Below are 115343 nucleotides of genomic sequence, written 5' to 3'. Positions count from 1 at the left end.
TGGAATCCAGCCTGGAGCTACGCTTGTTTGATCGGGGCGCCCGGGGCATCAAACTGACCGACAAAGGCCAGGAGCTGTTATCGCACGCACAGCGCATGCTGGATTTACGCACCGAGATGCTGCGCGCAGCCAAAGAACAAAATGCCATTCGCGGCCTGCTGCGCCTGGGAGTGGCTGAAACCATTGTCCAGACCTGGCTGCATGAGCTGATCGACAAACTGCATCAGGAGTACCCTTCCCTGGTCATTGAAATCCACGTCGACACCACTAGCGTGCTGCGCCAGCAACTGGCCAGTTTCCAGATTGATATGGCGATGATCGTAGGCGTGGGCCAGGACCCAAAAGAGCAGTGCATTCGACTTTGTGCTTATCACTTAGGCTGGGTCGCCAGCCCCGAATTGAAACTGCATGGCCGAAAAGTCAGTGTTTCAGAGCTAGGGGTTTACCCTGTAATCACCTATCCTTCTGGTAGTGTTCCCTACCTGGCCACACGTGAAGCGCTGCTGCGTGCCGGCGTCAAATCTCCCCGTATTTTTGGCAGCGCATCCCTGAGCACTATCGTGCAAATGACACGCCACGCCATGGGTCCAAGCGTACTTGCCCCCGACGTCATAAAAGACGAGCTTGCCGAGGGAAAACTGCGTCTTTTGAAGGTTGATCAGCCACTGCCAGCGATCGAATTCTTTGCCTGTTGGATGGACTCGCCAGACAGCCATATTGCCCGCGTCGTCGCTGACCATGCACAAGCAATCGCCCAACAATACGTGCAGTCCGATAAGTAATCTTTATAGCCTTGGATTCAAACATACGATTGGACACACATTATCCGATCGGTTGCAATCCGATGCTGTGATCAACCCCCTTTTGTGCGAGTGGTCATTCATGAACCTGCAAACCCTGCCTGTGTTGGCGCCCGAGGCCCAAAAATGCCGCGAGCTGATCCGTCGAGAAACCCATACTGGTCCCACTGCGGGACTGGCGGCAGGCTATGTGCAGGCCAACCTGATGATCCTGCCCAAAGACTGGGCCGATGAGTTCTTGCTGTTTTGTCAGCGCAACCCCAAACCCTGCCCTTTATTGGCCGTGACCGAACCCGGCCAGTTTCAGGTGCCGACCCTGGGTGGCTCGATTGATCTGCGCACGGATTTCCCTCGTTACCGTGTCTGGCACAACGGCGAGCTCAGTGCCGAGCCGCTGAACATCGAAGCAGTCTGGCGCGATGATCTGGTGTCCTTTCTGATTGGCTGCTCCTTCTCGTTTGAAGAAGCGCTGCTGGCAGATGGAATTGATGTACGCCATATCAGCACGGGGGTAAATGTGCCCATGTATCGCAGTTCGATTCAGACTCAGGGCACGCAGCGCCTGTCGGGCCCCTTGGTGGTTTCGATGCGCCCCATGCGTGCTGACGATGCCATCCGCGCTATTCAGATCACCTCGCGCTTTCCGTCCGTGCACGGTGCTCCGGTTCATATCGGCGACCCGTCCCTGATTGGAATCAGCGACCTGCAACACCCCGACTATGGCGATGCCGTGCCAGTCGGTGCCGACGAATTACCCGTTTTCTGGGCTTGCGGCGTCACCCCTCAAGCCGTTGCTGCCCAGGCCAAGCCGCAGTTTTGTATCACACATGCCCCTGGCCATATGTTGATTACCGATCTGCCCAACACACGGCTGGCCGCGCTTTAAGCAAGATTAGACCGGTGCCCCCGGTCGCCCCTTTGGTTTCAATATGCAGCCCCTGCAAACAGGGAGCGCACTCTATCAACCATACAGCTGGACCGCTATTAGGAGCACCTTATGAAAAAAATCGTACTGACCTCCCTGGCTTTAGGCTCACTGGCCCTGGGCTCTGCTGCCCTGGCCCAGGATCTGCCCAAGACTTCCTTGAAAGTTGTCGGTGGCTTGAGCAACCTGACCGCCTACCAGAACACCGAGCAGCCCTTCTGGACCAAGAAAGTGCCTGAGCTGTCCGGTGGTCAGATCACCGCTGATATCAAGGGCTTTAACGATATGGGCCTGAAAGGTCCTGAAATCATGCGCTTGATCGGTCAAGGCGTGATTCCTTTTGGTACGGCTACTCTGGCCTACTTCGCCAGTGACAACTCCATCAACGAAGCCATCGACCTGGCTGGCCTGGCTCCCGATATCAACGTAGCCAAGAAGCTGACCGACGCGTTCACTCCTGCTTACGAGCAGTTCTACGCCAAGAACAACGTCAAGGTACTGGGTTTCTCCACCTACCCTGCTCAAGTTCTGTTTTGCAACGGCAACTTCAATGGCCTGAGCGATCTGAAAGGCAAGAAAGTGCGCACCAGCAGCCGTACACAGGCTGAATTCGTTCAGGCTCTGGGCGGCAACAGCGTCACCATTCCATTTGGTGAAGTGGTTCCAGCTCTGCAAAACGGTGTGGTCGATTGCGCCATCACCGGCTCCATGTCCGGCTACTCGGCCAAGTGGTACGAAGTCAGCTCCAAGCTGTACGAAATGCCCATCAACTGGAACCAGCAGATCCACGCTGCCAACCTGGGCTCCTGGAACAAGCTGGATCCTAAAGTTCAAGAATTCCTGGCCAGCAACATCAAGGCCATGACCGAAGAGATCTGGGTTGCCGCTGCCAAGGAAACGCAGGAAGGTTATGACTGCAACACCGGCGCCGATGCTTGCACACAGCCGGTAAAAGGCAAGATGACCCTGGTCAAGCCAACAGACGCTGACCGAGAGCTGCTGAAAAAAGTCATGAGCGAAACCGTGGTGCCCAAGTGGGCCGAGCGCAGCTCCGCTGACACCGTGGCCGCTTTTAACACCAGCCTGAGCCCGATCCTGGGCTTTGAAGCCAAGAAGTAATCTGACTTGATGTCACTGCCAAGCGGCGCTCCTTCTCGCACCGCTTGGCGGCCCAGCACCTGGGCCCCCCCTGTCTTCAGGGCCTATCATCCATTCATATGCTCCCTGAACCCTCTACGGGTTAGACGCCATGGAAAATACCGAAAAATTCGCCATGCTCAACCGCTTGCTGGCTGGTGCTACCAATCTGTCGCGCTACGCCATCTGGTTTGCTGGCAGCCTGACCCTGATCAGTGCTCTCTACATCACGGCCGATGTCCTGCTGCGCAAATTCACCGGACGCTCGCTTGGCGGCTCCGATGAACTCTCTGGCTATGCCTTTGCCATCAGCATCTCCTGGGCCTTGTCCTTTGCTACCTTGCAACGCGCCAATATCCGTATCGACGCCATCTACCAGCATCTGCCCGTGCGCTTGGCCGCACTGTTGGACTGGATTGCCCTGGTCGCACTTTCGGTCTTTATTGTGTATCTGACCCTGTATGCCACCAGCGTGGCCGACGTGTCCTGGACCAATCAGTCCACCGCCAACACGGCAATGGGTACTCCCTTGTGGATTCCCCAGTTTCTGTGGGTTGCAGGCCTGCTCTGGCTGTGCGTGGTCCTGGCACTGATGCTGTTGCGCTCCAGCCTGGCATTGATTACGGGCGATCTGAAATCCATCCAGAGCCTGTGCGGTATTCGCAGTACCCAGCAAGAAGCCCTTGAAGAAGCCGAGGCCGGCCAACGCATGGTCCACGGAGACACCAAATGATTAGTACCGCACTGACTCTCCTGCTCGTTCTGATCGGGCTAAGCATCCCTGTAGGCGCAGCCCTGGGGGTTCTGGGCCTGATTCTGGACCCGCTGTATTCCATGCTGCCACTGACCGGCGCACTCGGTGAAATTTCCTGGGGCACCAGCAACGAATTCCTGCTGGTTGCCATCCCCTTATTCATCATGCTGGGCGAAATTCTGCTGCGCTCGGGCATGGCCGAGCGCATGTATAACGCCATGAGCCTATGGCTGTCCTGGCTGCCCGGCGGCCTGATGCATGCCAATATCGGGGCCAGCGCCCTGTTTGCCGCCACATCTGGCTCCAGTGTGGCGACCGCCGCCACCGTCGGTACCGTGGCCTTGCCGCAGATCAAAAAGCAAGGCTACAACGAGCCGCTGTTTCTGGGCAGTCTGGCTGCGGGTGGCACCTTGGGCATTCTGATTCCGCCTTCGATCAATCTGGTGATCTACGGCGTGCTGACCAACACCTCCGTACCCAAGCTGTATCTGGCCGGCATCATCCCTGGTCTGGCCATGGCCTTGCTGTTCATGCTGGCTATTGCTGGCGCCTGCATGGTCAAACCTCAATGGGGCGGTAGCAAAGTCAAAGCCTCCTGGGGCCAGCGTTTTGCCAGCCTGGTGCATCTGGTTCCACCACTGGGTATCTTCTTGCTGGTGGTCGGTTCGATTTACGCCGGTATCGCCACCCCGACCGAGGCCGCCGCCTTGGGTGTGGTCGGTGCGCTGCTGCTGGCCACTTTCTCGGGCCGCATGAGCTGGAAAATGATCAAGGAAGTGCTGGAAGGCACCATGAAATCCACCGCCATGATCATGCTGATCGTGATCGGTTCAGCCTTCCTGAACTTTGTCATGTCCGCTACCGGTCTGACCACAGCGCTGACTGATGCCATTACCGGCCTGGGCGTCTCGCCCATCACCATGCTGCTGATTATCGTGGTGTTCTACCTGGTACTGGGCTGCTTCATGGAAACCCTGTCCATGATGATCACCACCATCCCGATCGTGGCTCCGATCATGATTGCCCTGGGCTTTGACCCGATATGGGTGGGGATTGCCATCATTATTCTGGTGGAAGTGGCGCTGATCACTCCGCCTGTTGGTCTGAACCTGTTTGTGGTCCAGAGCTTGCGCAAGAGCGGCAGCATGAACGACGTCATGCTGGGCAGTCTGCCTTTTGTGATCATGCTGCTGTCCATGGTGGGTCTATTGGCCATCTTCCCGGATCTGGCTCTGTGGTTGCCACGCCTGTTCGGTTAATCCAATCTGTTTTTGAGTAAACGAGTACTGCTATGCGTTTGACGTTTGAACTGGCCCAGGCCACCCACACTGAAATCATCGAAGCTGACCTGCAGCACTGCATCGTGGCCGGTTGGGCTGGCCGCGATCTGGCGGCCATCGAGCACCACATTGAAGAGCTGGCCGAACTGGGTGTGCCCCGACCAAGCGCCGTACCTTTGTACTACCGCATCGCTGCCAATCAGATGATCCAGGATACCGACATCCAGGTCGTTGGTACCGGTTCGTCCGGCGAGACCGAAGTATTTGTGTTTAATCACCAAGGCCGCCTGCTGGTGAGCCTGGCCTCGGACCACACTGACCGTGTTCTGGAAGCCCACAGCGTGGCCCTGTCCAAACAAATCTGCGCCAAGCCCGTTGCCCGTGATGCTTGGTTGTTCAGCGATGTGGCCGAGTACTGGGACGAGCTGATTATCCGCGCCTACATTCAGGAAGACGGCAAGGAAGTCCTGTACCAGGATGGTCCTTTGTCCACCCTGAAAAACCCGCTGGAACTGATCGAAGGCTACTTTCAGTCCACCACCATGCCCGAAGGTTTTGGCATGACCTGCGGCACGGTCGGCGCCATCGGTGGTATCCGCCCCGCAACCCAGTTCACCATGGAGCTGTATGACCCCCGCCGCGAACGCAGCATCCGTCATACCTACGTGACTGAAACTCTGCCTGAAGTAGCCTAAACTGGCCCAGCCCGCCCCACCCATTTATTTTGCGAGTGATCCATGCTAGCGACTATTACCGAACTGCAACGTGCTCTTGATCGTGGCGAAACGACCTCGGTCGAGCTGACCCAGCAAGCCCTGGACCGTATCCAGGACGAAAGCCGTGACGGCGCTGCCGCGTTCATCGAAGTGTTTGCTGAACAGGCTCTGGCCGCCGCCAAAGCCTCTGACATTTTGCGCGCTGCCGGTTTGAGCCGCTCGCTGGTTGAAGGCCTGCCCATGTCGGTCAAGAACCTGCATGACATCGCTGGCTATGTGACCCTGGGTGGGTCGGCTGTACTGAAAGATGCGGAGCCGGCTGAACGGCACGCCACCATTGTGGAGCGCTTGCTACGCGCCGGCGCCATTCTGATTGGCTCCACCAATATGACCGAGTTTGCCTTCTCCGGTCTGGGCATCAACCCTCACTACGGCACGCCGCGCTCGGTCTGGGACCGCGACAATGCCCGCATCCCCGGCGGTTCGTCCTCCGGTGCCGGGGTCGCCGTTGCCCAGGGCATGTCGGTGTTCTCCATTGGTACTGATACGGGTGGCTCCATCCGTATCCCTTCGGCCTTTAACGGCCTGACCGGCTTCAAACCCACCGCCGAGCGTGTTCCTAGCGAAGGCACCATGCCTTTGTCGCGCAGCCTGGACTCTAATGGCCCTCTGGCCGCCTCGGTAGAATGCTGCGCCATTGTGGACTCCATTCTGACCGACCAGCCGTACGTGCCCGTGGCCACCCCCGCCCTGGACACCTTGCGCCTGGCCGTGCCCAAGACCTTTGTGTTTGACGGCATCGATGAGACCGTGCGCGCCGCCTTTGACCGTGCCATCACCCTGCTGCGCGAGCAAGGCGCTGTGGTTGAAGAGATCAATCTGCCCGAATTTGACCAATTGCCACAGATCAACCGCAAAGGCGGTTTCGTCTGCGCCGAAGCCTGGTCTGTGCACCGCGACACCCTGCAAAGCAAGGGCGAGCAATACGACCCCCGGGTGGCCTCCCGCATTTTGCGCGGCAAGGACATCGACTGCGCTGATTACATCGAGCTTCAAGACACACGCCAGGCCTGGATCAGCGCCGTGGAAAGCCGTCTGGAACGCTACGATGCCGTTCTGATGCCTACCGTGCCTGTGGTCGCTCCTCGCATTGCCGATCTGCAAGCCTCGGACGAGGTCTACTTCGCCACCAACGGTCTGGTCCTGCGCAACCCCACCCTGATCAACTTCCTGGACGGTTGCGCTCTGTCGCTGCCTTGCCACGCGGCTGATGAAGCCCCGGTAGGCCTGATGGTAGCCGCCCCCGCCTACCACGACGAGCACCTGTTGGCGGTAGGTGCAGCAATCGAACGGGTATTGCCCCTGCACAAACACTAATCCGGTAAGATTTACGTTCGTTCCAGGACGGCCACCCGGCCGTCCTTGTGCTTTTCGTCAGGAGCCTGTCATGAGCACACCCCAATCCTCCTCCCTGCCCCAGATCATGACACCCACGGTCTTTCCCTTGGCGGGGGTGCTCATTCTGATTCTGTCGTCCTGGGCCCTGTCGGGTCTGGATGCCAGTGGCAAATGGATCATGGGCTTTGGTGTGCCCCTGCTGGTGATGTGCTGGTTTCGCTACGTCGTCCATCTGGTGCTGGTGCTGGCGCTGGTCTTGCCAGTCAAAGGCCGCAAAATCCTGCGCAGCTCCCGCCCCAAAGCACAAATTCTGCGTGGCACAGTGATGATGCTGTCCACCTTCTCGTTTTTCAGTGCCTTGAGCTATCTGCCTCAGGCCGAAGCCACCTCCATCAACTTTCTAGCTCCCCTGCTGGTGTTGTCTGTTGCTCCCTGGATTCTGAAAGAGCCGCCACGCATCAGTCGCTGGGTGGCGGCCGGGGTCGGCTTTCTGGGCGTGCTGATCATCATCCGGCCCACGGCTGGTCTGCACCCATTGGGCGTAATGTTCGGTTTGATGACCGCCTGTATGTTTGCTACGCAATTTATCGCCACACGCCGCGTGGCCGTTGACAACTCGCTGACCACCTTGATCTGGAGTGGCGCCGTAGGCAGCATCTGTTTGACCATTGCCTTGCCCTTTCTGCTGCCCGCCGCCCTGCCTGCCCTGAAGGAGCTGACATTTTTTCAATGGCTGATTCTGATTTCGACGGGCTTGTGGGGCTGTCTGGGACATTTGCTGCAAATCCAGGCCTATCAACGGGCCTCGGCCTCTTTGCTGGCACCCTTTGTGTATCTACAGATCGTGGCAGCCGCCGCGCTGGGATGGCTGATCTGGGGACAGTTCCCCGATATGTTTACCTGGATCGGCATTGCCGTGGTGTGTTCCAGTGGCATTGTGATCGGAACCCTGGAATGGCGGCGCCAGAGCAAGGCTGGCGCCTGAGCCCTGCACGACTTAGCGAGACTGCCAGCCCTGCACAAAGACGGCAACGGGCTGGCGCTTGGAACCCGCTTTTTGCAGTTCCAGCAAACGCAACACCCCTTCTCCACACGCCACATCAATACCTTGGGCGCTGACGCCCAAAATCTGACCGGGTTCTGCGCCATGCGTTTGCTCTATCACCTGAGCGCGCCAAACCTTCACAGGCTGCTCCAAACCGGGTAAGGACAGGGTGGAACCTGGCACCGGGTCAAATGCGCGAATACGGCGCTCCAGCTCTTTGGCTGGCTGGCTTAAATCCAGCGCCGATTCCGCCTTGGACAGTTTCTCGGCGTAGGTCACGCCTTCTTCTGGCTGAGGAACCGCCTGCAAGGTGCCATCACGCACGTGCTGCAAGGCTTGCAGCAAGGCCTGTGCCCCCAGTTGCGCCAAATCGTCATGCAAGGTTGCAGCACTGTGATCGTCACGAATTGCCAGCTCGCTGCGCACCAGCATATCGCCGGTATCCAGGCCTTCATCCATCTGCATGATGGTGATACCCGTGGCCGCATCGCCTGCCTGAATCGCACGCTGAATCGGTGCCGCACCGCGCCAGCGGGGCAAGAGACTGGCGTGAATATTGAAGCAGCCATAACGAGGCAGCTCCAAGGTCCATTTGGGCAGAATCAGGCCGTAGGCCGCCACCACCATCAGATCCGGTTGCAAATCCAGCAAGGTCTGACGGGCCTGGGCGGCCTCTTCGGGATACTTGCCATCCAGACGCAAGCTATGCGGCTGCAGAACCGGAATATGGGCGTTCACAGCGGCTTGCTTGACCGGGCTGGGGCTAAGCTTCATGCCACGGCCAGCCGGACGGTCTGGCTGCGTCATGACCAAAGGAACGTCAAAGCCCTGCGCTAACAGGGCTTCCAGGGCGATACGGGCAAAATCCGGGGTGCCGGCAAAAACAATACGCATGGCGACTATTGCCCTGCCTTCAGGGCTTCACGCTGCTGCTTGCGCAGACGGCTACGAATACGCTCACGCTTGAGTACCGACAGATACTCCACAAACACCTTGCCATCCAGATGATCCAGCTCGTGCTGAACACATACGGCCAGCAGGCCGTCGGCCTCTTGCTCGTACCACTCGCCTTTTTCATTTTGAGCCTTGAAACGGATGCTGGCAGCGCGCTCGACCTTGTCATAGGTATCGGGCACGGACAGGCAACCTTCTTCGTAGACCTTCAGCTCTTCGCTTTTCCAGGTGATTTCCGGGTTAATCAGCACCAGCAATTCATTGCCGCTTTCCGACACGTCGATAACCACCACACGCTCGTGCACATCAACCTGAGTGGCGGCCAAACCTACACCGGGCGCGTCATACATGGTCTCGGCCATATCCTTGACCAGTTTGCGAATACGGTCGTCGACCTCCTGCACGGGTTTGGCAACCGTGTGCAGACGTGGGTCAGGAAATTTCAGGATAGGAAGCAAAGCCATTGTCATGTCCGAAGAAAAAGCGATAAGTCGATATAATAAAACAAGTTTCAGGGCGGCACCTGGCACCACACCAAGCCCTAACAGCAAAGCGGCCATCGCCCTGGATAAAAACGTCCGGGACACCCAGCCTCAAAAACGGTTTCGTGCCACACTACCTTATGCCTCATTATTTTAGCTCGGGGGAAACCTCGGATGAAATCTCGGAAGAATTGCGTGCCTGGTTGCGTCTGTCACTGGAGCCAGAGCTTACGCCCGCCCAGGCCCGGCAACTGCTGGCCGCCTGTGGACTGCCACCGCAAATCTATCAAAGCTCGGTTCAAACCCTGTCACGCCATATTCCTGGCGAACTGGCCGTCCAACTAAGCCAGGAACCACTGACCGAGCTACAAGCGCACATTGACCAGGCCGTGGAATGGCTCAAGCAAGCGGGTCATCACATTGTGACGCTGGCAGACCCGGCTTACCCTGCCGCCTTGCTGGATCTACATGACGCACCGCTCTTGCTGTACGCCAATGGCAATCTGGATGTGTTGGCGCACCCCGGGCTGGCGATTGTTGGTGCTCGCAATGCCACCCAGTCTGGCCAGGAAACGGCGACCGACTTCGCTGCCACGCTGGCCTCCAAAGGCTGGTGCATCATCAGTGGGCTGGCCAGCGGCATTGATCAGGCAGCGCACAAAGGCGCGCTCAAAGCAGGCCCGCAATCGGCCGGCACCATTGCTGTCATGGGAACGGGACTGGATCTGGTCTACCCGGCAGCGCACCGCGATCTGGCACACCAGATCAGTGATCACGGTCTGCTGCTCAGCGAGTTCCCCTTAGGCACCCGCGCCATGCCGCACCATTTCCCCCGCCGTAACCGCATTGTGGCCGCTTTGGCCAAAGGCGTGCTGGTGGTAGAAGCGGCAAAGCAAAGTGGCTCCCTGATCACAGCCCGTCTGGCCGGAGAACTGGGGCGCGAGGTTTTTGCTATTCCGGGCTCAATCCATTCGCCTTTGGCACGTGGTTGCCATGCCTTGATACGCCAAGGCGCCAAGCTGGTAGAGAGCGCCCAGGACATTCTGGATGAGCTGGGCAATGTGCAGCACACGTTCAAACTTGAACCCGGCAACCCGTCCAATGCCAGGCCTGTTCAGCACGATAACCTACCGGAAGAACTGCGCCCCATCCTGGAGCGCATCGATTTCGCCCCCTTGACGCCCGAGCAACTGATGCGCCGTACCGGTCTTCTGGCAACTCAACTGCCGGCGGTTCTGGCCGAGCTGGAGCTGGCTGGCTGCATAGAGCCTCTGGCAGACGGGCGATTCCAACGTATCAAGCCATAAAACCCGACAGGGCCCCACTGCATCATGGCCTGCTCCTTTGCATCGAAACCCCGGCCACGTCGCCTGCTTATAGGGCTGTTCCTAGGGGGCCAGCCCTGGCCTTCAAGAGGTATCATGACGAATACGTAAAGGCCTCCAGGCCCAGCCCCTTACCTTCAGGAAACTTCATGTCATACCCCTCGCGCGTCAAGATTGTGGAGGTCGGCCCTCGGGACGGCCTGCAGAACGAAAAAGAATTCATCCCTACCGACATCAAGGTCGAGCTGGTCAACCGCTTGTCCCACGCCGGTTTTGTGAACGTGGAAGCCGCCTCCTTTGTCTCGCCCAAATGGGTGCCACAAATGGCAGACGGCGCGGAAGTGATGGCTACGATTGACCGTCGCCCCGGCACGATCTATTCAGTTCTGACACCCAATATGCGTGGCTTTGAAGGCGCCCTGGCTGCCAAGGCCGACGAAGTGGTGATCTTCGCCGCTGCCAGCGAAGCATTTTCGCAGCGTAATATCAATTGCAGCATTGAAGAATCGCTGGAGCGCTTTGCCCCCGTCGCCCAGGCCGCCAAAGAAGCTGGCATGCGCCTGCGCGGCTCCATCAGTTGTTCGTTCGGTTGTCCCTACGAAGGTGCTGTGGCGCCGGCCAATGTGTTGAAAGTCGGCCAACGTTTGATCGAACTAGGCTGCGATGAAATCGACGTAGCCGACACCATCGGTGTCGGCACGGCCCGTCAGGTCTACGAGGTGATGCGCATGGTGACCGAGCACATTGACCCCGTTCATGTGTCCGGCCACTTCCACGACACCTATGGCCAGGCCATCGCCAATATTGTGGCCGCCATGCAGGCCGGCATTCATATTTTCCACAGTTCTGTAGCCGGGCTGGGTGGCTGTCCCTACGCCAAAGGCGCAACCGGCAACGTCGCCACCGAGGACGTGCTGTTCCTGATGCAAGGCCTGGATATTGAAACCGGCATTGATCTGAACGCCGTGGTGGACACGGGGCAATGGATTTCGGCTCATTTGAAGCGCAAATCGGCCAGCAATGCCGGTAACGCCCTGGCAGCCCGCAAACAAGGGGTCGCCGCGTGCTGATGAGCCAAGCCCCCTCGAAAGAGGAAATTGACGCCCTGTTAAAGGATCTGGGTTCACTGCCTATTCAAGGCCGCTCCTGGCCTAAATGGGTCGCGGCTGGTGCCTGGATAGTGCTAGCCCTGATTGGTGTGCGTTTTGCGCTGGTAGCCAGCTCCCCACAAGGTGCGGCTATCAGCCCTGTACTGGCGGGCTCTCTGGTTCTGCTGTTTACTGGCCTGATCTTGATTGCCTGGCACATGTGGCATGGCATCACCACGATTGACCAGAACGGCATCCGCCAGAGCTGGATCATGAAGCGGGAAGTGCAATGGCAAGACATCCACTTTGCCAAGTTCGTGCCGCTGTTCAACTCCAAACGCCTGATCTGCTTTACCCGGCGTGGTCGGCCCGTGATTTTCCAAGGTGCCACACAGGATCTGCAAGTGGCTTTTGCCAAAATTTCGCTGGTATTACGGCGCAAAAATTAAGTCTTCAGGTTTGCCCCGTACGGCTTGGCATATTGGGGCAAACAATCCCGAACGTCTCGCATCCGAAAACCGTGCGCAGCAGTTAGGCAGACTATGTATCACCGCGTGATACATACACCAGCGCCCTTGGTCAACGCACATCGCCAGGGCACAAAGAGCAACAACACATCAACGTCATCGCCCCCAGATCGATCAGTCAATAAAAAAGCAGCTCCCACAGAGAGCTGCTTTTTGCATATCGCGAACCCCGAATGGATTAACGAATAGGCAGACCGTAGATCAAGCCACCGTCGATCCACAAAGCATTCAGGCCGCGTTCGATTTGTAGCGGGCTACCTTTACCCACGTTGCGCTCGAAGGATTCGCCGTAGTTACCGACTTGCTTGATGATGTTGTAAGCCCATTTTTCGTCCAGGCCCAGGTTTTTACCGGCACCGGGAGTCACGCCCAGCAGACGCTGGATGTTGGGGTTGTTGCTCTTGAGCTTCTCGTCCACATTGGCCGCTGTCACATCCAGTTCTTCAGCATTGAAGCTGGCTTGGATGGACCATTTCACAATGTTCAGCCAGGCATCATCGCCCTGACGGACGAAGGGGCCCAATGGCTCTTTGGAAATGATTTCAGGCAGCACCAGGTAGTCGTCCGGATTCTCCATTTTGGAGATACGAATCGAAGCCAGGCCGGACGCATCGGTAGAGAACACGTCACAGCGGCCAGCCACAAAAGCGTTGACTACTTCGTTGAACTGTTCGATCACCACAGGCTTGTACTCAACCTTGTTGGCGCGGGCCCAGTCAGCCATGGTGTTTTCGTTGGACGTTCCCGTCTGCATACAAACCGTGGCGCCGTTCAATTCCTTGGCGCTGGAAACACCCAGCTTCTTGGACACCAGAAAACCCTGGCCGTCGTAGAAGTTGATGCCGGCGTGGATAGCACCCACGGCCGTATCGCGCTGCTGAGTCACGGTCGTGTTACGGGCCAGCAGATCAATTTCACCTGACTGCAACGCCGTAAAACGTTGCTGCGAGTTCAAAGGCACGGCCTTGAATTTGCTGGCGTCGCCCAGGGTGGCGGCAGCGACCGAGCGACACACATCAATATCCAGCCCTGTCCAATTGCCCTTGTCATCAGGGGCAGAAAAACCGGCAAAACCGGTGGTCACGCCACACAGCACGTGACCGCGCTGTTTGACATTGTCCAGGGTGGCGGCCTGGGCAGCAGGCATGCTGGCCATCAAGGCCAGGACTACAGCAGAAACGGGCACAAAGCGCATCGGGCTCTCCTCAAAGATATAGGTATTGACTATTTTCCAGCATAGTACCGCAGCCCGACTGCTACTTGTGTGCATATCTACATGGCTAATTAATCGTAGCTGCGTTGGTCCTCGATGACTTTACCATCCCGAGGCAAGGCGCCTGGCTCCACAAACTCCACCTGTGCGCGCAGTTTGGTGATTTCGCGAATAGAGTCGGCCAACGCGTTTTCCAGTCCCTCAGGCTTGGAGGTGACCTCCACCTGAAACACCATCTGGTCCTGACCACTGGCACCCCGCACCACCAAGCGAGCCTGGCCCAGTTCCTTGTGACGCAAGCGAATTTGTTCCACCTGTCCCGGATGCACAAACATGCCGCGCACCTTGGTCGTCTGGTCAGCACGCCCCATCCAGCCGCGTATACGCTGATTAGTCCGACCACAAGGAGACTGGCCGGGCATGACGGCGGACAAGTCCCCCGTACCGAACCGCACCAACGGGTAGTCTGGGTTAAAAGACGTCACCACCACTTCGCCCACTTCACCAGGCTCTACGGGCTGGCCTGTGCCCGGACGCACAATTTCCAGAATCAGGTTTTCGTTAAGCACCAAGCCTTCACGGGCCTGAGTTTCGTAGGCAATCATGCCCAGATCGGCACTGCCGTAAGCTTGATAGCCTGCCACGCCATGCTCGCTGAACCATTTTTGTAAAGAGGGCGGGTAGGCTTCACCCGAGAACAAGGCCTTGGTCAATCCCGGCAACGCAATCTGCATGGACTGGGCTTTTTCCATGATGATTTTCAGAAAGCTGGGGGTACCGGTGTACCCATGCGGGCGCAAGTCGGCCATGGCCTGCACTTGCTGTTCGGTTTGCCCCACCCCCCCCGGAAACACGGTGCAATCCAAAGCATGAGCAGCGGTTTCCATCATCGAACCGGCCGGCGTGAAGTGATAGGAGAAGCAGTTGAAAATCAGTTCTTCACGGCGAAAACCCGCTGCATACAAGGCCCGCGCAAAGCCCCAATAGTCCGGGCGACGGCTTTCGGGCTCATACATGGGGCCAGGCGAAGCAAACACTTTGCGAACTGCCCCCCAGGAAATGGAGGAAAAACCGCCGAAAACGGACTGCGCATACTCAGCCGACGGCGCGCCAGAGCGGGCCCGCTCACGAGCTTCCAACTGGGCTTTGAGCAGCTCGCTTTTACGAAACACCGGAATAGCCAGCAGGTCCTCACGGCAGCGCACAGCGGCCAGATCCACCGAATCCAGTTGTCTGGCAATGGCAGGGGCTCCTTTTGCAGCCGCTTGCAAAACCTGCGGCAAACGGGACAGTAAATCAGCCTCACGCTCGTCCGGTTCCTGGGTTTCGCGCTCGTCGTAAAATTCGCTCATCTCTCCTCCACTGGGATGAATTGGCATTCAAACACTCCCGCGCCCAGCCGACTTCCTGCTCATAGACTGACGCGTGTCGATACCAAGCTCTGCGACTACACCCCGTGTAGCCAGGAGCTGCCCAAAACTAAAAATGTCAAAAGGGGTCAGGGCGGCACCTTGTGTGCATCCCGATCGATGGCCTGTTCCTGTACTGATCCTGCCGCTTTCAATACAGGCCAGGCCCTGCTGATACTGTGAAAATCCTTGAGGGTTAGGCCAACCAGCGCTTGCGTCGTCGATAGAATTTATTGTCACGAAAGCTCTTGCGCTCGCCCCCGGACACACCCAGATAGAACTCCTTGACGTCTTCGTTCTCGGCCAAGGCCTGGGAGGGTCCATCCATCATGACGCGACCGTTTTCCAGGATGTAGCCATAGTCGGCATACTTCAGGGCCACGTTGGTGTTTTGCTCGGCCAGCAAGAAACTGACACGCTCGCGCTGATTCAGGTCACGGACAATCTCGAAAATTTCTTCCACCACCTGCGGTGCCAACCCCATGGAAGGCTCATCCAGCAAGATCATGCTGGGGTCGGCCATCAAGGCGCGTCCAATGGCACACATTTGCTGTTCACCGCCCGAGGTATAACCGGCCTGACTGGTACGGCGCTGCTTTAGGCGCGGAAAATACTGGTACACCTTGTCCAGCTCGGCGCTTACATCACCACGTGACAAGGAACGGGTATAGGCCCCGGTCAGCAAATTTTCTTCAATGCTCAAGTGCGCAAAACAGTGGCGCCCTTCCATCACCTGCACTACGCCGCGCTTGACCAGATCAGCCGGAGTCAGTTGATCAATACGCTCGCCACGCAGATGGATCTGGCCTTTGGTCACATCGCCGCGCTCAGCGCGCAGCAAGTTCGATACGGCCCGCAAGGTCGTGGTTTTACCGGCACCGTTGGCGCCCAGCAAGGCAACAATCCGCCCTTCCGGTACACGCAAGGACACGCCCTTGAGCACCAGAATGACGTGGTTGTAAATCACTTCGATGCCATTGACGTCCAACAAGATGGGCGCCTCATCCACTTGGCCTACGGTCTCACTCATAATCTTCCCCACGCAATGCAGTGCCCAGGGCGAACCCTGGGCGCCTGGGTTTAGCCTTCGCAGGTGCGAGGCGTAATTTTCTTCTCAGCGGCGTACTTGGCCGACATTTCCTTGACTAAAGGATCGACATACTTCTTGTCGGACTCATACCAGTCGGAGACAACTTCAAACTTGTTGCCGTCCCACTGCACGATACGAGCCCAGTCATCACCCATATGGTTGCTGCACGAGGTTTTAACGGGACGCATGATGCCTTCAAAGCCCAGCTCTTTCAGACGAGCTTCGTCCAGGTTCAGGTTCTCGAAACCCCAGCGCACTTGTTCGGGCGTCATATGCTGCCCTTTACCGAACTTCTCTTGGGCAGTACGAATGGCTTCTACCTGCATCATGGAAATCATCATGCCGCGCGTGTGTGCCAGCGTGCCGACATACTTGTCCCCGTTTTCAGCTCCTTTGCCTTTGGCGTGCATCTCGCGCACGGCATCATGCACCGGGCCGTCCTCGGCACTGTTGTGAATGGTGATGCCCTTGTAGCCCTTGGCGGTCTGGCCCAGATCGACCACATCGCTCTCGGAAGCGGCCCACCAGATGCCATAGATTTTGTCGCGTGGGTATCCCACTGCCTGCGCCTCACGAATAGCGGTAGGCGTCATGATCCCGGCGCTCCAGAGCAACACGAAGTCAGGACGGTTTTTACGCACTTGTAGCCAGGTGGATTTCTGCTCCACGCCAGGAGCGGTCACCGGATACAGATCCAGCTTGAAGCCTTGTTCCTTGGCACGGGCCTGTAACAGGGCGATAGGCTCTTTACCGTAAGGCGAGTCATGGTAGATCAGGGCAATACGCTGATCTTTCAGCTTGTCCTCACCCACTTGCTTGGTGATGTCCTGGATCATGACATCGGCTGCGGTCCAGTACGTGCCCAGCAGCGGGAAGTTCCACTCGAACACCGCACCGTTAGCCGAATGCGATAGACCGTAGCCCATGGTTTCAATGGCGACCCCATCCACAATAGCCTTGTCGGTCAGGGCAAAAGTAATGCCTGTGGACTGGGTATCAAACCCCGAAGCACCACCATTTTTGCCTTTCATGCGCTCGTAGCACTCTACGCCACGGTCGGTGGCATACGCCGTTTCACACTCCTCGTATGCCAGCTTGACGCCATTGACACCGCCGTCACGTTCGTTGACCAAAGCCAGATAGTCCAGCTTGCCATCGGCCCATGGGATCCCCAGTGGGGCAAAGGAGCCGGTGCGGTAGGTCAGCAGTGGAATGTACTGTTCCTCAGCTGCCAAAGCGGCTGTACTCATGGTCAACATTGCAGCGCAAGCACTCAAACCGAGCACAGCGCGTTTCAGTCGTGTTGTCATCTCCTGGTCCTCCGATAAGTACCATTTGTCTAAGTACCCCGTCCCGATTGGCGGGGCTGTTGTTGTAATAAACTGCCTACCTGCTAATGGGGGAAGGGCCACAAACGCAGCTTTTCCTTACCAATACTCCAGAGTCGAGCCAAACCATGCGGCTCCACAATCAAGAAAAATACGATCAGGGCACCGAACACCATGTGTTCAATGTGCGAGGCGGTGTCCACGCCGATGGACATACCAAACCAGTGCGGCACGTTGGTCAGAAGCACGGGCAGCAAGACCATGAAAGCGGCACCAAAGAAGCTGCCCACAATCGAGCCCAGACCACCGATGATGACAATGAACAACAGCTGCAAAGAGCGAGTCAGGTCAAAGGCCAGTGGCTCCCAGGAACCCAGATGAACAAAGGCCCACAAGGCACCGGCCACACCGATGATGAATGAGCTGACAGCAAAGGCCGTGAGCTTGGCGTAGACCGGACGGATACCAATCACTTCAGCGGCCACGTCCATGTCACGAATCGCCATCCATTGACGACCAATCGCGCCACGCACCAGGTTCTTAGCCAGCAAGGCAAACACCACCACAAAGATCAGTACAAACAAGTACTTTTGCATGGGGGTTTGAACCGGCAAACCAAATGCACTCAAGGCGGGCACCGACACGTTGCCCGAGGGCGAGTAGTTCGTGAAAAAGGCAATACGCAGGAACGCCCAATCCACAAAGAACTGCGCAGCCAGGGTTGTGACCGCCAGGTACAAGCCACGGATACGCAAGCTGGGAATACCGAAGGCGACCCCCACCAGAGTGGCAAACACGCCGCCCAGCAAGATCTGCAACACCAACGGCAACTCAGGAATACGGACACCAAAGTTCCAGGCGGCGTAGGCGCCCACAGCCATAAAGGCGCCTGAACCAATGGAAATCTGTCCGCAATAGCCCACCAGAATATTCAGGCCGATCGCTGCCAAGGACAGAATCAAAAAGGGAATCAGAATAGCTTGCAGGAAGTAGTTGGATGCCATGGCTGGCACCAACAGAAATGCCACCAGCAACAGGCCCAACACCACATAGCGATCCTGGCGGATGGGAAAAATCTGCTGGTCAGCCCGATAGCTGCTTTTGAACTGACCATTTTCGCGGTAAATCATATCGGCTCCACCTCAGACGCGATCAATAATCTTCTCGCCGAACAGACCTTGTGGTCGGAACAGCAGGAACACCAGGGCCAGCACATAAGCAAACCAGATCTCGATGCCGCCACCTACATAAGGGCCCAGATAAACCTCGGACACCTTCTCACCCACACCGATAATCAGGCCACCCACAATGGCACCGGGCACCGAGGTCAGACCACCCAGAATCACCACAGGTAAGGCGCGCAACGCAGCGGTCGACAAGGTGAACTGCACCCCGTATTTGGAACCCCAGATAATGCCGGCGACCAATGCCACCAAACCGGCCACCGTCCAGACCACGACCCAGATACGGTTCAAGGGAATACCAATGGACTGTGCCGCCTGGTGATCGTCTGCCACCGCACGCAGGGCACGGCCCACACTGGTGTACTGAAAGAAGATGGCCAGGGCCGCAACCAGCAAGGCCGCAACCACGGCTGAACTCAAGTCCTCCAGACTGACCAGCACACCGCCTTCAAACACGGACTCCAGGATGAAAGCCGGGTCTTTGGGCATGCCCACGTCAATGGAGTACACCGAACTGCCAAACACGATCTGACCCAAACCATCGAGCAGATAGCTGATACCGATGGTGGCCATCAGCAAGGTCGTGCCTTCCTGGTTCACCAGATAACGCAGCACCCAGCGCTCAATGACCACGGCCAGCACAAACATCAATATGGCCGAGACAATGAAAGCCAGCACATTGCCCAGAATGCCGGGCTCCATGCCCAGCAACTGCGGAATCCACTGGGAGAGACGAGCCATGGCCAGTGCGGCCACCAGCACCATTGCGCCCTGTGCGAAGTTAAAAACACCCGATGCTTTGAAAATCAGAACAAAGCCCAGCGCGACCAGGGCGTACAACATCCCGCTCATCAGCCCGCCCAGCAAGGTTTCAAGAAAAAATGCCATGTCCGTTCCCCTCAATGGCCAGCGCCAAGATAGGCGCGGATGACGTCCGGGTTTTGTCGTACTTCGTCCGGTACTCCGTCACCAATTTTCTTGCCATAGTCCAGAACCACCACGCGGTCCGAAATATCCATGACTACGCCCATATCGTGTTCAATCAAAACAATCGTGGTGCCGTACTCTTCATTCACATCCAGAATAAAACGGCACATATCCTGCTTTTCTTCGATGTTCATGCCTGCCATAGGCTCATCAAGCAGCAAAATGCTCGGCTGCATTGCCAGCGCCCGCCCCAGGTCAACCCGTTTTTGCAGACCGTAAGGCAAACGCCCTACCGGCGTTTTTCGGTAGGCCTGGATCTCCAGAAAATCGATGATGCCTTCCACGTACTCACGGTTGCGAATCTCTTCGCGCTCGGCACCACCCAGTCGGAAAGCCTGGGCAAACACCCCGCTTTTCATGTGCAGATTACGGCCGGTCATGATGTTGTCCAGCACACTCATGCCCTTGAACAGAGCCAGGTTCTGAAAGGTACGGGCAATGCCCTGCTCGGCGGTGTGACGTGAGTTCATGCGGGCATAACTCTGGTCACGTAAGACAATCTCGCCTTGTTGTGGTGCATATACGCCGTTGATGACGTTCAACATGGAGCTTTTGCCTGCTCCGTTCGGACCGATGATGGAGCGGATCTCGTGTTCACGAATATTGAACGAGATATCGGTCAAGGCTTTCACCCCCCCGAAGGACAGCGAAATATTCTTTAAATCCAGTACCACTGGGCCAATCCGACGGCCCGGCATTTGCGCCTCACTCATCATGCGCTCCTTGCTGCGTCTGTCATGCGCTCAATGTGCAGGTCTGCCGAAATGCGACCGCTGCGCCCATCTTCAAACTTCACTTCTGTCTCCACAAACTGCCTGTCCAAACCGTTGAACAGGGCGTCGACCAGAACCTTGTACTTTTGCGCGATAAAACCGCGACGTACTTTGCGGGTGCGGGTCAGTTCATCGTCATCCGGGTCCAGCTCTTTGTGCAGAATCAAAAAGGCACTGATGCGCGAGCCGGCCAGTTTGGGGTCGTTGGCCAGATCATCATTGACCTGCGCCACGCAATCCCGAATCAAAGCATAGACCTCGGGCTTGCCGGCCAGATCGGTGTAACCGGCATAAGGCAGGTTGCGACGCTCGGCCCAGTTGCCCACTGCTTCCAGATCAATATTGATAAAGGCGCACACTTCCTTTTGGCCATCACCAAAAGCCACGGCTTCTTTGACGAAGGGGAAGAACTTGAGCTTGTTCTCGATGTACTTGGGTGCAAACAAAGAGCCGTCGGCCAATTTGCCCACATCCTTGGCACGGTCGATGATCTTTAACTGACCATCGGTGTCCAGATAACCGGCATCGCCAGTGTGATACCAGCCGTCTTCGGTAAAAGACTCGGCGGTGGACTCGGGGTTGCGGTAGTACTCCTTGAACAAGCCAGGGCTGCGCACCTGAATCTCACCGTTATCGGCCACACGGATTTCCACTCCTTTGACGGGTGGGCCTACCGTATCGGCACGCACATGGCCATCTTCCTGCACGCAGACAAACACCGAGGTTTCCGTCGCGCCGTACAGTTGCTTGAGGTTGATGCCAATAGAACGGTAAAAATCGAACAGATCGGGGCCAATGGCTTCACCGGCGGTATAAGCCACACGCACGCGGCTCATGCCCAGGGCATTACGCAAGGGGCCGTAGATCAGGATATTGCCCAGGCCATAGCACAGGCGATCCCACATCCCCACGCCAGGGCGCTTGTCCAGAATCTGCACACCCACGCGGTGCGCCAAAGTCATGAAACGCTTGTACAGGGCGCGCTTTAAGGCACCGGCATCCTCCATGCGAATGGTCACTTGCGTGAGCAAGCCTTCCAACACGCGGGGAGGCGCAAAGTAATAGGTGGGACCAATGTCGTGCAGGTCGATGGACACGGTCTCGGGCGATTCAGGGTGATTCACCGTAAAACCCGTGACCAGAAACTGCGTGTAGGAAAACATGTTCTGCCCAATCCAGGCGGGAGGCAGATAAGCCAGCACTTCCTCGGCATCGGTCAGCGATTCCAGCTCCTGAATGGCCAGACCGCGATCGACCAGGGCGCCATGGGTCAACACCACACCCTTGGGCTTGCCGGTCGTACCGGAGGTATAGAACATGGCAGCAGCATGGTCAGGCGTAATGGCCTTCCAGATACGACGCACACAGTCCGGATCACGCGCCAATTGCTCGCGCCCCTGCTCCATGACTTGTTCAATGTATTGCAGTTGTTCTTGCTGATAGTTGCGCAAACCACGTGGATCGTCATAGATCAGTGCATCCAGATCGGGGCACTGGTCCCAGACTTCCAGCAGCTTGTCGACCTGCTCCTGGTCCTCGACCACGGCCACACGAATGCTGGCATCCAGCAACACGTGCAACATTTCTTGGGCCACCGCGTCCTGATACAAGGGCACGGGCACAGCGCCCAGCATTTGCGCTGCCATCATGGCCAGGTACAGACGCGGGCGGTTTTCACCGATCACCGCAACGTGCTGACCGTCTTTGACTCCCAGCCCGGCCAGGCCCGCAGCCAGTTGCTCGGCCTGTTCGGCCAGCTCCCGCCACGTCCAGGTCTGCCAGATTCCCAGGTCTTTTTCGCGCATGGCAACTTTGTTGCCGCGCACCTGGGCATGGTGTTCTATCCAGGCTGGGAAGGTGCCGGGTAACCCCGCTACCTGCTCTTTATCCATCCGCACAACCATGTCTCCTCCGAATTTTCCCGGCTTGTTATGGTCCAGGAGGCTGCTTATGATTGCGGCAGAAGGCTGAAGTGATGCCTTCAAGCTATTTGCAGCCTGTTAATAATCAAGTTATCGGCTGCACGTCCCGAAGATTGTCACGGACATGACATTCGACCTTTATCGAGGGTTAATCCTCATGCATGTTGTAGATGCTTTATCGGAGCGAGCCGCCTGGTTTCGCTTGTTGACACCCGAGCTGCAAGAGCGTGTCCGCCGCGACACGCTGATCACCGCATACGAGGCCGGAGCCATCGTCGAACGCAAGGGGGAACGCGCCACGGCCTGGATCGGCGTGCTCTCGGGTTTGCTCAAAGTATCGGTGGGCAACTCCGACGGCAAAATTGCCTCCATGACAGGGGTGCCTGCCGGTGGCTGGATAGGCGAAGGCTCTTTGCTGAAAAACGAAGAGCGCAAATACGATGTGGTGGCCTTGCGCGACAGCCAGGTGGCCCGCTTGCCCGCCCACAGTTTTAACGATTTGCTGGACCAGAGTATTGCTTTCAACCGCTACCTCCTGCATCAGCTCAATGAGCGTGTGGCGCAATTTATCGGCAAGGCCGAGTACAACAGCCTGTCTACCCCCGATGCCCGCGTGGCGCGCTGTCTGGCAGAGCTGTTCAACCCGCTGCTCTACCCCGGAAAAGGTCTGCGCCTGGACATTACCCAGGAAGAGATCGGCTACCTGGCGCGGGTATCGCGCCAACGTGCCAACCAAGCCCTGCGTCAACTGGAAAACGAAGGGCTGTTGTTGATCAAATATGGTGGCGTCCAGGTACTGGACCTGGACGGCCTGAAACGTTACGGCGATGAATATGCCGCCTGATTATGCGGCCACTGTTGGCCGCATGACCGTCAATCCATACGAATACCGGCACGCTCGATAACCGTGGCCCATTCCGCGCGTTCACGCTGAGCGTAGGCCTGGAATTCATCGGGCGTCATGGGCATGGGCTCTACACCCATCGCGCGGATACGCTGGTCCAGCTCGGGCGTTTTCAGAGCCTGCATCAAGTCCTGGCTCAAGCGTTGACGGGCACCTTCGTCCATCTTGGGTGGGCCCACCAACCCTTGCCAGGCATAGGCGTAGAAGTCGGCAATACCGGCTTCGGCCATGGTTGGCACATCAGGCAACAGGCTGCTGCGCTCGGGCGTGGCCACGGCCAGAACCCGCAATTTGCCAGCCTTGATGTTGGACAATGCCGCTGCAGAATCGACAAAAGACATATCCACCTGACCGCCCAGCAAATCCTGAATGGCGGGTGCGGCTCCCTTGTAAGGCACATGCACGATCTGGGTGTCGGTGCGCTGCTTGAACATTTCCAACGCCAGATGGTGAGGTGAACCACTGCCAGCGGACGAGGAGGTCAGTTTTTCAGGCTGCTTACGAGCCGCTTCAAGCAAATCGGCCACCGTCTTGTACGGGGATTCTTGCGGTACCGCCAGCATCAAGGGAAAACGGGCCAGTCCACCCACATACGTGAAGGCCGCCGGATCGTACTGCAGCTTGTTGTACAAGGAGGAATTGAATGCCAGCGTGCCTGAGTCAGCGGTACCCACGGTATAGCCGTCCGGTTTGGCGTTGCTCACATAGGTCGCGCCGATGATGGTCGCCGCCCCCGGCTTGTTTTCCACAATCAGCGTCTGACCCAGGCTGCTTTCCAACTGCTTGGCCACCAGCCGAGCAATCACATCTGAACCACCGCCTGCGGGATAAGGCACTACCCACGTTACCGCCGACTGGGGCCAGTCCGCTGCCAGGGCCGTTCCTGTCAGGCTGGCGCCCAGCAACACACCGGCTCCCAATTTTTTCCAATCCATGATGTCTCCTTCGTACATACAAACAGCGCTTAGGGCACTGTTTTTTTAAATGTTAAGCATCCCGTTCGGGATGCGCAGAGACATTATGCGCGGACAGCCCTACGCAGGGCATTAGTAACGATGCGGATATCGATCAGCGGTAATTGCGTGCGCCAAACAGGGCCGAGCCAACCCGAACCTCGGTCGAGCCTTCCTGAATCGCCAGCTCGAAATCCCCACTCATGCCCATGGACAGGCCTTGCACCTGTTCATGGCCCAACTCCACCAGACGATCACGCCACTGGCGCAACGTAGCAAAACAGGCGCGCACCGCCTGAGGGTCCTCGCTATTGACGGCCATGGTCATCAAACCCCGGACGTTCAGGGTATCAAGCGAGCGCAAGGACTGCATGAAAGCAGGCAATTGCTCCGGGTCCAAGCCAAACTTGCTGGGTTCGGGCGAGGTCTTGACCTGAACAAGCACATCCAGGCTACGCTGCTCGGTTTGCAGGTGCCGATCCAGGGCCTGGGCCAGCGACAAACGGTCCAAAGACTGGACTTCGCTGGCCAGGCGTGCAATATCTTTAGCCTTATTACTCTGCAGATGGCCTATCATCACCCACTGCACCGCGCGATCGGCCAGCTCGGCCTGCTTGTCCCGAATCTCCTGAACCTTGTTCTCGCCCATTCGCAACAAGCCCAGGTCCAGAGCTTGCGCCAGCACGGGCACAGGAAAGGTTTTGCTGACCGGTAAAAGCGCCACCGCACCGGCAGGGCGGCCGGCCTGCAAGCAAGCCTGTTCGATACGTTGGCGCAATTGCGCCAAGCGACCAGAAAGGGAAGAGTCAGAAGAATCCATCAATGCACCAGCACCCAGATAAAACCATCGCAAACGCTGCAAACACAACAGCGGCCATTTCCGATAGCATAACTGCTGCACACGGCCATCGCTAAGCCAATCCACAGCGTCTTTGCCGTGTTCTGCATCTAGGCGTAATTTGCATCTTCACTGTGTACTCGTATCCCGTTTCCCCAACTTTATCGAGGAGCTCATGACAGATCGTCCCACCCATGCTTTGCCGTCATACCTGAATGCCGACGACGTCGGCCCATGGGGTATTTATCTCGAACAAGTGGAGCGAGTCACTCCGTATCTGGGCAAATTGTCCCGATGGGTTGAAACACTCAAGCGCCCCAAGCGCACACTGATTGTCGACGTCCCCATCGAACTGGATAACGGCACCGTGGCCCACTTTGAGGGCTACCGCGTTCAACACAATACGTCCCGTGGCCCAGGCAAGGGCGGCGTGCGCTACCACCAGGATGTCACCTTGTCCGAGGTAATGGCGCTGGCTGCCTGGATGTCGATCAAGTCAGCGGCCGTGAACCTGCCCTTTGGCGGTGCCAAGGGCGGTATTCGTATTGACCCACGCCACTACTCCCAGGCCGAACTGGAACGTATCACCCGCCGCTACACCAGCGAGATTGGCGTGATCATTGGCCCCAACAAGGACATTCCCGCACCGGATGTGAACACCAATGCCCAGACCATGGCCTGGATGATGGACACCTATTCCATGAACGTGGGCGGCACCAGCACCGGTGTGGTCACCGGCAAACCCGTGTCCCTGGGCGGTAGTCTTGGCCGGGTAGAAGCCACTGGCCGTGGCGTGTTTACCGTGGGTTGTGAAGCAGCTCGCGACGCCGGTATCAACCTCAATGGCGCCCGCGTCATTGTGCAAGGTTTCGGGAACGTGGGTGGCACGGCCGCCCGCCTGTTCCAGGAAGCGGGTGCCAAAGTGCTGGCCGTACAGGACCACACGGGCACGGTGTACAACCCCAACGGTCTGGACGTGCTGGCCTTGCTGGACCACATGGAACAACACAAAGGTCTGGCCGGAGCACCCAACGCCGAAGCCATTTCCAATGACGATTTCTGGCACATCGAAACCGATCTGCTGATCCCGGCCGCGCTGGAAGGCCAGATCAACAAGAACAATGCCGACCGCATCCGCGCTCGCGTTGTGATCGAAGGTGCCAATGGCCCCACCACCCCCGAAGCCGATGACATCCTCAACGACAAGGGCGTGACCATTGTCCCGGACGTGGTGGCCAACGCCGGCGGTGTGACTGTGTCCTACTTCGAGTGGGTTCAGGACTTCTCCAGCTTTTTCTGGACCGAGGACGAGATCAACAATCGGCTGGAAATGATGATGCGCGCGGCCTACACCACGGTAGCGGCCGTTGCCAAAGAGCACAACGTCACCCTGCGTACCGCTGCCTTTATTGTGGGTTGCGCCCGCATTCTGGAATCTCGTCAGGTACGCGGCCTGTATCCCTAAGCTCATAAGGCGGCATACTCGGTTTATGCCGCTTTTTATGCGCAAAATACAGCGCTTGTGCAAAAAAATCAGGGGGAAAGCGGTAGAATCGGGGCATCCAGGATATGACACCCGTATGAAACCCTTACCCCCTTTCTCTTTGACCGCAAGGACGTTGCTGTGAATAACAATGACCTGAACGCGGCGGTCCAGGTACGCGACATCCACAAACGCTTTGGCACCAACGAGGTGCTCAAGGGCATTTCCCTGCAGGCCCACAAGGGCGATGTACTCTCCATTATCGGCGCCTCGGGCTCGGGTAAAAGTACCCTGCTGCGCTGCATTAACCACCTGGTCGTCCCCGATCAGGGCGAAGTCCAGATCGGCAATGACATTTTGCGCAGCCATCGCAACCGCAAGGGCATTTGCCAGACAGACAATCCGCGTCTGTTGGAACAAGTCCGCGCCCGCTTGGGGATGGTGTTTCAGAACTTCAATCTATGGTCGCACCGCACGGTGCTGCAAAACGTCACCGAAGGCCCCATTCACGTCAAGGGCCGCCCGGCCCGTGAAGCGGCTGAATACGCCCGCGAACTGCTGGGCAAGGTCGGCCTGAGCAACAAGTGCGATGCCTACCCGGCCGAACTGTCCGGCGGCCAGCAGCAACGCGTGGCCATTGCCCGTGCGCTGGCCATGGACCCGGATGTCTTGCTGTTTGACGAACCGACCTCCGCGCTGGATCCGGAAATGGTGGGCGAGGTACTGCGTGTCATTCGCCAACTGGCCCAGGAAGGTCGCACCATGATCCTGGTCACCCACGAAATGAATTTTGCGCGTGACGTGTCCTCCGAGACCATTTTCATGCACAACGGCCTGATTGAAGAACGTGGCCACCCCAAAGAGCTGTTCGATAGGCCACAATCCGAGCGTCTACAGCAGTTTCTACAACCAATGCAGTAAGATCATCGCTTCGTGAATACGACACAGGCTGGAAAACCAGCAGGGCCAAGACGGCCCTGACCAGCCTATCCACAAAGGAGAGCCAGACCATGAGTTTCCTCAGCAAGACCCTGATCTGTGCCAGCCTGGCCCTGTTGGGCTCCCAGGCTGCAATGGCAGACACCCTGAAAATCGGCACGGAAGGCGGTTACCCACCATGGAGCATGGTGGATGCAGCCGGCAAGGTTACCGGCTTTGACGCCGACGTGGGCGCGGCTCTGTGCAAAGAGCTCAACAGCGACTGCAAGTTCATCGTACAAGCCTTTGACAGCCTGATTCCTTCGCTCGATGCCAAACGATTTGACCTGATCATCTCGGGCATGTCCTACACCCCCGAGCGTGCCAAGCGCGTGAACTTCAGTATTCCTTACGCCGTTGAAGACGCCATTTTCGTTCTGCCCAAGAACAGTGAACTGGTCGGCGCCGACAACGAACAAACCATTTTTGATGGTCTGGCCGGTAAAACCATTGGCGTTCAAGGCGGCACCACCCACGGCGCTTTCCTGACCAAAAAAGCCCCCAAGACGACCATCAAGAACTACGAGACCCTGGACCAGATGCAAATCGATCTGGACGCCGGTCGTTTGAACGGCACCTTTGCCGACCTGACCTCGCAATCGAAGTTCCTGCATAAAGTCGGTGAAGACAACTTTGCCCTGTCCAAGCTGGTCATCAAAGGCTCTTCCGACCCCGAGACCCTGGGTTATGGCATTGCCGTCGGTATTCACAAAGACAATGCAGAGCTGAAAGCCAAGGTTGACGCTGCCCTGTGCAAGCTGATCGATGATGGCACCGTCAAGACCGCCAGCGAAAAGTGGTTTGACATCGACATCGCCAACTACGAGATCTGCAAGAAATAAGTCGAGAAGTACCACTTGATGCTAGAGACTATTTTTAATGTGCTGCGCGAAGGCTGGGGCTGGATGTTCCTTCGCGGAGCAGCAATGACCTTGCTGATCTCCGTTTTGGGCATGGCCCTTGGCGTAGTCATTGGGATTACAGGAGCCAGCATCAAGACCAACGGGCCGCGCTGGCTGCGTGGCCCCGTCAGCCTGTACACCACGGTTGTTCGCAGTATCCCCGAGCTGCTCATCATCTACCTGCTGTTTTTCGGCTCGGTGCAGTTTGTCTCCGATCTGGCCGACTTCATGCGCATGGAAGATGTGGTGACGCGCTGGTTCCCTGCGCTGGTCGGTATTTTGGCCATTGGCCTGATTGCAGGCTCGTACAGCGTGGAAGTGTTTCGCGGCGCCTTGCAAGCCATTCCCGAAGGCCAGATCGAGGCGGCCAAAGCCATTGGCATGTCCCCCTGGCAGCGTCTGCGCCGCATTATTTTGCCGCAGATGTTCTGGTACGCCCTGCCCGGCGCCAATAACGTCTGGCAAACCGCACTGAAAGACACGGCCCTGATCTCCCTGGTAGGCCTGGTCGAGATCATGCGTGCCGCTACCCTGGGTGCCGCCAATACGCGCGAGCCCATGGCTATGTACCTGATTGCAGGTGTACTTTATTTTCTGATTGGTGCCTGTAGTCAGGCCCTGTTTTTGCTGGCCGAACGTTACACCGGCAAAGGCATGAGAGCCCAGGCATGATTGATCTGGAATTATTCAATACCACCGTCGAAACCCTGTTCAAGGGCTTTGGCATGAGCGTGTATATCGGCTTGTGGGGCATTGTGCTGTCACTGTTCATCGGCCTGTCGCTGGCCCTGATGCGTCAGTCCCATAGCCGTATTTTGCGCAGCTTCGCCTTTAGCTACAGTACCGTGTTCCGTGGCACGCCCTTGCTGGTGCAATTATTCCTGCTGTACTACGGCGTGGGCACCCTGAGTTTTGTAAAGGAGTCACCCACTCTGTGGTGGCTGTTCAGCGATGGCATGCGCTGCGCGATTCTGGCCATTGGTCTGAATAGTGGGGCGTATGTCAGCGAAGTTTTCCGTGGCGGCTTTCAGGCCGTGCCGGTTGGCCAGATCGAAGCGGCCAAATCCATCGGCATGTCCGCCTGGATGCGATTTCGTCGCGTGGTTTTTCCCTTGGCGATTCGCCAGGCACTGCCCGCGTACAGCAATGAAATCGTGCTGGCCATCAAAGGCACCAGTCTGGCCTCGACCATTGCCGTCATGGACCTGACCGGCCACGCCAAACGCTTGATGAACCAGAACTACGCCATCATCGAGACCTTTGTGGTTGCGGGCCTGTTGTACTTGCTGATTAACTTCACCCTGCTGTCGGTGGTCCACCTGATCGAGCGTTGGTTGAAAGTTCGCCGTTAAACCGGCATTATCTCAAGCTCTGCGCCCCCTCTAGCGCAACAACTGGATGCGGAGCACGACCTCAATGCCAATACGCCCCAAACTGGTCCTGGTGGGCACGGGTGGCACCATTGCTGCCACAACCCAATCCAATACCGGCCTGACCGATTACGACATCACCCAAGGCGTGCACACGCTGCTGCAGGCCGTACCCGGCATCAACGAGCTGGCCGACCTGGAATGCCATCAGCTTTTCAACGTGGACAGCCGGGCCATGGGTTCGCTGATGTTGCTGGAGCTGTCCCACAAGCTCAATGAACTGCTGGCTCGACCGGACATCAATGGAGCGGTGATTACCCACGGCACCGATACGCTGGAAGAAAGCGCCTTTTTCCTGCACCTGACCCTGAAAACCGACAAACCTGTAGTCATGGTGGCCGCCATGCGCCCCGCCTCGGCCTTGAGTGCAGATGGGCCGCTGAACCTGTATCAAGCCGTGCAGGTAGCCTGCTCTTCGCTGGCACAAGACCAAGGTGTGCTGGTATTGCTGAACGACCAGATCCACAGCGCCCGCTTCCTGAGCAAGCAACACACCACTCAGACCAGCGCCTTCGGCTCACCCGATGCGGGCCCCTTGGGGCTGGTCGCCGGTGGTCAGCCACGTTTCATGATGCGCACCCTGCTGCCGCACACGCACAGCAGCCTGTTCGATGTGCGCTCCCAACACAACCTGCCTAAAGTTCAGGTCTTTTACGATCACCCCGATACCCTGGCGGAACTGTATCGCCATGCAGCACAAAGCGGTGTGCAAGGCATTGTAGTGGCGGCAACCGGCAACGGTAGCCTGACCCCCGGCGCACTGGAAGGCGTCAGCCGGGCGCACAGACTAGGCGTGGTTTGTGTGCGAGCCTCGCGCATCCACGCAGGGCCGGTGACCGACAGCGCCTACGATGAGGACCATCACACGATCGCGGCGCACTATCTGCCCGCACAAAAAGCCCGGATTTTGTTGATGCTCTGTCTGGCTGCTCAGTTGGAGCACGATGAGATAGCGGCGGCTTTCCGCGACTATTAAGGCTCGGGCTTCAGTCATCGTTCCTTAGACGCGCCGACCAGGCGACGACCCGAGACGGCACGCTGGCTGTGGCTGCCAAAGACGAATGGCCGATACCCGTCCAGTAACTATGCAAGGGCTGTTCGGCAACCGCTTCCTCAAGCGCAATACCAGTGGGTTCAACCCAGTTCCAACTGCCGCTGGCTGCTAAAGCATCTTGGTTCACCCGTTAAAGGGTCTACAAAGGCAATATGCCGCGCCAGTAACTGCAAGGGCTGGCTGAAATCGTCTGCATCGCGCTCCGTCAGCAGCACGGGATAAAACACATCGTTAATGATGGGCGCACCCAGACTGCTCAGGTGTACCCGCAACTGATGTTTACGGCCACTATGGGGCCGCAAGCGGTACAGCGCCAAATGCAGCCCCTGCTCGGTATGCCAATGACGCTCGCACAGGATCTCGGTGCTACTGTTCGGCTCTCCGGCAACCTCTTCCATCACAAAGCGGCCAGGCACCTCTTTCATACGGCTGCGATACACCAGTCCATCGGCCAGTTTTTCCTGAAACGGCGCGACCGCTTCGTATTCCTTCTCAATACCGCCTTGCTGAAACAAGGACTGATAGGCTCCACGAACGGCAGGGTCACGGCAAAACAACAAGATACCCGCCGTCTCCCTGTCCAGCCTATGGATGGGGCTGATGTCATCCTCGCCAAAGTCTCGCCGCAGACGAGTCAGCGCCGTTTCGTATAAGTAGCGTCCACCCGGCGTTGTCGCCAGGAAATGTGGCTTGTCCACCGCAATCAGATGCTCGTCCGCATACAACACGGGCATCTCGAACGGCACGGTCGCTTCGTTTTCCACCATGCGGAAGTACCACAGCCAGCGATCAGGCTGATAGCTGGAGCCCGGCTGCTGCGGCACACCGTTTTGATCCAGGATATCGCCCCGCGCCAGGCGCTCTCGCAATACCTCCGGGTCCATATGCGGAAAACGCTCCAGGAGAAAAGCGTCCAGCATTATCCAGGGGCCACGCGGGCACCACACTTTGCTGGGGCTGACCCCATTGCGCGACGGTACAGGTGAAGAGCAACTGATCGGTGACATTACAAAAGCCAAACAGAAAACAGCCCGCTAAAAGCGGGCCTGAAATCCAGGGCCATCAGTGTACTACCAGCCACCACAAGGGCGGCTGGTAGAGACGGTGCCCAGACTTAAACCGCCGGGTTCGCAGGCAAAGCACGCCGCATTCGCACACCTTGCCGGATCCATACCCAGAACAAGATCAGCAAGGCAGGCAAAAATACCCAAAACTCAGAGGGACGATCGGGATGCGGCACCTTCACTTGCTCAATATCCCAGCCCTGCTCCCAGCCTGCTCGGCGCGCTGAACTGCCAAAGGCAACCGATGCCACTTGAGCCGTGTCTCCAAAGGCCATGACCGTCAGGCCAGCCAAAGACAGACGTTTGCTGGCTGCGGCCAGACCTGTCGCCTGATCCCCTTCTGGCAGGGCAGGCAAGGACACGGCAACCGTTTTCTGCAGATCCTTGCCTTCCAGGTTCATCCCGGCCAGTTGCACCACCAGATTGCCCCCGTCCGGGGTGTTCTGCACCACCTGCATCAACTCGGATGCAGGACGGCTTTGGTACTTCTCGCTGACATGATCCATGAACCAGTCCGGACGAAACAGCATGAACGTAGCCAGCAAGAGCAAAACGGTCTCCAGCCAACTGGTTTTAATACGCAACCACCCGATTGTCGCCGCCGCAAAAGCCAGCGACGCCACCGTTGAGCCCACCACCACCAGAACCAGCTCCCAGGCACTGTGTATGCCGATCAACAACAGCATGGGATTGAAGATGAACATGAAAGGCAGCACCGCCGTACGCATGGCATAGGTCACGCCCTTCACGCCGGTCTTGATCGGATCCTCCCCTGAAATGGCCGCTGCCGCAAAAGTGGCTAAGCCCACAGGCGGCGTAATATCGGCCATGATCCCGTAATAGAACACGAACATATGGACGGCAATCAGCGGAATCACCATACCGCTTTGCGCTCCCAGCTCCACCACAACGGGCGCCATCAGCGTGGCCATCAGAATGTAGTTGGCGGTCGTGGGCATGCCCAAACCCAACACCAGACACACAGCGGCCGTAAAGAACAGCATGACCAGCACATTGCCCATGGAGACCAGCTCCACAAAAGCCGTCATACGCAGGCCCAGACCAGTCAGAGTAATCGCTCCCACAATCAAGCCGGCTGTCCCGCAGGCAATCCCGATACCCACCATATTGCGGGCGCCTTCCTGCAGTCCTGTCCACACCTCGCTGACACCTTGGCGCAGCGGTTGCGCCGTTGCCTGTTTACGGAACCAGGCAATGATGGGGCGCTGTGTGGCCATCTGAAACAACATGGCCACAACGGCCCAGAAAGCCGACAAGCCGGCAGACATCACCTCTACCGTCAGGCACCACACCAAAATGCCGATCGGGATCAGGAAATACAAGCCAGCACGTACGGTGGGCCAAGGCTCGGGACGCACGGGCGTGTTCACATTAATATCGGTAGGCAGGTCTTCGTGATCCGCTGCAATTTTCAGTAAGTACACATACAGCACCAGCAACAAAAGCAACAAAATCCAGATAGCCGCATCACCGGCGATTGCCTGAACCCCAACACCTATCCAATAGACCAGCCCCATCACACTCAGGGTGCCGGCCGTACCCATGCCCCAACCCGCTAATTTCTGGATGAAGGTCTTGGGCTTGCCCGAGGCCATCATGGGTTGAATACCCAGCTTCAGCGCTTCCAGGTGCACGATATAAAACAGCGCAATATATGAAATAACCGCAGGCAGCAAAGCATGACGAATGATATCGGTGTAAGGAATGCCGACATACTCGATCATCAAAAAGGCAGCCGCCCCCATGACCGGCGGCATGATCTGGCCATTGACGGACGAGGCCGTTTCAATCGCCCCGGCCCGAATGCCGCCATAGCCCGCTTTTTTCATCAAGGGAATGGTAAAAATACCGCCTGTCACCACGTTGGCGACCGAAGAAGCCGACACAAGACCATTCACGGCCGAGGAGACCACAGCCACTTTGGCTGGCCCGCCCCGCAAATGCCCCAGCAAGGCAAACGAGACCTGCATCATGTAATTACCCGCCCCGCAGCGATCCAGCAAAGAGCCCAGCAATACAAAAATAAAGATATACGAGACAGAAACGCCCAGGGCAACTCCGTACACACCCTCCGTGGTCAGCCACATATGCGAAACCAGGCGCTGCAAGGAGGCGCCCCGGTGAGACAAGGCATCCGGCAGCCAGGGGCCCAGAAAAATATAGGCAATAAAGACTATCGCCAGCACCGCCATGGGCGCGCCCAACGAGCGCCGCGTCGCCTCCAGCAGCAACACCAGACCCATACTGGCCACCACCACATCCATCGTGGTGGGGATACCGGGGCGCGAGGCCAATTCCTTATAGAAAAAGAATAAATACGAGCCGCAAAAGGCCGCAATCAGGGCCAATAGCCAGTCATGAATCGGAATTCGGTCGCGCGCGGATTGTTTGCTTGCAGGAAACGCCAGATAGGCCAAAAACATGGCGATGCCCAAATGCAGGGCTCGCGCTTCTGTGTCATTGAAAATGCCCAGATTCAGGGCAAATGGCAGCGGAGAGGCGTACCAAAGCTGAAACAAGGACCAGCCTATTCCAACCAAAAACAAAACCATGCCTGCAACGCCAGCCACAGAGCGTCCACCACGGTCTACATCGGCAACCAGTTTCTCCAGCTCTGCCGTTTCATCCTGTGTCAGGGCCAAGTCTGGCCCCATTTTTTTATGTTCTTGTTGTGTCATTTACTGTATCTCCAGGAAAACCCGGCGTGGAGCCCGAGTACCACCAGCCAGGCACCCGATCCACCTGGACTGCGCAGCCCAGGAACCCCAGACCAGAGGCAAGGCCACAGCTAGGGCCATGGCACTTGCGGCCAGGCTGGCACAGCCAGCCTGGTGTCAATCAGACTGTCTTACAGCAGCCCTTTTTCCTTGAAGTACTTTTCAGCGCCTTTGTGCAATGGAGCAGACAAGCCGTTCTTGACCATGTCTTCTTTCTTCAGATTCGCCAACGCAGGGTGCAAGCGCTTGAAATCATCAAAGTTGTCGAACACCGCTTTGACGACGTTGTAGACCGACTCTTCCGGTACGTCCTCGGACGTCACAAAGGTTGCCAGAACGCCATAGGTTTGGACATCGTCAGGATTGTTGGGGTACAAGCCACCAGGAATCGCGACCTTGGCGTAGTAGGGATAGGTCTCGACCAGCTTGTCCACCGCAGGACCGGTCAGAGGCACCAGCTTGGCGCCGCAAGAGGTGGTGGGATCCTGGATATTGGCCGAAGGATGGCCTACGCCATAGATAAAGCCGTCAATCTTGCCATCACACAATGCCGGGCCGTGCTCATCGGGACGCAGCTCCGAGGCCAGTGAGAAAAAGCTGTTATCCAGCCCCATGGCCTGCAACAACTGATCCATCGAGGCGCGTGTGCCCGAACCCGGATTGCCTACGTTAAAACGCTTGCCCTTGAAGTCGTCGAACTTGCTGACATTGGCCTCTTTGCGAGACAGCACGGTAAAGGGCTCCGGGTGAATGGAGAATACCGAACGCAGCTTCTTGTACGCCCCACCGTCCTTGAACTGGCCTTCTCCGTTGTACGCGTTATAGCCCACATCAGACTGCACCACACCCAGGTCCAGCTCACCCGCTTTGATGGTGTTGACGTTAAAGACCGAACCGCCCGTGGATTCCACCGAGCAACGTACGCCATCCGTACCACGATCCTTATTGACCAAGCGGCAAATAGCGCCACCGGCCGCGTAATACACCCCGGTCACACCCCCTGTCCCGATACTGACAAACTTCTGCTGGGCGCTGGCAGGCAAGGGGCTGAGCAACATGGCGCACATCGCTGCCGTTGTGCTAAGTGCCCACACTGCTTTCTTACCTGTTTTCTTACTAATGTGTTCCATCTTTGTGTCTCCCATGGGGGTATCCCCGGTTTGTGTGACCGGTACGACCGGTTTGTTTACATAGACGAAGCGGGGTCAACCGCTTGGTCCTGTTGCCAATAAACTCCCTGACTTCGAAATGAAGACTCCAGCTGCGCGAGACGCTGCACCACTGTCTTACCGCCCAAGGTGGCGATCCGTGCCAACAAATGTTCTGCAACGGTGACCGTGCCCACTAGAGAATGAAAAAAACTGGCCGCTGGCTGCTCGCTGGCCTGTGCATCAAACAACAAGACATGTTTGGCCCCCTGGGCCACCGGGGACAGCACACTGTCAGTTACCGCGACCACCGTGATGCCCTGCTGCACCGCCTGATGCACACTATTGACCACTGTTTTGACATATGGCGCCTGGCTGATCACAACCAGCACACCCCCGCTGTCCAAACCGGCGTCCAGCTCCAGGAACAAGTCTACGGCCCGGTTCAGCAAGACACCATTACCACGTATCAATTGATAGGCATAATGCATCTGGAACGCGCAGGCAAAACTGACCCCCAGACCGATAAACCCCACTTTGGAGGCGCCCAGAAGCGCCTGGGCACAAGCATCCAGAGCGCTGGCTGAATTCAGTCTCAAGACCGACTCCAGGGCCTGCTCTTGTTGCTCCCCCAGGTCCCGTATTTGTTGTTCTGAGGCCCGGTTACCTTGCAAATTTTGCGCTCGCGCCGCCATCGTGCCGCCATTGCGGTGCAGGGCCTGCTGAAACGGCTCACGAAAACCGTCGTAGCTTTCATAACCCGCCGCTTTAGCCAGACGAAGCATGGTTGCCGGTGCAACCGACAACTCCTGGGCCTGTTTGCGCATGGACCACAGGCTGACTTCAACCGGATGGCGCTCCACCCATTGCGCAGCGCGACGCAGCTCGGGCGTCAGGCCAGGCAAGATACGCTGCAAACGCAACAAGGGCTCCATTTGTCGTCCTACTCACATATCAGTGCAATAAAACGCATGTTAATCTGGAGAACACTAAAAAAAACAAATGTTTTCCTAGGGTTTGCCCGCAAATACCTATAATTATTTCTTTTTTGCGTGGGCAAACTCAACGCTGGCGTCAGCTCTTGCTAGCGAATCTCAAAAAAATCATATCGTTTGTCAGTATAAGAGCGCTGTATATCCACCTGCTCGACCACGGCATGCTCGGGCCCTATATACAACCAGCTGACCATACTGTCGATGACATCAGCACTGCCCTGCAGCAGCAGTTCTACGGAACCATCCCCAGCATTGCTGACCCAGCCCTTGACGCCATACAAATGAGCATGACGCAAGGCGCTGGCTCGAAACCCGACCCCTTGCACACGCCCCTTAACACGCACCTCTACCGTTTCACAATCCGCCATTCGCCTGCTCCTGCTATTTATCGCCGAAATACGGCACGCATCCGCCCCACATCTCGATATTCAGTTAAATTAGTCACATCATTGTTGCATGATCGCCCCCGTCCCCGATTATCTGCTTTGTGCAGCCATTACCTTATGAATTTGCCCCGCCTTTTTACTTTATCGATGTGCAGGGCAATGTACATGCTAGGCATGCTGGCTGCACTAGGATTTGTGTCACCACCGACCCAGGCAGCCCCCCACTCCCAGCAACATATCGTACGTATAGGCGTTTACGAAAACCCACCTAAACTCCTGCTCGACAGTCAGGCCCGTCCCGGCGGCATCATGGGCGAACTGCTGCTGGAAATTGCCAAGCGTGAAGGCTGGACACTGGAAGCCGTGCAATGCGACTGGCAACAATGCCTGAACGCCCTGCAAAATGACCTGATCGATATCGTGCCGGGCCTGGCCTACTCCCCCGAACGCGCTACCCTGTACAGCTATCACAGCCGAGCCGTACTGGAGGACTGGTCACAGATATTCACGGGAAAAGGCACGCATATTAGTGCGCTGAACGACTTGAATGGCAAACGCATTGCCGTCATGAGCGGAACCCTGCAGCTAACCCAGCTCTACAATATTTTGCAGAAACTGGAGCTTGGCTCCAAGCTGGTCATTACCGACTCCCAATACAACGCGCTCAAACTGGTCCAGACCAAACAGGCCGACGCCGCCGTCGTCGGCCATTTATTTGGCGTACGTCATGCAGGCGAACATGGCCTGAAAACCGCGCCTATCCGGCTAGAGCCCACCAGCACTTACTTTGTGACCGCCAAGGACCGCCGCCTGGACCTGCTGGCCGCTATTGATACTCATATCAAGCAGTGGCAAGACAATAACGATCCGTTCTACACAGAGACACTGAACCAGTGGGGCCTGCGCCTGATTGAAAAACCAACCAAGCCCTGGATCATCCCCGCCTTGCTCACACTGGGTATCTTGCTGACCCTTGCCCTGCTCACCGTGAGCCTAATGCGCATTGGCCTGCGTCGTCAGCGCAAAAAACTGGTCCGCACCGAGCATCATCTGCATACCGTGCTCGATGCCATTGACGCCTACGTCTACATCAAGGATGACCAGTTTCGTTATCAATACGCCAACCGCAAACTATGCGAAGACCTGAACTACACCACGGTCAGTATTGTGGGTAAAACCGACCAGGACTTGTACGCCAACAAGCAAACCATTAACGAATTCCGTCATAACGACGAGCAGGTGCTGTACAGCGGTGAACGCCTGGCTGTAGAAGAAGTGGTACGGGACCGGAAAGGCGATGTACGCGCCACCTTTTTCTCCATCAAAATGCCGGTCCAAGACCCCGAGACTCAACAAACCAGCCTGTACTGTATTTCCACCAATATCTCGGCGCTCAAAGCCACGCAGTCAGAGAACTACCGGCTGGCTTTCTACGACCCGCTCACCGAACTTCCCAACCGCCGCCTGCTGATGCAACGCCTGGAACGCCACCTGCAAACCATAGAGCCTTACAAACGACCTGGTGCGCTGTATTTCCTGGATCTGGACCGATTCAAGCACATTAACGATGCGCGGGGACACGCCATTGGCGATGCGCTGCTGCGCAAAGTGGCGCGCCGCCTATCCTTGATGATTGACCCCCAAGACATCGTGGCCCGCTTGGGTGGGGACGAATTTGTCATCCTGAAGATACTGCAACTCGGTACGGTACGAGACTGCCACAAAGAAGCCCTGGAGTTTGCCGAACAGGTACGCACCCGTCTGGAAGAGCCCTACAGCATTGAAGGCCACTCTTACTTGAGCAGCAGCAGTATTGGTCTGGCCTTGATTACCGACAGCACCCTGACTGCAGAGGACCTGATGCGACAAGCTGACACAGCCATGTATCGGTCCAAGGAAAATGGTCGCAACCAGATCACCTTGTACGAACCTGGTATGCAAGAGGCCCTGGAAGAGCATCTGAGTCTGCAGCACGATCTGCGTTTTGCGATTGGCTCGGATCAGTTGCGCCTGTTTGTCCAGTCCCAGTACGACAAGCAAAACCACATCTGCGGGGCCGAGGTGCTGCTGCGCTGGTTACACCCAACACGCGGTATGCTGACCCCCAATCTGTTCATTCCCCTGGCGGAAAGCACCGACTTGATCACGCCCCTGGGCGACTGGATCATGGCATCAGTCTGTGATTTGCTGCTACAGACCCAGGAGTGCAGCTTTCCCATTTCCATTAATGTCAGCCCGATTCAATTCCGCCGCCCTGACTTTGCTCGCCGCACACGCCAGATCCTGGAGACCAGCGGCGCCCCCGCCCATCGTCTGATCTTTGAAATTACCGAAGGCGTACTGATGGAAGACTTCTCCTCGGCCAACAGCATGATGCGCGAGCTCAAAGACCTGGGGATCCGCTTTTCCATGGACGACTTTGGCACAGGCTATTCCAACCTGGCCGCCATCCGCCGCCTGCCACTATACGAGCTGAAAATGGACCGCAGCCTGATCCTGGGAGTACCCATGGAGCAGGAAGCCAACGCCATTGTGCGTACGGTACTGGCCATGGCACGGCAACTAGGGCTGCACGTAGTCGTTGAAGGTGTGGAAAATGAGCAGCAAAAGGAGTTTCTGCTGCGCCGCGGCTGCCATGCCCTGCAAGGCTATCTATTCAGCGCGCCGCAGTTGGTAGAGCACTGGCTGGAGGCAATTGAGCAGGAAGATGGCGCTCAACCGTAAACGCCATGGGCCGCCCTCAGCCAGCCTATACAAAATCACGACACCATATCGGTTAGCGGGAGCAGGCATCTGACCCTTTAACAAGAAAGTAATCGATGTGGACCCTATGGCATCCCTGCACGCCATAGGCTGTTTCAGCCTGCTGGCCGACCGATATCCTCAAGCCTGTTCACATTAGGCATTCGGCTCGTTGCCCTGCACCGGCTCGGTATCCTCGGGCAAGACCCAATCCAGGCGCTCGTGTTCTATATCCGTATGCAAGGGTTCGATCCCCGGCTGGGTACGCTTGGCCCGGGCCGATAGCTCGGCAAAGCGGCTGACTTTCCCATACAAGCCCTGCTGACCTGCCAATGCTGTCACCGTACTGTTGTAGTGCTTGCCCGCCTGCCCCAAGGTTTCGCCCAGCTTTTTCAGGCGCTCAGCCAAGATAGATACCTGGTTATAAATATCGCCCGCACGTTGGCTTAGTTCGTGAGCCTGCTCGTTGCTGCGCACCATCATCCAGATATTGGCTACGGTACGCAAAATAGGCAGCAAGGTGGTATGCGAGACCATCAGGACATTTTTGCCCAGGCCGTAGTCGAACAAGCCATGCTGTTGCTGCAAAGCCTGCATATATGCCGCCTCGATAGGCACGTACATAAACACGAAACCGGGGCTATTCAGGCCAGACAAGGCGCTGTAATCCTTGGAGGCCAGATCATCAATATGCTTGCGTAGCGCCTGCACATGGGCTTGCAGACTTTGTTGGCGTTCCTCGTCAGTCTGAGCGCGGATGGCGCGATCATAGTCCACCAAGGACACTTTGCAATCGAGCACCAGATGCTTGTCCTGCGGTAGATGCACCACGAAGTCAGGGTATCGCAGGCGACCTTGCTCGTCGCGAGCTTGCCATTGTGTATCAAAGTGGACACCGCGCACCAAACCAGCCACTTCCAGCGTTTTTTCCAACTGGGTTTCACCCCAATTACCAGTGGTCTTTTTATCGCCTTTCAAGGCCACAGCCAAGGAATGTGCTTCAGCACTCATGCGCAGACCCATTTCCTGCATGCGTTGCAGCTCCAGACTCAAGGCGGTCTGGCCTTTGACGGATTCATCATGCACTTGATTCACGCGCAGTTGAAAACCTGCCAATTGTTCCCGAAAGGGTCGCAACATTTCATCCATGGTGCGTTGACTATCCTGACGCAGCGTCTGCCCTTTGGACTCCAGAATCTGCTGGGCCAGGGACTCAAACTGCAAGCGCATCTGCTCGCGGCTATGCTCCAAGTCCTCTTGGATGGCCTGATTGCGCATCTGCTGAGCCTGCAACTGGGCATCGCGGCGTATCAGTTCCTTATCCAGCTCCGCCGCCCTGTCCTGCGTCAGGGCCAGATCTTGTTCCAGACGTGCACAGCGATCCTCCAGAACTTGCTCAACAGGCGCTCTCATGCGCGCTCGCAGCCACAACCCGATCAGCAAGCCCAGCGCCAAAGCGACCAGGGCAATCAGCACATCCAACCCGCTAAAATCCAGCTCCATTCACCCTACTCCTGAGCAGCACTGCCAGTTCAGGAGTGCCCTGACTGGTCTGTCTGGCTAAGCCTGCTATTTAACCGTATAACGCTGGTAATTTATACACCCTTTTTCAGTCGTTCCCGAAAGGCGATAGGATGAATCCATCCTGCCCGCATCAGTAGCCAACATTCCCTTGCACCGTCACATCCAGACAAAACTGGACGCTAAATCCCGTATTTGGGGGACATATCAGAAACGTCTGCTCGTTACGATAGTTAGGTCTCTGATTTTGATGTCCTGTCATGAACTGGATCAGCAATGCACGGATCGTGGCGATTTTCTCTGTCGTTTGCCTGCATATCGCCGCCTACGCCGTCCTGAATGCCGAGTTGGGCACAGCCAACTGGTGGAGTGGCAATCTCTACGATGCCGCCACCCGCTGGTGTGTACCGGTGTTTATCATGGTCAGCGGTGCGCTCTTGCTGGAACCCCGTCCCCAGGAGGGCATGAAACACTTCTACCGCAAGCGGGCGTCGCGAGTCTTGCTGCCACTGCTGTTCTGGACAGCGTTTTATCTAGGCTGGACGGCCTTCAAGCAGCATTGGTGGACGCCAGACGCTGACCCTTATCCCTATCTGGAGCGGCTGCTGCAGGGTCGGCCTTATTTCCACCTCTGGTTTCTGTACATGATTGTGTTCCTGTACCTGTTCACGCCCTTTTTGCGTCGTATGGTTCAGAACACCAACTTGAAGCAACTGGCCGCGCTGACCGGGGCGGCCTTCGTGCTATCTGCCCTTAGCACGCTCAGTAAGCCAGAGCTAAACACCCACTCTGCCCCCTTCTTCACCTGGTTCCTGTCCTATCTGCCCTATTTTCTGCTGGGCTATCTGCTACGCAAAGTGCCGGTGCGTGTGCCCCGCTGGCTGACTATGACGGTGCTGCTCAGTAGTATCGCGGCCACAGCCTGGGGCTTTTATGCGCTGGCCATCACCCACGACCGGCAAACCGCTGCGTACTTTTATGACTACCTGAGTATTACCGTCATCCCCATGTCCATCGCGCTGATTCTATTGCTGCGTGACTGGAACCAGCCTTTGATCAACTCGCGGATCAGTGCCCATCTGGCGGAGCTGACCTTGGGGGTGTATTTGATCCACCCCTGGTTGATCGACCTGATGTACCGCTATCTGTTCACGGCACTGGATTTCAATGCACTGTGGTCGATTCCGGTGCTGGCGGCCGCCATCTATGGTCTATCCCTGTTGCTGACGGCGGGTTTAAAAGCCATGCCGGTGTTGCGGGCGACGGTCTAGGATTAAGGACGAAACGGCGCATCATCAATAGGTGAAGCCTCTCCGGTCAGGTGCGCGGCCAGAATCGCTGCACTGCCACACGCCAAGGTAAAGCCCAATGCGCCGTGGCCTGCGTTCACCCACAAACGACCGGCCAGCGTGCTGGCCCCTACAATAGGCTTGCCCGAAGGTGTTGCAGGGCGCAAGCCTGCCCAAGTCTGTGCCTGCTCCAACGGCAAAGCAGGGAACAGATCCTTCACCTGCTGCTTCAAGGTCGCCATACGATCGGCCGGAATATCCAACCCATCAAAGCCGATATCCACCATGGCAGCCATACGCAGCACCTCGCCCAAGCGGGCATACACGATGCGCTGTTCGTAATCCGTCACGCTGATGGCGGGCACGGCTTGATTCAAGCCTTCCAACGGCAGGCTCAAGCTATAGCCCTTTAGCGGGTAGATCAGAGGGCGGCCACCCAATTGGCGCAACAAAGGCACCGTGCCCATACCGCTGGCAACAACAAACTGATCGGCCTGGATCTCACCTTCTGCGGTTTGCACAGCGCGGATATCGCGCCCTTCCCTCACAAAGCGCTGCACCGGCGTATTGAGTTTGAGCTGGTAATCGCGGTCATTTTGCATGCGCTCATGCAAGGCCACAGAGAACAGATAAGCATCCCCTGCCTCTTCGCTAGGGGTGTAAATCGCACCCTGCAAGCGCGAGCCCAACGTCTGCAAAGAAGGCTCCAGCTCCAACACTTGAGCCGCTTCCAGCACTTGCTGCGAGGAGCCCATATCCGCCTGCAATTGCGCCTGCTCACGGGCATGCTGAAACGGGCCGGGGCTGCGAAACACAATCAACTTGCCATTGTTTTGATGGGCAAATTCCAGATTGAAGCGCTCTTGCCAGTCGTGCAAAATGTCGCGGCTCAGGTAGGACAAGGTCAGCATCTGCGCGGTGGTACGGCGCACCACATCACCCCGGCAGGCTTTCAGAAAATGCAGCAGCCAGCGCCATTGTTGCGGACTCAGCGCAGGCTTAAAACGCAACGGCGAGTCGTTCTTCAATAACCAGCGAGGCAAATCCTTGAATACGCCAGGATCAGCCAGGGGGGCCACGTAGCTGTAGCTCAGTTGTCCACCATTGGCAAAGCTGGTCTGTCCGGCCACTTGCGTACCCGCCTCCAGTACCGTGACCTTCACCCCTTTCTGGCGCAACATGAACGCGGTACTCATCCCAATGACACCGGCGCCGATAATACATACATGCATGAACATACCCCCAATAACTGGCCTCTATTGTCTTGGGGGGTGCTACAGAGCGCCAATGAATAGTTGGCGCTCTCCATAACCCAGGGTTATGGAGTCAAGATTCTGCTCAGTCCGGGAAACGACATTCCAGCAGGGCCTGACGGATGTGATCCAGCACCCGCTCACGCGAGCCAGAACCCGCATCATCATGGGCCGTCAAAATACTGACTGGGATAGGCAACGGCTCGGGCAAGCGGTGTATGGCCAAGCCCCGACCTTGCATGGCGCGGGCAGTGACCAGGTCCACCAGGGCCTCACCCACCTGCTGCACAACCAGGTTGCACGCCACGTAATGGGTCTGTACACGCATAAAAGGGGCCACATCGGGAGCATAGCGTTGCAGCAGGTCCTCAACCATCGCACCCACAGGATCATTAGCGTCTAAAGCGATAAAAGCGCGCTCGGCCATCTCCTCCCAATGACGCAAAGGAGCAACACCCGGCAAGGTCACGTGCACCAGTTCGGTATCGGCCAGAACCTGTTGTTGCACGCCCGAGGACTCGCCCTGATCAAAACTGATCACCATATCCAGGTCGCGCGTTTCCAGGGCTTGTAATAACTCCCCACTGTGATGGGTACGCAACTCGAAACTCATGGCCGGGTGAGACTGGCGACAACGGCTCAAGGCCACCGGCAATAGCTCCAATCCGAAAGCCGGGCTGCTGCCGATACGCCACAGGCCTTCATGATGAGAGCGCAGATTGCGCGCCAGTCGGCTGACGTCATCCAGATTCTGATGTAGACGCGCAACGTAGGGTGCCAGAATGCTGGCCTCACGCGTGGGGATCAGGCGGCCACGTACGCGATCGAACAACTTAAAACCCAGCTGCATTTCTGCCGTCGCCAACATTTTGCTGGCCGCAGGCTGAGAGATATGCAGCAACTGTGCGGCCTGCGTCAAAGAGCCACCGCGGCAGATCGCATCAAAAATTTCTACATGCCGCCACCGCATCAATTGCCCCCTCTGGTGCGTGCTGAGTTGAAAAACACCTATTATGCGGCAAGTCAGCCTGTGAAGCGGTTTGCCCAGAGTCTTGCCCATACAGGAGACATCACACGACGGCCACGCCGCCAGAACAATCCTTTTCAGCCACTCAGGCCAGACGGTTTCAACCCATCCCATCCTGGTACAAAACGCCTCAGCCCTTCATGCTTACTTGGTATCCTATACCCCTTTCAGAGTTTTGCCGTGCGCCAGACGCCGGACGAGTTTATGGCTGCTACCCCCTACAAAAAACGCGAACCCAATATCCGTGAACAAGTCTATGGCATGCTTCGCCAGGACATTGCACTGGGCAAGATCAGCTTTGAGGTCAGGTTGGTTGATAATGAAATTGCAGCCAGCCTGAACGTGTCGCGCATGCCCGTGCGCGAAGCCCTGTTGCAGCTTAAAAACGAGGGCGTGCTCGAGAGCACCTCGCGCGGCTTTGTCCTGAAGATCTACACCCCACAAGATATTGAAGACATCTTCTCGGTACGTTTGCTATTGGAGCCTTCCGCCGCACACCTTGCCTGTCAGCATCAAAGTGCAGTGGGCTTGCGTGCCATGGGGCAGGCGGTGGCGCGCATTGAAGCCACGCATCAGCAAGGGGATCCTCTGGACAACATTCAGGCCAACTGGTCGTTTCGTAGTGCCTGGATCAATATGGTGCCCAACAAGCAGCTCATCGATACCATGGAGCGTTTGCATGACCGGGCCGATCAAGCCCGTATCGCCTGCCTGCAAGACCCGCTTTTCCGTCGAGAAACCTTGCAACGCGCTCAAGGCATCTACCAGGCCTTTGAGCAGGGCCAGCCTGAACAGGCCGCGCAAAAAATTCATGAAAATCTGGTAATCTGCAGCTCCGCCTATTGCATCAAACAAGCCGAACTGCTGTCCCACTAGCGCATGGCCAGCCCCTGGCCCGGCCTCCTGAAGTAACAAGCCATTACAGAACCCGCTTTCAAAAATAACTATTATTCATAACGGTTAGTTTAAATCTGCTTTTGGAGTATTAAATGAAGTTTATTTCCGCTGCCCTGCTTACCCTGAGCCTTGCCGCCCCCGTCTACGCCGCCAACGCCGATCTGTATGAACAGATCTGGGCTGGCCAAGCCGAGCAAGTCATTACGGCGATGCAACAAGACAAAGCCCTGGTCAATGCCAAGCTGGACGGCTATACCCCATTGCATCTGGTCAGCATGAACGGCAACAAAGAAATCGCCCGCTTCCTCCTGGACAATGGTGCCGATGTTAACGCCCGCGATTTTGAAGGCTATTCGCCACTGGTGCGTGCCAATGCAAATGGCAACAAGGAAATCTCGGCCATGTTGATCGAACGCGGCGCCAAAGAGTTGCGTCCCTGATTCTGGGGCCGGGCATCAATGAAACAAGCCGGCATGGCCGGCTTGTCTGCAACACCTCTGACGGCAGGCCCGTCACCTAAAACAAAATTAATCCAACGTAATCTGCAAAGACTGGATCATCGGGCCCATCGCCGTCGCATCGCTCTCGATCAACTCAGCAAACGCTTGTGGTGTCGAGGGCTGAATCTCAATACCAAAGTCCACAAACTTCTGCACGACTTCCGGCGCATTGAGCACAGCCGTCAACTGCTCGGTTAAGCGTGTCACCTCATCGGCAGGGGTGCCTGCCTTGGCCGAGATACCCCACCAGATCGTAAAAGCCACATTGGGAATACCGCTTTCAGCAAGGGTGGGCGTATCAGGACGCAACGGGCTACGTTCTGTCGTGGCAGCGGCAATCGCGCGCAAACGACCATCCTCCAAAAAGCCACGGCTACCGGTCAATACATCAAAAATAAAGTCGATCTGGCCACTGACCGCATCGATCAAGGCCGGACCTGCGCCCTTGTAAGGCACGTGCACCAGACGGGCGCCAGTTTCTTTGCGCAGCATCTCGCCCAACAGGTGAGTGCCGGTACCCATACCGGGCGAGCCGTATGTCAGCTCTTGCTTCTGGCCGGCGGCAACCAGATCCTGAACGGTCTTGAAAGGGCTGTCTTTGTTGACCAGCAGGAACACAGGAGCCTTGGCGGCCAGCGTCATGGGAATCAGGTCCGTGGCGACATCGTAGTTCAGGCGCTGATACATATGGCGGTTAAGCGAATAGGCACCGCTATCGGCCAGAAACAGCACCGTTCCCAAGGCATTGGGGTTGGCATTTTTCACCACATTCATGGCGACCTGCGCACCGGCACCCGGACGGTTCTCCACAATCACTTTCTGATCGAAGCGTGTTCCCATTTCCTGAGAGATCACACGCGCCAACTGATCAGCCGCACCACCAGGCGGATAAGGAATAACCAGCGTGACATTCTTATTCTGAGCATGAGCCTGTGCACCCAACATGAGCGCGCAACACGTTGCCAACTTAAGCCATACCTTCATTGTTCTATCCCCGTTGCCCCTGTGGGCTTATTCAAAGTCATTGTGAAGCACATCCGCCCAAACACATGGGCCTGACCTGCTTTTTGCTGATCGACTGTCGTTCTGAAACCTGATCAACCGCCTTGCCTGCCGTACTGCCCTGGCCTACAAAACGCCCCCTTTTCTGTCCTTGTCCAGCCCTTGGTTTATGCGAAACACCACGACTTGGCGGCCTCATCGACTTCGGGTTTTTCCGGTGAAGGACAGGAATTTCAAAATAATATATTGCAGTATACTGTTTGCCGGATATTAGTAATTTCACCCATGCATATCGGCTTGCCGCCTTGATCGCGCGTTGGCCGGGAGACAGATTGATCATGCACGCCCATTCCATTCCTGCTTCTGAATTGCCACTGTTTTCAATACCTGCCACGCAGCGCACGGTGCCCGCCTTGTTGCGCCTGCGCGCAGAGCGCATGGGTGATACGCCGCTGTTCTCAGACCGACACATCCACTACACCGGCCAGCAAACCTTGCAGGCGGCCGCCGCCAGTGCAAGCCGCCTGAGCCGTGCCGGTATCAAGCGTGGCGACCGTGTTGCCCTGCTGTGCACCAACCGTCACGAGTTCCTGGACATGGTGCTGGGTTGCGGCTGGCTGGGCGCGATTGTGGTGCCTATCAATACCGCCTCGCGCGGCGCGCAGTTGCAGCACATCCTGTGCAATAGCCAGGCCAGCTTGCTGGTGGTGGAAACCGATCTGACACCACTGCTGGCCGATGTGGACCTTGCCGCCACCGCCGTCCAGCAAGCCTGGCTGATTCAAGGCCAGGAAGTGGCACAAACCCTGGCTGTACCCACCTGCGATCTACCTGCTTTGGGCGATTACTGCGAGCCTGCCGATATAGGCCCTGGCGATACGCTGGCCATTCTGTATACCTCCGGAACTTCAGGCCCTTCCAAAGGCGTTCAGTGCCCGCACGCCCAGTTCTACTGGTGGGGTATTTACACCGCCAGCAAGTTGGGCATGAAGCCCGATGATGTGCTGTACACCTGCCTGCCCATGTTCCACACCAATGCCCTGAACACCTTTTTCCAGGCCCTGGTCAGCGACGCCTGCATGGTGGTGGATAAACGTTTCTCCGCCAGCCGTTTCTTCGACAATCTGTGCGAAACCGGCGCGACGATTACCTATCTGCTGGGCGCCATGGTGCCTATCTTGCTGTCCAAACCAGCAACAGCGGCAGAAAAGCGGCACAAGACACGCATTGCCCTGGGCCCAGGCGTTCCCGAACAATTTCATAGCCAGTTTCTGGAGCGCTGCCACATGCATCTACTGGATGGTTTTGGCTCTACCGAAACCAACTATGTGATGGGCCGTGGCATTCAGGAACAGCGTAATGGCTATATGGGCCGAGTGTCTGAGGGCTTTGAAGCCCTGGTGGTGGACGAGAACGACAACCCACTGCCAGATGGTGAGGTGGGCGAGCTGTTGTTGCGCGCCGATGAGCCTTACGCTTTTGCCTTGGGTTACTACGGTCAACCCGACAAGACCGTGGAGACCTGGAAAAATCTGTGGTTCCACACGGGCGACCGCGTGGTACGCGATGCCGATGGCTACTACCGCTTTGTAGACCGTCTGAAAGACATGATTCGCCGCCGTGGGGAAAACATTTCCTCCTACGAAGTCGAGCAGGCTTTGGCCAGCCATCCTGCCGTTCACACGGTCGCGGTCTATGCCGCCAAGTCCGAGTTGGCCGAGGACGAGGTCATGGCCATGATTGTGCTGCGCCCGGATTGCACGGTCAGTTGCGAGGAGCTGCTACAACATTGCGAGCGCCGTCTGCCGTACTTTGCCGTGCCGCGCTTTATTGAGTTTGCCCAAGTCTTGCCCATCACGGAAAATGGCAAGATTCAAAAGTTTGCCCTGCGTGATCGAGGCATTGGCCCCGACACCTGGGATAGAGAAAAAGCGGGCTATCAGGTTCGCCGCTGATCGCTGCCACTGGACTTCGATATGACGCCTAGTTTTAATCTGGAGACGGTGCGCCTGCTGGGCGCGACCGAGGTCACCTATACCCGGCGTGGTCAGCTTGGCACCTCCGAGCTGCTGGCCCAGGCTTTCAAGCAGTCTCTTGCCACCGCAGGTTTGAAGGCCAGCGATATTGATGGTCTGGGAGTAGCCTCATTCACCCACGCCCCGGATCGGGCTATTGATCTGGCCTGGAAGCTGGGTTTGACGGTGGGCTGGATAATGGATGACAGCAATGGCGGGGCCAGCGGGCTGAATATTTTGCAGCACGCGATTCGCGCGGTTCAGGCAGGGGATGCCCGCTGTATTGCGATTGTGGCCGGCGATCATTTTCAGGCCAAGGACTTCCAGCAACTGGTCGAGAACTATAACCAGACAACTTACGATCATTTACGGCCGTTGGGCGCAGGCAGTCCGAATCATCGCTTTGCCATGCTAACCGCCAATCAAATGCGCAAGCTGGGTTTGGAACGGGCGGATTATGCCGCCTTGGTGATGCGCCAGCGCTTGTGGGCCAGCATGAATCCTGCCGCGGTGTATCGCAGCCCCATGAGGCTGGATGAATACTTGAATGCGCCTCAAGTGGCCGATCCTTTGACGCGGCTCGATTGTGTGCCGGTGGTAGATGGGGCCAATGCCTTGATTGTGATGCGCGCGGATCATCCGGCGGCGCACAATCAGCCAGCAATTACGGTGAAAGCGTTACGCAGTGCTCACAATATTGATGATCAGCAGGGCGATGGTTTGAGCACGGGTTTGGCGACTTTGGCTCCGGCTTTATGGGCGGAATCGGGATTGAGTCCGGCGCAGATGGATATCGTCAGTATTTATGACGATTACCCGGTCATGGTCCTGGCGCAGTTGCAGGATTTGGGGTTTTTTCAAGCGGATGACGCAAAGCAGTTTATTCACGAGTCGATTGCAACGGGGCGTCTGCCTTTGAATACGTCTGGCGGGCAGTTGTCGGCCGGGCAGGCCGGGGCGGCATGCAGCTTGCATGGTTTGGTGGAGGTAATGCGTCAGTTAAGCGCTCAGGCTGGGGAGCGTCAGGTGGCGCAGGCCCGTTATGGTTTGGTCACGGGCTACGGCATGGTGGAGTATCGCTATGGCATGTGTTCGACAGCTCTTGTTTTGGAGGCCTTGTGATGGGTCCTTCTGTGTTTCGTTGTGTGCAGTGTGATCATCGGGTATTCCCAGAGCGGTTCTTGTGTCCGACGTGTCATGGGGATGAGTTTGAGGCTGAGGAGTGCTCGTCTGGGATGGTGACGGAACTGACGCGTAGTGCCTCCTCTGGTGAAGGGGCTGAGAGGTATATGCTGGCAACGGTTGCCAGCGATGCGGGGCCGATGTTGATTGCTCGTGTGCTGGATGAAACCATGCAGCGGGGAGATAAGGTCGCTTTGGTTTTGCGGGATGGCGGGATTTATGCTGAGCCTGGGCGCAAATAAAAGTCTTTTTTCTTGCGAGTTTGGTTTTTAATGTTTGGCTAGCTGGGAATTAGGCTCTTGCACTCTGCTTTTGCGCACAAAAATGATGGCTCAGAACTCAGGGTCAACAACTGACCGGCAATCATAGGCCCGAACACAAAATTTCCGACACTCTCGTCCAAAGGTCAGGATCATCAACTGCCCGGTGATAAAGAGGGTGACTATAAAACGCTGATCGAGGGGCGGTGCCGGTGTCGGGGCTGGCAACTTGCCGGCGCTGCGCGCCGATGCCCTGGTCAGATAATCGCTACGGGCGCACCTTGAACTCGTCCGGTGATTGGTCCGCCGGACCAATCACAAGCGCCGGACTCGAACAGCAAGGTGCTTGCATCCCTACGCAATGATCTGCCTGCGGCAAGTCACCTGATCCGCCCCCACACCGGCACCGCCCCTCGATCAGCTCACAGCATCTTTTATCGGGCGATTGCTAATTGGGTTTTCCAGGGTCAGAGTTTGCGTCTCGAACGAGATATTTGCTATCCAGCACTGGCGGTCTAACTGACTTTTTTGAAAAATCAGGATGACAACTCTCGGCGATCTTATGCGTCTGCCTTGTCCAACTGGGTCGTACGACAAGCGGGTTCAAAACGGGCGCACGGCTTGCCTTGGCTCTCAACACTATCTTGGTTTAGCACGGCCCAAACCCATGAAGCCAGCCCACGCCCCCCCCAAAAAGTCTGCAAGAAGCTGAAAGGCGGCTTGGCAATGAAATCCGGCTCCCACATCAGTCGCTTTTAAGCAGGCAGAGATACGGCCAGAACTGATCTATGCTATCGCGCACAAAAAAACCCACGCTGCGCCTTTGGCTTGCTGCCCCCCAAGGGGGTGCTTTTTGTCTTGGGGCGGCCCGGCGACAAAACAAGCCCCCTCGCCGCGCCTTTGGCTTGCTGCCCCTCGAGGGGGGTGCCTTTTGTCTTGGGGCGGCCCGGCGACAAAAAAACCTGAGTTTGGCAAACGCCGAACTCAGGTTTTTCGTTTTTTCCCGGAAAGCCTGTTCGAGACTCCGGCTTTCTGTGTGGGACAACATCGCTGTTGCCCCTCTTTTCAGCGGACTGTTCGGTCTTAGCCGATCAGGCCTGGCAGACCCACGGCAATCCAGGGAACAAACAGGACTAGGGCCAGGATGCCGATTTCTATGACCAGGAAGGGCACGGCGGCACTGTAGATCTGAGGCAAACGGATGGATGGAGGGGCCACGCTTTGCATCACTATCAGCAACAGGCCAAAGGGTGGCGTCAGCAAGCCGATTTCCAGTGCGATCAAAATCATCACGCCCAGCCAGACGGTATCCACGCCAGCAGCCAGAGCCAGAGGCATGAAAAACGGCAAGGCAATCATCATCATGGAGATTTGATCCAACACCATGCCCATGACTATCAGCACCAGCAACATGCACACCACCAGCACGAAGGGCGACAGGTTGTAGTCTTTGATCATGCCCAAAAAGCCTGCGCTGGCTCCAGAGAAGCTGAGCAATTGAGCAAACGTGGTTGATGCAGCCAGAATGAACAGAATCACAACCGAGACTTTGGCGGTTTCGATCAGGCTTTTCCACAGGGCTTTCAGGGTCAGAGCGCGGTAGGCAATGGTTGCCAGCACCGAGGCCACGACGCCAATCGCAGCCGACTCGGTGGGCGATGCCCAACCGACCAGCATCGAGCCGACGACCGCAACAAAAATACCCAACAATGGCAAGACGTTAAACACAAAGGGCTTCCACAAGACCCAACCTTTCAGGCGAATGGCCGGATCTTCGTCGCTCATGGGGGCATCCTGTGGGCGCAGGCGGCTACGTACCACGACGTAGGCCAGGAAGCCGGCTGCCATCAAGATGCCCGGCAAGATACCGCCGATCAACAGTCGTTCGATGGAGATACCAGCCAGACTCCCCAGCATGACAGCCAGAGCCGAAGGAGGGATCAGCATGGCAATACCGCCTACCGCCATGATGGGGCCCATGGCCATGGTGGGGTGATAACCGCGACGCAGCATTTCTGGCAGCATCACGCCGCCCATCATGGCCGTGTTGGCAATGGACGAGCCCGACAACGTCGCAAAGGTTGTCCCCCCCAGGATACTGACGATAGACAGTTTGCCCGGCACGCGCGAGATCATGCGCTCGATGGAGTCAATGGCCTTGAAGGCCAGCCCGGTGTGAAACAACACCTCGCCCATCAAGACGAATAAAGGAATGGGGGTTAAGGAAAAGCTGCCAATGGAGGCGGTGGTGTTGCGCGCCCATTGTGCCAAACCTGCCGCTTCACCCAGAAACAGCCAAGCCCCCAACAGGTTGACGGACAGAAAGGCAAAAACGACGGGTGTGCCGATCGCCATCAAGACAAAGAGCGATCCTAGCAACAGGATCAATGCCATGTGCCATTCCATGTTCAGGCTCCTTGCTCAACGGGACGGGAAATCAGGCGGCGCAGAAACTCCAGCGCCAACATGGATGCACCAAACAACAAAGGCAGATTCAGCCACCATTCTGGAAAGACCAGGGCTTTAAAGACCAGGGCCCCTTGCTCGTACGAGTCCAGGGCAACGACCGCGCATTGCCAGGCCAAAATGCCACAGACGGTCAGCCCCAACAGGTTAGAGAGCAGGTCCAGGCCACGCTGCATGGGCAGGGGCAAGTTGTTAAACAGCACATCGATACGAATATGGCCGCCCAGATACAGCACCCACGGTGCTGCCACGAAGGTGGCAATGATCAACATGTATTCGGTTATTTCCACGCTGGTGGACAGCGCGTCGTAGCCCAGGTTGCGCAGCACCACATCCGCGCACACCAGCAGGCTCATCAGCCCAAAGGTCAGGGCCGCGACGGCGCCACAAGTATTCATTAACAGGGCGTACGGACGCCCCCAGGTCGGGTTGGAAGGCAAGCCTTCCGAGGCAGTGGCAGCAGACATCGCGTCTTCTCCGCAGATCAAGGTCACTGAAAGGGCGGACATCTAGCCACCCATATGGCACCATCAAAAAGTGGACACTGTCCCCAAGGGCACAATGTCCACTCTCAAACTAAATCATCAATAAACTGGCTTAAGGCTGATAGCCACCAAACAATTCACGCAATTGCGCCGCATATTTGGGACTGGATTTGTCGATACCGGCCCAGCCTGCTTCGTAGGCTTTGGTGCGCAAGGCACGAGCGGCCTCAGGTTCCAGTACCAGCGCTTGCACACCGGCTTGTTCGGTCGCCGCTTTTTCTTCGATTGCCATCTGGTGTTCAGTCACGTTCTGCGACTCCATCCACTCGATCTGCTTGCGCATGAAGGCTTTCTGGTCTTCGTCCAGTTTTTCCCAGCTCTTTTGGTTCATGAAAAAACCCACTTCCACGTTGTAGAAGCCTGGCTCTACACGGTATTTGGTCTTTTCATGCCAGCCCATTTCCATCACGCCCACAGAAGGCCAGCCATAGCCGTCCACGACACCACGCTCCAGCGCGGTGTAGACCTCGCCCGGTGGAATCTGCAGCGGGGTTGCGCCAATTTCGCGAAAGAAGGACAGGTACACCGGCACACCGCGCAGCTTGAAGCCCGACAGGTCAGCCGAGGTCACGGGCTTGTTGGTGTAGATGTGGTATTGCAAACCGTCCGTCGTACGAGCCAGCCAAGTAATGTTGGCTTTCTCGCGGTGAATCTTGTCCATCAGCTCGTAGCCGCCGTTCTGGCGCAGCTCGCTCATGGGTTTTTCTGTCAGCGTCAAGGCCAGTGCCTCTGGCACCAGATTGGCATGAAAGACGGCGGTGGTATTGGCGAAATCAATCACGCCAGAACGCAGCGCATTGCCGACCTCGAAAGGCGGAATGGCCTCTGGGCCGCCAATGACATTGATCTGCACCAACCCCTTGCCTTCTGCGTTGACCTTGTCAACGAACTGCTTGAAGCGCTTGGTAAAGAAGGTGTCCATCGTAAAGACAGATACCGCTTTCAGCGTAACTTCCGCTGCCTGAGCGCCAGCCATTCCCAATGCCAGCAAGGCTGCTGCCACTACTCGAGTTGTTTTATGCACCATGACGGAAGTTCCGCAGAAATGTGTGTAATGAAATTTTAGTTTAGATATAAATATATCAATAATCAATTATTTATGAGTCGGGGTTTTCACTAAGCCCCCTAAGGGCTTCATAGGGTGCGCCCCCTCATTGCACCTCAATCCTGTGGGTGGGCAGCCTGCGGTATCATCACAAACTTGACGTTTTATTGCTGAATAGGGATGACTCATGACATTTTCCGCTGTGCTGTTTGATTGTGACGGTGTGCTGGTGGACAGCGAACCCATCACGGTTCGCGTGCTGCGGGACATGCTGCAAGAAGAAGGCTGGGTCATGACCTACGAGCAATGCTATGACTGGTTCATTGGCAAAGCGCTGCCCGACGAACTACCCACCGTGCGCAAGATGACCGGTAAAGATCTGGATATGGAATGGGTAATGGCCTTTCGCATGCGCCGCAACCATGCACTGAGCAATGAAGTCATGGCCATTCCCGGTATTCAGGACACGCTGGACGCGATCTTGCGCGACAAGCCCGGCATGATTGCCTGTGCGTCCGGCGCCGACCGCGGCAAGCTGGCACTGCAACTGGGCCAGACTGGCCTGCTGGATTACTTTGGCACCCATATCTATAGCGGTGCAGAGACGCCCCGCAACAAACCCTACCCGGATGTCTATCTGGCCGCCGCGCATGGCTTGGGTGTCGACCCCAAGGAATGTCTGGTTGTGGAAGACAGCGTCACGGGCGCAACGGCTGGCTTGGCTGCCGGGGCCACCGTCTTGGGCTATTGCCCGGTCCCCGACAAGCAAGAGGACTTGCGCCGTCTTGGTGTGCGTGACACCTTCCGCCGCATGGATGAATTACCCACGTTGATCGCCAAGCTGGAGCAGGAACGCGTACAAGGCTGATTCATAGCCAGACAATAGAAAAGGCGCTGTGTTTTGAGCAGTTTCTTCAAAAGAGGGAGATCCAACCTTTTGGAACTACTTAAAACACAGCGCCTTATTTGCCGCCAGACCGCCTTAAGACTCGGTGCTGCCAATAAAAACCCCCCTCGGACGGCAGCAAACCACAAGGCGTAGTATGGGGCCTTTTTTCTGTTGCTTAGTCTTCCAGATGGAAGGTGTGCAAAATTCGATGCAGCACCGGCGCAATAATCAGCCCGAACGCTGCGGCCAACACCAGGCTGACATACGCCCCATAAATGGCAAAAAACACTTTGCCAGCCCATGTTTCAGGCAAGGCCATCGGCCCCAACCCACCGACCATCATGGCCGCATTCAAGGCCGCATCGTGCCAATGTACGTTCTCTTCAAACCACATATGGCCCAATGCCCCCAGCATCAGGGAAAAGACCACAAACACGATGCCGATCGAGGCATGCGCCAACAGGCGCTTGGCAAACTGCCAACGCGAAATCAAGGGCTGATCACGTGACTCGTACATGTCATTAAAGCGTATTGGCCTGAACAGTTAAAGAAGCTAACCATTGGCTAACTTGCAAGGACAAGGCATCGGTAGCCTGCCCAAATGCTTCAACCACCTGTGGCACGGCCGTGCCGTCAACTTCTTGTTGAGCGACAAAGCGGCGGGTCTGAATCAACTGGCCCGAGCGCTGATCACGCACTAAAGCATCAAACTGAATCCGTACCCGTGGAACGCCCTGGATATACTCCACCTGAAAGGCGCCCAGCGTCCCGCCAAGCTCCACATCAGCAATGACGGACTCGCTATCCAGCACCACCGCCCGGAATTGAGCCGCATCACGTAAACCATCGGCCAGACGGTTACGCAACAGGGCGGGTGCATCGTCACCCCAACGTACGCCTTTATACGCGCTGAGCTCATTACCTTGAGGCAGCACCGTGATGCGCGAACTGGCCAGCAGGCGCTCGGCGTGAGGCCGGTTCACCTGAATGATTAAACTTCTATGCGAAGCAGGTGCGGACTGCGCCTTCAAGGCCGTTGCCGGAAGCTGATAATACGTCAGGGACTCCGCCTGAGGCAGAACAGAACAAGCGGCAGACAGGGCAGCCAGACCCACTAGCGACACCTGTAAAAAACGACGCACAACAGTGGGCATCATGGTGTGAACTCCTGTAATTTGTCGCGACCCAAAAGATAGCCGGCCGGATTATCTTCCAGACGGGAGGTGACGGCGCGGAAACCGGCCAGCACCTGACGCAATTCTCGCAATGCCGGTTCGATCTCGGTCAAACCCTGAGCGCCCCGGCCAATAGCTGCCGAATTCTGCTGCAGCAGCGTGTTCAAGCTTTGCGTGGCACGGCTGAAATCTTCCATGGATTTCTGGATGGCATTCATGGCCTGCGTACCCTGACGGTCTACCAGACCTTGTGTAGAAGACAGCAAGGTGGTGGCTTGCTGGCTGGCCTGGGACAGCTCCTTCACCAAGGCTGGCACGCCTTCGCTGGCGGTCGAGAGCTGGCCCATCAAGACTTCCAGTTTTTGCAGACTGGCCGACAGGGATTGGGAGTTCTCGGACGACAGGAACGTATTGGCGTTATCGAGCAACTTGGAAATTTGCGTCATCAGCTCCTCACCACCTGCCATCAATTGGGCCAGCGGAGACGGCGAGGCCACAATCATGGGCAGGCCATCGTCGGGCGCTTCCAGCAAGGGGCTGTTCGGTGTGCCGCCGCTAAGCTCGATCACGGACTGGCCGGTGATACCAGCCAGTGCCAGGCGAGCTTGCGTGTCTTCATGAATCGGGATGGAAGCCTGAATCGCCACTTGCGCTCGCACACGCTGCAAGTCATTCGGGTCCAGGCGCAGCAAGCGCACTTCACCGACACGCAAGCCGTTGTATTGCACGGCGCTGCCACGAGACAGACCACGCACACCTTCCAGAAAGACAATATCGTAATCGCGGGTCTCGGCATCTTGCCCCGACTTGGCCAGCCAAAGCGAGAACAGGACAGCGGCCGCCGCCACTACCAAGGTAAAGACCCCGATCAATACATGATGGGCACGCGGTTCCATTAATTATGCTCCTGACGACGGTTTTGGGCCTGTTGGGCGGCCCGTCCCCGTGGACCGTGGAAGTACTCCCGGATCCAGTCGTTATCAACTTGCTCTACGCGGGCCAGTGTGTCGTTGACCAGCACGCGCTTTTGCGCCAGCACGGCCACCCGATCACAAATGGTGTAGAGCGTATCCAGATCGTGTGTCACCAAAAACACGGTCAATCCCAGCGCATCGCGCAAGGTCAAAATAAGCTGGTCAAAATCCCCCGCACCCACCGGGTCCAGCCCGGCAGTGGGTTCATCCAGAAACAGGATTTCCGGATCCAGCGCCAGCGCACGTGCCAGGGCAGCACGCTTGATCATGCCACCGGACAATTCTGCTGGGTATTTGGTAGCCGCATTGGCCGGTAAACCTGCCAAGGCCATTTTCATGGCGGCAATATGTTCAGCGGCAGCGCGAGACAGGCCAATATGCTCGATCAGAGGCATGGCAATGTTCTCCACCACCGTCAGCGAGGAGAACAACGCGCCTTGCTGGAACAGCACGCCCAAACGGCGCTCCAGCCGCGAACGATCCTCGGGCGACAGGGTGCCGATTTCCTGATCAAAAATGCGTACCGTGCCGCCGGTGGGTGGGCGCAGTCCCAGAATGGAGCGCAGCAGCACGGACTTGCCTGTGCCGGAACCACCCACCACGCCCACAATCTCGCCGGGATACACATCCATATCCAGATGCTCATGCACGACATGATCGCCAAAGCGATTGTCCAGATCACGTACTTGAATAATGGGACGAGCGGCTGCCTCTACCATCCCATCTCCATGAAGAACAGCGCGGCCAGCGCATCAATCAAGATCACGATGAAGATGGACTGCACCACGGCTGAAGTCGTGTGCTCCCCCACGGACTGGGCGCTGCCGGTCACTTTAAAGCCTTCCTGGCAACCGATCACAGCAATCAAAAAGGCAAAAATCGGAGCCTTGGCCATGCCCAGCACAAAGTGCCGCAAATCAATATCCTGATTGAAGATATTGATGAACATGGTGGGCGAGATATCCAGAATCAGGGCGCAGACCAAGCCGCCGCCGAAGATCCCGGCCACCATGCCCACAAAGGTCAAGATAGGCATAGCCAATAGCATGGCCAATACGCGCGGAATGACCAGAATCAGCATGGGATTCAAGCCCTGAGCGCGTAAAGCATCAATTTCTTCGTTCGCTTTCATGGAGCCGATCTGCGCGGTAAAGGCACTGGCGGTGCGGCCTGCCATCAAGATGGCCGTCAACAGCACCGCAAACTCACGCAAAAAGGAAAAACCAACCAGATTTACGGTGTAAATGGTGGCGCCAAAATCCGCCAGCACCGTCGCTCCCAGAAATGCGATCACCGCCCCCACCAGGAACGTCAGCAAGGCCACAATAGGTACGGCGTTAAAGGCGGTCTCTTCCAACTGCGCCACAATCGAGGTGACGCGCCACTGGCTGGGCCGCAGCATATTCAGGATGAGCGTTTCCAGCGTCAGGCCAATAAAACCCAAAAGCTCACGCATATTGCGCGTGATGTGGATCATGGACAGGCCCACGCGCTCGAGCAGATCCGTCATCCCCCAACGCGCCGCAACCACGTGCTCCTCATCCATGCGGCTCATTGCCTTGGCAACGGTTTGCAATAATTGATGGCGCTCTTTGGACAAGCCTTGAGCACTGTCCAAGGCCGTTTGCACACGCTCGGCACCCAGCCATTCGCACAGGACTTGAGCACCTGTTGTGTCCAGGGACTTCAATTGGCTGAAATCCAAAGACCAACGGCCCTGCTTGTCACTTATCGAGCGCAAACTACTTTGCAGCGCTTCATAGTGACGCAAGGACCAATCGCCTAGCAATTGCAGCTGACCAGGGGAATCTGTACGAACATACAGAGGCACGGACGTATTCATGCGCATAGTCTAATGGATTTGCTCTGACAGCTTCCATAGCGCCGACTACTTTTTCATGCTTTGTGGACAATTAAGCGGGCTGTAAGCAAGTCAAACAATCCGGCAACATTTCCGCTATATAAATACGCCCGTCCAAGCCGACGGACAGCCCGTGTCCGTAGACACCTTGCACCCGGCAACGTCCTACTAATGTGCCCGAATCCGGGTCGAACAAAGACAAGCTGGCCGTTTGATCGCTAACCAACACCGAACCGTCAGTTTGCACAGCCACCGCCATGGGTTTGTGCAGGGGGCGCAATTCACCCAGATAACGGCCTTGGACATCCAGATGCTGGACACGGTTGTTTTCGCGGTCGGCTACCCAGATCGAACCATCAGCAGCACACGCGAGCATATGAGGCGTGCTGAACTGCAAAGGGCCTGGGCCAGGCGCCCCCAACGCAGCCAGCCATTGGCGCTGCGGATCAAAGCGATGCACCACGGTATTGCCGTAGCCATCACTTACCCACAAGCCGCCATCACCACATTCAACGGCGTGCGTGGGATGGTTGAACGGCTCTTGCCAACAGGGCTGTCCAGGCGTGCCCAAACGCCATTGCTCATGGCCTTGGGGGCCCAAAGCCAGGACCTGATGTCCATCCAGATCCGTCACCAGCACCCCGCCTTGCGGACGGGCACTGATATGGTGCGGGCACAGCATGTCATCCAAAGACCAGCGCGCTGACACCTGACCATCCGGTGCCAGTACCAAGACACAGGCCGGACGACGCAGCAAGGCAGCGATACGCCCGTCTGTCAGCACCGCCACACTGGTGATGCCGCTGATATCAGCCTGAGTCCAGGCGCGCTCTACTTTGTAGCGTTGCGAACCCAAGATCACATAAGCAAGTGCCATCTTCCGCCTCCCTTACATGGCGTTAGGCAAGACCAGGACAATTTGCGGGAATATCGTCACTAGGACGGTCGCCAGAACCAGCAGCAGAAAAAACGGGAGCGCCATGCGTACCAGCTCGAACAGATTGCGCCCGGTAATGCTCTGGATCACAAACAAGTTAAAACCAATAGGCGGGGTAATCTGGGCCATTTCCACGGTCAGGATCAGATAAACACCAAACCAGATGGGATCAATACCGGCGGCAATCACCGCAGGCAGCAAGACCGAAGTGGTCAGCACCACAATGGAAATACCATCCAGAAAGGCGCCCAAAATCACAAAGAACACCGTCAATACAGCAATCAGAGCGTATTGGTTCAGGCCCAAAGAGCCAATCCAGGCCGCCAGATTTGCAGGCAGGCCAGTAAAGCTCATGGCACTGGTCAAATAAGCGGCGCCGATCAGAATGAAGGAAATCATGCACGAGGTGCGCGCCGCACCCAGCAAACTGGCGGTAAAGGTTTTCCAGCTCAGGGAACGACCAAAAGCGGCGATCACCAAAGAACCAATGACACCCAGCACAGCCGCTTCAGTCGCCGTGGCAATGCCCCCGTAAATCGACCCGATCACCGCAATGATCAGCAAGACGACCGGCAACAGCAAGCGCAAGCGTCGTACCTTCTCGCTCAGGCTTAGTTGCTCGGTTGCCGAGGGCACACGATCCGGATGGCGGATAGACCAAAAAGCGATGTAGGCCGAAAACAGACACATCAGCAAAAGGCCTGGCAGCACACCCGCCACAAACAGTCGAATGATGGAAACTTGTGCGGCCACCGCATACACAATCATCACAATGGAAGGCGGAATCAGCAGGCCCAAGGTCCCGGCACCGGCCAGCGAACCGATACTGATCCTGTCGTCGTAGCCACGCGCCTTCAGTTCAGGCAAGGAAATACGGCCTATCGTGGCCGCCGTAGCCGCCGACGAACCGCTGACCGCCGCAAAAATACCGCAACCCAAGGTGTTGACGTGTAACAGACGGCCCGGCAAACGCTGTACCCACGGCCCCAGGCCACTGAACATGTCTTCGGCCAGGCGGGTGCGATACAGAATCTCCCCCATCCAGATAAACAGGGGCAAGGCCGTCAAGGCCCAACTGGCCGAGGAGTCCCACGCCTTGGTCGCGAAAATAATGCCTGCAGGCGCATCGGCATACAGAAAAATAGACAAAATACCGCAAGCGATCAGAACCAGTGCCACCCACACGCCACTGGCCAGCAAGGCAAGCAGAACAACAAACAGCACAATTGCCTGAGATAAATCAGCCATGCTCAGTCGCCTCCAATTCTTGACCTTGAACCACGCGCAGCAAGCGCCGCAACAACATCAAGGTCAGCAAGCCCAGACCAATGGGCATCCCCAATTGGGGAATCCACAGCGGCACTGCCACCATGCCTTGCGCCACTTCCTTGTAGATAAAGGACTCATAGACAAAGTGGGCCGTCTCCCAGGTACACCAGGCAGCCAGCACAAGCCCGATCAGCGTTGCCACTAGTTCATAAGGGCGTCGCAAACGCTCCGGGATCACCTGCAGCAACAAGGACACCCGGATATGGTCGCCATGCAACATGGCGTAGGGCAGCGCCAGAAAAATCGACGCTGCCATAAACCAGCCAGCAAAATCATCCGACGCGGGGATTTGCGTAGAGAACAGGCGCGCCACGATCTGCGCCGTCACCACCACCCCGATCAAACATAGAAAGAGTGCGGCCAGTGCGCCGCATACTCTGGCCATACGCTCGAGCACAATCATGGACGCACTCCTTGTTTAGGGCTGACGGTAGGTATCAAGCAGCTTCTGACCGTCGGCACCGGCTTTCTTCAACCACTCTTCGGTCATGGTCTGGCCGATCGCCCGCATCTCGCCGGCCAGCTTTTCGCTTAACTGGCCTACCACCATGCCCTTATCGGCCATGGTCTGGGTCAGTTTGGACGTTTGCTCGCGCGACATGGCCCAACCGCGTTGTTCGGCGCGTTCACCCGCTTCCAGAACCGCTTTCTGAACATTCTCGGGCAGACGCTGAAAGGCACGCTTGTTAATGATCACAAAGCTTTGTGGAATAAACACCTGGGCATCGTAGTAGTACTTCACATAGTCCCAGGCCTGCGAGTCCACACCCGTGGCGGGCGAGGTCAGCATGGCATCGATAATGCCGGTGGAAAAAGCCTGAGGGACTTCGGGCGTTTGCACAGTGGTCGGCACGGCCCCCATCAAGGAGACCAAACGGCTGGTTGCCGGGCTATAAGCACGGAAACGCACGCCTTCCAGGTCAGACAGTTGTTCCACGGGGTTTTTGGTGTAAATCCCCTGCGGAGGCCAAGGCGAGCCATACACCAGAATGATGCCTTGCTTGTCCAGGCGCTCTGCCAGGAAGGGACGTGTGGCTTTCCAAAGCTTTTCTGACTCATCGAACGACGAAGCCAGCAAGGGCACGCTATCGACTTCAAACAGGGGATCTTCATTACCGATGGCCGCCACCAGCATTTCACCAGCCTGCACCACGCCTTGCTGGACGCCACGCTTGACCTCGGGGCGCTTGAGCAGCACCGAGTTCGACTGCACATTGATATTCAATTCGCCATTGGTCGCCGCTTTGATATCCGCCGCGAACTCGCGCGCATTTTGCGTCAGGAAATTGCTATCGGGCTGCTCGGTACTCATGTTCCAGTTGGTCGCGGCCTGAGCAGTGCCTGCCAACGCAAAGACGCAGGCAATGGAAAGTAGTTTTTTAATCATGATGTCGCTTCTCCCAAGAATTGAGGTGATGACCGCCTTATGAGCGGCCCGCATTCAGATCCCGTGACTGCAGATCCCACAGCAAAGAAAACTCGGATACATCGTTTGTTGCCACCCCTAAATCCTGCTGCAAGCGGGCAGCCAGGATACGAGCGGCGTCAAGGGTGGTCAGATCAGCCACCAGGTAAGGGTCCAGGCTGCGCTGTTGCACATCCTCGGACGGTAAAGGGGTAGAGAGCTCCGGATCAGGTGTCAGTACGCGCAAGGCCAGCAGGCCATCGGTCTGTTCCAGATAGGCGGCACATTGACGTGCCAACTCTTGTCGCTGAGCCGCTTCTGGCAGACGTACCAGCAACACAACAGCACCTGTGCCAGCACCACCGAGCAACGACACCGCCATTACGCGGCGCTGGGTATTGCTCATACGGGCAAAATTGGTATTAGACCAGTCCGTTTGCTGCTCAAAGGCTTTTTTATATTCCGCCGTCCCAAAAACACGCAAGGACTGCGTGCGATACAAAGCCAGATACTTGCGCCCGGCACCATGGCGCACATAACGACGCGACCATTGAAAACCCGGTATGGCCGCGCGTTCAGCCATGTGCTCGCGCTCATACCATTGATTGAAATCCTGCTCATGCTCAGGGGCGATATCCGTCCAGATAAACAGTTCCCCCGGTGCATCACGATCAGTACGAAAAGTAGCAGACACGAAAGCCTCCCCAAAAAGGTTATTGCACACTCTTTGTGGGAGTGTCCAACGGCTTCTAAGCAGAATCCAAATGTTTTATTTCCACCTGGGTCGATAGGAAAAAGCGATCAGACAAAGCGAATGGCGCAGTATCTAGATTATCAAGCAAGGTGACAATCCGTACACAGGCACAGTCAAGGGGAAAACCCTCAAAGGCTAAATGGCAAAGACACGTGTGTCTGGCGGGGGTAAAGCCAGTCCAGGATGCTCGGCCGCAAAATGATGCATGCGCTCCAGCGCCACGCCAATCACTGCCTGGGCGGTCTGCGTTAAAGGGTCAGGCCGCCAACTGGCGACCAGGCGCAAGTCGGGCAAGGCATGCTCACACACAATCTCCTGATACAGCCCACTGTCCAACTGACGGCTGACTGCCGCCAAGGGCAAAGTCGCAATGCAAGGTTGAGCTTCAATCAATTGCATGCTGGCGGCAATCGAAGAGACATAGTGAATCCGTGCCTGATCCACCGGCAAGGGTTCGAGCAATTGCACCAAGGCCAGATGCGGCTGGGAGCCACGGGGAAACGTCACTAAAGGCCAACGCTGCACCAGTTCCTGCAAGCCGCTACGTACCGGCATGGATTCATCGGCCATGCACACCCAGCCCATACGCATGGAGCCCATCGGCAGGTTGCGTATGCCATCCCCCATGATGGGGTCGGTCTGCAAGGCCACATCAATGGTGCCGCGCTTGAGCAAGTCATGCAGGCGCAAGGTGGATTCGGCGGTCAGCTCTATTTCCAGTTCGGGGTAGAGGGCATGCAACTGACGAATCAAATCCTTGAACCAGGTATGCACAATGGATTCGACCACACCCAGGCGCATACGGCCGCTTAAACGGCTGGAGCCTGCCAGGGCCTCGCGCAAATCGTGCTCCATACCCAGCATCTGCTCGGCATACTGCATCAGCTTGCGTCCTGCCGGGGTCAGGCGTAGATCACGATGACCGCGCTCAAACAGGGTTTTCTGAAACTCGCTTTCCAGAGCCGCAATCCGCCCTGAGACAGCCGCTTGCGTCAAATGCTGCTTGTTCGCGGCTGCACGAAAACTGCCCAAGCGAGCGATCCAGATAAAGGTTTCCAAAAAGCGGATATTCATGCACCTGTCCTTTCGGGCTTGATCATGGCAGCCAGATGATACTGACTGCGCTGTTCACCAGGAACAGAGACAATCAGGCCCACACCATCCCCCACAAAAGCCTGCGTAGGCAAAGCATGGCCATGCGGCTGACCAGCAGCAATCTGAGCATGGCGCAGCAAGGAGACATGCGGACGAAAAAGACGTGGTTGCCGGGTCCAGCCCAAGGCAATCAGTTTGGCCCAAATCTCTTCGTGCCACTGCTGCAAGGCCGTCAATGCCTGGCTTTGCGACGCGTCCGGCCCGGCCCACACCACTCGCGGTTTCTCAAACACATCACACATTGTCAGGTCCATCTTGATCTGCGGCTCCGTCCATTGCGCCATCTGTGTCGCCAAGGTCTGCAGATCAGACACGCGGCTGCCATCCAGAAATGCCAGTGTTAAGTGAAAGTGATCGGGCTGCATAATGCGCCCGCCGTAAATCGCATGCGCCTGCAGCGCCTGTTCGGCCAGCCAGGCACGGGTTTGTACGTCCGGCCACCAACCGATAAATGCGCGCAAAACGTGATCGGCATCAAGCGACTGCAGGTCCAGCGTAGGCAAGGGAATCGTCATCAGCAAACCCTCAAACAAGACGGATCGAGAAAAAGGGCGTTTAGCCTAAGCCCTACAAAGACGGCGCGCCAGATCATAAACAATATCCAAGGCCGGCAATTGCGTGCGACCTGACAAACGTACCGTGTTCGCAAACGGCCACAAAGTGCCGCAGCTTGCGAAAGCCCATGCTTGTCCCCTTGCTGACGCTTGAACCGGCTTATGCACAGACCGCATCAACTTGATGATTTTTTGGCGTTTGAGCCGCGCATTGTACCTGCATAGAATATGCTCGACCGCTTGGAAAGCCTATAAAAATACCGGAGACAACCATGGCTGTTTCCCCGACACAGCCGGGTACGCGCCACCACGTTTTAACAACCACCGGCTTGCTGTCGCTGGCAGGCAGGCCCCCTTCTTTAGAGCGCCAAGCCTTCGCAACAACCTCCCCCGACCGGGGTATGGCCCGAGACATCATCATGGCCAATACGCAGACCCTGTCGGGCTAGATTGCCAAACGCAAAGTCTCCTGTCACTGCCCTACGCATGTGAGCAGGCCACGCAGTGGGTACAAAAACGCAAACCCGCCTTACTGGGTTAAGCCGAGCCAGATGCAGGCAACGATCACCCGACATAACGAAGTGGATTACAAGCCCTTCATTTACAAAACCTGACGTTTTTCTCTGTTTCCAAAACGCAAAACGATAGACGCCTAAAAACTCCATACCTAATATAAGCGGAGCGGTCCGAACCCCAGACCGACACACAGCACAGGAGTAGCACGATGGGTATTATCTCCATGATTATTGTGGGCTTTATCGTAGGTTTGCTGGCACGAGCCATCATGCCCGGCGACCAAAAAATGGGATGGATAATGACAACCATCCTGGGTATTGTCGGTGCCTTTGTGGCAGGTTATCTGGGACAAGCCATGGGCTGGTACGTGCCAGGGCAAGGCGCAGGCTGGATCGGCTCCATCGTGGGTGCCATCATCGTCCTCTTTGTCTACGGACTGATCAGCAAAAAAGCGTAAAACGCCGTATAAATACAAAACCGCAGCCTTGCAGCTAATGTGATTGGCAATCCGCAGTATCCCCACGGCCACACACTACTGGAAGGCTGCCATACCGCAGTCTGCCAGTCTGCATAAGGCGCGATTCACTGATACCTGTAGCTATCGCGACCCTGACTCACAGAAAAAACAGACGCTGTGTCATTGACCGCCAGCGCCTGAACACACAAAGCCTGACGCTCCCGGAGCCAGTCATGCCCTACACGATCACCTTAAGTCGCATTTACGACGCCATCCATGAGCCTGCCGGCAAAGCGGCCCGTGTACTCACAGACCGCCTCTGGCCACGCGGTCTGAGCAAAGACGAGTTGGGCGACATCCAATGGCTGCACGAGGCCAGCCCGGCAAGCGAATTGCGCAAAAATTTTCATAGCGGCGCCATCTCCCCCGAGCAATTCCAGCACCGCTATCACGAACAACTGCAGCACGACCCCGACGCCTTGTTTCCCCTGATGAAACTGGCCCGCCAAGGCGAGCTGCAATTGCTAACCGCCACCCACGACCCGCAAACCTCCTATCTGACGGTGCTGAAACAGGCTGTGATCGAGGCTTTGGCCAAAGAGGATCGCCTACACGACGGCAATGAACCCAGTTCGCCGGTTTGTTACGCGCACGTAGTGAAAGAAGACAAGCAATAAGCCGTGACTGGCTATCCCTGCGGCCGCCCGACAGTATTAGCGCCAGGCGCATTGCGCGCCCCCAGCAGACGCTGCACCAACCCCTGCACACACGCCTCGCGCCGTGAGTCCGGCGCATAGTCCGCTCGCAAAGTCGACCAGGCCGGATGAATCCGTGCCTGTGCCAGCTCCTCCGGCAGACCTTGTGCCCGCCACACGTTCAACTCCCGCTGCAAGGCCTGATCGAAATTCTCGGCATCAATCTCGCCCAGGCGAATCGGCGTCTGTGCGGCATGACCGCGTCGCTCCAAAGCCGCCATCAAACTTAGCTGCCGCACCGCCAGCAAACGCAAGACGGCATCATCCACGCTAAGCTCAGTCTCGCCCCGCAACTTGCCCATCAAACGCTGGCCCCATTTGTCCGCGCCTTGCCACAAACCACCTGCCAAGGCGCCCAGAACCGTCCCGGTTCCTAAGCTCAGACCGCCCGTCATCACATCCAGCGTCGCGCCGGCCATGGCACCGGCAGCCACACCCTTGCCCAACTGCACGCCAAACTCCTTCAAGGCCTGGGGATCAAACAAGTCCATGCCCCAACGACCACCGTCAAAATGCAGCAGGTCCGCCACCACATCCTGACGGCCAAAGCTGTAGCGCTTGAGCAAAGCCTGCACACTCTTGGCCTCGCGCGCCAAGACCGGCTCCTTTAACTGCTGCGCGGCCAGTTCCATGGCCTCCTTGTCCGAGGGTGTACTGACCCGCCAGGCCGCCACATCCACCAGCAATTCTGCCAGCAGCCGCATCGCGTCTCGACGCCGCAATACCGCCTGCTGCGCCAAATCCACTTTCAACTGCTGCAACACTCCGGCCTGCGTCTCCAGCAGAACGGCAAGCTTGTCGTACAGTAAAGCCTCGCCATCCAAAGCCGGTGCCACCGTATCGAACTCCGCCAAGGCATGCAGCCCCAGACGTGCCAACGCACTGCGCCATTCCTGTACCCGCGCCTGCGGACTACGCACGAAATTGAGCACAGGCAGCAAAGGCCGCCCGCTATAGGCCAACAAAGTCAGCTCGTCCTTATGCTTGCTCAAGACAGGATCGCGCGCATCCACCACATACAAACCCGCATCGCAAGATTGCAACTTGCGCAGCACACGGGCTTCCTGCTCGAAACGGCCCTGTGCCGCCGGGGACTCCAGAAAACGACGTATCCGCTCCGGTCCATCAATACGTTCACCGGGCTGGCTGAGCTGATCCATAAAGTCCAGCAAGGCCATGCTGTCTTCCAGGCCGGGGGTGTCGAACAGCTCCACCAGGGCCTCGCCGTCCACCGTCAGTCTGGCTCCTTCCACATGCCGTGTAGTGCCAGGGCTATTGCTGATCTGACCAAACTCCGTATCCCGTGTCAGGGTACGCAGCAAAGAGGTTTTACCCGTATTGGTGTGACCCACCACCGCCAGCGTCAAAGCCGCCGCACTCATGATGGCTCCTTCGTAGACAAGTCTGGCCATTGATCGTGAATCTGCCCAGGCGCAAAGCCTGCCGCCACCAAGCGCTCATGCCAACTGCGACGGCGCGTCTGGTCCGGGTCGGCCAAGGCGTCGTCCAGCAACACCACATCGGATTGCTGGGCCAACTGTGCCCATTCAACCAGCGTTGCCACCACACCACGGTCCGGCGTCTGGGCGGCATCACATACCATCAACAAATGGCGAGGACTGGCCGACTGCAAGCGCCCCAGAATATCCAGGCGCTCAGCGCGCGAATCCACCCGGCCCAAGTCCTGCATCTGTGTCTGCACGAAAGCAGGCGGCCAGCTATGTTCTGGCGGTAACTCCAGCCCCACCACGCACAGCGCATTAGCGGTCAAAGGCGTGCTGGGCTGGCTTTGAATGCGAGCCACCCTGTCGGGCGATGCCAATTCATCCACGCCCGTCGGTTCGCTGGCTGGCATCAAGCGCGGACGCAACTCTGCCAGGCCCGGCAGGCTGTCATCCAGACTCAAGCGAGCCGTATGTTTACGCCATTGCCACAGGCTCCAGGCCAAGGCCAGCACACGAGGCAGCAAACCATAGGTGACCACCGCGCCCAACAGCCAACTGGACCACAGGGCCTGAGCCTGGGCATCCAGCACTTGCAGGCCATCGCTGCTACGTATGGTGAAGGTATCGGGCTGGGCAAAGCCCAATAAGGACGGCAGGGCACCCAGGCCTTCAACCAGCCAGACAAAGCTATCTGGCGTCAAAAGCGTGGTTTCCCAATTGAAGTGATAGCGGCGCGAAGCCAGCAATAACAGCAGGGTGCTCAAGGCTGACAAAAAGGCCAGCACCCACAAGCTATGGCTGATCAGACCCGCTAGCCAGGACTGGCTCCCTCGGCGTGCCAGTACGGCGGCAAAAGCCTGGGGTACCAGACTGGCATCGCCTTTGACGAAGCGGCGACTTAGCCACCACCAGGCATCACTGGCCCAACTGCCTGTGCCAGCGCTTTTACCGGACCAGAACAAGCTGAACAGCCAGAAAATAAAGGTCAGCGCGTGCAAACCCAGCAAAGCCCCCAAGGCCGTCAATACATTCACGGCTCGACTGCCATCGCCCAGTGCTCCTGCAGCGGTCCCGGCGCCTGCCAACAAAGCCAGCACCGCCATGGCGATCAGCAGGAGGCGGGCCATACGCCACCAACGCGTCCAGGCTTGTTCCAGCCCATCGCGCCGCGCCAGAGCCAAAGCGCGTGCCGATACACGTTGAGCAAATGAGCCACCCGCCGCCCGCGCACGGCGCGATTCAGACAGGTCCTCAATAGGGCCCCACAGGGTTTCGCGCAAACGTATGGCTTCCACCAGAGTTTGCTGCTGCCAGGAGCCGACGGATTCAGACGGTTTCATGGCACTGGCCACCACTTAAAGGAGTACCGGTTCGTCAGGCAAAGCATTGCCCGCCGCACCCGGAGTCTGCGTCGGGGCGCCTTTTTGCAAGACCGCTTCGATGGCACTGACCGCCCCCAGCAAGCCGGACAAATACTCGCGCGAGGCCAGATCTTTCTCCAGTTGCCGACAGATCTGTTCCCATTGCGCCGGATCGGCCTGGATACCCCGGTCCGCAATGATATGGATACGGCGTTGGCCCAAGGCCAGGTACAGCAAAACGCCAGAATTCAAAGGCGTATCCCAGACACGCAAACGGCCAAAAACCTCCAGAGCACGTTGGGCGCTGTCGGCTTCATGAGCGGGTAAAACGGCTTCAATGGCAACGACCAGCTCACCGCTATGATCCTCTTCACCTTTGCGGATCTGTTCAGCCAGATGGCCCAGCATTTCAGCATTGAAATAACGACGGCGCAGCCATTGACCTTGCACCGACGCCCAGCCCGAGAGTTCTTTCCAATTCACACTCATATCGCTCCCCTGTGGCCTTACCAACTACCGGAAGCGCCACCGCCTCCGCTACCGCCACCACCGCCGCCGCTGCCTCCGCCAAAACCACCGAAGCCCCCGCCACTGCCACCATTTCCACCAAAGCCACCGGAAGAATAACCGCCCAACCCTCCAATGACGCCACCACGGCGCGAGGCACGCCCGGAACTGGACTTACCGCCCGCACCAAAGAGTCGGCCAATCAGGCTCAATCCAGCGCCCACAACAGCAGCCAACAAGGCCAAGCCAATACTGCCCGAGACAATCAGGGTAAAGACGCCTGCGGCAAAAGCAGCAAACAAGGGAGAGGCAAAAAACACAATTGCCCCCACAGCCAGCAAAGGCTCCCAGAACACGCCTTCTTCACCTGACGAAGTAACAGGCGCATTCTTAGGGGGAGGGGGAAGCTCTTCACCATTGACCAAGCCCACCAGACTATCGGCAGCAGCCTGAATACCAGCGTAGAAATTGCCTTCCATAAAACGAGGCGTCATCTGTTCGCGAATGATGCGGCCAGCCTGCAAATCGGTCACTGCGCCTTCCAAGCCGTAGCCGGTCTGGATACGCATGCGGCGATCATCCTTGGCCACCAGCAGCAAGATGCCGTCATCCACTTTTTTGCGGCCAATTTCCCACTGATCAAAAACACGCAAGGCGTATTGCTCGATGGTTTCGTCACCCGTGGTGGGCACCATCAAAATGACCACCTGTGCGCCTTTTTCCTGCTCCACCGCCTTGAGCTGCTGGTTCAGGGCGTCTTTTTGATCCGGACTCAAGGTGCCCGTGGTATCGGTCACCCAACCCGCAATGGCGGGAATAGGCTCGGGTTTGGCATGCGCTTGTGCCCAGGGCCAGCACAAGAACAGCAGTGCCATCAACCAGCCACAAACCCAGACCAGCCTGCCAGAACGTGCAGACCCAGGCCCAGCAGTCCGTGCAAGATCGTGCACGCTCATGGTGCCACCTCCAGAATTAATCAAGACCCGGCAGGAGCAGGGGTCGCAGGGATATCAAACTTGACCTCGGGATCCCGCGTGATCTCGCTTTGACGATCCACACCGTAGTTTTCCTTGACCTTGTAACCAAATAGCTTGGCGGTAATCAGGGTAGGGAACTGACGAATGAACAGGTTGTATTCCTGCACAGCCTGTACATAACGGCCACGCTCGGTAGCGATACGGTTTTCCGTGCCTTCAAGCTGTGTCATCAAATCACGGAACAGGCCGTCGCTTTTCAGTTGTGGGTAGTTTTCCGAGACGGCAATCAAACGCGACAAGGCCGAGGACAACTGGTTCTGGGCTTGCTGGAAACGCGCCATGACTTCGGGATTGTCCAGATCATCCACTTTCATCTGAATCGTGCCGACCTTGGCGCGAGCCTCAGTGACTTGGGTGAGCACCGCACGCTCGTTAACCATATAGGCATTGACCGAGCTGACCAGTTTGGGCACCAGTTCGGCCCGGCGCTCGTATTGATTCAAGGTTTGCGACCAAGCAGCCTTGACCTGCTCGTCCAGGCGCTGGATCTCGTTATACCCACAACCAGAGAGCAAGACCGCTACACTGCTGATAAAGACCCATCGTATCCATGATGTCATGATTTTTTCCTGCAAAAATAAGCAGATAAACAACAAAAAAGGGTTCTAACCCATTCGCTCGGGCACCTGCCAAACCGAGCCCGGCAGTGCGTGCACGCCCAGCGTAAACCGCGTCCCGCCGCATAACAAGTGCGTCTATGACGGCGCTTAACAATTTCTGTCAAATCCGGCTACGCAGCAAGCCTGACCTTTGATGCTTGAAACAGGTTGTTTTAACGCGACCACTCAAAATGATACAAGATGGTCAATGAGGATTTTTACTGATTTCACGCTATAATGGCTGATTGCGCAGCGCACCAATCACTGCGCCTCTTGCAGCAGGCGGCGTTCTTGCCCCTGCCGTGGCATCGTCGCCATAAACAAAATACCTTAGCCTGGATTGGTAGGGCCCCAAAGAGGGCTTTTGGGCTAGTCACTGGAAAATTCTTGGACTCTCAAATCACTTTTGCCTCTCTTGAGCTGGCAGAACCTCTGTTGCGTGCTGTAACCGACGCAGGCTATACCCACCCCACCCCTATTCAGGCCCAGGCTATCCCTAAGGTCATTGAAGGTGGTGACCTGTTGGCCGCTGCTCAAACCGGCACTGGCAAGACCGCAGGCTTTACCCTGCCTATCTTGCACCGTCTGCTGAACAACCCTCAGCAAAATCGTAAACCAGGCCGCCCACGTGCGCTGATCCTGGCTCCTACCCGTGAACTGGCCGCCCAGGTTGAAGAATCGGTACGTTTGTACAGCCAGCACACCCGTCTGCGCTCGATGGTCATGTTTGGTGGCGTGAACATCAACCCCCAGTTCCATGCCCTGCGCAAGCCACTGGACATTCTGGTCGCGACCCCTGGCCGTTTGCTGGATCACGTGCGTCAACGCACGGTAGACCTGACTGGCGTGGAAATTCTGGTGCTGGACGAAGCCGACCGCATGCTGGACATGGGCTTTATCCGCGACATTCGCAAGATCATCAGCCTGATGCCCGTTGAGCGTCAGACCCTGCTGTTCTCGGCTACCTTCTCGGACGAAATCCGTGAGCTGGCCCGCAGCTCGCTGAACAACCCGGTCGAAGTGGCTGTTGCTGCTCGCAACACCACCAATGAACTGATTACCCAGCAAGTGATTCTGGCTGACCAGGCACACAAACGTGACCTGCTAAGCCACATCATCCGCGAAAGCAGTTGGAACCAGGTGCTGGTGTTCTGCCGCACCAAGCACGGCGCCAACCGTTTGGCCGAAAAACTGTCCAAAGACGGTATGGCGGCTGAAGCCCTGCACGGCAACAAGAGCCAGGCGGCTCGTACCCGTGCGCTGGCCGGCTTCAAGAACGGCAAGGTTGTGGTGCTGGTTGCCACCGACATCGCCGCACGTGGTCTGGACATTGATCAACTGCCTTACGTGGTGAACTTCGAACTGCCTAACGTGCCTGAAGATTACGTTCACCGTATTGGCCGTACTGGCCGTGCCGGTAGCGAAGGTGTGGCCCTGTCGCTGGTCGATCGCAGCGAAATGCGTTTGCTCAAGCAGATCGAGCGCATGACCCGCAATCCTATCGAGCGCATCGTGGTGGAAGGCTGGACGCCTCCCTCGCGTGCTGCTCTGGCTGAAGAAGCCAAGGAAGACACCTACGCAGAGCGCCGTTTCCACAGCGCTCCTGGCCCTGGTGCTCGTGCTCCAGCAGGTGCTCGTCGCACGGGTGGCGGTGGTGGTCAGGCTCGCTCGCCTGAAGGCCGTGGTGGTAATGGCGAAAGCCGTCCACGCCGTCCTGGCAATGACAACCGTCCACGTCGCAGCGCCGCTCCTGGTGGTGCAGGTGGTGGTGCTGCCCGTGCCGGTCAAGGCCGCCCCGGTGGCCGTCAGGACAGCCGTGGCCCGAACCGCAGCAACCGCAGCGCCGCCCAAGCCAAAGCCTAAACCCTGCAAAAGGGGCTGTGCCTGCCAAAGGCGGGCACAGCGCCCGCCTTTGAACCGAGCACACCATGGCACTGAGCACCTGGCTCGCCTTTTTCGCGGCTTCCTGGGTCATTTCCTTCTCACCCGGTCCCGGCGCGATCTCCTCCATGTCCTCGGGCCTGAAATACGGCTTCAAACGTGGGTATTGGATGGCGATTGGCCTGAATATCGGAATCATGATCCAGATATTCATCATCAGCCTGGGGCTTGGACAAGTCCTGGCGCGCTCGGAACTGGCGTTCACCACGCTTAAGTGGCTGGGCGCGGCGTACCTGATTTATCTGGGCTGGAAGCAATTACGCACTGACGCCATGCCGGTGCAGGTCACAGGCCAGGCACCCAGCGATTTTCGCATTCGTGATCTATTGCTTCGTGGTTGTCTGATCAATATCACCAACCCCAAGGGGCTGGTATTTCTGCTGGCCATCATGCCCCAGTTTCTGGACTTGAATCGGCCCATGCCACTGCAATACCTGCTGATCGCCATGACCCTGTGCTTTACGGATCTGGTGGCCATGGGTTGCTACACTTCGCTGGCCGCACGCATGTTGCATTTGCTCCGTCAGGCCAGCCACGTACGGCTGCTGAACCGCGTATTCGGTTCGCTATTTATCTTGGCAGGGACGGTATTGGCCGGCGTGTCGCGTTAGCCTTGTGCACGCATCAACTTGCCCCCAAGCCCTGCTTTACGGATAATTCGCTCACTGTTTTCCACGCGCCAGACTGGCGCTGCCACAAGGATTTTCAATGTCGTCCGGTGACATACGCTCTGAAGTCAAGAAACGCCGCACCTTTGCCATCATTTCGCACCCTGACGCGGGTAAGACCACACTGACTGAAAAACTGCTGCTGTTCGCAGGTGCGATTCAGATTGCAGGGAGCGTCAAGGCCCGTAAAGCCAGCCGCCATGCCTCCTCGGACTGGATGGAAATTGAAAAACAACGTGGTATTTCGGTGGCCTCCTCGGTCATGCAGATGGAGTACCGCGACTGCGTGATCAACTTGCTCGACACCCCTGGTCACCAGGACTTCTCGGAAGATACCTACCGTGTGCTGACCGCTGTGGACGCCGCCTTGATGGTGATTGACGCGGCCAACGGTGTGGAACCGCAGACCATCCGCCTCTTGCAAGTGTGCCGGGCTCGCAATACGCCCATCATCACCTTTGTGAACAAGCTGGACCGCGAAGTTCAAGAGCCGCTGGATGTGCTGTCGGAAATTGAATCGCACCTGGGTATGGAAGTGGTGCCTTTTTCCTGGCCTATCGGGATGGCACGTCGCTTTGGCGGTGTGTTCAATCTGCGCGCCAATCATATGCGTGTGTTCAAACCCGGTCAGGAACGCCATGGCCAGGATGAAATCATCCCCGGCCTGGACAACCCCGTGATTGCCGAGCGTTTTGGCGAACCCTTTGAAAAGGCACAGGAAGAGATTGAGCTGCTCAACGCCGCCGCCCCAGAGTTCGACCTGGAAATGTTCCTGGCTGGCCAGCAAACGCCTGTTTTCTTTGGCTCGGCCATCAATAACTTTGGTGTGCAGGAAGTGCTGGACGCGCTGGTTGACCTGGCCCCTTCTCCAGGCCCACGCGCCGCCTTGCAGCGCGAAGTGCAGCCCGACGAACCCAAGTTCAGTGGTGTGGTGTTCAAGGTGCAAGCCAATATGGACCCCGCCCACCGTGACCGCGTGGCCTTTGTGCGCGTCAGCTCGGGCCATTTCAAGCGCGGCATGAAACTGAAAGTGTCACGTACTGGCAAGGAAATTCGCCCCAACAACGTGGTGTCCTTCCTGTCGCAACGTCGTGAACTGCTGGACGATGCCTTTGCCGGTGACATCATCGGTGTCCCCAATCACGGCATCCTGCAATTGGGCGACGTGCTGACTGAAGGCGAAAACCTGCAGTTCACCGGCTTGCCGTTCTTTGCCCCTGAACTGTTCCAGTCCATTGAGGTCAAAGATCCTTTGCGCACTAAACAGTTGCGTACCGGCCTGACCCAACTGGGTGAAGAGGGCGCCATTCAGGTGTTCCGTCCCCATATGGCAGGGGGCATGATGCTCCTGGGTGCTGTCGGCCAACTGCAGTTTGAAGTGGTGGCACACCGCCTGAAAACCGAATACGGTGTGGAAGCACGCCTATCGTCCAGCCGCTTTAACCTGGCTCGTTGGGTCACCGCCAAAGACCCTAAAGACATGAAGAAGTTTATCGAGACCAACGCCGGCAATATTGCCTATGACGTGGTCGAGGCCATTGCCTTTTTAGCAACATCGCCTGCGCAACTGCGTGTGGCTCAGGAGCTCAATCCAGGCATTGAATTTCACGCATTACGTGAACACGGTGGACACGTTTTCGGGGATGCCGTCTAATTCTGTCACAAGAACAGGGCCGACATTTCGCTACAATGACGGCTCTTTTCTTTTAATAACGCGCATCCGACCCATCGGATCGCTCCTGACTCAAAACCGAGACATCGCTTATGCCCTGGCGTTTTATCATTGCTGTCTTGCTGCTGGCCGCAGGTGCCTCAGTGTGGGGCGGCCTGGAACTGGGGAACTGGCTCATCGCGCACGGCCCAGAGAAGTCTATGGTGGTCAGTACGCCTGATCCGTCCGATCTGCCTACGCTCGATGCCGATGGCAAGCCCTTTACCGCCCAGCCGCCACAACCCTTGATCAACGGTCGCTTAGGCGTGCCACAAGCCCCAACGCCGATTGCTTGGGAAATCGACACGTCTACCCTTACTGAAGAGCAGCCTCCCATTGCTTTGGCCACAACCTCCATTTCGCTGGAGCAGGCGATACAAATCGCCATGGCTGAGCAGAACCGGGAGTTGCAAGGAATTGCCCGCGTGAATCTGGGTGGCACCGAGCCCATTCAGCCGGTCGATGTCGGCACACCACCGCCACCACCACCACAAGATATTCAAGTGGCCAGCAACAATGGCGGCGCCTGGCAGGCACAACTGCAGCAAGAGTTAAATGCCTGTAGCCAAAAAGGATTTTTTGATCGCCCAAGTTGCTCCTGGGACGCCCGGAATAAATATTGCGGTCCAAACGATGCATGGGGCAAGGTTCCTGGCTGTCCAAAAAAATCCTTCTAAAGAAACAGCCGCGTTTTTTTGACCACTACCACCCTTTACCCTTAAGCACTTCACGTCCAAGGCCGCGCACTGCGAATGGCAGGGAAAATAAAAAAGCACCCGTTAGAGAACGGGTGCTTTTTATTGTCTGAGCAACCAGCAAGCTTACTCGCCGTGATCGCCCATCTGTGATTGCAGGTAGTTCTGCAGTCCCACTTTTTCGATTAGCTCCAGCTGTGTACCCAGCCAATCGATGTGTTCTTCGGTATCGTCCAAAATCTTCAAAAACAAATCACGCGAGACATAATCGCGGGTGGACTCACAGTACTCAATCGCTTCCACCACCGTCTGACGGGCAGCCTGTTCCAGCTTCAAGTCACAGCCCAGCAGTTCAGGCACGTTCTCACCGATCATGATCTTGTGCATGTCCTGCAGGTTGGGCAGGCCGTCCAACATGAAGATACGTTCAATCAGCATATCGGCGTGCTTCATCTCGCCGATGGACTCGTCATACTCATGTTTGCCCAGCTTGTTAAAGCCCCAATGGTTCAACATGCGAGCGTGCAAGAAGTATTGATTGATTGCTGTTAGTTCGTTCTTTAGCTGCTTGTTCAGATGCTGAATTACCACTTTATCGCCAAACATGCTGTTCTCCTGTAAATCTGACGGCGCTCCCCCCAAGGAGCCGCCGAGCCCCCACAAACGCTACTGCCGCCAGTGATCGCACACAAGCGCGATATAGGCAAAAACACAGTGGGGGGTGAATGTGACAGGCTACCATGCACGCATGGGCAATGGCTTAAAAAACAAAGAAGCACCCAGAAAGCGTTGCACTTTTGGGTTAGTAGCAGGAACAATAACAATCATTCCCACTAGCAACAGCGGGAATGTGAAATCCTGATCAAAAACACGCGCTTAGGCGCGACAAACAAGGCGGCCGAACTCAGGGGCAGGGATCAGGCTGTCGTTGGCAGCGTAATCCACCCGGGCGGTTTCAAGGCTAGCAATCATGGTTTGATTGGCATAGCGCCCGCCGGGCAAATAATCCTGAGCCGTCTCGGCGCAGCAGCCACAGCAAGACGCCACGCCAAGCTGACCTTGCAGGTCTGCCAGGCTGGAAGCGCCGCCACGTACAGCTTCTTGTACTTGACGCTCGGTGATCGCGTTACATATGCAGATAAACATGAGAACTATTATTATCAAGAAACATAAAAATATCAAGAGTCATTCTCATTAAGAAAGCTATCACGCCAACATATATCCAAGAAGCGCTTTCCGCCTGCCTTTGCAGGCTGACCCAACACCGACAAACGCATCAATTCTGCAACAAGTGGTCCATCAACAAGCGCGCAGCGGGCGACAAGCTATAACGGCTACGCACACACAAGGCGACACGACGAGCCGTCCAAGGTTCCTTGATCACACACATCACCAGGCCCAGGCTTTGCACATAGGATTGCGCCACAGAGCGCGGCAGCACACCAATGCCAAGACCGGCCTCAATCATGCGGCATTGGGCATCATAGCTGGTTACCTGTACACGGCAACGCCAGGTACGCTCCAGCTCGCTGGCAGCACGTAACAGCAAAAGATTGGGGTGACTGCCGGTATGCATCCCGACATAGTCAAAATCCAGCGTTTCACTAAAGGCCAGCTCGTTCCGTCCAGCCAATGGATGATTCGCCGACACCAGCAAAACCAACTGGTCCTGACGGTAGTCGTAGTACTCCACCTCAGCACTACCTACGCCTCGAATCAACACACCCAGATCCGCATTATTGTCAGCCACCGCCTGCGCGACTCCGGCACTGATCCGCTCCTCCAACGACACCCGCACTTTAGGATGACGCGCCATAAAAGAGCTTAGGGCCTGCGGCAGAAATTGCGTGATGGAGGACAGGTTCGCCGCAATCCGCACATTGCCGGTAGCCCCTCCGGCAAAGTCACGCATCAAGGCCCCCATGGCGTCCATATCATCGAGCAAACGCTGAGCCATGGCGGCCAGCGATTTACCTGCTGCGGTCGGATACACACCTTTATTGCTACGCTCGATCAAAGCCGCGCCTAATTGCTGCTCCAGATCGCTAAGGCGCTTGCTGACTGCCGCAGGCGCAATGTGAAACTGCTCGGCCGCCCCCGAGATGGTGCCGCGTTCCAGCACCAACAAAAATAGTCGCAAAGATTTGGGATCGATGTTCATAAGCCGGTATTCCATCCTAGGAGAGGCGAATCGACAAGCGCCTTACCATCATAAATTGCGATAGCACCATCGTATTTTGACGCTGTACTCACGTCATTAGCGATGACAGACTACACAAATAATACGGAACCTGATTATTTAAATCGGGGAAAAATAGTAAAGGGAGAACAAATGCGCGACAGCGACAATCTGAAAGGGGGGTTTGACGGCACCCTGCCCTTGGGGCAACAGCCAGCTTTGGTCGTTATCGACTTTCAACGCGGTTTTACAGAGCCTGGTCTGACACCACTGGCATCAAACTGCGACAGCCAGATCGAGCAAACCAATGCCTTGATCGGCGCCATGCGTGGCAAGGGCCGCGTTATTTTCACCATCATTGGCTACGAAGCTCATCTGGCCGACGCCAATCTGTGGCTGACCAAGGCTTCGTCATTGCGCTGCCTGCTGCGCGGCTCCTCGGCCTGTGAGCTGGATCCACGGCTCGATTACGACCCTGCACAAGACATCATCCTGTACAAGACCCAGGCCTCCGCCTTTTATGGCACGCCACTGCCCGCCTTGCTGGCCCATCAAGGCTGCGACATGCTGATTATGACCGGCGCCACCACCAGCGGTTGCGTGCGTGCCAGCGTGGTAGACAGCCTGCAATCAGGATTTGCCCCGTTCGTGGCTGAAGATGCGGTAGCTGACCGCTCACCAGCCCAACACCGCAGCAATCTGGTCGATATGGCCAGCAAATACGCCGAAGTACTGCCCTCGGCCAACTTGATCGCCCATTTACACACGCTTTAACGCCACACAAAAAAAGAAACCACAGGAGACATTCATGAAAAAAGCCCTGACAGCGGCTCTGGCCGCCTGCACCCTGACGCTGGGCATCTCGCCTGCGCACGCCCAAGAAGTCGAGCTGACCTTTTCAACCTACCTGCCACCGGCTTACGAATACGCCTGGAAACCCATCGAGAACTTCGTTCAGAACGTAGAAAAAGAAAGCCAGGGCCGCATCAAGATCAATGTGTTCCATTCCGGCCAGTTGTTTGACGGCTACGAGGAACTGCCTGCCCTGTCGCGTGGTGACGTGGACATCATCAACATGACCAGCACCTACCCCAGCGGTACCATACCTGCGCTGAACATTTTCACCCTGCCATTTCTGTTTGACAGCACGGCTCACCTAAAGCGCGCCCTGGACCAGGGCCTGTTCAAGCTAGGTGCCGAGCAGGAGCTGCGCGACACGCACGATGCCGTTGTGCTGGGCCTGGCTCCCTGGGATCCGTACGAGTTCTACAGCCGCAAGTCCCCCATCAATTCGGCCGCTGATGCCAAGGGTAAAGTCTGGGCCTCGACCAGCTCCATGGACGCACGCGCACTGCAATTGCTGGGCGGCTCGCCTACCGGCATGCCGTCTTCCGAGCTATACCTGGCCTTTGACCGCGGTGTAATCGACGCGACCCCACGCCCATTGCTGACCGGTATTGGCCGCAATCTGTACGAAGTCGCCAAGTACCTTTCCATCGCCAACTTTGGTATCGACGTGTCCGTGCTGACCATCAACCGTAAAAAGTGGGAGTCCCTGCCACCTGATCTGCAAGAGATCATCCGCAAGGCCGCTCACCAGCGGGACCAAGAGCAGTTTGAACGTGTTAACGCCTTTGTAGACCAGGCTCTGACGCGCTACCAACAAGCCGGTGTAACCATCAACCGCATTGAACCTGCACAACTGGACGAGATGCGCAAACTGACCCGTCCCGCTATTGACGAGTGGAGCAAGCAGGTTGATAACGGTCCTGCCTACCTGGACCTGATCGAGAAAACCCGCCAGCCCTGATCACGCGTGAATGCACGCCAGTATGAAGTGCTGGCGTGCAGCCCTCGTGTGGAGACACCATGAATTCACTTACTCATTTCCTGGGTGCCTTTGCGCATGGCAGCAACCGAGTCGCCATTTTTGTAGCCGAAATCGCGCTGGCTGCATTGATGCTTGCCTGCACCTACGGCGTTATCGCTCGCTATGTCTTTAACAGTCCCAGCATCTATATCACTGAAATATGTGTCTATTTGCTGCTGATCTGCTCCTGGCTGTCCATAGGCTGGGTCCATCTGGAAAACCGCCACGTCAGCGTGGAGGCTTTCCATCAGAAGTTTTCTCCACGCGGCCAGCGCCTGGCCTCCTGCGTGTCGCAACTGTGCATTCTGTTTTTCTGCTTGGTGCTGCTATGGGCCGGTATTTCGGTAGTGGAAACGGCCCTTGCCCGCAACTACCGCTCATCGTCCATGCTGCGTTTCCCCCTGTGGATGGCGTACGGCATGATTCCGCTGGGTGGTACTTTGCTGGGCCTGGCTGCCCTGCGCCAATTGTTCATTCCGAACCGCGTGGAATCCAACGACAGCATCAAGGAGTTCTGACATGGATTCCATGCTCATCTTCAGCCTGATGATGGCTTGCTTTGCCATCCTGATGGTCATCGGCACCCCCATCTTCGCCGCACTGGGTGTTGCCAGTATTTCCGGCATTTTAATGAAGTCCGGACTGGCCGGTCTGGACGTCATCCCCGCCACCTTGCACCGTGGCATGGCCAGCTATTCCCTGATCGCCATCCCGCTATTTATCTTGATGGGCGAAGTCATTGCGCGAACCAGTATCGGCGGCAAGCTCTATCAGTTGTTTTACCTTTGGTTGAACCGTTTGCCCGGTGGTTTGGCAGTGGCCAGTATAGGCAGCTCGGCTGTGTTCGGTGCCATGAGCGGGGTCAGTGTGGCCGGTGCCGCCACCATTGGCCGCTTTGCCATTCCTGAAATGCTCAAGCGTGGCTACTCACCTAGCCTGTCTGGTGGCACCATTGCTGCCGCCGGTGCACTGGCCTTGCTGATTCCTCCCAGCATCGGCTTTGTGCTGTATGGCGAAATGGCGGACCAATCCATCGGCAAGTTGTTCATTGGTGCCTTGCTGCCGGCCCTGATGGTAACTGTCATGATGGTCATGTATGTCGTGTTCATTGCCATCTTCCGCCCCGAAGCTGCCCCTCGCAATGCCGAAACGGTAACTTGGGCGCAAAAGCTCGGTGCCCTGAAAGATATCTGGGCTGCCGCACTGCTGATTTTGCTGGTTCTGGGCACGATCTATCTGGGTATTGCCACCCCCACCGAAGCCGCTGGCATCGGCGCAACGGGAGCCTTTCTGATCGCCATGGCCTATGGCGAGATGAACTGGCGCACTGCACTGCAAATATTGCGCTCCACAGCCGTCACCAGCGGCATGATTTTGCTGATTCTGGCCGCAGCACTGCTGTTTGGCTACATCATGACGCGTCTGATGATTCCGCAAAAACTGGTTGCGCTGATTACCGCCTCGTCTCAGCCATCGTGGGTAATTTTAATATTCATTCTGCTGTTTCTTATTTTGATCGGCATGTTTCTGGATATTGTCTCTCTTATTCTAATTACCACCCCCGTTGTACTACCCGTTATTATTGCTCTGGGCTACGACCCATTGTGGTTTGGCATCGTCATGATTATTGCCTGCGAAATGGCCGTCATTACACCGCCGGTGGGATTGAATTTATACGTCATCAAAGGTATTGCTCCGCAGATCTCATTGCAGCAGATTACACGTGGCGCGCTGCCCTTTGTCGCCCTGGAAATTGTGGCGATTATCATCTTGACGATATTTCCAGAAATCATTCTTTGGCTACCTAGAACACTTTAAAAACAAAAACCCGCGCCATGCGGGTTTTTATTTATTTCCATCCACGTTTTTTACGATGGCAGCATAATATATAACTGCTTTTCCACTTTCCATTTCTATCCCAGAATCAATAACTGGAGGAAACAGATATGGATAAGAAAAACATTACCGAATCACCGCTCAAAGGGATCAAAGTCCTGGAGCTGGGTTCGCTGATTGCCGGCCCTTATGCCGGTAGCTTGCTGGCCCAATTCGGGGCCGATGTCATCAAGATCGAACCGCCCGGCAAGGGCGATCCGCTGCGCCGCTGGCGGCAGTTGCATAAGGACACCTCGCTGTGGTGGCGTGTGCAAAGCCGCAACAAGCGTTCCATTGCGCTGGATCTGCGCCAGCCCGAAGGCCAGGAAATTGCCCGTGAACTGGCTTTACAAAGCGATATTGTCATTGAAAATTTCCGCCCTGGTGTGCTGGAGCACTGGGGCCTGGGCTGGGAAACACTGCATGCACTGAACCCGCGCCTGATCATGGTGCGCGTCTCCGGCTATGGGCAGGACGGCCCTTATCACCGCCGCCCTGGCTTTGCAGCCATCGCAGAATGTATGGGTGGCCTGCGATATGGCACCGGCTATCCGGATCGCCCCCCCGTACGAGCCGGTGTCAGCCTGGGCGATACGCTGGCTTCACTGTACGGCACCATAGGCGCGCTGCTGGCCATGCACCATCTGCGCCAGGAAGGGGGACAAGGCCAAATGATTGATGTGGCCTTGTATGAATCCGTCTTTGCCATCATGGAAAGCCTGATTCCAGACTATCAACTGAACGGCCATCAACGCGAACGCACTGGAGCCAGCTTGCCCGGTATCGCCCCGTCCAACACCTACCCCACCGGCGATGGTAAATGGGTGGTGATTGCCGCCAACAGCGATGCCATCTTCATCCGTTTGATGCAGGCCATGGACCGTCCCGATCTGGCCCACGATCCGCGCTTGTCCGACAACGCCGGACGTGTGGAACACAGCGCCATGCTGGACCAGACCATTGGCGACTGGACCGGCGGCCGCAGCCTGGAAGAGATACTGGGCGTGCTGGATCAGGCTGAAGTTCCCAGCGGCAGTATCTACACCGCCGCCGACATTCTGGATGACCCGCACTACCAGGCTCGCGGCATGCTGGAAACACACACGCTGCAAGACGGCCAGGAACTGACCATCCCCGGCATTGTGCCCAAGCTTAGCCGCAGCCCCGGTGCCACCCAATGGTTGGGGCCAGAGTTGGGCGAACACACCGATAGCATCCTGGAAGAACTAGGCATCAGCCCGGAGCGCCGCCAAGCCCTGCGTGAACAAGGAATCGTGGAATGAGTACCGTATTGATCACCGACGTCACCTTGCGGGACGGCCTGCAAATCGTGCCACGCTGGGTGCCTACGCCGGACAAGCTGCGTATCGCACAAGCGCTGCCTCAATGCGGCGTGCGCAAGATCGAGTTGACGTCCTTTACTTCACCCAAAGCCATTCCATCCCTGGCAGATGCCGATGAGCTGGCCAGCCTGACTACACGCGCCCCTCAGGTCTGCTACACCGCGCTGGTCCCCAACCTGCGCGGGGCACAGCGCGCCTTGGCAGCCCGTATGAACGAGCTGAATTTTGTGTTTTCAGCCTCTGAAGCGCATAACCAGGCCAACCTGCGCATGAACATTACACAATCGCTGGTCCAGTTGGAACAGGTACTGGAGGCAGCAGGCAAGACGCCGGTCAACGTATCTCTGTCCACCGCTTTTGGCTGCCCCTTTACCGGCCCCGTCGCCCCCGCACACGTGATTGCCTTGATGCAACAAGTGCAGCGCATGGGAGCCAGTTCCATCAGCCTGTGCGATACCACTGGCATGGGTTCACCTGTGGAGGTAGAGCGCCTGACCCAAGCCGCCTTGAGTTTGTATGGCGAGCAGGGCGTCACCGGCCATTTTCATGACACCCGCGGGCTGGCACTGGCCAATGCCTGGGCGGCGTACCGTGAAGGCGGGCGTCGTTTCGATGCGGCTTTGGCCGGTTTGGGCGGTTGCCCTTATGCCCCTGGTGCCAGCGGCAATGCCAGCCTGGAAGATCTGGCGCATATGTTCCAGATCAGCGGCGTGGACACAGGCTTGAATCTGGAAGCGCTCCAGCCTTTAGCCGAAGAAATCGCGGCTCTGACGCAAGAGCCTATTCAAAGTCGCCTGCACAAAGCCAGGCCGGCCTATGCCTTGAAAGTGTGCCAACCATGAACACAGCCCGTACCCTGTTTCAAAAGCTCTGGGATACACATCGCGTTGCGGCGGTAGACAATGAGCATGATCTGATCTACATAGACCGTCAGTTGTTGTACGAAGTCACCAGTCCGCAAGCCTTCGAGAGTTTGCGCTTGGCCGGACGCTCGGTGCGTCGCCCCGACACCGCGCTGACGACGGTGGACCACAACGTGCCCACCCGCCGCCGCAATCAGCGTCTGGAAGATCCGTTGGCCCAAGCGCAGATCGACCAGATGGAAATCAATAGCCGGGAGTTTGGCCTGCGCTACTTTGGGCTGGATGACGAGCGCCAAGGCATCATCCACGTGATCGGACCCGAACAGGGCATGACCTTGCCCGGTTCCAGCATTGTGGCTGGCGATTCCCACACCAGCACACATGGCGCGTTTGCCGCCTTGGCGTTTGGCATTGGCACCTCCGAGGTGGAGCATGTTCTGGCCACGCAGTGCCTGGCCGCAAAGCGCATGCGCAGCCTGCAAATAGACGTGCAAGGCGAACTGCCTGCCACCAGCACCGCCAAGGATCTGATCCTGCACATCATTGCCCGCATGGGCACGGACGGCGGGCGGGACTGTGCCATTGAATTTACCGGTCCGGCCATCCGGGCCTTGTCCATGGAAGGGCGCATGACCTTGTGCAATATGGCGATCGAAGCGGGTGCCCGTATTGGCTTGGTCGCCGTGGACGACAAGACCCTGGACTATGTGCGCGGCCGTCCCTTGGCACCGAAAGGACAGGCATGGGACAAGGCGGAACAATACTGGCGCACGCTGATCAGCGATGAGGGTTGCCAATACGATCAGCACCTGCAAATCGACGCCGCCCAAGTCGCCCCCACCGTGACCTGGGGCACGTCCCCCGATATGGCGGCGGCCATCGACCAGCTTGTGCCTGATCCATTAGCAGCCGCCACAGGTAAACAGGCTGATGCTCAACGCGCCTTGAACTATATGGATTTGCAGGCCGGCCAACCGCTGGCAGGCCTCGCCGTAGATCGGGTGTTTATTGGCTCCTGTACCAACGCTCGCATTGAAGACCTGCGTAGCGCTGCGGCCATGGTCAAAGGCAAGCGAGTAGCCAGCACGGTGCGGCAAGCCTTGGTGGTCCCCGGCTCGGGACTGGTACGCCGTCAGGCCGAGCAGGAAGGCTTGGACCAGGTATTCACGCAAGCCGGTTTTGAATGGCGCGAGCCGGGCTGCTCCATGTGCCTGGGCATGAACGAAGACCGTCTAAATCCGGGCGAGCGCTGCGCCTCCACCTCCAACCGTAACTTCGAGGGCAGGCAGGGCGCCTTGGGACGCACACACCTGATGAGCCCCGCCATGGCGGCTGCCGCCGCAATTGCAGGCCATCTTGTCGATATCCGCCACTGGGACGCCGTATGAACACAGTTTTTACTTCCGTGCGCTCGCGCCTGATTGCGCTGGACCGCGCCAATGTGGATACCGACGCGATCTTGCCCAAGCAGTACATGACCTCCTTGTCGCGTACCGGCTTTGGGCAATATGCCTTCGACAACTGGCGTTACGCCGATATTGGCTACCCTGGCAAACCGCTGGCCGAGCGTGAGCCGATCAACAGTTTTTGTCTGCATCAGCCCAGCGCACAAGGGGCACGCATTCTGCTGGGACGCGAGAATTTTGGCTGCGGGTCCAGCCGTGAACACGCGGTCTGGGCACTGAAGGATTTGGGCATTGCGATGCTGATCGCCCCTTCATTTGCCGACATCTTCCGCAATAACTGCTTTAAAAACGGCATGTTGCCCATACAACTGGCTGCGGAGCAGATTGATGCCTTATTCACTGCTGTCACGCACAATCCGTGGGATGAATGGACGGTGGATCTGCAAGCCTGCATGGTGATCGGTCCCGACCAGCACATCCGTTTTCAGGTGGAACCAGAACGTCGCCACCGCCTGCTGCTGGCGCTGGACGACATTAGCGTGACGGAACAGAAAATGGATCAGATCCAGGCTTACGAACAGAAACGCCGGGAACAGGAACCCTGGTTATTTAGCTAAGGACGATAGATAAAGGGGGCAGTCGCGGAAGGGGACTTCCACCGCTGCCTACCTGCCTCCCGCCCTGGCAGTCGCAGTCGCAGTCGCAGTCGCAGTCGCAGTCGCAGTCGCAGTCGCAGTCGCAGTCGCAGTCGCAGTCGCAGTCGCAGTCGCAGTCGCAGTCGCAGTCGCAGTCGCAGTCGCAGTCGCAGTCGACAAGTATCGAAACACAGCTCAAGCCAGTTCAGGCCAAAAATAAAACAATTTCTTGAGCCGCTCCCTTATAGCCGGGAGTCATCACAGCTCCTTTGCCTTCCCCTTGCCAAGCAAACATCGCCTGTTTTGCCAAAACTGCTCCATGGGACGCATTCCCACCGTCGAGCCAGACATGCCACGATTTTGCTCAAAAATCCCCCTGAAACCCTAATTCCGGCGCGATTTCGGAGCGAAATCGACTGCATCGTCTCCTTATACCCCTAAGTTTCTTAGGGTCGTTTTTATATCACAAAGCCACCTAACTGCTTGAACCCCCTACAAGCAGATGCTACAAATGAAACATTAATGATAATCATTTATATTTAGATTACAAATCCATGCGTATTTCTTATTTTGTTGGCCTGAGCCTGCTCAGTGCGGGCAGCAGTTGGGCACAATCCTCCGATGCTCCCCCGGTTACGTCTTTGTCCACTATTGAAGTCAAAGCCAGCGAATACATTGATTTGCCGCCTGCGTACGAAGGCAATCATGTCGCTACCGGCGGCAATCTGGGTTTGCTGGGCAACCGGGATGTCATGAACACCCCCTTTAGCACCATCAACTACACCAGCGACTACATCGAGGACCTGCAAGGCCAGGAACTGCGCATTCTGATCAGCAAGAACGACCCTTCCGTGCAGACACCCGGTGCAGGTGGAACAGGTGGGAAAGACACTTTGTATATACGGGGTTTCCGTGCCGGTGACGTGTCTCTAAATGGTTTGCAAGGCTTGACCAGTGGCCGCCGCGTGATGGCCATCGCAGAGCGTTTAGAAATTCTCAAAGGCCCCTCTGCCGTTCTGAACGGCATGAATGCCAGCAATGATGTGGGTGGCTCGATCAATCTGGTGACCAAGCGCGCCACGGACGATCCCATTAGCAACATTACCCTGTCCTACATCCAGCCCTCCCAATTCGGGACGCATCTGGATCTGGGCCGCCGTTTCGGTCAATCCAATGAGCTGGGCCTGCGCTTGAACGGCGTGTTCAAGGACGGCGAGGGCGTGGTGGATCACCGTACCAATCGCGACAAACTGATCTCGCTGGGAGCGGACTACCGTCTGGGATCGCTCAAGTTGTCCGCCGACCTGTATCACCTGGAAGAGTACATTTCCGGCCTGAATCGGGGTGTGCGTCTGGCCAAGGGTCTGGACAAGAACCCACTGCCTACGCCTCCCAAAGGCGATGTCTTGTTGGGTGTCCCTTGGGCTGCCGGCCTGACGCGTGAAACCACGGCGCTGATCCGTGCAGACTGGGCTGCCAGCGACAAGCTGGCCCTGTACGGTTCGGCGGGTTACAGCAAGTCCGAGATGAACAACTACAACACCAAGGGCAGCACCTTGCTGAACGAGCAAGGGGACCTGAAGCTGGCCGCGACTCGGCGCAACAATACTGGCTACAACCTGGCTGCCAATACCGGCCTGTTCTACAGCTTTGACACCGGCTCGGTGCAGCACACCATCAGCGCCGGGCTGGACTGGAATCGTAAAAGCTCGCGCAGCGACAACACCTCCATCAAGGGCTGGTCTGAGACCATCAATATCTATGATCCGGACTACCCGGCACGCCCTTATGTCCCCATGAATGGGCTAAGTGCGCCTAACGTCAGCTATCTTTACAGTACGGCGCTGGCCGATACCCTGTCTTTTGCAGACGGCAAATATCAGTTGACCCTGGGTCTTCGCCAGCAATGGGTCAGCACCAAGGATAAAAGCGGCAAGAGCGATAATTACCGCAAGAACGCCCTGACACCCACTATTGCCGGTGTCTGGCAACTGCAGGACGACTGGATGCTGTACGCCAACTATGCCGAAGGTCTAACCCAGGGCATGATTGTGGGCGACGACTACGCCAACGAAGGTCAAGTCTTCGCCCCCCAGAAAACACGCCAATACGAGATCGGGATGAAGTACGACAGTGGCGACTACGCACTGACCGCCGCCCTGTTCGACATTACCCAGCCCAATAGCTACGAGAGCAATGAGCGCTTCAATGGCAAGCCCAACTTGAGCTACGACGGTCGTCAGCGCAACCGAGGCGTGGAAGTACAGGTGTTTGGCCAGATTGCCAAGAACTGGCGTCTGACTGGCGGTATCGCCTACCTGGATCCTAAAATCCGCAAGGCCAGCAACCCGGATACCGAAGGGCGTAGCGCCGTTGGCCTGTCCCGCTGGGTTGCCAAGGCCGGGATTGAATGGGACACCCCCTTTGTTCAAGGCCTGACCTTAAATGCCAATCTGCACACCCAGTCCAAGCAATATGCCAACGCCAGCAACAGTTACTACATGCCGGGCGTGACCACTTATGACCTGGGCATGCGCTACAAAACACGTTTTGCCGGCAAGGAAGTGACCTTGCGCGCCAGCCTGGAAAACGTAGGCAATAAAGCCTACTGGGTCGTGCCTTTAAGCAATGGCCAAGGCTCACCACGTACCTTCCTGGCTTCGGCCACCATGAAATTCTAAATAGACCAACAATAACCCTGCGATCCAGTGACTCCGTCTGGATGGCAGGCGCTAACTTTGCTTTTGCAGGGCCTGTTCATGCGTGTATGCAGGCCCTGTTTTTTTTATTGTTTCAAAGCGTCTTGCCAAGTATCTTGGGCCTGCTGTGGCTGTCGCCCTAGACTCCCGCCGCTGCCCGCATCTTGCGCTGTGAAGCCGGTGCCAAACCTTCCGCCTCCCGGTATTTGGCCACTGTACGGCGCGCCAACGTCAGGCCCTGAGCCTGCAAGAGATCGGTAATCTGCTGGTCCGACAAAGGCTTGGCCGGTGGCTCGTCACGAATCATCTGTACAATCTGCGCCCGCACCGAAGCAGCGGACATATCGGCCTTGCCATCCACACTGGCCAAGGCCACGGTAAAGAACTGTTTAAGCTCCATCACCCCATGCGGTGTTTGCATGTACTTTTGCCGCGTTGCACGCGAAATCGTCGACTCATGCAAATCCAGTTCAGCCGCCAGATCGGCCAACTGCATGGGTTTCAAGGCCGACACACCCTGCGTGAAGAAATCCTGCTGCATCTGCACGATCGCTTGTGCTACGCGCAAAATCGTCACAAAGCGACTGTTGACGCTGCGCAGCAAGCCAGTCGCTTTTTGGCGCTCTGCCAATAAGGCTGGGTGCGCTTCAATTTCATAATCGTGCAGGTTCACCAGTTGCAGGCGCGGTACAGCCAGGGGATTCAAGGCCGCCTGCCAGCTATCCTTGCCACGAATCAGCAAGACGTCCGGCACGACATACGCCGAGACGTTCTGCGTCCAGGCACGCCCCGGCTTGGGGTCCAGTTTCAGGATCAAATGATGGGCCCGCTCCACCAGCTCGGCCGGATAGAGGCCTGCACAGCGCTGACGCAGTTGACTGGGCGAGGCCAGAACGCCGACATGCTCACGCACCAGATAGCGGGCGCAATCAAACAAGGCGGGCTCCAGTTGCTGGGCCTGTTGCATCAGTTGCAAGCTCAGGCACTCGGCCAGATCCCGCGCACCGACACCGGCCGGGTCCAAAGACTGCACCTGTGCCAGCGCGCAGCGCAAATCACTTTCATCAATATCCAGCTCAGCGGGCAGGCAGGCCAGCACCTCGTCCAAAGAGACGGGCAGGTAGCCGTTATCGTCCAGCTCGTCGATTAACAACTGTGCCAGGACCCGGTCACGGTCGCTCAAACGCAACAATCCCAACTGCTCGCTTAGATAAGCAGCCAGGTCCTGGTCAATGGCCGATTCGGGGGACCAATCAGGGTCATGCGAATCCCCTTGGTGCTTGGGAAACTCCAGACTCGCCCACGAGGATTCCGCCTCGCCCGAAGCGGCTTCGGGCAATGGCTCGGCGGCGACATCCATCTGCACGTCCAAACGTTCCAGCAAAGGGTTGTCCAGCAAAGCTTGAGCCAACTCCTGCTCCAGCTCGGCCCCCGATAGCTGCAACACTTTAATAGACTGTTGCAATTGCGGCGTCAAAACCAGCGTTTGCTGCTGGCGTAAATCTAGTGACTGACGCGTAAGCATAGGTACAATCGTTTCCATGAAAACTGACAACGCCCAGACACCCACCGCCAACGATAGTCAGGCTCTGCGTAGCACTCTGTTCAAGCTGTGCGCCACAGCCACTATTATCTGCACCGTCATCACTGTCGTAGTAGCCATTATCTGGTGGGACCTTCTCAACCGTCTTATCAGCTTCGGGCGTGGCCTGGATTACTCTGGCCTGCAGGCCTTGAGCATTCAAAACCTGGCGCTGATCAAACAATACAACCCGTTTTTCTGGTGGACGGTAGTGGGCGTCATAACGCTCATTATTGCCTATCTTTTGTATGGCTTTATACAAAGGGTCATGCAACGCAACCAGCAACGCATTATCGACGAGTCCACCGTGGCTCAGTTGGCCCGATCGCTCAGCCGTCCGGCCCGTGAAGTCATTTTGTGGTGCTGGCCCGATCAGCGCAGCCCTTTGACTGTGGGTGATTTACAACGCGCCTATAGCGAGTTGCGCGCTGGCCGCTTTGGCAAGATCGAACTGGCCGAGCAACAAAGCCGCCTGTTACAGGCCGACTATGAGCGCCAAGAACCACAAACCTGACACTTGCCTTCCTGTTTCTTTTGTGTTTGACTAATGGTCATGACTCACGCACGCCAACTCTCCTACGCTTGCCAAGGTTTCAGCCCCGCCGCTGAAGCAACCTTGTCGCGTTCCGTGCGTGAAGGCCGTTCCTCGGCCCCTGCCTCCATCCTATCCCAGCTGCTACTACTAGCGTCCGGTTGCCGGGCCTAGTGTCCTGTGGCAGTTCGGCAGCCAATACTCAGCCACATCTACGTCATTTGTGCCGCCACCGGCCTACGTAAATGCTGCAATCGCTGGTGACGGCAAGAAGTAATCAACACTTTTTGTCCGACAGGTATCCCCATGGCAATGCTGAAAAACCCCTCTCAAAAGTATCGTCCTTTTGTCGCCTTTGATCGCGACTTCGCTGAGCGCACCTGGCCGTCCAAGCGCATTACCAAAGCGCCCATCTGGATGAGCACTGACTTGCGTGACGGCAATCAGTCCCTGATCGAGCCCATGAACGTGGCTCGCAAACTGCGCTTTTTCGAGCAACTCGTCAAAATCGGTTTCAAGGAAATCGAGGTCGGTTTCCCTTCCGCATCGCAGACCGACTTCGATTTCGTTCGCAAGCTGATCGACGAAAACCGTATTCCTGAAGACGTCACCATCATCGTCTTGACGCAATCGCGTGAAGACCTGATCAAGCGCACAGTCGAAGCCGCTGCGGGCGCCAAACGCGCCATCATTCACTTGTACAACGCATGTGCGCCGGCCTTTCGCAAGGTCGTCTTTAACTTGAGCAAGGACGAGATCAAGGAAATTGCCTTGACCGGTACACGTCTGGTCAAAAGCGAAGTGGCCAAGTACCCGCAAACCCAATGGGGCTACGAGTACTCGCCCGAAGTGTTCAGCACCACCGAGCCTGAATTCGCTCTGGACGTGTGTAATGCGGTGGTGAAAGCCTGGGACCCAGCCACCGACGAGCGCGTCATTTTGAACTTGCCCGCCACCATTGAGGCCACCACGCCCAATATGTACGCCGACCAGATCGAGTGGATGCACAACAATCTGGAGCAACGCAGCAACGTGACCCTGAGCGTACACCCGCACAACGACCGTGGTACGGCGGTGGCTGCTGCTGAACTGGCCGTGATGGCGGGCGCAGACCGTATCGAAGGTTGCTTGTTCGGTAGCGGCGAGCGCACCGGCAACGTCTGCCTGGTGACCTTGGCCCTGAACCTGTACACCCAGGGTGTGAACCCTGAGCTGGACTTCTCGGACATCGACGAAGTGCGCCGCACCGCCGAGTACTGCAACCAGTTGCCCGTGCACCCACGCCATCCTTACGCGGGCGACCTGGTGTTTACCGCCTTCTCCGGCTCCCACCAGGACGCCATCAAGAAAGGCTTGGCACAGCAAAAATCCGACGAACTGTGGGAAGTGCCTTACTTGCCAATCGACCCGGCCGACCTGGGCCGCAGCTACGATGCGGTTATTCGCGTCAACAGCCAGTCAGGCAAGGGCGGTGTGTCCTACCTGCTGGAACAAGAGCACGGTCTGGTCTTGCCACGCCGCATGCAAATCGAATTCAGCCGTGCCATTCAGCGCGTGACCGATTCTTCCGGCAAGGAAGTCACACCTGCGGACGTGTACGGCATTTTCGAGTCCGAATACCTGAACTGCAAAAAGCACTACAAGCTGCTCAAGCACAACATCATCAGCCAGCCGCACGCCGACAGCGGCCAGCAATTCACGATTGAAGTGGATGTGGAACACGACGGTCAGGTTCGCACCTTGAAGGGGTCGGGCGAAGGCGCGATCTCTGCCTTTGTGAATGCTTTGGATATGTCCATCAAGATCATGGACTACAACGAACACGCCATTGGTTCCGGTGCGGAAACCCGCGCTGCCGCTTACGTGGAAATGCGTATCGGTGACAGTCCATCGGGCTTTGGTGTGGGCGTTCACGCCGACATCGTGACATCCTCCTTCCTGGCGATCTTGAGCGCGGTTAACCGCCACACCATCGCCCAGCAAGAAGCTGAAGCGACCACCGCCTAACGATCTTTATGTCGTGACTGGGGTGGTGATCCCACTCCAGCGCCCGCCCGGCCCATCCCGGCCGCGCCTGACCCGCTTTTGCAGCCCGACTTATCGTCGCTCTGCCTGCAACCCGCCCACAAGGCGGGTTTTTCGTGGGCGCAGCATGACTGCTCATCTCAACACGCGGCAAACCCAGCAACGAAATGCAACCCGCATCAACAATGGCGCAAACATCCACCTTGGCTTGGCTTGGCTTGGCTTGGCTTGGCTTGGCTTGGCTTGGCTTGGCTTGGCTTGGCTTGGCTTGGCTTGGCTTGGCTTGGCTTGGCAACAGAGCATAGGGGAAATATCTTCAGCCTTTGTTATTCCGCGTCAACGCAACCAGCCATGCCCTCAATAGCTTGATTGCCTTTAACCGCAGTCAACCTGCAAACGGCTGAAGTCTTTGGCCCGTAATTTATCGTCCTCGATAAAAGCCATGAGGCGTGCACCATCCTGCCAGCACCAATGCAGTTTTTCGTGCGACTGTACGGTCAGCAAAGAGCACCAGCGCGATTGACTTGGATGCTCCACCTGATTGGGCGTAGGGTCATAAGCCAGGCTGTCCCAGGAAGGACGGCCCAACAGATAGTCGCCAGGCAAATCACCGTTTTCTTCCAGCTTATCGAACCAGTCGTAGAGTTCCTCGAAAGGCACTGGCCAATCCTGACGCAGTTCTTCATGACGCGGAATGTCGATGCAGTTTTCAAACTGCAGCGCCCAGCTACGGGTACTCCAACAGTGGGGCGCCTGGATCTCCTGAAAACCGCTGGTGTCTGGCCAGTAGTAAGCCTTGAGATAGTCCTCATCACGCCAGAAAATGGCATCGTCTTCATCGAAACCGTAGAACAGTGACAGCAGGCCGCTGCTGGGCAAATCAGCCGGGCGATCCGGCCCCTTGGGCAATTCCGCGAAGTTGATCTGGCCAACAAACAGATAATGGCCGTCAGGATGCTCGGGCCAGGTAAAACCGGGAGGCACCATAGGTTGACCACCAAAACGACTTTGCAAGGGCTGGCCCTTGTCCTTGCCCAAATGGATAGCCACCGCTGGCTGCACCAAATCCAGGAAATACTGTTTATGCGCTTGCAGCAGCGGCGAGGCATCAAGGTGTTTTTCTAGCGTTTTGAGATCCATATTGCTTCGGGTGACAGGGTTGCTGACTATGCCGGCTAAGACCAAGTCTGAATCTGCTGGATTGTAATAAGCCCTTGGGGACTGAGCCTATGCATTGTGTAACTGGAGCTCAGGCAGGAACAAGGCTAGGCCGACAGCCGTTCAAATGATTAAGGTATACCTGCCCCGTGTAGTGGCGCTGGCAGCGGCAATAACGGTGACGGTGACGGTGGCTATGGCTGTAGCTGTAGCTGTAGCTGTAGCTGTAGCTGTAGCTGTAGCTGTAGCTGTAGCTGTGACGGCAGCATCAACTGCAAACCAACCGCCTTACAAGCCCAAAAACATTCAAAAAAACATAAAAAAACCGGCCCTACAGAGCCGGTTTTCCATTGCCTTGGCCTGATCAGTACGTGACCGCCAAACCCGGCAAATCCACGGTGACCTGCATGGAACCCACCGCTTGCAAGCAATGGCGTGCAAATTCCTGGGCGCGTTCATCGTCCTGCGACAGCATCGTATAACCCATGGCATCAGCCACGCCCATGATTTTGTCCAACAACAGGACTTTGCCGCTGGCTCGCAGGGGTTCACAGCCCAGCTCTTGCCAGGTGCGATCGAACCAGTCGCGCGATTGCTTGCCGCTTTCCGGATCAATGGTTTGTATAGGAGTGACCAGCTCTATGTGCTGGCGAGGACTAAAGATCACAAGCACCATAGCGCTCATAGACGATCTCCGAAAAAAAATAGATCAACTCTGGAGCTTAAGCAAAGAAGGCCTACCAAATTGTCGGCAGGCCGACATTCCAGGGACTACCAGGAACTATCTGCCGGTTCCCACATGACCGGCACGCCGGTGTTATTTGCCTGGCGCAACATATCCAGCAAAGGATAGGCGCGTTGGCTGAAGCTGACGACCTGGGACATCGGGTGCTCCTTTTCCTCGTCTTCGTCCTCGTGGGGCGAATGCTTGTTTTCCCGGTCTTGCCCAATCGCTCGTTCAATATTGCCAATGGCTTCGGACAATTGCTCTGCCGTGAACACACCACGCTCGGGCAAACCATCGGGGTAGGAGCGCCCTGCGGCCCGGAGAATAGGCATGGCATGTTCGGAGAACATCAGCACATCGGCGGCGGCTTTGCTTTTAAAGACGACTAGCATACGGTTTCTCCTTATGGATCTTTGTGTTTCCGATTCGACTTTCAGGATACACACCCCTGCAAGATAGCAGGATTTTCCCCGTCTTGGAGAGTCCTTCATGCCTGCCGCATTCCTGTCTTGGCTAATCTTGCTCTTGATCACCTGCCCATCCCTGGCCTGGTCACAAAGCTCGCTTGAATGTCCCTTGCCCCCGTCATCCACCCGCTGCGCGCCAGCAGCCACCTTGGGGGAACAGGGCGAACCCGCAGCCGATATGGGTTTGCTCAATCCAGTGGACTTGCTGAGCGGGCAGAAATACCAAAGCGATACCGACTTACCGCTAAGCCAAGCCTGGCCTTTGCTGCAATTGCAGCGTCACTGGAATGGGTGGGGGCGCAATCCTACGCCGACGCTGGGACACACAGGTTGGGCCTTGAATTACGACCTGCAATTGCGGCAGCAAGGACATGCCCTGTTCATGCCAGATGGACGACAGACTCGCTTGTACCCACCGGCACACGTGCAAAGTAAGGGCTGGTTCTGGCAAGGCCCGAATGGGTTGATTCTGAGGTTTGACGAGCAGGGCTGGCTAATCCATGTGCGTGTTTCGACACAGCAGTGGCTGGATATAGAACGCTTTCCCGGCACGCATCCGCAGGCGTATGCGGTTAAGACTGTGCGTAATCATTTGGGCCAAACGCTGGTGTTTGAATGGCAAAGCCAAGTGCAGGAGCAGGCGTCGCCACAGGGGCAAGGGCAAAACCAAGCTCCGGTTCAGACTCCAAGACAAGCTCAATCCCACACCAAAACCAGACCCCTAGCCAATGTCACAACGGCGGTAAGAGCAGCGGAAACGGCAGCAACTGCGACAGTGGCGATGGCGATCGTCACAACCACGCCGACAGCCACAGCCACAGCCACAGCCACAGCCACAGCCATCAATATTAAAACCCCAGCCGGGCCGTTTCGCCTGCTTCTGGAACAGCACGACCAACAAGTCTGGCTGGCCGGCGTCAGCCGCCCCGATGGCATGCAGCGCCTCTACCATCCAGCCCCCGCGCCTTGGTCGAATCGTTTAGGCGGCAGCAGCCTGCAAGCGCCTGGACAAGCTGCCCAGTCAGTACAGCAATGGGAATACGACACCCAAGGCCGAGTCAGCCGTCTGATCTCTCATGCCTTCAATCAGGACTGGACGGCACACTATGGGCCGAGCCTGAGTGAATGGTCCATCGGCACAGAACGACATCGCTTCCATTACCACGACTATCAAGGCCAGCAGCGGCTACAAAAACTGGAAAGCCGCTTGTGCGAGGACTGCCCGGCCTATAGCACGCGATGGCAGTACGATCCGCAAGGACGCTGGTTGCAGGCTGGGCCGTGGACAGCGCAGCGCCGTACAAATGGAACGGTGTCACGGCTGGAGCAAAAGCAGGGTGGCTGGGGGTCGCTAAGCCTAGGGCTTGATGAAAAAGGGCGCTTGCAACGGTGGGCGTCCAGCCAGCATGGAAGCGAAGCCCGCTACTGGAGCCCGGATGGCAAGCTGACGCGCATTGACTACGCAGAAGAAGGCTCGCTTCAGATTCACTACGATCAGCAGGGGCGCTTGAGCCGTCTTGAACACCAACAAGGCCATGAAGTTGAACGCAGTGAACTGGACTGGTTGGGGCCTGGCGCGCTACGCATTCGTCACCCCACGGAAACACAATGGCTGAAGTTACGATCGGGTTTATTACAAGAACGTCGCCTGGAGCGTAGCCATAGCCCTGGGCAAAACTGGACCGATCGCTTTGAGTATGACGAGCAGCGTAGGCTGACGCTGCACTCACTGCCGGAAGGCGGACAACTACGCTACCGCTGGGATGCTCATGGACGTCTACAGTCTCTGGAATGGATCCAGCAAACCGGGCAAATCCAGACTGTCATCCACGCACAAGAGGTGGGCTATGCCTGGGGCAATGGCCTACAACTGATCAGCCATGCGAACAGCACTGGTCAAGCTGTGGATGCAATGCTTTTGCAGCCGGATGGCAAACCTGTCTGGACACAAACCCGCCGCCTGGATGCACAAGGAAATGTACTGGAGGACCGCCACGACTACCCGCTGCTACAGCAAATACGCCATTGGTTTTTGCACTACGACGCCCAGAACCGGATGATTGCCTTGCGTCAAGGCAAGACAGAATCAGAACAATGGCTGGCCTGGAGCAACAGCGGCGCACTTGCTGCGCGCTACCCGAAGCCAGCCGCTTCCATTCAGCGTTCCTCCACCGGCACGGCGAAAGCCGTCGGAGCCTTGAATCTGGACTACGGCCCCAACCGTCGCTTACGGCGCGTGTACACGGCCAACTCCACCCTGGTCGAGTACCGGCACGATGCCTTTGGCCAGCGCATCTGGCGCAAGCAAGGCAATCAAGAGCGCGCTTTCTTCTTTCACGGCCAGCAATTAATGGCTGAACTGGATTTAGCCGCTGCGCCCGGCCAGCTCATTTCCCGGCGCTATCTGTATGCAGGGCTGACGCCCGTAGGGATGATTGTTTATCAACCAGATGGGCAAGGGCAGTTGTACTACCTGCATAGTGATTTGATGGGCGCCGTCCGACTGATTAGCGATCACCAAGCCCGGCCAATCTGGGCCACAGATCTGAACCCGTTGGGAAAGGCCGAGCCTTTACTCGAAACGCTGGAATTCAACTTACGCCTGCCGGGGCAGTATGCAGAGTCCGCTACCGGCTGGCACGACAATCTGCTGCGTACCTATCTCCCCGATCGCGGTCACTATCTGGAAGCGGACCCGTTGGGCCCGTGGCCGCACACCCAGGCAGTGGGCTATGCCCAGCAACAGCCCTTGCGCCATATTGATCCCACCGGCCTGCTGCTGTTCGCGTTTGATGGCACACGGCAAGCCCCCATCACCAACAGCAATGTCTGGAAACTGTCGCAGTTGTATCAGGATGGGGCGGTGCATTACAGCGAGGGTCCCGGCAATCCTGTGAGCACGGATCTGGATGCGCTGACGGCGTGGCGAGCAGGTCGCATTCTGGAGGCGCAATGGAACCGCTTTCTGAACCGCATGCAGGAGCAGGGGCCCGCAGCCCGCGCCGTACCGGTGGACTTGCTGGGTTTTTCACGGGGAGCAGCGCTGGCCAGGGACTTTTCCAATCGCATTATGGACTACACCCAACAAGGCTGGTTTGTGCTGAATGATCCGCAGCGTGGGGCCATCCGGGCCTGCATCACCCCCCGCTTTCTAGGGCTTTTCGATACGGTGGCGCAATTTGGGCTGGGCGGCTGGAGCAACTCTCAATACCGATTGGGCGTCTCGCAAGCCTGGAATTGGGTGGCCCACGCCGTAGCAATGCACGAACACCGCGTGCTCTTTCCCTTAAGCGGCTTGGCCCAGGCCATGAACACAGTGGAAATGCCTTTTATCGGCGCTCATAGCCAGATAGGTGGTGGTGTACTGCCCGATGACAACAGCATCAGCGACCTGGACAAAGTGGCCCTGGCCTGGATGCACTGGCAAGCCACCGCCGCCGGCTTGACGCTGGCCGAACTGCCTCAAACCGATCTGCAGATCAGGCATCCCATCTTGCAGGACATGCGTACACCCGGACTGCGTCTGAGCACACAGGGAGTACGCCGCGTTGACTACCACGGCCAGGGTCAGGATCTGCTGTATCAGGACTCGCACCCTGCCTTGGGCCGACAGGTGCGCAACACCCTGGAAAACCTGATCACACGCTTTAATGACTGGCGCCTGCGCGGTGACAATCAAGTAGGCTGGGTAGACATGGATGCTTACGATGCGTGGCTACATAACCACCTGGGATGGGAACGCTAGGGTGCTTGAAAAGAATTTGGCGTCAAATCACGCTATCATGTGGGGCTATCCGGCGGGCCAATGTCGCGCCTTCCATCTGAGGCGAGATCAACTCGCCCCAGTTGTCTTTCTACCAATCCAGACCTTTCCTATGCTTGCTGAGCAACAATCTCAATTAATCGCCTGCCTACAGGCTGCCGTCCGTGCCATCTTGCCCCAGGCTGAACCCAACATCACGCTGGAGCGCCCCAAAGTGGCTGCGCACGGTGATGCCGCCTGCAATATTGCCATGCAATTGGCTAAACCCGCCGGTCGTAACCCGCGCGAGTTGGCTCAGCAAATCGTCGATACCCTGTTGGCCGATCCGAACGCCGCTGCTTTGCTGGCAGGCGCGGAAATTGCCGGCCCGGGCTTTATCAACTTTCGTCTGTCCACGGCCACCCATCAGGCCGTCCTGAAGACTATTGCCGAGCAAGGCGATAACTTTGGCCACGTTGCTCCTACCCAGGAAAAACTGATGGTGGAGTTCGTGTCGGCCAACCCGACCGGCCCCTTGCACGTGGGCCACGCCCGCCAAGCGGCGCTGGGCGACTCCCTGTGCCGCGTATTCAGCTCGCAAGGCTACGACGTTACCCGCGAGTTCTACTACAACGACGCCGGTAACCAGATCGACAACCTGACCACCAGCGTGCATGCCCGTGCTCGTGGCATCGAGCCCGACAGCGAGCAATTCCCCGCTGACGGCTACAAGGGCGACTACATTCTGGATATCGCCCGCGACTATCAGGCTGGTGCAACCGTTCAGGCTGCCGATGGCGCCTCTGTCACCGCCAGTGGTGATCTGGACAATCTGGAAGACATCCGCCGCTTCGCCGTGGCCTACCTGCGCCGCGAACAGGATTTGGACTTGCAGGCTTTCGGCCTGAAGTTCGACAACTTCTATCTGGAAAGCTCGCTGTACACCTCCGGCAAGGTTGAAAAAACCGTGCAGGCCCTGATCGACGCCGGTCACACCTACGAGCTGGACGGCGCGCTGTGGCTGCGCACCACGGAACTGGGCACAGGCGACGACAAAGACCGCGTGATGCGCAAATCCGAAGGCGGCTACACCTACTTCGTGCCGGACGTGGCCTATCACGTGGCCAAGTGGGAGCGCGGCTTTCACCACGCCATCAATATTCAGGGCTCCGACCACCACGGCACCATTGCCCGTGTACGCGCTGGTCTGCAAGGTCTGGGCCTGGGCATCCCCAAGGAATTTCCGGCTTACATCCTGCACAAGATGGTCAAAGTCATGCGCAATGGCCAGGAAGTGAAAATCTCCAAACGCGCAGGCAGCTACGTCACCTTGCGTGACCTGATCGAATGGGTAGGCCAGGACGCCGTGCGCTTTTTCCTGATCCAGCGCCGTGCCGACTCCGAATTCGTATTCGATATCGATCTGGCCCTGTCCAAGAGCGAAGAAAACCCGGTTTATTACATCCAGTACGCACATGCCCGTATCAACTCCGTGTTGAACCAGTCGGCAGAACTGTTGGATCAAGTGCCTCAGGCCGACATCACGCCTTTGACCGCCCCCACCGAGATCGCTCTGATGCAACGCCTGTCCGAATACCCCAATGTGCTGGCCCAATCCGCTCGCGAACTGGCCCCTCACCACATTGCTTTCTGGCTACGCGACTGCGCTGCGGACTTCCACTCCTGGTACAACGCCGAGCGCGTGTCGGTCGACGACACGGCCTTGCGTCTGGCCCGTCTGCGCCTGGCCCAGGCCTGCGCCCAGGTCATTCGTAATGGTCTGAACCTGCTGGGTGTGTCCGCACCCGAACGTATGTAAACCCATAGGCAGATATGGCAAGAGCACGTAAAAAATCCAGTAGTTCCGGCGGTACCTATACCGGCATTCTGATTGGCCTGATTCTGGGTCTGGGCGCGGCGGTGGCCGTCGCCCTGTTTGTCACCAAAGTACCCATGCCCTTTGTGGACAAGGCCAGCCGGGACAAACCAACCGTTGCCTTGCCTGAAGGGCGAGACTTGCTGGACCCGAACCGGGGTCTGTATGGCAGCTCCAGCGGGCAGACGCCTGCACCGGGCGACACCATCCCCGGATTGACCTTGCCACCGGCCAATTTGCCCAGCATCTCTTCCAAGCCTGCCGCTCCGGATGCCTTGGGTGATTTGATTGCCACCCTGCCTGCCATGGGTACGGAACCAGCCCGTCAGCCAGAGGCTCGCACTACCGCTCCTGCCGTAACACCACCAGCCACAACACCTGCCGCACCAAGCACTCCGGCACCGGCCACCAGCAAACCGGCTACACCGACACCTGCTGCGCCCCCGCCGCCCGCCAAGCCAGCCACCACATCCACCCCCTACTACCTGCAAGCAGGTGCATTTCGCAACAATGCGGATGCCGAAGCCATGAAAGCCCGCTTGTTGATGTTGGGTTTTAATGCCTCGGTACAAAGTGCCCAGGTCAATGGCGGCACGGTGAACCGGGTACGCCTGGGTCCCTTCAAGGGCATAGACGAAATGAACCGGGCACGCAGCCGTCTGGCCGAGGAAAAAATTGATAGCTCGGTGGTACGGCCCTGAACAAGTTGCACCCTGGGTAGGCCCAAGGTGAACTTTTCCGCCATTGCACAGGTCATAGACCTCATCTTCCCCCTTAAGGAAATTGATTCATGAAGCTGAACGCATTGTTTGTACGATCCCTGGTCGGTGCCAGTCTGTTGGCTGGGGCGACTTTGTTGCCCGCCACCAGCGCGCTGGCTCAACAAGCCAACCAGGGCTACGTCACCCTGCCTGCGGCTCAGCCCTCGGACAGCGTCGGTAAAACCGAAGTGCTGGAGTTTTTCTCCTACAGCTGCCCACACTGCGCCATCCTGGAACCCAAGGTCGAAACCTGGGCCAAGACCCTGCCAGACAATGTCGTGCTGCGCCGTGTGCCTGTCGCCTTCAATGCCGGCATGACCGATCTGCAAAAGCTGTACTACACCCTGGAAGCCATGGACCGTCTGGACCTGCACCCCAAGGTGTTTGAAGCTATTCATCAAAAGCGTGAGCGCATTTTTGATGCCAAGACCATCACGGCCTGGGCTGCCAAACAAGGCGTAGACAAGGCTCGTTTCGAGCAGACCTTCAACTCCTTTGGCGTACAGACCAAGGCCAATAAAGCCAACGAACTGTCCAACACCTACCAGATCCAGGGCACACCTAGTCTGGCTGTGGGCGGCAAGTTCGTGACTTCGCCGGCACTGGCCAATGGCTACGACGAAAGCATCAGCAAGGCTCAAGAGCTGCTGAAAATGGTCACCAATCGCTAATTGGCGCTCTGGCTGAGCCATACGGCCAAGGGCCCTCAAGACTGGATTCGTTCCGGTTTTGAGGGCCCTTGGTGTTTCTATATCTGTGATCTATTAGCTGCCGATAGCTCGTCAGTCATTCGATAACAGCGGCTTACAAGAAGGTACGGGATTCCAACGTCATTGCAAGTCTGAGCCAGTTATTAAAGCCAGGGTGCGTCCCTGGCTAGAGCAGTCAGTTAAAGGCCTAAGCCTGCGCCGCCTTTTCAAAAGCCTGTGCCAAGTCTGCACATAAATCCTTGGTCGATTCCAGGCCGATATGCAGGCGCACCAGGCTGTCCTGGCTTTCTTGCCAATAGCTGTGGCCGCTTAAAAATGCGGTATCCACCAGTTGCACCAGGCTTTCAAAGCCACCCCAGGAAAAGCCGATACCAAACAGCGTCAGGGCATCCACAAACACACGAGCCTGCGCATTGTTCAGTCGCAGTTGCACCGACAACATGCCATTAGAGCCGGTGCAGTCGCGTTGCCACAAAGCATGGCCCGGATCTTGGGGCCAAGCCGGGTGATAAATACGGCTAACTTCAGGGCGGCTATCCAGAAACTGACACACGGCCAGCGCATTGGCGGCGCTTTCACGCATACGGATGGGCAGGGTACGTGCACCACGCAAGGCCAACCAGGCATCGTCCGCACTGATGGAAAAGCCCAGCGCATAATGGTTATCGTGCAGGCGTTTGTTAATGGCAGGGTCGGTGGACATGACTGCCCCCAACATCAAGTCGGAGTGGCCTGCCACATACTTGGTCCCAGCTACGATGGACACATCAAAGCCCAACTCCAAGGGACGGTAGATATAGCCCGAGCCCCAGGTGTTGTCGGTAACCAGCAGCAAATTGTGCTGGCGGCCAAACTCCGCCAGGGCGGGCATGTCCAGCATCTGCATCAGCAAGGAACCCGGTGACTCCACGTACACCATGCGAGTGTTGTCCTGCAAATGACGGGCCATTTCCTCGGGGGTCGGGGCGCAGAAGGTAGCCTGTATGCCCATGCGACGCAGCACGGTCTTTTCCAGATAGCGCACCGGGCCGTAAGCACTATCGGCAATCAGCACGTGATCGCCCGAATCCAGCAAGGCCAACAAACCCAAGGTAATGGCCGCCATGCCCGACGGTGCCAGCAAAGCCTGAGTGGCAGACTCCAACTGACAGAACACCTGCTCCAGCGCGGCATGGGTATCCATACCCGAGCGCCCGTAAGTGACCGAGCGTTTTTCAGGATCTGCCTTGTCAGCCTGAGCCCGATCCAGAGCGTCCAGATTACGAAAGCGCACCGTACTGGTGCGCATGATAGGCACGGCCACTGGCGCGGCATCCGTATGCGGATCGAACGGGGCCAGACCCGTGTGTTGCAGGGCAGTATCCAGGGCGAGATCAGAGCTCATAGTGTCGGCAGGCGGTAGCAAGAAAAGCTCTACGCTACCACAGGCCAGCGGGCCCGGTCGCCTCTGCCAACAGTCGCTATATTGCCCCCTCTTATTAAGAGGCGCCCCGGTATTCAGATACGCTGAAAACGGTAAACCCCATCCTCGCCCATCTCGCGACGCAAACGATCATCAAAATACAAGGCGTGCAGGTGGGCAATGGCCTCGCCCATGGCAAAGGTCATCTGGTGCGAGTCCAGCTTGCGGTGGAACAGCACGGGCAAAATGTCAGCGGCCGTACAAGGCTGGGAGCAGGCTTGCAGTACTTCTTCCAGACGCTCGGCGTGATGCTCCTGCTGCTGACGGATACGTTCGTGCATGCCACGGAAAGGCTTGCCGTGCGAAGGCAGCACCAGGGTGTCCGGGGCCAGATCCTGATAGGACAGCAACGAGTTCAGGTACAAAGGCAAAGGATTGGCAAAGGGCTCGGTATCGAACACGCTGACATTGGTGGAGATACGCGGCAAGAGCATGTCACCAGAGATCAACACCTTCAGTTCTTCACAATACAAGGACATATGCTCGGGAGCATGGCCATAGCCCACGATCAAACGCCAGGGGCGACCGGCAATCACCACACGCTGACCATCCATCAAGCGTACAAAACGCTCGGGCACCGAAGGCACCATGGACGGGTAGTAATCCCCACGGCTGCGAATCTGCTCACGGGCTTTCTCGTCCTGCAGGCCATGACGGACAAAGTGCGCTTCTGCGGCCGCGCCATTCGGGCCACCGGCTTGCGCACCCGTCTGGCGTCCACCTGTACCCGACCACAGCTTGGCAATTGCGTAGTCCGTCATGCTGATCCACAGCGGCGCATTCCAGCGCTGGCACAACCAGTCCGCCAAACCGATGTGATCCGGGTGCATGTGAGTGACGATCACGCGCAGAACGGGCAAGCCTTGAAGCTCATTGTTAAAAACCTGTTCCCACAGCTCGCGTACTTCGGGGCGGGCCACGCCACAGTCCACAATCGTCCAGCCCTCGCGCCCGTCGATCTGGTCGCGCAATAACCACAGATTGATGTGATCCAGCGCAAAGGGCAAAGGCATGCGCAGCCAACGCACCCCCGGCGCCACTTCCAGGCTGCCGCCCGCTGGGGGCAGGGTATCTGCCCAGGGATAATTCAATTTTTGTTCGTTAGGATTCATGCTCGCTCCAATAGAATGGCTCTTGTAGGGCGTAAGGGCTGTCCATACTAAAAGGCCCTGGTTCGCACCCCGGCTCTATGGCATGATAGTTTACGTTTACGTAAATCACACTAAAAATGACAACGACAACCTGGACAATATCGGATCTGGCGCACGAGTTTGGCATCACGCCTCGCACCCTGCGCTTCTATGAAGATCAAGGAATCTTGAGCCCGCTGCGTCAAGGTACACAGCGCATTTATCAGCCCCGTGATCGCGCCCGCCTGAAACTGGCCCTGCGCGGCAAAAGGCTGGGACTGCAGTTATCGGAGATTCTGCGACTGATCAATATGTATGAATCCCCGATGGACACGGCCTCCCAGCTTAAGCATTATCAGGAGGTCCTGACCGAGCACCGCCTGCGTCTGGAGCGACAACGGCAGGATCTGGACCAGACCTTGCAGGAAATTCAGGATCAGCTCGATATCTGTCACACCATGAGCGAACAATTGAAGCTGGAGTCCCGATAAGGGAAAACCCATATATATGACGTTTACGTAAACGTAATATAAATACGATTCCACAACCCATTTATTTCCACGGAGTGTCTCATGAGCCTGCCCGGCCTGAATTTCGATCTTGGCTCCGACCTGGACATGCTGCGCGACGCTGTCGCCGACTTCTCCCAGGCCGAAATTGCCCCCTTAGCGGCTCAACTGGATCACGATGACCAGTTCCCCATGCACTTGTGGAAGAAGTTCGGTGAGATGGGTTTGCTAGGCATGACCGTCAGCGAAGAATACGGTGGTGCCAACCTGGGCTATCTGGCCCACATGATCACGATGGAAGAAATCTCGCGTGCCAGCGCCTCGGTGGCCCTGTCCTATGGCGCGCACTCCAATCTCTGCGTGAACCAGATCAACCGCAACGGGACAGAGGCCCAGAAGCAGAAATACCTGCCCAAGCTGATCAGCGGCGAGCATGTCGGTGCCCTGGCCATGAGTGAGCCCGGTGCCGGTTCGGACGTCGTCAGCATGAAGTTGCGCGCCGAAAAGAAGGGCGATCGCTACGTACTCAATGGCTCCAAAATGTGGATTACCAACGGCCCGGACGCCGACACCCTGGTGGTGTACGCCAAGACGGATCCGCAAGCCGGTGCGCGCGGCATTACCGCCTTTCTGATCGAAAAAGATTTTGCTGGTTTCTCCGTTGCCCAAAAGCTGGACAAGCTAGGCATGCGCGGCAGCCACACGGGTGAACTGGTGTTCCAGGACTGCGAAGTACCGGAAGAAAACGTACTGGGCCAGCTCAATGGTGGCGTCAAAGTACTGATGTCCGGCCTGGACTACGAACGTGCCGTCCTGGCCGGTGGTCCACTGGGCATCATGCAAGCCGTCATGGACGTCGTGATTCCCTACATTCACGATCGCAAGCAGTTCGGCCAGGCCATTGGCGAATTTCAGCTGATTCAGGGCAAGATGGCCGATATGTACACCACCCTGCAAGCCAGCCGCGCCCTGTGCTATGCCGTGGGCAAGAACCTGGATCGTCTGGGTGCCGGCCACGTGCGTTCCGTGCGTAAAGACTGCGCTGCCGCGATTCTCTACAGCGCGGAAAAAGCCACCTGGATGGCCGGTGAAGGCATCCAGATTCTGGGCGGCAACGGCTACATCAACGAGTTTCCCACAGGCCGTCTGTGGCGCGATGCCAAACTGTACGAGATCGGCGCGGGCACCAGCGAAATCCGCCGCATGCTGATCGGTCGCGAATTGTTCGCCGAAACTGCCTAAAAAGGCACAGGCATGTCCAACCCTGACTTTGGCGAAACGACTGTCATCACCCCGGTTCAGAAACCGGGGATGACCGCTATCCAGGTGGCCCAGACCATGCTCAATGGTTTCAATCGCCACTATGCACTGTTTCGCTACAGCGCCCAGCGCGCCAAGTCTTTGTACGAATCGGGCGACTGGCATGGCATTCAGCAGCTCTCGCGCGAACGTATCGAGTACTACGCGACACGGGTGCGCGAATGCGCGGCCATGCTTAGCCAGAACCTGCGTCTGCATCAGCCTACGCCATCCGATCCGGCCCATCTGGACGATGCCCAGCAGCAATTGTGGTTGCAGGCCAAAGCTGAATTTGTGCGTTTGCTCTCGGGCCACCGTCAGCCCGAATGTGCGGAGACCTTCTTCAACTCCGTCTCCTGCCGTGTGCTGCACCGGCACTACTTTCGCAACGAATTCATTTTCGTGCGCCCAGCCGTTGCCACGGATTACCTGGACGGCGCGCTGCCTTCATATCGCGTCTATTACCCCACCCAAGAGGGTCTGGAAGCCAGTCTGACCAGTATGCTGGCCGACTTCGGTCTGGCTGCCCCCTTTGCCGACCTGCCGCGCGATGTACGCACCTTGGCCCGCATGGCCGTGCGTCAACTATGCCGCCGTCTGCCGCGCGGCTATGGCTCGCGCATTGGCTCGGACTGCCAGATTCAGGTGCTGAACTCCCTGTTCTTTCGCAACAAGGGTGCCTATGTGGTGGGCCGACTGATCAACCAGGGCGAAGTGCTACCGTTCTCCCTGGCCATTTTGCATCGCCCCTCGGGACACTTGTATATAGACGCCTTGTTGCACACCACGGACGACCTGTCCACGCTGTTCAGCTTTACGCGCGCCTATTTCCTGGTCGATATGGAAGCGCCGTCGGCCTATGTGGACTTCCTGTCCAGCCTGCTGCCGCGCAAGCCCAAGGCCGAGCTATACACCGCCATCGGTCTGCAAAAGCAGGGCAAGACCCTGTTCTACCGCGACTTTCTGCATCACCTGTCGCACTCGCACGATCACTTTGATCTGGCTCCCGGTATTGCCGGTATGGTGATGACGGTATTTACCTTGCCGTCCTACCCCTATGTGTTCAAACTGATCCGCGACCGTATTCAAAAGCAGGGCATGGACCATGCCACGGTACGCAGCAAATACCAGTTGGTCAAAAAGCATGATCGTGTCGGACGCATGGCCGACACCTGGGATTACGCCCAGGTTGCCTTACCCAAGGCGCGCTTTTCCGACGCCTTGCTGGAAGAACTGCGCCGCGAAGTGCCCAGCCTGCTGGAAGAGTCCGAGGACACCATCTTGCTGCGTCACGTCTACATTGAACGACGCATGACCCCGCTGAATCTGTATCTGAACAAGGCCAGCGACCCCGCCCTCAATGCCGCTGTCGACCAGTACGGCAAAGCAATCCGCGAGCTGGCTGCTGCCGACATTTTCCCAGGCGATATGCTGTTCAAGAACTTTGGTGTAACCCGCCTGGGCCGCGTCGTCTTCTATGACTACGACGAAATCCAGCACATGCGCGAGATGAACTTTCGCGCCATTCCACCCGCACCGAACGAAGAAGCCGAAATGGCCAGCGAACCCTGGTATCCGATCGGCCCGAACGATGTATTTCCTGAAGAATTCGGCTACTTTCTACTAACCGACCCACGCATTCGCAAAGCCTTCATGGCCCACCATGCCGAACTGCTCGAACCTGAGTGGTGGTCCCAATGTCGCTTGCGGGTAACACAAGGTCGGATCGAAAATATTTTTCCGTACAACAAAGATCGGCAGCTGCACGAGTTTGCCAAACGCGCGCCGGTCTCCTCTTTGCAACCAGGAGTCTTTCATGACTAATTCCGTTGTCATCGTCTCGATCGCCCGCACCCCTATGGGCGGCATGATGGGTAGCCTGTCCGATCTGGCCGCCCACGAACTGGGCGCCGTCGCCATCAAGGCGGCCATGGAGCGTTCGGGCATTCCGGCCGACAAGGTCGATGAAGTGATCATGGGTAATGTGCTGCAAGCCGGTCAGGGCCAGGCCCCCGCGCGCCAGGCTGCCTTGGGCGCCGGTCTACCCCAGGGTGTGGCTTGCACCACCATTCACAAAGTGTGCGGTTCCGGTCTGAAAGCCGCTATGTTTGCCCACGATCTGCTCAAAGCAGGCAGTGTGGACGTGGTGGTGGCTGGCGGTCAGGAAAGCATGAGCAACGCCCCTTATCTGCTGCTTAAAGGCCGCCAGGGCTACCGCTACGGCCATTCCACCGTCTATGACCACATGGCCATGGACGGTCTGGAAGATGCCTACAGCCGTGGCACCGCCATGGGCGTGTTTGCCGAAGACTGCGCCAGCAAATACGAATTCAGCCGCGAAGAGCAAGACGCTTACGCGCTGGAATCGCTGCGCCGCGCTCGCCAAGCCAGCGATGACGGCAGCTTTGAATGGGAAATTGCGCCCGTGACCATTGCGGGTCGCAAGGGTGATGTCGTCATTGCCAAGGACGAAGCCCCTGCCAAAGCCATGCCCGAGAAGATCCCCACACTGCGCCCCGCTTTCAAGAAAGACGGCACGGTTACCGCTGCCAACGCCTCGTCCATTTCGGACGGCGCCGCCGCCATGGTGATCACCACTGAAGACAAGGCCAAAGAACTGGGCGCAACACCGCTGGCCCGCATTGTGGCTCACACCCAGCACGCTCAGGAACCCGCCTGGTTCACCACCGCACCGGTGGCCGCTATCCAGAAGCTGCTGGATAAAACCGGCTGGAGCGTGGCCGACGTTGATCTGTTCGAGATCAACGAAGCCTTTGCCGTGGTCACCATGGCCGCCATGAAAGAGCTGAACATCCCGCACGACAAGGTCAACATCCACGGTGGCGCCACGGCCCTGGGCCACCCCATCGGTGCATCGGGTGCTCGCCTTTTGGCGACCTTGATCGGCGCCCTGCGCAAGACCGGCGGCAAGCGTGGTATTGCTTCGCTGTGCATTGGCGGTGGCGAAGCGGTCGCCCTGGCCGTCGAGCTGGTTTAAAGCAAGCTCATCAGCCGGGCTGCGGCCCGGCTGATTTTATGGGCTTTTCTCTGTTCTCTTTCCAGGCACGCCATGTCAGTTATTGAATCCCGCATCAATCCGCGTTCCCAAGACTTTCAGGACAACGCCTCGATCATGCAGGCCCTGATCCTTGATCTGCGCCAAAAGCTACAGAAAACCGCTTTGGGCGGGTCTGAATCCTCCCGGCAACGCCATGTGGGTCGCGGCAAACTGCTGCCCCGCGAACGCGTCGAACGGCTGCTTGATCCCGGTACTCCCTTTCTGGAACTCTCGCCTCTGGCTGCCCAGGACGTCTATAACAACGAGTCTCCCGGCGCGGGCATCATCACGGGCATTGGCCGCATTGCGGGCATTGAATGCGTGGTGGTCTGCAACGACGCCACGGTCAAAGGCGGTACCTACTATCCGCTGACTGTTAAAAAGCATTTGCGTGCCCAGGAAATCGCCCAGCAGAACAATCTGCCTTGCGTATACCTGGTGGACTCGGGCGGGGCCAACCTGCCCAACCAGGAAGACGTCTTCCCGGACCGTGACCACTTTGGCCGCATCTTCTACAACCAGGCCAATATGTCGGCCCAGGGGATTGCACAGATCGCCGTGGTGATGGGTTCGTGTACCGCTGGCGGTGCCTATGTTCCGGCCATGAGCGATGAGTCCATTATCGTGCGCGACCAGGGCACCATCTTCCTGGGTGGCCCACCCCTGGTCAAAGCGGCTACAGGTGAAGAAGTCAGCGCCGAAGACTTGGGCGGTGGCGATGTGCACACCCGTCTGTCCGGCGTGGCCGACCATCTGGCCGAGAACGATCTGCATGCGCTGGAATTGGCACGCCGCTGCGTCGGCCGCCTGAACCGCGAGAAAAAACTGCCCTGGCCGCTGAAAGAAGTACGCGAGCCACGTTACGACCCGCAAGAGTTGAACGGCATCATCCCCGCCGATACCCGCAAGCCCTACGATGTGCGCGAAGTGATCGCCCGCATTGTGGATGACTCGGATTTTGATGAATTCAAAGCCCGCTTTGGCACCACGCTGGTGACCGGCTTTGCCCATATCCACGGTATGCCCGTGGGCATCATCGCTAACAACGGCATTCTGTTCTCGGAAGCGGCTCAAAAAGGCGCCCACTTCATTGAACTGTGCTGCCAGCGCAAGACGCCTTTGGTGTTTCTGCAGAACATCACCGGCTTCATGGTGGGCCGCAAGTACGAAAACGAAGGGATTGCCCGCCACGGCGCCAAACTGGTCACCGCCGTATCCACGGCTGCCGTACCCAAGTTCACCGTGATTCTGGGCGGCTCTTTCGGTGCCGGTAACTACGGCATGTGTGGCCGCGCATTCAGCCCGCGCCTGCTGTTTCTCTGGCCCAATGCCCGTATCTCGGTCATGGGTGGTGAGCAAGCTGCCAGCGTGCTGGCGACCGTGCGCCGTGATGGCCTGGAAGCCCGTGGCCAGACCTGGAGTGCCGAGGACGAGGAAGCCTTCAAGGCCCCGATCCGCGAACAATACGAACATGAAGGCCACCCCTACTACGCCACTGCGCGTTTGTGGGATGACGGCATCATCCAGCCTTCGGACACCCGGCGCGTTTTGGCCCTGGGTTTGTCCGCCGCCTTGAACGCCCCTATTGAAGACACCCGCTTTGGCGTGTTCCGCATGTAAGACAAGGAGACACTGTGTTTCAGACCCTGCTGATAGCCAATCGCGGTGAAATTGCCTGCCGGGTGGCCGCCACTGCCCGCAGCCTGGGGCTGCGTACCGTTGCGGTTTACTCCGACGCGGACGCGGACGCCCAGCACGTACGTGCTTGTGATCAAGCCGTGCGCATCGGTGGCCCCGAGCCACGCGACAGTTACTTGAAGATCGACGCCATTCTGGAAGCCGCTCGTGCCACTGGCGCGAACGCGATCCACCCTGGCTATGGTTTTCTGTCCGAGAACGAGCACTTTGCTCGCGCTTGTGAACAAGCCGGCATTATTTTTGTAGGCCCACCCGCTCAAGCCATTGCGGCCATGGGCAGTAAGTCCGCCGCCAAATCCCTGATGGAAAAAGCCGGTGTGCCTTTGGTGCCCGGTTACCACGGCGACAACCAGGACCCCGACTTCCTGCACCAGCAAGCCGACAATATCGGCTACCCCGTGCTGATCAAAGCCAGTGCCGGTGGCGGCGGCAAGGGCATGCGTATTGTGGAAGAGTCCGGCGCGTTCCTGGAAGCCTTGCGCTCGTGCCAGCGCGAAGCGGCCAGCAGCTTTAGCGACGACCGCGTGCTGATCGAACGCTACATCACCAAACCACGCCATATCGAAATCCAGGTCTTTGGTGACCAGCATGGTGACTACGTCTACCTGTTCGAGCGCGATTGTTCGGTACAGCGTCGTCACCAGAAAGTGATTGAAGAAGCGCCCGCCCCAGGCATGACACCCGAGCGTCGCCAGGCCATGGGCGAAGCCGCCATTGCAGCGGCCCGCGCCGTGAACTATGTGGGCGCAGGCACGGTGGAATTCATTGCCGAACAGGACGGACGTTTCTACTTCATGGAAATGAATACCCGTCTGCAAGTGGAGCACCCCGTCACCGAACTGATTACTGGCCACGACTTGGTGGAATGGCAACTGCGTGTGGCCGATGGCCAGCCTTTGCCGGCCAAACAGGACGAGCTGAGCATTAATGGCCACGCCATTGAAGTTCGCATTTACGCAGAGAATCCTGATAAGGACTTTCTGCCGTCCATCGGTACGCTGCGCAGCTTGCAGTACCCCGCCCATGCGTCCTTCACCTCCGGTGAGGTGCGTATCGACAGCGGTGTGCGTGAAGGCAGCGTCATCAGCCCCTTCTACGACCCCATGATCGCCAAGGTCATCACTCATGGTGCTGATCGTGAACAGGCTCGTCGTCGCCTGATTCGCACGCTGGCGGACACTCAGGTGGCCGGTGTTCACACCAACAAGACCTTCCTGCAACGTCTGCTGGGCGATGACGCCTTTGCCCAGGCCGATCTGGATACGGGCCTGATCCCACGTCGTCACGATGCGCTGTTCCCCAGCAATCAGGACGTTCCGGCTTCTGTGCTGGCCTTTGCCGCCTGCGCCGTGCTGACTCACCAGGGTCTGAGCGGGCAAGCTCCCAACTCCGACCCGTGGGCCGTGCATGACGGCTGGCGCCTCAGTGGGGACTACGATCAGAAAGTGGCCTTGCAACTGGGTGAACAAGCCCACGACGTGCTGCTGCAACGTCGTGAAAACCAGTGGCAGATCACGCTGGGCGAAGCTCAACACGCGCTGCGCTGGCAAGCCGAGGCAACGGCGGGTCTAGCCCAGACCTTGACCGTACGCCTGTGGCTGGATCAGGTCGAATACCGTGCCCAGGTGCTGCAAGATGGCGACCATCTGCAAGTGGCCCAGGCCGGTTCGGACTGGACCCTGGCCGTGGTCGACACCCTGGCCAGCGCCAGTACCAGCGGCCAGGAAGCGCACGGTGGCCACCTGACCGCTCCCATGCCGGGCAAGATTATTGCCCTGAATGTGGCTGCAGGTGACAGTGTCAAGCAGGGCGATGTGCTGCTGGTCATGGAAGCCATGAAAATGGAGCACTCCATTCAGGCACCTGCCGATGGCACCGTGGCCGAACTGTTCTTTGCGGTGGGCGATCAAGTGCCCGAAGGCGCAGAGCTGGTCACCATGGAGAGCTAAAACCTCTTCTTTCCAGCCCGCGCAAAACGCATTGCCGGGCTAGAAAAATAGGCGTAAAGTCGCATTACCAAGAGCCCCCTTCCAGGGGCTCTTGCCGTTAAGAACGACT

106 protein-coding genes (1 of these 106 cut by a window edge) are annotated in these 115343 nt (G+C 57.3%); 56 read left to right on the top strand and 50 right to left on the bottom strand.

Annotated features, from left to right (window positions below; genetic code table 11):
- The 8 genes from CA948_RS01280 to CA948_RS01245 all read left to right on the top strand — a co-directional run.
- On the top strand, positions 1 to 782 hold the 3' portion of the coding sequence (locus CA948_RS01280) for a LysR family transcriptional regulator (RefSeq protein WP_094195327.1). 118 nt of this gene lie to the left of the window's left edge; only the last 782 of its 900 coding nucleotides appear in the window; the start codon falls outside the window, past its left edge; it ends in the stop codon at positions 780 to 782.
- 100 nt (positions 783 to 882) lie between these two features.
- Positions 883 to 1686, top strand: a complete 804-nt coding sequence (locus tag CA948_RS01275; RefSeq protein WP_094195326.1) for a putative hydro-lyase — start codon at positions 883 to 885, stop codon at positions 1684 to 1686.
- 111 nt (positions 1687 to 1797) lie between these two features.
- A complete protein-coding gene (locus CA948_RS01270) occupies positions 1798 to 2844 on the top strand; it encodes a TRAP transporter substrate-binding protein (protein ID WP_108727104.1) in 1047 nt (348 codons plus the stop codon).
- Between the two features lie 130 nt (positions 2845 to 2974).
- Positions 2975 to 3595, top strand: coding sequence for a TRAP transporter small permease subunit (locus CA948_RS01265; RefSeq protein ID WP_094195324.1), 621 nt, complete (start codon positions 2975 to 2977; stop codon positions 3593 to 3595).
- On the top strand, positions 3592 to 4875 hold the full coding sequence (locus tag CA948_RS01260; protein WP_094195323.1) for a TRAP transporter large permease: 1284 nt from the start codon (positions 3592 to 3594) through the stop codon (positions 4873 to 4875). Before CA948_RS01265 ends, CA948_RS01260 begins: the two co-directional genes overlap by 4 nt.
- A 32-nt stretch (positions 4876 to 4907) precedes the next feature.
- Positions 4908 to 5591 carry a DUF2848 domain-containing protein gene (locus tag CA948_RS01255; RefSeq protein WP_108727103.1) on the top strand — a complete coding sequence of 228 codons (684 nt, stop codon included), beginning with the start codon at positions 4908 to 4910 and terminating at the stop codon, positions 5589 to 5591.
- 42 nt (positions 5592 to 5633) lie between these two features.
- The gene (locus tag CA948_RS01250) at positions 5634 to 6989 is read left to right on the top strand and encodes an amidase (RefSeq protein ID WP_108727102.1); all 1356 of its coding nucleotides are present in this window, start codon (positions 5634 to 5636) and stop codon (positions 6987 to 6989) included.
- Between the two features lie 70 nt (positions 6990 to 7059).
- Positions 7060 to 7995: a DMT family transporter gene (locus tag CA948_RS01245; RefSeq protein WP_108727101.1), complete on the top strand. Its 936-nt coding sequence runs from the start codon at positions 7060 to 7062 to the stop codon at positions 7993 to 7995.
- A gap of 12 nt (positions 7996 to 8007) precedes the next feature.
- Here CA948_RS01245 and fmt read toward each other — a convergent pair whose 3' ends face one another.
- Positions 8008 to 8949: a methionyl-tRNA formyltransferase gene (gene fmt, locus CA948_RS01240; RefSeq protein WP_094195319.1), complete on the bottom strand. Its 942-nt coding sequence runs from the start codon at positions 8947 to 8949 to the stop codon at positions 8008 to 8010.
- Between the two features lie 5 nt (positions 8950 to 8954).
- Entirely contained in the window at positions 8955 to 9473 is a 519-nt protein-coding gene (gene def, locus CA948_RS01235; RefSeq protein WP_094198232.1) for a peptide deformylase, read from the bottom strand.
- Positions 9474 to 9631: 158 nt separating this feature from the next.
- On the opposite strand from def, the gene dprA reads away from it, so the two are divergent.
- The 3 genes from dprA (at position 9632) to CA948_RS01220 (ending at position 12353) form a co-directional block, all read left to right on the top strand.
- Positions 9632 to 10798 (top strand): DNA-processing protein DprA, encoded by a 1167-nt coding sequence (gene dprA / locus CA948_RS01230; RefSeq protein ID WP_094195318.1) that lies wholly within the window; start codon positions 9632 to 9634, stop codon positions 10796 to 10798.
- A gap of 167 nt (positions 10799 to 10965) precedes the next feature.
- Positions 10966 to 11886, top strand: coding sequence for a hydroxymethylglutaryl-CoA lyase (locus CA948_RS01225; RefSeq protein WP_108727100.1), 921 nt, complete (start codon positions 10966 to 10968; stop codon positions 11884 to 11886).
- Positions 11886 to 12353 (top strand): hypothetical protein, encoded by a 468-nt coding sequence (locus CA948_RS01220; RefSeq protein WP_094195316.1) that lies wholly within the window; start codon positions 11886 to 11888, stop codon positions 12351 to 12353. Before CA948_RS01225 ends, CA948_RS01220 begins: the two co-directional genes overlap by 1 nt.
- A 256-nt stretch (positions 12354 to 12609) precedes the next feature.
- On the opposite strand, the gene CA948_RS01215 is transcribed toward CA948_RS01220, so the two are convergent.
- The 8 genes from CA948_RS01215 to CA948_RS01180 form a co-directional block, all read right to left on the bottom strand.
- Entirely contained in the window at positions 12610 to 13626 is a 1017-nt protein-coding gene (locus CA948_RS01215) for an amino acid ABC transporter substrate-binding protein (protein ID WP_042484596.1), read from the bottom strand.
- An 89-nt stretch (positions 13627 to 13715) separates the two neighbouring features.
- Positions 13716 to 14996, bottom strand: a complete 1281-nt coding sequence (locus CA948_RS01210; protein WP_108727099.1) for a phenylacetate--CoA ligase family protein — start codon at positions 14994 to 14996, stop codon at positions 13716 to 13718.
- Positions 14997 to 15249: 253 nt separating this feature from the next.
- Positions 15250 to 16083, bottom strand: a complete 834-nt coding sequence (locus tag CA948_RS01205) for an ABC transporter ATP-binding protein (protein WP_094195314.1) — start codon at positions 16081 to 16083, stop codon at positions 15250 to 15252.
- Positions 16084 to 16133: 50 nt separating this feature from the next.
- Positions 16134 to 17402: an ABC transporter substrate-binding protein gene (locus CA948_RS01200; protein ID WP_376914099.1), complete on the bottom strand. Its 1269-nt coding sequence runs from the start codon at positions 17400 to 17402 to the stop codon at positions 16134 to 16136.
- 134 nt (positions 17403 to 17536) lie between these two features.
- Positions 17537 to 18601 carry a branched-chain amino acid ABC transporter permease gene (locus CA948_RS01195; protein ID WP_094195312.1) on the bottom strand — a complete coding sequence of 355 codons (1065 nt, stop codon included), beginning with the start codon at positions 18599 to 18601 and terminating at the stop codon, positions 17537 to 17539.
- Positions 18602 to 18613: 12 nt separating this feature from the next.
- Positions 18614 to 19543: a branched-chain amino acid ABC transporter permease gene (locus CA948_RS01190; RefSeq protein ID WP_094195311.1), complete on the bottom strand. Its 930-nt coding sequence runs from the start codon at positions 19541 to 19543 to the stop codon at positions 18614 to 18616.
- An 11-nt stretch (positions 19544 to 19554) separates the two neighbouring features.
- A complete protein-coding gene (locus CA948_RS01185; protein WP_009460135.1) occupies positions 19555 to 20340 on the bottom strand; it encodes an ABC transporter ATP-binding protein in 786 nt (261 codons plus the stop codon).
- Between the two features lie 14 nt (positions 20341 to 20354).
- Complete coding sequence (locus tag CA948_RS01180) at positions 20355 to 22319, bottom strand: AMP-dependent synthetase/ligase (protein ID WP_094195310.1); 1965 nt, start codon at positions 22317 to 22319, stop codon at positions 20355 to 20357.
- Between the two features lie 175 nt (positions 22320 to 22494).
- On the opposite strand from CA948_RS01180, the gene CA948_RS01175 reads away from it, so the two are divergent.
- Positions 22495 to 23181 carry a Crp/Fnr family transcriptional regulator gene (locus CA948_RS01175; RefSeq protein WP_094195309.1) on the top strand — a complete coding sequence of 229 codons (687 nt, stop codon included), beginning with the start codon at positions 22495 to 22497 and terminating at the stop codon, positions 23179 to 23181.
- Between the two features lie 29 nt (positions 23182 to 23210).
- Here CA948_RS01175 and CA948_RS01170 read toward each other — a convergent pair whose 3' ends face one another.
- Entirely contained in the window at positions 23211 to 24176 is a 966-nt protein-coding gene (locus tag CA948_RS01170; protein WP_108727098.1) for a Bug family tripartite tricarboxylate transporter substrate binding protein, read from the bottom strand.
- A gap of 133 nt (positions 24177 to 24309) precedes the next feature.
- Complete coding sequence (locus tag CA948_RS01165) at positions 24310 to 25014, bottom strand: YggS family pyridoxal phosphate-dependent enzyme (RefSeq protein WP_094198231.1); 705 nt, start codon at positions 25012 to 25014, stop codon at positions 24310 to 24312.
- A 193-nt stretch (positions 25015 to 25207) separates the two neighbouring features.
- On the opposite strand from CA948_RS01165, the gene CA948_RS01160 reads away from it, so the two are divergent.
- The 6 genes from CA948_RS01160 to CA948_RS01135 all read left to right on the top strand — a co-directional run bounded on the left by CA948_RS01160 (position 25208) and on the right by CA948_RS01135 (position 30801).
- Entirely contained in the window at positions 25208 to 26497 is a 1290-nt protein-coding gene (locus tag CA948_RS01160; protein ID WP_108727097.1) for a Glu/Leu/Phe/Val family dehydrogenase, read from the top strand.
- 159 nt (positions 26498 to 26656) lie between these two features.
- The gene (locus CA948_RS01155; protein ID WP_094195306.1) at positions 26657 to 27436 is read left to right on the top strand and encodes an ABC transporter ATP-binding protein; all 780 of its coding nucleotides are present in this window, start codon (positions 26657 to 26659) and stop codon (positions 27434 to 27436) included.
- Positions 27437 to 27525: 89 nt separating this feature from the next.
- Positions 27526 to 28335: a transporter substrate-binding domain-containing protein gene (locus CA948_RS01150; protein ID WP_094195305.1), complete on the top strand. Its 810-nt coding sequence runs from the start codon at positions 27526 to 27528 to the stop codon at positions 28333 to 28335.
- 18 nt (positions 28336 to 28353) lie between these two features.
- Positions 28354 to 29067 carry an ABC transporter permease gene (locus CA948_RS01145; RefSeq protein ID WP_094195304.1) on the top strand — a complete coding sequence of 238 codons (714 nt, stop codon included), beginning with the start codon at positions 28354 to 28356 and terminating at the stop codon, positions 29065 to 29067.
- The gene (locus tag CA948_RS01140) at positions 29064 to 29747 is read left to right on the top strand and encodes an ABC transporter permease (protein ID WP_094195303.1); all 684 of its coding nucleotides are present in this window, start codon (positions 29064 to 29066) and stop codon (positions 29745 to 29747) included. Before CA948_RS01145 ends, CA948_RS01140 begins: the two co-directional genes overlap by 4 nt.
- 64 nt (positions 29748 to 29811) lie before the next feature.
- Positions 29812 to 30801 (top strand): asparaginase, encoded by a 990-nt coding sequence (locus tag CA948_RS01135; protein ID WP_094195302.1) that lies wholly within the window; start codon positions 29812 to 29814, stop codon positions 30799 to 30801.
- A 158-nt stretch (positions 30802 to 30959) separates the two neighbouring features.
- Here CA948_RS01135 and CA948_RS01130 read toward each other — a convergent pair whose 3' ends face one another.
- From CA948_RS01130 to CA948_RS01110, 5 genes are all read right to left on the bottom strand, one after another.
- A complete protein-coding gene (locus tag CA948_RS01130; protein WP_108727096.1) occupies positions 30960 to 31886 on the bottom strand; it encodes a pseudouridine synthase in 927 nt (308 codons plus the stop codon).
- Between the two features lie 107 nt (positions 31887 to 31993).
- Entirely contained in the window at positions 31994 to 34642 is a 2649-nt protein-coding gene (locus CA948_RS01125; RefSeq protein ID WP_234354370.1) for a TRAP transporter permease, read from the bottom strand.
- A 170-nt stretch (positions 34643 to 34812) separates the two neighbouring features.
- The gene (locus CA948_RS01120) at positions 34813 to 35748 is read right to left on the bottom strand and encodes a TAXI family TRAP transporter solute-binding subunit (protein ID WP_230019574.1); all 936 of its coding nucleotides are present in this window, start codon (positions 35746 to 35748) and stop codon (positions 34813 to 34815) included.
- A gap of 119 nt (positions 35749 to 35867) precedes the next feature.
- Positions 35868 to 36764: a MurR/RpiR family transcriptional regulator gene (locus tag CA948_RS01115; RefSeq protein WP_094195299.1), complete on the bottom strand. Its 897-nt coding sequence runs from the start codon at positions 36762 to 36764 to the stop codon at positions 35868 to 35870.
- Between the two features lie 149 nt (positions 36765 to 36913).
- Positions 36914 to 37192 (bottom strand): acylphosphatase, encoded by a 279-nt coding sequence (locus tag CA948_RS01110; protein WP_094195298.1) that lies wholly within the window; start codon positions 37190 to 37192, stop codon positions 36914 to 36916.
- 183 nt (positions 37193 to 37375) lie between these two features.
- On the opposite strand from CA948_RS01110, the gene CA948_RS01105 reads away from it, so the two are divergent.
- Positions 37376 to 39934 carry an EAL domain-containing protein gene (locus CA948_RS01105; RefSeq protein WP_238988629.1) on the top strand — a complete coding sequence of 853 codons (2559 nt, stop codon included), beginning with the start codon at positions 37376 to 37378 and terminating at the stop codon, positions 39932 to 39934.
- Positions 39935 to 40108: 174 nt separating this feature from the next.
- On the opposite strand, the gene CA948_RS01100 is transcribed toward CA948_RS01105, so the two are convergent.
- The gene (locus CA948_RS01100; RefSeq protein WP_108727094.1) at positions 40109 to 41455 is read right to left on the bottom strand and encodes a DNA recombination protein RmuC; all 1347 of its coding nucleotides are present in this window, start codon (positions 41453 to 41455) and stop codon (positions 40109 to 40111) included.
- Positions 41456 to 41733: 278 nt separating this feature from the next.
- Between CA948_RS01100 and CA948_RS01095 the strand changes: the two genes are divergently transcribed.
- A complete protein-coding gene (locus CA948_RS01095) occupies positions 41734 to 42744 on the top strand; it encodes an acyltransferase (protein WP_108727093.1) in 1011 nt (336 codons plus the stop codon).
- Positions 42745 to 42746: 2 nt separating this feature from the next.
- On the opposite strand, the gene CA948_RS01090 is transcribed toward CA948_RS01095, so the two are convergent.
- Entirely contained in the window at positions 42747 to 43994 is a 1248-nt protein-coding gene (locus CA948_RS01090; RefSeq protein ID WP_108728668.1) for a D-amino acid dehydrogenase, read from the bottom strand.
- A gap of 106 nt (positions 43995 to 44100) precedes the next feature.
- Positions 44101 to 44985, bottom strand: coding sequence for a LysR family transcriptional regulator (locus tag CA948_RS01085; RefSeq protein ID WP_094195294.1), 885 nt, complete (start codon positions 44983 to 44985; stop codon positions 44101 to 44103).
- Between the two features lie 261 nt (positions 44986 to 45246).
- Here CA948_RS01085 and CA948_RS01080 point away from each other — a divergent pair, with 261 nt between their 5' ends.
- Both CA948_RS01080 and CA948_RS01075 read left to right on the top strand, forming a co-directional pair.
- A complete protein-coding gene (locus CA948_RS01080) occupies positions 45247 to 45918 on the top strand; it encodes a GntR family transcriptional regulator (RefSeq protein WP_094195293.1) in 672 nt (223 codons plus the stop codon).
- 113 nt (positions 45919 to 46031) lie between these two features.
- On the top strand, positions 46032 to 46379 hold the full coding sequence (locus CA948_RS01075; protein ID WP_094195292.1) for an ankyrin repeat domain-containing protein: 348 nt from the start codon (positions 46032 to 46034) through the stop codon (positions 46377 to 46379).
- Positions 46380 to 46466: 87 nt separating this feature from the next.
- Here CA948_RS01075 and CA948_RS01070 read toward each other — a convergent pair whose 3' ends face one another.
- Entirely contained in the window at positions 46467 to 47423 is a 957-nt protein-coding gene (locus tag CA948_RS01070; RefSeq protein WP_094195291.1) for a Bug family tripartite tricarboxylate transporter substrate binding protein, read from the bottom strand.
- A gap of 356 nt (positions 47424 to 47779) precedes the next feature.
- Here CA948_RS01070 and CA948_RS01065 point away from each other — a divergent pair, with 356 nt between their 5' ends.
- From CA948_RS01065 to CA948_RS17535, 3 genes are all read left to right on the top strand, one after another.
- A complete protein-coding gene (locus CA948_RS01065) occupies positions 47780 to 49396 on the top strand; it encodes an ATP-dependent acyl-CoA ligase (protein WP_108727092.1) in 1617 nt (538 codons plus the stop codon).
- A 21-nt stretch (positions 49397 to 49417) separates the two neighbouring features.
- Entirely contained in the window at positions 49418 to 50578 is a 1161-nt protein-coding gene (locus CA948_RS01060; RefSeq protein WP_108727091.1) for a thiolase family protein, read from the top strand.
- A 113-nt stretch (positions 50579 to 50691) separates the two neighbouring features.
- Positions 50692 to 50880 carry a hypothetical protein gene (locus CA948_RS17535; RefSeq protein ID WP_094195288.1) on the top strand — a complete coding sequence of 63 codons (189 nt, stop codon included), beginning with the start codon at positions 50692 to 50694 and terminating at the stop codon, positions 50878 to 50880.
- Positions 50881 to 51981: 1101 nt separating this feature from the next.
- Here the strand turns inward: CA948_RS17535 and CA948_RS01050 are convergent.
- The 3 genes from CA948_RS01050 to dctP form a co-directional block, all read right to left on the bottom strand.
- Entirely contained in the window at positions 51982 to 53292 is a 1311-nt protein-coding gene (locus tag CA948_RS01050; protein WP_230019483.1) for a TRAP transporter large permease, read from the bottom strand.
- Positions 53293 to 53306: 14 nt separating this feature from the next.
- A complete protein-coding gene (locus tag CA948_RS01045) occupies positions 53307 to 53831 on the bottom strand; it encodes a TRAP transporter small permease (protein WP_094195286.1) in 525 nt (174 codons plus the stop codon).
- 130 nt (positions 53832 to 53961) lie between these two features.
- Positions 53962 to 54936 (bottom strand): TRAP transporter substrate-binding protein DctP, encoded by a 975-nt coding sequence (gene dctP / locus CA948_RS01040; protein WP_094195285.1) that lies wholly within the window; start codon positions 54934 to 54936, stop codon positions 53962 to 53964.
- A 205-nt stretch (positions 54937 to 55141) separates the two neighbouring features.
- Here dctP and CA948_RS01035 point away from each other — a divergent pair, with 205 nt between their 5' ends.
- On the top strand, positions 55142 to 55822 hold the full coding sequence (locus CA948_RS01035; RefSeq protein ID WP_094195284.1) for an HAD family hydrolase: 681 nt from the start codon (positions 55142 to 55144) through the stop codon (positions 55820 to 55822).
- Positions 55823 to 56018: 196 nt separating this feature from the next.
- Here the strand turns inward: CA948_RS01035 and CA948_RS01030 are convergent, their stop codons facing one another.
- The 12 genes from CA948_RS01030 to thpR form a co-directional block, all read right to left on the bottom strand.
- Positions 56019 to 56360, bottom strand: coding sequence for a hypothetical protein (locus CA948_RS01030; RefSeq protein WP_094195283.1), 342 nt, complete (start codon positions 56358 to 56360; stop codon positions 56019 to 56021).
- Positions 56361 to 56364: 4 nt separating this feature from the next.
- Complete coding sequence (locus CA948_RS01025) at positions 56365 to 57000, bottom strand: ABC-type transport auxiliary lipoprotein family protein (RefSeq protein WP_094195282.1); 636 nt, start codon at positions 56998 to 57000, stop codon at positions 56365 to 56367.
- A complete protein-coding gene (locus CA948_RS01020; protein ID WP_094195281.1) occupies positions 56997 to 57914 on the bottom strand; it encodes an MlaD family protein in 918 nt (305 codons plus the stop codon). The genes CA948_RS01025 and CA948_RS01020 overlap by 4 nt, the downstream gene beginning before the upstream one ends.
- Positions 57914 to 58711: an ABC transporter ATP-binding protein gene (locus CA948_RS01015; RefSeq protein WP_094195280.1), complete on the bottom strand. Its 798-nt coding sequence runs from the start codon at positions 58709 to 58711 to the stop codon at positions 57914 to 57916. The genes CA948_RS01020 and CA948_RS01015 overlap by 1 nt, the downstream gene beginning before the upstream one ends.
- Positions 58705 to 59841 carry an ABC transporter permease gene (locus tag CA948_RS01010; protein WP_108727088.1) on the bottom strand — a complete coding sequence of 379 codons (1137 nt, stop codon included), beginning with the start codon at positions 59839 to 59841 and terminating at the stop codon, positions 58705 to 58707. The genes CA948_RS01015 and CA948_RS01010 overlap by 7 nt, the downstream gene beginning before the upstream one ends.
- A gap of 64 nt (positions 59842 to 59905) precedes the next feature.
- Entirely contained in the window at positions 59906 to 60730 is an 825-nt protein-coding gene (locus CA948_RS01005) for an NHL repeat-containing protein (RefSeq protein WP_094195278.1), read from the bottom strand.
- 12 nt (positions 60731 to 60742) lie between these two features.
- Positions 60743 to 62038, bottom strand: coding sequence for a TRAP transporter large permease (locus tag CA948_RS01000; protein ID WP_108727087.1), 1296 nt, complete (start codon positions 62036 to 62038; stop codon positions 60743 to 60745).
- Positions 62031 to 62522: a TRAP transporter small permease gene (locus CA948_RS00995; RefSeq protein ID WP_094195276.1), complete on the bottom strand. Its 492-nt coding sequence runs from the start codon at positions 62520 to 62522 to the stop codon at positions 62031 to 62033. The genes CA948_RS01000 and CA948_RS00995 overlap by 8 nt, the downstream gene beginning before the upstream one ends.
- Positions 62523 to 62537: 15 nt before the next feature.
- Positions 62538 to 63506 (bottom strand): TRAP transporter substrate-binding protein, encoded by a 969-nt coding sequence (locus CA948_RS00990; protein ID WP_108727086.1) that lies wholly within the window; start codon positions 63504 to 63506, stop codon positions 62538 to 62540.
- Between the two features lie 37 nt (positions 63507 to 63543).
- On the bottom strand, positions 63544 to 64218 hold the full coding sequence (locus CA948_RS00985) for a DUF4286 family protein (RefSeq protein WP_108727085.1): 675 nt from the start codon (positions 64216 to 64218) through the stop codon (positions 63544 to 63546).
- A 195-nt stretch (positions 64219 to 64413) separates the two neighbouring features.
- Positions 64414 to 65352: a LysR family transcriptional regulator gene (locus tag CA948_RS00980; protein WP_094195273.1), complete on the bottom strand. Its 939-nt coding sequence runs from the start codon at positions 65350 to 65352 to the stop codon at positions 64414 to 64416.
- The gene (thpR, locus tag CA948_RS00975; protein ID WP_108728667.1) at positions 65349 to 65948 is read right to left on the bottom strand and encodes an RNA 2',3'-cyclic phosphodiesterase; all 600 of its coding nucleotides are present in this window, start codon (positions 65946 to 65948) and stop codon (positions 65349 to 65351) included. The genes CA948_RS00980 and thpR overlap by 4 nt, the downstream gene beginning before the upstream one ends.
- Positions 65949 to 66259: 311 nt before the next feature.
- Between thpR and CA948_RS17530 the strand changes: the two genes are divergently transcribed.
- From CA948_RS17530 to CA948_RS00965, 3 genes are all read left to right on the top strand, one after another.
- Positions 66260 to 66436: a hypothetical protein gene (locus CA948_RS17530; RefSeq protein WP_159063886.1), complete on the top strand. Its 177-nt coding sequence runs from the start codon at positions 66260 to 66262 to the stop codon at positions 66434 to 66436.
- Between the two features lie 275 nt (positions 66437 to 66711).
- Positions 66712 to 66960 carry a GlsB/YeaQ/YmgE family stress response membrane protein gene (locus CA948_RS00970; protein WP_094195272.1) on the top strand — a complete coding sequence of 83 codons (249 nt, stop codon included), beginning with the start codon at positions 66712 to 66714 and terminating at the stop codon, positions 66958 to 66960.
- Between the two features lie 233 nt (positions 66961 to 67193).
- Complete coding sequence (locus CA948_RS00965; RefSeq protein ID WP_108727084.1) at positions 67194 to 67637, top strand: DUF488 domain-containing protein; 444 nt, start codon at positions 67194 to 67196, stop codon at positions 67635 to 67637.
- 11 nt (positions 67638 to 67648) lie between these two features.
- Here the strand turns inward: CA948_RS00965 and CA948_RS00960 are convergent, their stop codons facing one another.
- The 5 genes from CA948_RS00960 to CA948_RS00940 are packed head-to-tail and all read right to left on the bottom strand — an operon-like array spanning position 67649 to position 72625.
- Entirely contained in the window at positions 67649 to 69097 is a 1449-nt protein-coding gene (locus CA948_RS00960) for a DUF3482 domain-containing protein (protein WP_108727083.1), read from the bottom strand.
- A complete protein-coding gene (locus CA948_RS00955; RefSeq protein WP_125277879.1) occupies positions 69094 to 70500 on the bottom strand; it encodes a DUF2868 domain-containing protein in 1407 nt (468 codons plus the stop codon). Before CA948_RS00955 ends, CA948_RS00960 begins: the two co-directional genes overlap by 4 nt.
- 15 nt (positions 70501 to 70515) lie before the next feature.
- Positions 70516 to 71010, bottom strand: coding sequence for a TPM domain-containing protein (locus CA948_RS00950; protein WP_094195268.1), 495 nt, complete (start codon positions 71008 to 71010; stop codon positions 70516 to 70518).
- A gap of 17 nt (positions 71011 to 71027) precedes the next feature.
- Complete coding sequence (locus CA948_RS00945; protein ID WP_108727081.1) at positions 71028 to 71984, bottom strand: TPM domain-containing protein; 957 nt, start codon at positions 71982 to 71984, stop codon at positions 71028 to 71030.
- A 20-nt stretch (positions 71985 to 72004) separates the two neighbouring features.
- The gene (locus CA948_RS00940; protein WP_094195266.1) at positions 72005 to 72625 is read right to left on the bottom strand and encodes a LemA family protein; all 621 of its coding nucleotides are present in this window, start codon (positions 72623 to 72625) and stop codon (positions 72005 to 72007) included.
- A gap of 426 nt (positions 72626 to 73051) precedes the next feature.
- On the opposite strand from CA948_RS00940, the gene CA948_RS00935 reads away from it, so the two are divergent.
- The 4 genes from CA948_RS00935 to CA948_RS00920 all read left to right on the top strand — a co-directional run bounded on the left by CA948_RS00935 (position 73052) and on the right by CA948_RS00920 (position 77661).
- Positions 73052 to 74527 carry a DEAD/DEAH box helicase gene (locus tag CA948_RS00935; protein ID WP_094195265.1) on the top strand — a complete coding sequence of 492 codons (1476 nt, stop codon included), beginning with the start codon at positions 73052 to 73054 and terminating at the stop codon, positions 74525 to 74527.
- A 65-nt stretch (positions 74528 to 74592) separates the two neighbouring features.
- A complete protein-coding gene (locus CA948_RS00930; protein ID WP_094195264.1) occupies positions 74593 to 75216 on the top strand; it encodes a LysE family transporter in 624 nt (207 codons plus the stop codon).
- Between the two features lie 97 nt (positions 75217 to 75313).
- Entirely contained in the window at positions 75314 to 76927 is a 1614-nt protein-coding gene (locus CA948_RS00925) for a peptide chain release factor 3 (protein ID WP_094195263.1), read from the top strand.
- Between the two features lie 110 nt (positions 76928 to 77037).
- Entirely contained in the window at positions 77038 to 77661 is a 624-nt protein-coding gene (locus CA948_RS00920; RefSeq protein ID WP_094195262.1) for a hypothetical protein, read from the top strand.
- Between the two features lie 144 nt (positions 77662 to 77805).
- Here the strand turns inward: CA948_RS00920 and bfr are convergent, their stop codons facing one another.
- The 3 genes from bfr to CA948_RS00905 all read right to left on the bottom strand — a co-directional run bounded on the left by bfr (position 77806) and on the right by CA948_RS00905 (position 79840).
- The gene (gene bfr, locus CA948_RS00915; protein WP_094195261.1) at positions 77806 to 78285 is read right to left on the bottom strand and encodes a bacterioferritin; all 480 of its coding nucleotides are present in this window, start codon (positions 78283 to 78285) and stop codon (positions 77806 to 77808) included.
- Positions 78286 to 78555: 270 nt separating this feature from the next.
- On the bottom strand, positions 78556 to 78825 hold the full coding sequence (locus CA948_RS00910; RefSeq protein ID WP_009460253.1) for a (2Fe-2S)-binding protein: 270 nt from the start codon (positions 78823 to 78825) through the stop codon (positions 78556 to 78558).
- Positions 78826 to 78955: 130 nt separating this feature from the next.
- Positions 78956 to 79840, bottom strand: a complete 885-nt coding sequence (locus CA948_RS00905; RefSeq protein ID WP_094195259.1) for a LysR family transcriptional regulator — start codon at positions 79838 to 79840, stop codon at positions 78956 to 78958.
- A gap of 171 nt (positions 79841 to 80011) precedes the next feature.
- On the opposite strand from CA948_RS00905, the gene CA948_RS00900 reads away from it, so the two are divergent.
- The 9 genes from CA948_RS00900 to CA948_RS00855 all read left to right on the top strand — a co-directional run bounded on the left by CA948_RS00900 (position 80012) and on the right by CA948_RS00855 (position 90531).
- The gene (locus CA948_RS00900; protein WP_108727080.1) at positions 80012 to 80632 is read left to right on the top strand and encodes an isochorismatase family protein; all 621 of its coding nucleotides are present in this window, start codon (positions 80012 to 80014) and stop codon (positions 80630 to 80632) included.
- Between the two features lie 34 nt (positions 80633 to 80666).
- Positions 80667 to 81668, top strand: coding sequence for a TRAP transporter substrate-binding protein (locus CA948_RS00895; RefSeq protein ID WP_094195257.1), 1002 nt, complete (start codon positions 80667 to 80669; stop codon positions 81666 to 81668).
- Between the two features lie 59 nt (positions 81669 to 81727).
- Complete coding sequence (locus CA948_RS00890) at positions 81728 to 82246, top strand: TRAP transporter small permease (protein ID WP_094195256.1); 519 nt, start codon at positions 81728 to 81730, stop codon at positions 82244 to 82246.
- 1 nt (position 82247) lies between these two features.
- Positions 82248 to 83546 (top strand): TRAP transporter large permease, encoded by a 1299-nt coding sequence (locus CA948_RS00885; RefSeq protein ID WP_094195255.1) that lies wholly within the window; start codon positions 82248 to 82250, stop codon positions 83544 to 83546.
- Positions 83547 to 83674: 128 nt separating this feature from the next.
- Positions 83675 to 84886, top strand: a complete 1212-nt coding sequence (locus tag CA948_RS00880) for a CaiB/BaiF CoA transferase family protein (RefSeq protein ID WP_108727079.1) — start codon at positions 83675 to 83677, stop codon at positions 84884 to 84886.
- Positions 84883 to 85788 (top strand): hydroxymethylglutaryl-CoA lyase, encoded by a 906-nt coding sequence (locus CA948_RS00875; RefSeq protein WP_108727078.1) that lies wholly within the window; start codon positions 84883 to 84885, stop codon positions 85786 to 85788. Before CA948_RS00880 ends, CA948_RS00875 begins: the two co-directional genes overlap by 4 nt.
- A complete protein-coding gene (gene leuC / locus CA948_RS00870) occupies positions 85785 to 87197 on the top strand; it encodes a 3-isopropylmalate dehydratase large subunit (protein WP_108727077.1) in 1413 nt (470 codons plus the stop codon). Before CA948_RS00875 ends, leuC begins: the two co-directional genes overlap by 4 nt.
- Positions 87194 to 87832, top strand: a complete 639-nt coding sequence (gene leuD / locus CA948_RS00865; RefSeq protein ID WP_108727076.1) for a 3-isopropylmalate dehydratase small subunit — start codon at positions 87194 to 87196, stop codon at positions 87830 to 87832. The genes leuC and leuD overlap by 4 nt, the downstream gene beginning before the upstream one ends.
- A 572-nt stretch (positions 87833 to 88404) precedes the next feature.
- Complete coding sequence (locus tag CA948_RS00855) at positions 88405 to 90531, top strand: TonB-dependent receptor (protein ID WP_108727075.1); 2127 nt, start codon at positions 88405 to 88407, stop codon at positions 90529 to 90531.
- A 157-nt stretch (positions 90532 to 90688) separates the two neighbouring features.
- Here the strand turns inward: CA948_RS00855 and rpoN are convergent, their stop codons facing one another.
- Positions 90689 to 92074: an RNA polymerase factor sigma-54 gene (gene rpoN / locus CA948_RS00850; protein ID WP_094198227.1), complete on the bottom strand. Its 1386-nt coding sequence runs from the start codon at positions 92072 to 92074 to the stop codon at positions 90689 to 90691.
- A 16-nt stretch (positions 92075 to 92090) separates the two neighbouring features.
- On the opposite strand from rpoN, the gene CA948_RS00845 reads away from it, so the two are divergent.
- The 3 genes from CA948_RS00845 to leuA all read left to right on the top strand — a co-directional run bounded on the left by CA948_RS00845 (position 92091) and on the right by leuA (position 94670).
- Positions 92091 to 92645: a hypothetical protein gene (locus CA948_RS00845; protein ID WP_094195249.1), complete on the top strand. Its 555-nt coding sequence runs from the start codon at positions 92091 to 92093 to the stop codon at positions 92643 to 92645.
- 39 nt (positions 92646 to 92684) lie between these two features.
- Positions 92685 to 92837, top strand: a complete 153-nt coding sequence (locus CA948_RS17525; RefSeq protein ID WP_159063885.1) for a hypothetical protein — start codon at positions 92685 to 92687, stop codon at positions 92835 to 92837.
- 138 nt (positions 92838 to 92975) lie between these two features.
- Entirely contained in the window at positions 92976 to 94670 is a 1695-nt protein-coding gene (gene leuA / locus CA948_RS00840; protein WP_203226763.1) for a 2-isopropylmalate synthase, read from the top strand.
- 393 nt (positions 94671 to 95063) lie between these two features.
- Here leuA and CA948_RS00835 read toward each other — a convergent pair whose 3' ends face one another.
- A complete protein-coding gene (locus tag CA948_RS00835; protein WP_108727073.1) occupies positions 95064 to 95828 on the bottom strand; it encodes a YwqG family protein in 765 nt (254 codons plus the stop codon).
- Positions 95829 to 95973: 145 nt separating this feature from the next.
- Between CA948_RS00835 and CA948_RS00830 the strand changes: the two genes are divergently transcribed.
- Positions 95974 to 96210, top strand: coding sequence for a hypothetical protein (locus tag CA948_RS00830; RefSeq protein WP_108727072.1), 237 nt, complete (start codon positions 95974 to 95976; stop codon positions 96208 to 96210).
- On the opposite strand, the gene CA948_RS00825 is transcribed toward CA948_RS00830, so the two are convergent.
- Both CA948_RS00825 and CA948_RS00820 read right to left on the bottom strand, forming a co-directional pair.
- Complete coding sequence (locus tag CA948_RS00825) at positions 96211 to 96531, bottom strand: hypothetical protein (protein ID WP_094195247.1); 321 nt, start codon at positions 96529 to 96531, stop codon at positions 96211 to 96213.
- An 86-nt stretch (positions 96532 to 96617) separates the two neighbouring features.
- Positions 96618 to 96965 carry a DUF1840 domain-containing protein gene (locus CA948_RS00820; RefSeq protein WP_094195246.1) on the bottom strand — a complete coding sequence of 116 codons (348 nt, stop codon included), beginning with the start codon at positions 96963 to 96965 and terminating at the stop codon, positions 96618 to 96620.
- Between the two features lie 97 nt (positions 96966 to 97062).
- On the opposite strand from CA948_RS00820, the gene CA948_RS00815 reads away from it, so the two are divergent.
- The 4 genes from CA948_RS00815 to CA948_RS00800 all read left to right on the top strand — a co-directional run bounded on the left by CA948_RS00815 (position 97063) and on the right by CA948_RS00800 (position 104090).
- Positions 97063 to 100785, top strand: coding sequence for a phospholipase effector Tle1 domain-containing protein (locus CA948_RS00815; RefSeq protein ID WP_159086092.1), 3723 nt, complete (start codon positions 97063 to 97065; stop codon positions 100783 to 100785).
- Positions 100786 to 100915: 130 nt separating this feature from the next.
- A complete protein-coding gene (argS, locus tag CA948_RS00810) occupies positions 100916 to 102601 on the top strand; it encodes an arginine--tRNA ligase (RefSeq protein WP_094195244.1) in 1686 nt (561 codons plus the stop codon).
- A gap of 14 nt (positions 102602 to 102615) precedes the next feature.
- On the top strand, positions 102616 to 103359 hold the full coding sequence (locus CA948_RS00805; protein ID WP_108727070.1) for an SPOR domain-containing protein: 744 nt from the start codon (positions 102616 to 102618) through the stop codon (positions 103357 to 103359).
- A gap of 89 nt (positions 103360 to 103448) precedes the next feature.
- Positions 103449 to 104090, top strand: a complete 642-nt coding sequence (locus CA948_RS00800; protein WP_094195242.1) for a thiol:disulfide interchange protein DsbA/DsbL — start codon at positions 103449 to 103451, stop codon at positions 104088 to 104090.
- 226 nt (positions 104091 to 104316) lie between these two features.
- Here the strand turns inward: CA948_RS00800 and metC are convergent, their stop codons facing one another.
- Positions 104317 to 105513: a cystathionine beta-lyase gene (metC, locus tag CA948_RS00795; protein ID WP_108727069.1), complete on the bottom strand. Its 1197-nt coding sequence runs from the start codon at positions 105511 to 105513 to the stop codon at positions 104317 to 104319.
- Between the two features lie 113 nt (positions 105514 to 105626).
- Positions 105627 to 106703, bottom strand: a complete 1077-nt coding sequence (locus tag CA948_RS00790) for an MBL fold metallo-hydrolase (protein WP_108727068.1) — start codon at positions 106701 to 106703, stop codon at positions 105627 to 105629.
- A gap of 116 nt (positions 106704 to 106819) precedes the next feature.
- Between CA948_RS00790 and CA948_RS00785 the strand changes: the two genes are divergently transcribed.
- The 6 genes from CA948_RS00785 to CA948_RS00760 all read left to right on the top strand — a co-directional run bounded on the left by CA948_RS00785 (position 106820) and on the right by CA948_RS00760 (position 115234).
- Positions 106820 to 107212, top strand: a complete 393-nt coding sequence (locus CA948_RS00785) for a MerR family transcriptional regulator (protein ID WP_094195239.1) — start codon at positions 106820 to 106822, stop codon at positions 107210 to 107212.
- A gap of 81 nt (positions 107213 to 107293) precedes the next feature.
- The gene (locus tag CA948_RS00780) at positions 107294 to 108472 is read left to right on the top strand and encodes an isovaleryl-CoA dehydrogenase (protein WP_108727067.1); all 1179 of its coding nucleotides are present in this window, start codon (positions 107294 to 107296) and stop codon (positions 108470 to 108472) included.
- A 12-nt stretch (positions 108473 to 108484) separates the two neighbouring features.
- A complete protein-coding gene (aceK, locus tag CA948_RS00775; protein ID WP_108727066.1) occupies positions 108485 to 110353 on the top strand; it encodes a bifunctional isocitrate dehydrogenase kinase/phosphatase in 1869 nt (622 codons plus the stop codon).
- Positions 110346 to 111527 (top strand): acetyl-CoA C-acyltransferase, encoded by a 1182-nt coding sequence (locus CA948_RS00770; protein ID WP_108727065.1) that lies wholly within the window; start codon positions 110346 to 110348, stop codon positions 111525 to 111527. The genes aceK and CA948_RS00770 overlap by 8 nt, the downstream gene beginning before the upstream one ends.
- A 72-nt stretch (positions 111528 to 111599) precedes the next feature.
- Positions 111600 to 113207 carry a carboxyl transferase domain-containing protein gene (locus tag CA948_RS00765; protein WP_094195235.1) on the top strand — a complete coding sequence of 536 codons (1608 nt, stop codon included), beginning with the start codon at positions 111600 to 111602 and terminating at the stop codon, positions 113205 to 113207.
- 14 nt (positions 113208 to 113221) lie between these two features.
- Positions 113222 to 115234: an acetyl/propionyl/methylcrotonyl-CoA carboxylase subunit alpha gene (locus CA948_RS00760; protein ID WP_108727064.1), complete on the top strand. Its 2013-nt coding sequence runs from the start codon at positions 113222 to 113224 to the stop codon at positions 115232 to 115234.
- Positions 115235 to 115343 lie beyond the last annotated feature (109 nt).

The organism is Alcaligenes aquatilis (genome assembly GCF_003076515.1).
Classification (GTDB): Bacteria; Pseudomonadota; Gammaproteobacteria; order Burkholderiales; family Burkholderiaceae_B; genus Alcaligenes; species Alcaligenes aquatilis.
The sequence above is the reverse complement of the archived record's forward strand: the minus strand, read 5'-3'. Positions and strand labels throughout refer to the sequence as shown.

Bases quoted from the DNA above. Each gene is read 5' to 3' on its own strand.
- CA948_RS01275 (WP_094195326.1), top strand. From the start codon at position 883: ATGAACCTGCAAACCCTGCCTGTGTTGGCGCCCGAGGCCCAAAAATGC.
- CA948_RS01270 (WP_108727104.1), top strand. From the start codon at position 1,798: ATGAAAAAAATCGTACTGACCTCCCTGGCTTTAGGCTCACTGGCCCTG.
- CA948_RS01265 (WP_094195324.1), top strand. From the start codon at position 2,975: ATGGAAAATACCGAAAAATTCGCCATGCTCAACCGCTTGCTGGCTGGT.
- CA948_RS01260 (WP_094195323.1), top strand. From the start codon at position 3,592: ATGATTAGTACCGCACTGACTCTCCTGCTCGTTCTGATCGGGCTAAGC.
- CA948_RS01255 (WP_108727103.1), top strand. From the start codon at position 4,908: ATGCGTTTGACGTTTGAACTGGCCCAGGCCACCCACACTGAAATCATC.
- CA948_RS01250 (WP_108727102.1), top strand. From the start codon at position 5,634: ATGCTAGCGACTATTACCGAACTGCAACGTGCTCTTGATCGTGGCGAA.
- CA948_RS01245 (WP_108727101.1), top strand. From the start codon at position 7,060: ATGAGCACACCCCAATCCTCCTCCCTGCCCCAGATCATGACACCCACG.
- fmt (WP_094195319.1), bottom strand. From the start codon at position 8,949: ATGCGTATTGTTTTTGCCGGCACCCCGGATTTTGCCCGTATCGCCCTG.
- def (WP_094198232.1), bottom strand. From the start codon at position 9,473: ATGGCTTTGCTTCCTATCCTGAAATTTCCTGACCCACGTCTGCACACG.
- dprA (WP_094195318.1), top strand. From the start codon at position 9,632: ATGCCTCATTATTTTAGCTCGGGGGAAACCTCGGATGAAATCTCGGAA.
- CA948_RS01225 (WP_108727100.1), top strand. From the start codon at position 10,966: ATGTCATACCCCTCGCGCGTCAAGATTGTGGAGGTCGGCCCTCGGGAC.
- CA948_RS01220 (WP_094195316.1), top strand. From the start codon at position 11,886: ATGAGCCAAGCCCCCTCGAAAGAGGAAATTGACGCCCTGTTAAAGGAT.
- CA948_RS01215 (WP_042484596.1), bottom strand. From the start codon at position 13,626: ATGCGCTTTGTGCCCGTTTCTGCTGTAGTCCTGGCCTTGATGGCCAGC.
- CA948_RS01210 (WP_108727099.1), bottom strand. From the start codon at position 14,996: ATGAGCGAATTTTACGACGAGCGCGAAACCCAGGAACCGGACGAGCGT.
- CA948_RS01205 (WP_094195314.1), bottom strand. From the start codon at position 16,083: ATGAGTGAGACCGTAGGCCAAGTGGATGAGGCGCCCATCTTGTTGGAC.
- CA948_RS01200 (WP_376914099.1), bottom strand. From the start codon at position 17,402: ATGTTGACCATGAGTACAGCCGCTTTGGCAGCTGAGGAACAGTACATT.
- CA948_RS01195 (WP_094195312.1), bottom strand. From the start codon at position 18,601: ATGATTTACCGCGAAAATGGTCAGTTCAAAAGCAGCTATCGGGCTGAC.
- CA948_RS01190 (WP_094195311.1), bottom strand. From the start codon at position 19,543: ATGGCATTTTTTCTTGAAACCTTGCTGGGCGGGCTGATGAGCGGGATG.
- CA948_RS01185 (WP_009460135.1), bottom strand. From the start codon at position 20,340: ATGCCGGGCCGTCGGATTGGCCCAGTGGTACTGGATTTAAAGAATATT.
- CA948_RS01180 (WP_094195310.1), bottom strand. From the start codon at position 22,319: ATGGTTGTGCGGATGGATAAAGAGCAGGTAGCGGGGTTACCCGGCACC.
- CA948_RS01175 (WP_094195309.1), top strand. From the start codon at position 22,495: ATGCATGTTGTAGATGCTTTATCGGAGCGAGCCGCCTGGTTTCGCTTG.
- CA948_RS01170 (WP_108727098.1), bottom strand. From the start codon at position 24,176: ATGGATTGGAAAAAATTGGGAGCCGGTGTGTTGCTGGGCGCCAGCCTG.
- CA948_RS01165 (WP_094198231.1), bottom strand. From the start codon at position 25,014: ATGGATTCTTCTGACTCTTCCCTTTCTGGTCGCTTGGCGCAATTGCGC.
- CA948_RS01160 (WP_108727097.1), top strand. From the start codon at position 25,208: ATGACAGATCGTCCCACCCATGCTTTGCCGTCATACCTGAATGCCGAC.
- CA948_RS01150 (WP_094195305.1), top strand. From the start codon at position 27,526: ATGAGTTTCCTCAGCAAGACCCTGATCTGTGCCAGCCTGGCCCTGTTG.
- CA948_RS01145 (WP_094195304.1), top strand. From the start codon at position 28,354: ATGCTAGAGACTATTTTTAATGTGCTGCGCGAAGGCTGGGGCTGGATG.
- CA948_RS01140 (WP_094195303.1), top strand. From the start codon at position 29,064: ATGATTGATCTGGAATTATTCAATACCACCGTCGAAACCCTGTTCAAG.
- CA948_RS01135 (WP_094195302.1), top strand. From the start codon at position 29,812: ATGCCAATACGCCCCAAACTGGTCCTGGTGGGCACGGGTGGCACCATT.
- CA948_RS01130 (WP_108727096.1), bottom strand. From the start codon at position 31,886: ATGTCACCGATCAGTTGCTCTTCACCTGTACCGTCGCGCAATGGGGTC.
- CA948_RS01125 (WP_234354370.1), bottom strand. From the start codon at position 34,642: ATGACACAACAAGAACATAAAAAAATGGGGCCAGACTTGGCCCTGACA.
- CA948_RS01120 (WP_230019574.1), bottom strand. From the start codon at position 35,748: ATGTGCGCCATGTTGCTCAGCCCCTTGCCTGCCAGCGCCCAGCAGAAG.
- CA948_RS01115 (WP_094195299.1), bottom strand. From the start codon at position 36,764: ATGGAGCCCTTGTTGCGTTTGCAGCGTATCTTGCCTGGCCTGACGCCC.
- CA948_RS01110 (WP_094195298.1), bottom strand. From the start codon at position 37,192: ATGGCGGATTGTGAAACGGTAGAGGTGCGTGTTAAGGGGCGTGTGCAA.
- CA948_RS01105 (WP_238988629.1), top strand. From the start codon at position 37,376: ATGCTAGGCATGCTGGCTGCACTAGGATTTGTGTCACCACCGACCCAG.
- CA948_RS01100 (WP_108727094.1), bottom strand. From the start codon at position 41,455: ATGGAGCTGGATTTTAGCGGGTTGGATGTGCTGATTGCCCTGGTCGCT.
- CA948_RS01095 (WP_108727093.1), top strand. From the start codon at position 41,734: ATGAACTGGATCAGCAATGCACGGATCGTGGCGATTTTCTCTGTCGTT.
- CA948_RS01090 (WP_108728668.1), bottom strand. From the start codon at position 43,994: ATGCATGTATGTATTATCGGCGCCGGTGTCATTGGGATGAGTACCGCG.
- CA948_RS01085 (WP_094195294.1), bottom strand. From the start codon at position 44,985: ATGCGGTGGCGGCATGTAGAAATTTTTGATGCGATCTGCCGCGGTGGC.
- CA948_RS01080 (WP_094195293.1), top strand. From the start codon at position 45,247: ATGGCTGCTACCCCCTACAAAAAACGCGAACCCAATATCCGTGAACAA.
- CA948_RS01075 (WP_094195292.1), top strand. From the start codon at position 46,032: ATGAAGTTTATTTCCGCTGCCCTGCTTACCCTGAGCCTTGCCGCCCCC.
- CA948_RS01070 (WP_094195291.1), bottom strand. From the start codon at position 47,423: ATGAAGGTATGGCTTAAGTTGGCAACGTGTTGCGCGCTCATGTTGGGT.
- CA948_RS01065 (WP_108727092.1), top strand. From the start codon at position 47,780: ATGCACGCCCATTCCATTCCTGCTTCTGAATTGCCACTGTTTTCAATA.
- CA948_RS01060 (WP_108727091.1), top strand. From the start codon at position 49,418: ATGACGCCTAGTTTTAATCTGGAGACGGTGCGCCTGCTGGGCGCGACC.
- CA948_RS17535 (WP_094195288.1), top strand. From the start codon at position 50,692: ATGGTGACGGAACTGACGCGTAGTGCCTCCTCTGGTGAAGGGGCTGAG.
- CA948_RS01050 (WP_230019483.1), bottom strand. From the start codon at position 53,292: ATGGCATTGATCCTGTTGCTAGGATCGCTCTTTGTCTTGATGGCGATC.
- CA948_RS01045 (WP_094195286.1), bottom strand. From the start codon at position 53,831: ATGTCTGCTGCCACTGCCTCGGAAGGCTTGCCTTCCAACCCGACCTGG.
- dctP (WP_094195285.1), bottom strand. From the start codon at position 54,936: ATGGTGCATAAAACAACTCGAGTAGTGGCAGCAGCCTTGCTGGCATTG.
- CA948_RS01035 (WP_094195284.1), top strand. From the start codon at position 55,142: ATGACATTTTCCGCTGTGCTGTTTGATTGTGACGGTGTGCTGGTGGAC.
- CA948_RS01030 (WP_094195283.1), bottom strand. From the start codon at position 56,360: ATGTACGAGTCACGTGATCAGCCCTTGATTTCGCGTTGGCAGTTTGCC.
- CA948_RS01025 (WP_094195282.1), bottom strand. From the start codon at position 57,000: ATGATGCCCACTGTTGTGCGTCGTTTTTTACAGGTGTCGCTAGTGGGT.
- CA948_RS01020 (WP_094195281.1), bottom strand. From the start codon at position 57,914: ATGGAACCGCGTGCCCATCATGTATTGATCGGGGTCTTTACCTTGGTA.
- CA948_RS01015 (WP_094195280.1), bottom strand. From the start codon at position 58,711: ATGGTAGAGGCAGCCGCTCGTCCCATTATTCAAGTACGTGATCTGGAC.
- CA948_RS01010 (WP_108727088.1), bottom strand. From the start codon at position 59,841: ATGCGCATGAATACGTCCGTGCCTCTGTATGTTCGTACAGATTCCCCT.
- CA948_RS01005 (WP_094195278.1), bottom strand. From the start codon at position 60,730: ATGGCACTTGCTTATGTGATCTTGGGTTCGCAACGCTACAAAGTAGAG.
- CA948_RS01000 (WP_108727087.1), bottom strand. From the start codon at position 62,038: ATGGCTGATTTATCTCAGGCAATTGTGCTGTTTGTTGTTCTGCTTGCC.
- CA948_RS00995 (WP_094195276.1), bottom strand. From the start codon at position 62,522: ATGATTGTGCTCGAGCGTATGGCCAGAGTATGCGGCGCACTGGCCGCA.
- CA948_RS00990 (WP_108727086.1), bottom strand. From the start codon at position 63,506: ATGATTAAAAAACTACTTTCCATTGCCTGCGTCTTTGCGTTGGCAGGC.
- CA948_RS00980 (WP_094195273.1), bottom strand. From the start codon at position 65,352: ATGAATATCCGCTTTTTGGAAACCTTTATCTGGATCGCTCGCTTGGGC.
- thpR (WP_108728667.1), bottom strand. From the start codon at position 65,948: ATGACGATTCCCTTGCCTACGCTGGACCTGCAGTCGCTTGATGCCGAT.
- CA948_RS17530 (WP_159063886.1), top strand. From the start codon at position 66,260: ATGGCTGTTTCCCCGACACAGCCGGGTACGCGCCACCACGTTTTAACA.
- CA948_RS00970 (WP_094195272.1), top strand. From the start codon at position 66,712: ATGGGTATTATCTCCATGATTATTGTGGGCTTTATCGTAGGTTTGCTG.
- CA948_RS00965 (WP_108727084.1), top strand. From the start codon at position 67,194: ATGCCCTACACGATCACCTTAAGTCGCATTTACGACGCCATCCATGAG.
- CA948_RS00960 (WP_108727083.1), bottom strand. From the start codon at position 69,097: ATGAGTGCGGCGGCTTTGACGCTGGCGGTGGTGGGTCACACCAATACG.
- CA948_RS00955 (WP_125277879.1), bottom strand. From the start codon at position 70,500: ATGAAACCGTCTGAATCCGTCGGCTCCTGGCAGCAGCAAACTCTGGTG.
- CA948_RS00950 (WP_094195268.1), bottom strand. From the start codon at position 71,010: ATGAGTGTGAATTGGAAAGAACTCTCGGGCTGGGCGTCGGTGCAAGGT.
- CA948_RS00945 (WP_108727081.1), bottom strand. From the start codon at position 71,984: ATGAGCGTGCACGATCTTGCACGGACTGCTGGGCCTGGGTCTGCACGT.
- CA948_RS00940 (WP_094195266.1), bottom strand. From the start codon at position 72,625: ATGACATCATGGATACGATGGGTCTTTATCAGCAGTGTAGCGGTCTTG.
- CA948_RS00930 (WP_094195264.1), top strand. From the start codon at position 74,593: ATGGCACTGAGCACCTGGCTCGCCTTTTTCGCGGCTTCCTGGGTCATT.
- CA948_RS00925 (WP_094195263.1), top strand. From the start codon at position 75,314: ATGTCGTCCGGTGACATACGCTCTGAAGTCAAGAAACGCCGCACCTTT.
- CA948_RS00920 (WP_094195262.1), top strand. From the start codon at position 77,038: ATGCCCTGGCGTTTTATCATTGCTGTCTTGCTGCTGGCCGCAGGTGCC.
- bfr (WP_094195261.1), bottom strand. From the start codon at position 78,285: ATGTTTGGCGATAAAGTGGTAATTCAGCATCTGAACAAGCAGCTAAAG.
- CA948_RS00910 (WP_009460253.1), bottom strand. From the start codon at position 78,825: ATGTTTATCTGCATATGTAACGCGATCACCGAGCGTCAAGTACAAGAA.
- CA948_RS00905 (WP_094195259.1), bottom strand. From the start codon at position 79,840: ATGAACATCGATCCCAAATCTTTGCGACTATTTTTGTTGGTGCTGGAA.
- CA948_RS00900 (WP_108727080.1), top strand. From the start codon at position 80,012: ATGCGCGACAGCGACAATCTGAAAGGGGGGTTTGACGGCACCCTGCCC.
- CA948_RS00895 (WP_094195257.1), top strand. From the start codon at position 80,667: ATGAAAAAAGCCCTGACAGCGGCTCTGGCCGCCTGCACCCTGACGCTG.
- CA948_RS00890 (WP_094195256.1), top strand. From the start codon at position 81,728: ATGAATTCACTTACTCATTTCCTGGGTGCCTTTGCGCATGGCAGCAAC.
- CA948_RS00885 (WP_094195255.1), top strand. From the start codon at position 82,248: ATGGATTCCATGCTCATCTTCAGCCTGATGATGGCTTGCTTTGCCATC.
- CA948_RS00880 (WP_108727079.1), top strand. From the start codon at position 83,675: ATGGATAAGAAAAACATTACCGAATCACCGCTCAAAGGGATCAAAGTC.
- CA948_RS00875 (WP_108727078.1), top strand. From the start codon at position 84,883: ATGAGTACCGTATTGATCACCGACGTCACCTTGCGGGACGGCCTGCAA.
- leuC (WP_108727077.1), top strand. From the start codon at position 85,785: ATGAACACAGCCCGTACCCTGTTTCAAAAGCTCTGGGATACACATCGC.
- leuD (WP_108727076.1), top strand. From the start codon at position 87,194: ATGAACACAGTTTTTACTTCCGTGCGCTCGCGCCTGATTGCGCTGGAC.
- CA948_RS00855 (WP_108727075.1), top strand. From the start codon at position 88,405: ATGCGTATTTCTTATTTTGTTGGCCTGAGCCTGCTCAGTGCGGGCAGC.
- rpoN (WP_094198227.1), bottom strand. From the start codon at position 92,074: ATGCTTACGCGTCAGTCACTAGATTTACGCCAGCAGCAAACGCTGGTT.
- CA948_RS00845 (WP_094195249.1), top strand. From the start codon at position 92,091: ATGAAAACTGACAACGCCCAGACACCCACCGCCAACGATAGTCAGGCT.
- CA948_RS17525 (WP_159063885.1), top strand. From the start codon at position 92,685: ATGACTCACGCACGCCAACTCTCCTACGCTTGCCAAGGTTTCAGCCCC.
- leuA (WP_203226763.1), top strand. From the start codon at position 92,976: ATGCTGAAAAACCCCTCTCAAAAGTATCGTCCTTTTGTCGCCTTTGAT.
- CA948_RS00835 (WP_108727073.1), bottom strand. From the start codon at position 95,828: ATGGATCTCAAAACGCTAGAAAAACACCTTGATGCCTCGCCGCTGCTG.
- CA948_RS00830 (WP_108727072.1), top strand. From the start codon at position 95,974: ATGATTAAGGTATACCTGCCCCGTGTAGTGGCGCTGGCAGCGGCAATA.
- CA948_RS00825 (WP_094195247.1), bottom strand. From the start codon at position 96,531: ATGAGCGCTATGGTGCTTGTGATCTTTAGTCCTCGCCAGCACATAGAG.
- CA948_RS00820 (WP_094195246.1), bottom strand. From the start codon at position 96,965: ATGCTAGTCGTCTTTAAAAGCAAAGCCGCCGCCGATGTGCTGATGTTC.
- CA948_RS00815 (WP_159086092.1), top strand. From the start codon at position 97,063: ATGCCTGCCGCATTCCTGTCTTGGCTAATCTTGCTCTTGATCACCTGC.
- argS (WP_094195244.1), top strand. From the start codon at position 100,916: ATGCTTGCTGAGCAACAATCTCAATTAATCGCCTGCCTACAGGCTGCC.
- CA948_RS00805 (WP_108727070.1), top strand. From the start codon at position 102,616: ATGGCAAGAGCACGTAAAAAATCCAGTAGTTCCGGCGGTACCTATACC.
- CA948_RS00800 (WP_094195242.1), top strand. From the start codon at position 103,449: ATGAAGCTGAACGCATTGTTTGTACGATCCCTGGTCGGTGCCAGTCTG.
- metC (WP_108727069.1), bottom strand. From the start codon at position 105,513: ATGAGCTCTGATCTCGCCCTGGATACTGCCCTGCAACACACGGGTCTG.
- CA948_RS00790 (WP_108727068.1), bottom strand. From the start codon at position 106,703: ATGAATCCTAACGAACAAAAATTGAATTATCCCTGGGCAGATACCCTG.
- CA948_RS00785 (WP_094195239.1), top strand. From the start codon at position 106,820: ATGACAACGACAACCTGGACAATATCGGATCTGGCGCACGAGTTTGGC.
- CA948_RS00780 (WP_108727067.1), top strand. From the start codon at position 107,294: ATGAGCCTGCCCGGCCTGAATTTCGATCTTGGCTCCGACCTGGACATG.
- aceK (WP_108727066.1), top strand. From the start codon at position 108,485: ATGTCCAACCCTGACTTTGGCGAAACGACTGTCATCACCCCGGTTCAG.
- CA948_RS00770 (WP_108727065.1), top strand. From the start codon at position 110,346: ATGACTAATTCCGTTGTCATCGTCTCGATCGCCCGCACCCCTATGGGC.
- CA948_RS00765 (WP_094195235.1), top strand. From the start codon at position 111,600: ATGTCAGTTATTGAATCCCGCATCAATCCGCGTTCCCAAGACTTTCAG.